This window comes from Nodosilinea sp. FACHB-131, from assembly GCF_014695395.1.
Lineage (GTDB): Bacteria > Cyanobacteriota > Cyanobacteriia > Phormidesmidales > Phormidesmidaceae > Nodosilinea.
Genome location: NZ_JACJOF010000013.1, coordinates 1 through 115343 on the forward strand (window position 1 = coordinate 1; position 115343 = coordinate 115343).

Annotated in this window: 97 protein-coding genes (1 of these 97 running past the window's edge); 56 read left to right on the forward strand and 41 right to left on the reverse strand. The window is 57.2% G+C overall.

Translation table 11 applies throughout. The annotated features are described in order from the left end of the window. Positions 1 to 203: 203 nt before the first annotated feature. Positions 204 to 1034, reverse strand: coding sequence for an alpha/beta hydrolase (locus tag H6F75_RS08355; protein WP_190751097.1), 831 nt, complete (start codon positions 1032 to 1034; stop codon positions 204 to 206). Between the two features lie 1342 nt (positions 1035 to 2376). Then, a complete protein-coding gene (locus H6F75_RS08360) occupies positions 2377 to 6519 on the reverse strand; it encodes a PAS domain S-box protein (protein WP_190751099.1) in 4143 nt (1380 codons plus the stop codon). 207 nt (positions 6520 to 6726) lie between these two features. On the opposite strand from H6F75_RS08360, the gene H6F75_RS08365 reads away from it, so the two are divergent. Both H6F75_RS08365 and H6F75_RS08370 read left to right on the forward strand, forming a co-directional pair. Next, positions 6727 to 7377, forward strand: a complete 651-nt coding sequence (locus tag H6F75_RS08365) for a DUF2726 domain-containing protein (RefSeq protein ID WP_199303838.1) — start codon at positions 6727 to 6729, stop codon at positions 7375 to 7377. A gap of 129 nt (positions 7378 to 7506) precedes the next feature. Continuing rightward, a complete protein-coding gene (locus H6F75_RS08370; RefSeq protein ID WP_190751101.1) occupies positions 7507 to 8769 on the forward strand; it encodes a lipid-A-disaccharide synthase-related protein in 1263 nt (420 codons plus the stop codon). On the opposite strand, the gene H6F75_RS08375 is transcribed toward H6F75_RS08370, so the two are convergent. Next, positions 8739 to 10085 carry a D-alanyl-D-alanine carboxypeptidase gene (locus tag H6F75_RS08375; RefSeq protein WP_347710626.1) on the reverse strand — a complete coding sequence of 449 codons (1347 nt, stop codon included), beginning with the start codon at positions 10083 to 10085 and terminating at the stop codon, positions 8739 to 8741. The two genes, H6F75_RS08370 and H6F75_RS08375, sit on opposite strands and share 31 nt — an antisense overlap. Before the next feature lie 222 nt (positions 10086 to 10307). Here H6F75_RS08375 and H6F75_RS08380 point away from each other — a divergent pair, with 222 nt between their 5' ends. Then, entirely contained in the window at positions 10308 to 10973 is a 666-nt protein-coding gene (locus H6F75_RS08380) for a Fe2+-dependent dioxygenase (protein ID WP_190751103.1), read from the forward strand. 56 nt (positions 10974 to 11029) lie between these two features. Here H6F75_RS08380 and H6F75_RS08385 read toward each other — a convergent pair whose 3' ends face one another. Next, positions 11030 to 11761, reverse strand: a complete 732-nt coding sequence (locus H6F75_RS08385; RefSeq protein WP_190751105.1) for a GAF domain-containing protein — start codon at positions 11759 to 11761, stop codon at positions 11030 to 11032. Between the two features lie 294 nt (positions 11762 to 12055). Here H6F75_RS08385 and H6F75_RS08390 point away from each other — a divergent pair, with 294 nt between their 5' ends. Beyond that, complete coding sequence (locus tag H6F75_RS08390; protein WP_190751107.1) at positions 12056 to 12274, forward strand: NblA/ycf18 family protein; 219 nt, start codon at positions 12056 to 12058, stop codon at positions 12272 to 12274. A gap of 234 nt (positions 12275 to 12508) precedes the next feature. Here the strand turns inward: H6F75_RS08390 and H6F75_RS08395 are convergent, their stop codons facing one another. After that, a complete protein-coding gene (locus H6F75_RS08395) occupies positions 12509 to 13291 on the reverse strand; it encodes a hypothetical protein (RefSeq protein WP_190751108.1) in 783 nt (260 codons plus the stop codon). A gap of 306 nt (positions 13292 to 13597) precedes the next feature. Between H6F75_RS08395 and H6F75_RS08400 the strand changes: the two genes are divergently transcribed. Then, positions 13598 to 14671 carry a Fe(3+) ABC transporter substrate-binding protein gene (locus tag H6F75_RS08400; protein ID WP_190751110.1) on the forward strand — a complete coding sequence of 358 codons (1074 nt, stop codon included), beginning with the start codon at positions 13598 to 13600 and terminating at the stop codon, positions 14669 to 14671. Positions 14672 to 15118: 447 nt separating this feature from the next. On the opposite strand, the gene H6F75_RS08405 is transcribed toward H6F75_RS08400, so the two are convergent. The 4 genes from H6F75_RS08405 to H6F75_RS08420 form a co-directional block, all read right to left on the reverse strand. Further along, complete coding sequence (locus H6F75_RS08405) at positions 15119 to 15607, reverse strand: hypothetical protein (RefSeq protein WP_190751113.1); 489 nt, start codon at positions 15605 to 15607, stop codon at positions 15119 to 15121. A 119-nt stretch (positions 15608 to 15726) separates the two neighbouring features. Further along, positions 15727 to 18093, reverse strand: coding sequence for a COR domain-containing protein (locus tag H6F75_RS08410; RefSeq protein ID WP_242019821.1), 2367 nt, complete (start codon positions 18091 to 18093; stop codon positions 15727 to 15729). A 1018-nt stretch (positions 18094 to 19111) separates the two neighbouring features. Further along, a complete protein-coding gene (locus tag H6F75_RS08415; protein WP_190751117.1) occupies positions 19112 to 19723 on the reverse strand; it encodes a Uma2 family endonuclease in 612 nt (203 codons plus the stop codon). A gap of 58 nt (positions 19724 to 19781) precedes the next feature. Beyond that, positions 19782 to 21446: an iron ABC transporter permease gene (locus H6F75_RS08420; RefSeq protein WP_190751119.1), complete on the reverse strand. Its 1665-nt coding sequence runs from the start codon at positions 21444 to 21446 to the stop codon at positions 19782 to 19784. Positions 21447 to 21709: 263 nt separating this feature from the next. On the opposite strand from H6F75_RS08420, the gene H6F75_RS08425 reads away from it, so the two are divergent. The 5 genes from H6F75_RS08425 to H6F75_RS08445 all read left to right on the forward strand — a co-directional run bounded on the left by H6F75_RS08425 (position 21710) and on the right by H6F75_RS08445 (position 26255). Further along, positions 21710 to 22834 carry an ElyC/SanA/YdcF family protein gene (locus H6F75_RS08425; RefSeq protein ID WP_190751121.1) on the forward strand — a complete coding sequence of 375 codons (1125 nt, stop codon included), beginning with the start codon at positions 21710 to 21712 and terminating at the stop codon, positions 22832 to 22834. Between the two features lie 192 nt (positions 22835 to 23026). Next, positions 23027 to 24775: an ABC transporter ATP-binding protein gene (locus tag H6F75_RS08430; RefSeq protein WP_190751123.1), complete on the forward strand. Its 1749-nt coding sequence runs from the start codon at positions 23027 to 23029 to the stop codon at positions 24773 to 24775. Between the two features lie 114 nt (positions 24776 to 24889). Further along, the gene (locus H6F75_RS08435) at positions 24890 to 25132 is read left to right on the forward strand and encodes a hypothetical protein (protein WP_242019823.1); all 243 of its coding nucleotides are present in this window, start codon (positions 24890 to 24892) and stop codon (positions 25130 to 25132) included. Positions 25133 to 25134: 2 nt separating this feature from the next. Next, entirely contained in the window at positions 25135 to 25425 is a 291-nt protein-coding gene (locus tag H6F75_RS08440; RefSeq protein ID WP_190751127.1) for a type II toxin-antitoxin system VapC family toxin, read from the forward strand. A 77-nt stretch (positions 25426 to 25502) separates the two neighbouring features. Further along, positions 25503 to 26255 (forward strand): glucose 1-dehydrogenase, encoded by a 753-nt coding sequence (locus H6F75_RS08445; RefSeq protein ID WP_190751129.1) that lies wholly within the window; start codon positions 25503 to 25505, stop codon positions 26253 to 26255. Positions 26256 to 26295: 40 nt separating this feature from the next. Here H6F75_RS08445 and H6F75_RS08450 read toward each other — a convergent pair whose 3' ends face one another. Beyond that, complete coding sequence (locus H6F75_RS08450; protein ID WP_190751131.1) at positions 26296 to 27000, reverse strand: TVP38/TMEM64 family protein; 705 nt, start codon at positions 26998 to 27000, stop codon at positions 26296 to 26298. A gap of 225 nt (positions 27001 to 27225) precedes the next feature. Here H6F75_RS08450 and H6F75_RS08455 point away from each other — a divergent pair, with 225 nt between their 5' ends. Together H6F75_RS08455 and H6F75_RS08460 are read left to right on the forward strand one after the other, a co-directional pair. Beyond that, positions 27226 to 27900 (forward strand): HAD family hydrolase, encoded by a 675-nt coding sequence (locus tag H6F75_RS08455; protein WP_190751133.1) that lies wholly within the window; start codon positions 27226 to 27228, stop codon positions 27898 to 27900. 67 nt (positions 27901 to 27967) lie between these two features. Next, the gene (locus H6F75_RS08460) at positions 27968 to 28576 is read left to right on the forward strand and encodes a heme-binding protein (RefSeq protein ID WP_190751135.1); all 609 of its coding nucleotides are present in this window, start codon (positions 27968 to 27970) and stop codon (positions 28574 to 28576) included. A gap of 82 nt (positions 28577 to 28658) precedes the next feature. Here H6F75_RS08460 and H6F75_RS08465 read toward each other — a convergent pair whose 3' ends face one another. Next, the gene (locus H6F75_RS08465; protein WP_190751137.1) at positions 28659 to 29438 is read right to left on the reverse strand and encodes a class I SAM-dependent methyltransferase; all 780 of its coding nucleotides are present in this window, start codon (positions 29436 to 29438) and stop codon (positions 28659 to 28661) included. A 119-nt stretch (positions 29439 to 29557) separates the two neighbouring features. Between H6F75_RS08465 and H6F75_RS08470 the strand changes: the two genes are divergently transcribed. From H6F75_RS08470 to H6F75_RS08480, 3 genes are all read left to right on the forward strand, one after another. Continuing rightward, positions 29558 to 30496, forward strand: coding sequence for a class I SAM-dependent methyltransferase (locus tag H6F75_RS08470; RefSeq protein WP_190751139.1), 939 nt, complete (start codon positions 29558 to 29560; stop codon positions 30494 to 30496). A gap of 210 nt (positions 30497 to 30706) precedes the next feature. Continuing rightward, complete coding sequence (locus H6F75_RS08475; protein ID WP_190751141.1) at positions 30707 to 31159, forward strand: SRPBCC family protein; 453 nt, start codon at positions 30707 to 30709, stop codon at positions 31157 to 31159. Positions 31160 to 31164: 5 nt separating this feature from the next. Further along, positions 31165 to 33243: a DNA methyltransferase gene (locus H6F75_RS08480; RefSeq protein WP_190751143.1), complete on the forward strand. Its 2079-nt coding sequence runs from the start codon at positions 31165 to 31167 to the stop codon at positions 33241 to 33243. Here the strand turns inward: H6F75_RS08480 and coaE are convergent. From coaE to hisC, 3 genes are read right to left on the reverse strand one after another with little or no spacing between them, the layout of a single operon-like run. Next, a complete protein-coding gene (gene coaE, locus H6F75_RS08485; RefSeq protein ID WP_190751145.1) occupies positions 33187 to 33795 on the reverse strand; it encodes a dephospho-CoA kinase in 609 nt (202 codons plus the stop codon). The two genes, H6F75_RS08480 and coaE, sit on opposite strands and share 57 nt — an antisense overlap. Continuing rightward, complete coding sequence (gene cobA / locus H6F75_RS08490) at positions 33771 to 35360, reverse strand: uroporphyrinogen-III C-methyltransferase (RefSeq protein ID WP_190751147.1); 1590 nt, start codon at positions 35358 to 35360, stop codon at positions 33771 to 33773. The genes coaE and cobA overlap by 25 nt, the downstream gene beginning before the upstream one ends. A 6-nt stretch (positions 35361 to 35366) precedes the next feature. Beyond that, complete coding sequence (gene hisC / locus H6F75_RS08495) at positions 35367 to 36425, reverse strand: histidinol-phosphate transaminase (RefSeq protein ID WP_190751148.1); 1059 nt, start codon at positions 36423 to 36425, stop codon at positions 35367 to 35369. An 83-nt stretch (positions 36426 to 36508) separates the two neighbouring features. On the opposite strand from hisC, the gene H6F75_RS08500 reads away from it, so the two are divergent. Further along, positions 36509 to 37171 carry a glutathione S-transferase family protein gene (locus H6F75_RS08500; RefSeq protein WP_190751151.1) on the forward strand — a complete coding sequence of 221 codons (663 nt, stop codon included), beginning with the start codon at positions 36509 to 36511 and terminating at the stop codon, positions 37169 to 37171. Beyond that, complete coding sequence (locus H6F75_RS08505; protein WP_190751160.1) at positions 37171 to 38583, forward strand: phospholipid carrier-dependent glycosyltransferase; 1413 nt, start codon at positions 37171 to 37173, stop codon at positions 38581 to 38583. Before H6F75_RS08500 ends, H6F75_RS08505 begins: the two co-directional genes overlap by 1 nt. 5 nt (positions 38584 to 38588) lie before the next feature. On the opposite strand, the gene H6F75_RS08510 is transcribed toward H6F75_RS08505, so the two are convergent. Together H6F75_RS08510 and ribE are read right to left on the reverse strand one after the other, a co-directional pair. Then, the gene (locus H6F75_RS08510) at positions 38589 to 39074 is read right to left on the reverse strand and encodes an ATP-binding protein (RefSeq protein WP_190751162.1); all 486 of its coding nucleotides are present in this window, start codon (positions 39072 to 39074) and stop codon (positions 38589 to 38591) included. Positions 39075 to 39250: 176 nt separating this feature from the next. Then, positions 39251 to 39910: a riboflavin synthase gene (gene ribE / locus H6F75_RS08515; protein WP_190751165.1), complete on the reverse strand. Its 660-nt coding sequence runs from the start codon at positions 39908 to 39910 to the stop codon at positions 39251 to 39253. 310 nt (positions 39911 to 40220) lie between these two features. On the opposite strand from ribE, the gene H6F75_RS08520 reads away from it, so the two are divergent. The 5 genes from H6F75_RS08520 to H6F75_RS08540 all read left to right on the forward strand — a co-directional run bounded on the left by H6F75_RS08520 (position 40221) and on the right by H6F75_RS08540 (position 44096). Further along, on the forward strand, positions 40221 to 40745 hold the full coding sequence (locus H6F75_RS08520) for a bifunctional nuclease family protein (RefSeq protein ID WP_190522910.1): 525 nt from the start codon (positions 40221 to 40223) through the stop codon (positions 40743 to 40745). An 89-nt stretch (positions 40746 to 40834) separates the two neighbouring features. Beyond that, the gene (locus H6F75_RS08525; RefSeq protein ID WP_190751167.1) at positions 40835 to 41962 is read left to right on the forward strand and encodes an aldo/keto reductase; all 1128 of its coding nucleotides are present in this window, start codon (positions 40835 to 40837) and stop codon (positions 41960 to 41962) included. Between the two features lie 46 nt (positions 41963 to 42008). Next, positions 42009 to 42518: a GNAT family N-acetyltransferase gene (locus tag H6F75_RS08530; RefSeq protein WP_190751169.1), complete on the forward strand. Its 510-nt coding sequence runs from the start codon at positions 42009 to 42011 to the stop codon at positions 42516 to 42518. Between the two features lie 169 nt (positions 42519 to 42687). Next, complete coding sequence (gene map / locus H6F75_RS08535; RefSeq protein WP_190751170.1) at positions 42688 to 43494, forward strand: type I methionyl aminopeptidase; 807 nt, start codon at positions 42688 to 42690, stop codon at positions 43492 to 43494. Positions 43495 to 43526: 32 nt separating this feature from the next. Then, complete coding sequence (locus H6F75_RS08540) at positions 43527 to 44096, forward strand: Uma2 family endonuclease (RefSeq protein WP_190751172.1); 570 nt, start codon at positions 43527 to 43529, stop codon at positions 44094 to 44096. A 92-nt stretch (positions 44097 to 44188) separates the two neighbouring features. Here the strand turns inward: H6F75_RS08540 and H6F75_RS08545 are convergent, their stop codons facing one another. Further along, entirely contained in the window at positions 44189 to 44800 is a 612-nt protein-coding gene (locus H6F75_RS08545; RefSeq protein WP_190751174.1) for a TetR/AcrR family transcriptional regulator, read from the reverse strand. A gap of 95 nt (positions 44801 to 44895) precedes the next feature. Here H6F75_RS08545 and H6F75_RS08550 point away from each other — a divergent pair, with 95 nt between their 5' ends. Beyond that, positions 44896 to 45318, forward strand: coding sequence for a thioesterase family protein (locus H6F75_RS08550; RefSeq protein WP_190751176.1), 423 nt, complete (start codon positions 44896 to 44898; stop codon positions 45316 to 45318). A gap of 202 nt (positions 45319 to 45520) precedes the next feature. Here H6F75_RS08550 and H6F75_RS08555 read toward each other — a convergent pair whose 3' ends face one another. From H6F75_RS08555 to H6F75_RS08575, 5 genes are all read right to left on the reverse strand, one after another. Beyond that, the gene (locus tag H6F75_RS08555; protein ID WP_190751178.1) at positions 45521 to 46816 is read right to left on the reverse strand and encodes an ABC transporter substrate-binding protein; all 1296 of its coding nucleotides are present in this window, start codon (positions 46814 to 46816) and stop codon (positions 45521 to 45523) included. 83 nt (positions 46817 to 46899) lie between these two features. After that, positions 46900 to 48519, reverse strand: coding sequence for a diguanylate cyclase (locus tag H6F75_RS08560; RefSeq protein ID WP_190751180.1), 1620 nt, complete (start codon positions 48517 to 48519; stop codon positions 46900 to 46902). 121 nt (positions 48520 to 48640) lie between these two features. Next, a complete protein-coding gene (locus H6F75_RS08565; RefSeq protein ID WP_190751182.1) occupies positions 48641 to 49744 on the reverse strand; it encodes an ABC transporter ATP-binding protein in 1104 nt (367 codons plus the stop codon). Positions 49745 to 49947: 203 nt separating this feature from the next. Then, a complete protein-coding gene (locus H6F75_RS08570) occupies positions 49948 to 50793 on the reverse strand; it encodes a carbohydrate ABC transporter permease (protein WP_190751184.1) in 846 nt (281 codons plus the stop codon). 44 nt (positions 50794 to 50837) lie between these two features. After that, positions 50838 to 51815 (reverse strand): sugar ABC transporter permease, encoded by a 978-nt coding sequence (locus H6F75_RS08575; protein ID WP_190751186.1) that lies wholly within the window; start codon positions 51813 to 51815, stop codon positions 50838 to 50840. Between the two features lie 225 nt (positions 51816 to 52040). On the opposite strand from H6F75_RS08575, the gene H6F75_RS08580 reads away from it, so the two are divergent. Next, a complete protein-coding gene (locus H6F75_RS08580) occupies positions 52041 to 52547 on the forward strand; it encodes a RidA family protein (RefSeq protein WP_190751188.1) in 507 nt (168 codons plus the stop codon). A 107-nt stretch (positions 52548 to 52654) separates the two neighbouring features. Here H6F75_RS08580 and H6F75_RS08585 read toward each other — a convergent pair whose 3' ends face one another. Continuing rightward, positions 52655 to 54076: a DUF2252 domain-containing protein gene (locus tag H6F75_RS08585; RefSeq protein WP_190751190.1), complete on the reverse strand. Its 1422-nt coding sequence runs from the start codon at positions 54074 to 54076 to the stop codon at positions 52655 to 52657. 29 nt (positions 54077 to 54105) lie between these two features. After that, positions 54106 to 54816: a GDSL-type esterase/lipase family protein gene (locus tag H6F75_RS08590; protein ID WP_190751192.1), complete on the reverse strand. Its 711-nt coding sequence runs from the start codon at positions 54814 to 54816 to the stop codon at positions 54106 to 54108. Positions 54817 to 55044: 228 nt separating this feature from the next. Here H6F75_RS08590 and H6F75_RS08595 point away from each other — a divergent pair, with 228 nt between their 5' ends. After that, positions 55045 to 56235 carry an AI-2E family transporter gene (locus H6F75_RS08595; protein ID WP_242019824.1) on the forward strand — a complete coding sequence of 397 codons (1191 nt, stop codon included), beginning with the start codon at positions 55045 to 55047 and terminating at the stop codon, positions 56233 to 56235. Here H6F75_RS08595 and H6F75_RS08600 read toward each other — a convergent pair. Then, a complete protein-coding gene (locus H6F75_RS08600; protein WP_190751194.1) occupies positions 56232 to 57824 on the reverse strand; it encodes a serine/threonine-protein kinase in 1593 nt (530 codons plus the stop codon). The two genes, H6F75_RS08595 and H6F75_RS08600, sit on opposite strands and share 4 nt — an antisense overlap. 383 nt (positions 57825 to 58207) lie before the next feature. Between H6F75_RS08600 and pheT the strand changes: the two genes are divergently transcribed. Next, entirely contained in the window at positions 58208 to 60646 is a 2439-nt protein-coding gene (gene pheT / locus H6F75_RS08605) for a phenylalanine--tRNA ligase subunit beta (protein WP_190751196.1), read from the forward strand. A 20-nt stretch (positions 60647 to 60666) separates the two neighbouring features. Here the strand turns inward: pheT and H6F75_RS08610 are convergent, their stop codons facing one another. Together H6F75_RS08610 and H6F75_RS08615 are read right to left on the reverse strand one after the other, a co-directional pair. Next, positions 60667 to 62004 carry an FAD-binding monooxygenase gene (locus H6F75_RS08610; RefSeq protein WP_190751197.1) on the reverse strand — a complete coding sequence of 446 codons (1338 nt, stop codon included), beginning with the start codon at positions 62002 to 62004 and terminating at the stop codon, positions 60667 to 60669. Positions 62005 to 62085: 81 nt separating this feature from the next. Continuing rightward, positions 62086 to 63111: a DUF4349 domain-containing protein gene (locus H6F75_RS08615; protein WP_190751199.1), complete on the reverse strand. Its 1026-nt coding sequence runs from the start codon at positions 63109 to 63111 to the stop codon at positions 62086 to 62088. A gap of 111 nt (positions 63112 to 63222) precedes the next feature. On the opposite strand from H6F75_RS08615, the gene H6F75_RS08620 reads away from it, so the two are divergent. Together H6F75_RS08620 and H6F75_RS08625 are read left to right on the forward strand one after the other, a co-directional pair. Beyond that, a complete protein-coding gene (locus H6F75_RS08620) occupies positions 63223 to 63480 on the forward strand; it encodes a MoaD/ThiS family protein (RefSeq protein WP_190751201.1) in 258 nt (85 codons plus the stop codon). A gap of 224 nt (positions 63481 to 63704) precedes the next feature. Continuing rightward, entirely contained in the window at positions 63705 to 64190 is a 486-nt protein-coding gene (locus H6F75_RS08625) for a MerR family transcriptional regulator (RefSeq protein WP_190751203.1), read from the forward strand. 101 nt (positions 64191 to 64291) lie between these two features. Here H6F75_RS08625 and H6F75_RS08630 read toward each other — a convergent pair whose 3' ends face one another. From H6F75_RS08630 to H6F75_RS08645, 4 genes are all read right to left on the reverse strand, one after another. Next, positions 64292 to 66109, reverse strand: a complete 1818-nt coding sequence (locus tag H6F75_RS08630; protein WP_190751205.1) for an ABC transporter ATP-binding protein — start codon at positions 66107 to 66109, stop codon at positions 64292 to 64294. A 161-nt stretch (positions 66110 to 66270) separates the two neighbouring features. Further along, entirely contained in the window at positions 66271 to 66822 is a 552-nt protein-coding gene (locus H6F75_RS08635; protein ID WP_190751207.1) for a hypothetical protein, read from the reverse strand. A 253-nt stretch (positions 66823 to 67075) separates the two neighbouring features. Beyond that, a complete protein-coding gene (locus H6F75_RS28750) occupies positions 67076 to 67723 on the reverse strand; it encodes a cold shock and DUF1294 domain-containing protein (protein ID WP_190751209.1) in 648 nt (215 codons plus the stop codon). A 33-nt stretch (positions 67724 to 67756) separates the two neighbouring features. Then, positions 67757 to 71320: a PAS domain-containing protein gene (locus H6F75_RS08645; RefSeq protein WP_206754674.1), complete on the reverse strand. Its 3564-nt coding sequence runs from the start codon at positions 71318 to 71320 to the stop codon at positions 67757 to 67759. Positions 71321 to 72011: 691 nt separating this feature from the next. On the opposite strand from H6F75_RS08645, the gene cheB reads away from it, so the two are divergent. The 6 genes from cheB (at position 72012) to H6F75_RS08675 (ending at position 81798) form a co-directional block, all read left to right on the forward strand. After that, the gene (gene cheB, locus H6F75_RS08650) at positions 72012 to 73076 is read left to right on the forward strand and encodes a chemotaxis-specific protein-glutamate methyltransferase CheB (protein WP_190751213.1); all 1065 of its coding nucleotides are present in this window, start codon (positions 72012 to 72014) and stop codon (positions 73074 to 73076) included. Between the two features lie 376 nt (positions 73077 to 73452). Then, entirely contained in the window at positions 73453 to 74292 is an 840-nt protein-coding gene (locus H6F75_RS08655) for a pentapeptide repeat-containing protein (protein WP_190522865.1), read from the forward strand. A gap of 2 nt (positions 74293 to 74294) precedes the next feature. Next, positions 74295 to 75821 (forward strand): protein-glutamate O-methyltransferase CheR, encoded by a 1527-nt coding sequence (locus H6F75_RS08660; RefSeq protein WP_190751215.1) that lies wholly within the window; start codon positions 74295 to 74297, stop codon positions 75819 to 75821. Between the two features lie 357 nt (positions 75822 to 76178). Then, on the forward strand, positions 76179 to 77189 hold the full coding sequence (locus H6F75_RS08665; RefSeq protein ID WP_190751217.1) for a chemotaxis protein CheW: 1011 nt from the start codon (positions 76179 to 76181) through the stop codon (positions 77187 to 77189). Positions 77190 to 77366: 177 nt separating this feature from the next. Continuing rightward, entirely contained in the window at positions 77367 to 78731 is a 1365-nt protein-coding gene (locus H6F75_RS08670; RefSeq protein WP_347710627.1) for a methyl-accepting chemotaxis protein, read from the forward strand. Positions 78732 to 78849: 118 nt separating this feature from the next. After that, positions 78850 to 81798 (forward strand): hybrid sensor histidine kinase/response regulator, encoded by a 2949-nt coding sequence (locus H6F75_RS08675; protein ID WP_190751221.1) that lies wholly within the window; start codon positions 78850 to 78852, stop codon positions 81796 to 81798. A 183-nt stretch (positions 81799 to 81981) separates the two neighbouring features. Here H6F75_RS08675 and H6F75_RS08680 read toward each other — a convergent pair whose 3' ends face one another. Beyond that, positions 81982 to 82380 carry a response regulator gene (locus H6F75_RS08680; RefSeq protein ID WP_190751223.1) on the reverse strand — a complete coding sequence of 133 codons (399 nt, stop codon included), beginning with the start codon at positions 82378 to 82380 and terminating at the stop codon, positions 81982 to 81984. A 306-nt stretch (positions 82381 to 82686) separates the two neighbouring features. Between H6F75_RS08680 and H6F75_RS08685 the strand changes: the two genes are divergently transcribed. Genes H6F75_RS08685 through H6F75_RS08705 form a run of 5 tightly spaced genes read left to right on the forward strand, consistent with a single transcriptional unit; the run spans position 82687 to position 85078 of the window. Further along, positions 82687 to 83316: a methylthioribulose 1-phosphate dehydratase gene (locus H6F75_RS08685; protein WP_190751225.1), complete on the forward strand. Its 630-nt coding sequence runs from the start codon at positions 82687 to 82689 to the stop codon at positions 83314 to 83316. Positions 83317 to 83367: 51 nt separating this feature from the next. After that, positions 83368 to 83919 carry a cupin domain-containing protein gene (locus tag H6F75_RS08690; RefSeq protein ID WP_190751227.1) on the forward strand — a complete coding sequence of 184 codons (552 nt, stop codon included), beginning with the start codon at positions 83368 to 83370 and terminating at the stop codon, positions 83917 to 83919. Next, positions 83906 to 84619: an acireductone synthase gene (gene mtnC / locus H6F75_RS08695; protein ID WP_190751229.1), complete on the forward strand. Its 714-nt coding sequence runs from the start codon at positions 83906 to 83908 to the stop codon at positions 84617 to 84619. Before H6F75_RS08690 ends, mtnC begins: the two co-directional genes overlap by 14 nt. Beyond that, a complete protein-coding gene (locus H6F75_RS08700) occupies positions 84612 to 84875 on the forward strand; it encodes a hypothetical protein (RefSeq protein WP_190751231.1) in 264 nt (87 codons plus the stop codon). The genes mtnC and H6F75_RS08700 overlap by 8 nt, the downstream gene beginning before the upstream one ends. Then, positions 84872 to 85078, forward strand: a complete 207-nt coding sequence (locus H6F75_RS08705; protein ID WP_190751233.1) for a DUF2283 domain-containing protein — start codon at positions 84872 to 84874, stop codon at positions 85076 to 85078. Before H6F75_RS08700 ends, H6F75_RS08705 begins: the two co-directional genes overlap by 4 nt. Before the next feature lie 148 nt (positions 85079 to 85226). Here the strand turns inward: H6F75_RS08705 and ndk are convergent, their stop codons facing one another. Then, positions 85227 to 85676 carry a nucleoside-diphosphate kinase gene (ndk, locus tag H6F75_RS08710; protein WP_190522846.1) on the reverse strand — a complete coding sequence of 150 codons (450 nt, stop codon included), beginning with the start codon at positions 85674 to 85676 and terminating at the stop codon, positions 85227 to 85229. A 185-nt stretch (positions 85677 to 85861) separates the two neighbouring features. Next, positions 85862 to 86443 (reverse strand): hypothetical protein, encoded by a 582-nt coding sequence (locus tag H6F75_RS08715; protein ID WP_190751235.1) that lies wholly within the window; start codon positions 86441 to 86443, stop codon positions 85862 to 85864. 92 nt (positions 86444 to 86535) lie between these two features. Between H6F75_RS08715 and H6F75_RS08720 the strand changes: the two genes are divergently transcribed. From H6F75_RS08720 to H6F75_RS08750, 7 genes are all read left to right on the forward strand, one after another. Next, entirely contained in the window at positions 86536 to 87129 is a 594-nt protein-coding gene (locus tag H6F75_RS08720) for a hypothetical protein (protein ID WP_190751238.1), read from the forward strand. A gap of 42 nt (positions 87130 to 87171) precedes the next feature. Further along, complete coding sequence (locus H6F75_RS08725; RefSeq protein WP_190751239.1) at positions 87172 to 88077, forward strand: PHP domain-containing protein; 906 nt, start codon at positions 87172 to 87174, stop codon at positions 88075 to 88077. Next, positions 88070 to 91699, forward strand: coding sequence for a CAAX protease (locus H6F75_RS08730; protein WP_190751241.1), 3630 nt, complete (start codon positions 88070 to 88072; stop codon positions 91697 to 91699). Before H6F75_RS08725 ends, H6F75_RS08730 begins: the two co-directional genes overlap by 8 nt. 236 nt (positions 91700 to 91935) lie before the next feature. Next, positions 91936 to 93312, forward strand: coding sequence for a FecR family protein (locus H6F75_RS08735; protein ID WP_190751243.1), 1377 nt, complete (start codon positions 91936 to 91938; stop codon positions 93310 to 93312). Between the two features lie 123 nt (positions 93313 to 93435). After that, complete coding sequence (locus H6F75_RS08740; protein WP_190751245.1) at positions 93436 to 94632, forward strand: M20 family metallopeptidase; 1197 nt, start codon at positions 93436 to 93438, stop codon at positions 94630 to 94632. 126 nt (positions 94633 to 94758) lie between these two features. Further along, positions 94759 to 96135 carry a leucyl aminopeptidase family protein gene (locus tag H6F75_RS08745; RefSeq protein WP_190751247.1) on the forward strand — a complete coding sequence of 459 codons (1377 nt, stop codon included), beginning with the start codon at positions 94759 to 94761 and terminating at the stop codon, positions 96133 to 96135. Positions 96136 to 96924: 789 nt separating this feature from the next. Next, positions 96925 to 98253 carry a glycosyltransferase family 4 protein gene (locus tag H6F75_RS08750; protein ID WP_206754675.1) on the forward strand — a complete coding sequence of 443 codons (1329 nt, stop codon included), beginning with the start codon at positions 96925 to 96927 and terminating at the stop codon, positions 98251 to 98253. Here the strand turns inward: H6F75_RS08750 and H6F75_RS08755 are convergent. Next, a complete protein-coding gene (locus tag H6F75_RS08755) occupies positions 98219 to 98440 on the reverse strand; it encodes a hypothetical protein (protein WP_190751251.1) in 222 nt (73 codons plus the stop codon). The genes H6F75_RS08750 and H6F75_RS08755 overlap by 35 nt on opposite strands. A 196-nt stretch (positions 98441 to 98636) precedes the next feature. Between H6F75_RS08755 and H6F75_RS08760 the strand changes: the two genes are divergently transcribed. The 3 genes from H6F75_RS08760 (at position 98637) to H6F75_RS08770 (ending at position 100656) form a co-directional block, all read left to right on the forward strand. Further along, positions 98637 to 98882 (forward strand): hypothetical protein, encoded by a 246-nt coding sequence (locus tag H6F75_RS08760; protein WP_190751253.1) that lies wholly within the window; start codon positions 98637 to 98639, stop codon positions 98880 to 98882. Positions 98883 to 99121: 239 nt separating this feature from the next. Continuing rightward, complete coding sequence (locus H6F75_RS08765) at positions 99122 to 99976, forward strand: ParA family protein (protein WP_190751255.1); 855 nt, start codon at positions 99122 to 99124, stop codon at positions 99974 to 99976. Beyond that, positions 99976 to 100656 (forward strand): transcription termination factor rho family protein, encoded by a 681-nt coding sequence (locus tag H6F75_RS08770; RefSeq protein WP_190751257.1) that lies wholly within the window; start codon positions 99976 to 99978, stop codon positions 100654 to 100656. The genes H6F75_RS08765 and H6F75_RS08770 overlap by 1 nt, the downstream gene beginning before the upstream one ends. Before the next feature lie 113 nt (positions 100657 to 100769). On the opposite strand, the gene H6F75_RS08775 is transcribed toward H6F75_RS08770, so the two are convergent. Together H6F75_RS08775 and H6F75_RS08780 are read right to left on the reverse strand one after the other, a co-directional pair. After that, a complete protein-coding gene (locus H6F75_RS08775) occupies positions 100770 to 102428 on the reverse strand; it encodes a transglutaminase family protein (RefSeq protein ID WP_199303839.1) in 1659 nt (552 codons plus the stop codon). A 312-nt stretch (positions 102429 to 102740) separates the two neighbouring features. Next, positions 102741 to 102908, reverse strand: coding sequence for a hypothetical protein (locus H6F75_RS08780; RefSeq protein WP_190751259.1), 168 nt, complete (start codon positions 102906 to 102908; stop codon positions 102741 to 102743). Positions 102909 to 103511: 603 nt separating this feature from the next. Here H6F75_RS08780 and H6F75_RS08785 point away from each other — a divergent pair. The 3 genes from H6F75_RS08785 to H6F75_RS08795 are packed head-to-tail and all read left to right on the forward strand — an operon-like array spanning position 103512 to position 105630. Further along, positions 103512 to 105044, forward strand: coding sequence for an alpha-amylase family protein (locus H6F75_RS08785; protein WP_190751261.1), 1533 nt, complete (start codon positions 103512 to 103514; stop codon positions 105042 to 105044). A 59-nt stretch (positions 105045 to 105103) separates the two neighbouring features. After that, complete coding sequence (locus tag H6F75_RS08790) at positions 105104 to 105373, forward strand: BrnT family toxin (RefSeq protein WP_190751263.1); 270 nt, start codon at positions 105104 to 105106, stop codon at positions 105371 to 105373. Beyond that, positions 105373 to 105630: a BrnA antitoxin family protein gene (locus H6F75_RS08795; protein WP_190751265.1), complete on the forward strand. Its 258-nt coding sequence runs from the start codon at positions 105373 to 105375 to the stop codon at positions 105628 to 105630. Before H6F75_RS08790 ends, H6F75_RS08795 begins: the two co-directional genes overlap by 1 nt. 55 nt (positions 105631 to 105685) lie before the next feature. On the opposite strand, the gene H6F75_RS08800 is transcribed toward H6F75_RS08795, so the two are convergent. The 4 genes from H6F75_RS08800 to H6F75_RS08815 form a co-directional block, all read right to left on the reverse strand. Next, positions 105686 to 106288, reverse strand: coding sequence for a DUF4126 domain-containing protein (locus H6F75_RS08800; RefSeq protein ID WP_190751267.1), 603 nt, complete (start codon positions 106286 to 106288; stop codon positions 105686 to 105688). A 100-nt stretch (positions 106289 to 106388) separates the two neighbouring features. After that, positions 106389 to 107159, reverse strand: a complete 771-nt coding sequence (locus tag H6F75_RS08805) for an SDR family NAD(P)-dependent oxidoreductase (protein ID WP_190751269.1) — start codon at positions 107157 to 107159, stop codon at positions 106389 to 106391. Positions 107160 to 107194: 35 nt separating this feature from the next. Beyond that, positions 107195 to 108625: a 1-acyl-sn-glycerol-3-phosphate acyltransferase gene (locus H6F75_RS08810; RefSeq protein ID WP_190751271.1), complete on the reverse strand. Its 1431-nt coding sequence runs from the start codon at positions 108623 to 108625 to the stop codon at positions 107195 to 107197. 430 nt (positions 108626 to 109055) lie between these two features. Beyond that, positions 109056 to 109946 carry a type II CAAX endopeptidase family protein gene (locus H6F75_RS08815; protein WP_190751273.1) on the reverse strand — a complete coding sequence of 297 codons (891 nt, stop codon included), beginning with the start codon at positions 109944 to 109946 and terminating at the stop codon, positions 109056 to 109058. Positions 109947 to 110226: 280 nt separating this feature from the next. Between H6F75_RS08815 and H6F75_RS08820 the strand changes: the two genes are divergently transcribed. From H6F75_RS08820 to H6F75_RS08835, 4 genes are all read left to right on the forward strand, one after another. After that, positions 110227 to 111456, forward strand: a complete 1230-nt coding sequence (locus H6F75_RS08820) for an adenylate/guanylate cyclase domain-containing protein (RefSeq protein WP_190751275.1) — start codon at positions 110227 to 110229, stop codon at positions 111454 to 111456. A 125-nt stretch (positions 111457 to 111581) separates the two neighbouring features. After that, on the forward strand, positions 111582 to 113717 hold the full coding sequence (gene glyS / locus H6F75_RS08825; RefSeq protein ID WP_190751277.1) for a glycine--tRNA ligase subunit beta: 2136 nt from the start codon (positions 111582 to 111584) through the stop codon (positions 113715 to 113717). 7 nt (positions 113718 to 113724) lie between these two features. After that, the gene (gene murD, locus H6F75_RS08830; RefSeq protein WP_190751279.1) at positions 113725 to 115071 is read left to right on the forward strand and encodes a UDP-N-acetylmuramoyl-L-alanine--D-glutamate ligase; all 1347 of its coding nucleotides are present in this window, start codon (positions 113725 to 113727) and stop codon (positions 115069 to 115071) included. 253 nt (positions 115072 to 115324) lie between these two features. Further along, positions 115325 to 115343, forward strand: partial view of a hypothetical protein gene (locus H6F75_RS08835; protein ID WP_190751281.1) — the 5' portion only. The gene runs 791 nt beyond the window's last position; only the first 19 of its 810 coding nucleotides appear in the window; its start codon is at positions 115325 to 115327; the stop codon falls past the right edge of the window.

Sequence of the window (115343 nt, forward strand, 5' to 3'; positions counted from 1 at the left end):
GGTTGGTTAAAGAGCCGGATTCGCAAACACCTCTCCCATGCCGACGGCTTACGTGCCGCTATTGAAGTCGTGCTCAAGCAAGCCGCGTCCTAACCTAGATGACCACAGCTATACCTTTTGACACGACGATTCAATAGAAAGGCTGAGGATTGCAACAATCCTAGAGCCGACAACGCGCCCTGCGCTTGCTGATCGCTTTCTGCTCAGGAAGAACCTACTTTAACTGCATTAGTACGCTCGACTTGATGAATAAAATCAAGCATGTGCGACGTGAATTTCTCAGGATACCAGAGTCCCCATTCGTGCCAACCTTCTTCTACGGTAACTAGTCTGGAATCTGGAATGATTGCAGCCATCTCCCGCCCAACACTTATTGGTTCGGTCAGGTCTTTTTCTGACCATAACAACAAGCAAGGAGCTTTGATTTTTGGCAATAGATGTTTCAGATCTACCTGTAATGAAAGCAATAACGCTTGAATCACGTTTCCGGTATTGAACAAAAGATTACGGGAGAAGACCAGAGGAATATCAACCAGTTTTAGTCTTTGTCTTGGAAGAAGCAATTGGGCTGTCATCTCAATTGCCCTTCTTGGTATTAGTTCTGGAATAGATACAGTCGGAATGCCAGTACTATCTACTAGAATCACGCTTTTCACTTTATCTGGAGCAAGCGCAGATAACGCAATTGCAATTCCTCCTCCCAGGGAGTGCCCTACCAGATGCACTTGTTGAAGATTTAAGGCGTCTAAAAATGAAAGCAAAATTTTAGCGTAGCTTTCATAGTCTGGAATGAGGTTGGGGTAGGGCGATCGCGCAAAACTGGGCAAATCAGGGGCAATTACAGCATGGTGCTCTGCCAGTAGGTTCAGAACTTCGTGATAAGGCGCAGCAGAAATGCCCCAACCGTGCAGAAGCACGATAGGAGTTGAATCTAACTTCAACCCACCCTGCGTATAAAAAATCTTGCAATCCCCTAGCTCAACAGAATGCTCATGCAACTGAGATTGCGATGTAGAAGTCTGGTTGAAAAACATGCGCTTGCCATTCTCACCATTTCTGTGACTGTAACAAGCTTTAATATTTCATGGGACTCTCTCAGGAGAGATAAGTGCTACTGCTAACCGTAAATTGTTTCTGTAGTTCTTTCTGGCTAAAGATTGTTAGCAGCAGAATTGCTCTACGAGTAGAGAGAGAACTGGGCTAAGAGAAGCCAAGAATGGATGAAGTCTTGGGTGCCACATCGCAACCTATATTTACTTACTGCACTGACTCAAGCGGTGTTGAAAAAGGCGCGATCGCTGTCTAATGACCAAGATGAGCGACAGCAGATAACCCCAGTAACTCAACCAGCATTTCTCAAATATCCACTCCATCATTTTGTTAGGGTTGGCCTATTGACAGTTCAATATCTTAAGGTTGGTGGGTTATCAGGTGGTAGTACGAACAAGAGCAGTTGAAAAAGTGCACCCAAGTAAGGAATAAAGAACAGAATCACAAACCATGGCGATCGACCAATATGCCGAATTCGAGCGAGATCGAATAGAACGATCTTCAGAACTTGCAGTCCCAAAATCAGGAAGCCGATTTTTTCAATATCGATCGCGCTCTCAACAATGAAGTAAATTGAAAATACGACAATGAGATAAACAACAATACGAAGCAGGTATTGTAGGCGATTGAGTTCTTTTGGAAAGAGTCGAAGGATCATTGGAACCGTGCTATTTCACCGACAAATGCTTTTATCATACCCACAGATGAAGAATTTCGATCGCAGATTTAATTGATAATTGTGATATGAGAGACTATGTAATTTCTTTGGTAAATTAGCGTACAAAACATAGTCTTGCGGTCGATCAAGTGATAATACCCAATCTTGAACTGCGGTCTTTCTAAGAAATTTGGCGGTCTAACTACGTATTGAGCGTCGAAACTGCTGAATAAGCCCCTAGTTTTAAGGTGTTGTCGGTTACTTTTAGGGATTAATCCCTGAGTTTAGGGGTCCTATCCAGCAACTTTTGGGTTTGCAACTACAACAGCATCTGCGCCCCAATCACTCTTCTACGTTTGATGGAGAGCTTTTGTACTAATGTTCTCTATTGTTCAGCCGAGGGGTGACCATACAGAACTCGAAAATCTTGGCGCTGTCCGCAGGTGTCACTACCACCTACAGACAGCTAACCCCGCAAATCTTGCACGCACATAGCAAGGCTAGGCTCATCGTATCCTAGCCCCCAGTTTGCACTTTAACTGCGGGGGACTGAGGTTTTCGCGTTCTGTTTTCCTCAACCGCGAATCAAAGAAACAGAACCGATGTTTGAACATCTCAAACTAGAAGCCAACAACGATAACCAGTAAAGTGAGTTTCTCGTCTCAAGGTTAATGCAGCAGCAGGGCGATCGCATCGAGCAGGTCGCTGAGGTCATAGGGCTTGCGCAAAAAGGTGCTGGCTCCAGCGGCCAGTGCCTCCTCCTGGTAAGTGGGCAGGCCACTGGTGGCGATAATCTTGACGCTGGGCTGCATCGCCTTGAGCCGCCGAATCAGCGTCAGGCCATCCATACCCGGCATCATCATGTCGACCACCACCAGGGGAGTCGGCTGCTGGGCAAAATAGTCCAGCGCCTTGAAGCCATTGTTGGCCATCACAATGCGGTAGTTGTAGCTGTGCAGCAGCGATCGCACCGATTGCTGCACCGAGGCATCGTCCTCCACCACCAGCAGCCGTTCCCCCTGGCCCTGTTGGGGAGCGTCGGGCCAATCAACCTCGGGGGCATCGCTGGCCGAGGGCTGGGTAAGAGCCGGTAAATAGACCTGCATTTGAGTGCCTTGGCCCACCTCGCTAACCACCTGCACAAAGCCATCGCTGGCCTTGACAATGCCCAACACTGTGGCCAGCCCCAGTCCGGTGCCCTGGCCCGGTGCCTTGGTGGTGAAGAAGGGGTCAAAGATGCGATCGCGCAGCCCAGGATCAATGCCCGTGCCCGTGTCGGCCACCGTAAGCCGCACATATTGACCCACCTGGGCATCGAGGTAGGCTTGAGCCAGGGCCGCATCCACCGTCACCAGCTCCGCTGCTAGGGTCAACCTGCCACCCTCAGACATGGCGTCACGGGCGTTGATGCACAGGTTCATCAGCACTTGGTGCAGGTGAGTCGGGTCAACGCTGACCCGCAGCTCCTGGCCACTGGCCAAGGCGGGTTCCGGCAGGTGCAGATCAATGTGCTTGGGCAAACTCTGCTGCAGAATATGCCCCAGATCTTGCAGCAGCGGCCCCAGGTTGACCTCCGTGCGCGTGCCGCTGCTGCTGCGGGTAATCGACAAAATTTGCTGCACCATACTGGCCCCGCGTTTGGCGCTTTCTTCCAGCAACCGCAGATGATCCTGGGCTTTGTCGCTGAGGTGGCGCTGGGTGAGGCGCAGCAGCTGAGCAATGGTGACAATTGGGGTAAATACGTTGTTGAGGTCGTGGGCAATGCCGCTGGCCAGTCGCCCCAGGCTTTCGACCCGCTGAGCCTGGTAGAACTGCGCTTCTAGGGCCTTTTTGGCGGTAATGTCGGTCTCGACTGTGAGAATAAACTTGGGCTGCCCCGCCTCGTCGCGCACCAGGGTCCAGCGGGCGGCGACGGTCACTGCCTGGTCGGTTTTGGTCAATCGATCGAGTTCGCCGCGCCACTCGCCGCGCTCTAGCAGGGCGGGCATCATCTCACCGTGCTGGGCGGTTTCGCTGCGCAGCAGATCGTAGGCGATGTGGCCCACCACCTCCTCAGCGGCAAAGCCATAGAGGCGCTCAGCCCCCTGATTCCAGTAGAGCAGGTGGTGGTCGAGGTCGCGCACGGTGATGGCATCGGAGGCGATGTCGAGCAGGGCCGCCTGTTCGCGAATCTTGCGCTCGGCGGTTTTGCGCCCGGTGATGTCGCGCCCCTCGGGCACCAGCATAATCACCTGACCCTGCTCATCTAAGACTGGCTTAATCGAGAAGTCGACCCAGGCGGTGGAGCCATCGGCCCAGATGTGCTGGTTCTCCATGCGGATGGTGTCACCCTGGGCAGCGCGGGCGATCGCCTGCCGCAGGCGATCCCGCTGCTCAGGAAAGTGATCCCACCAGGGGGTGAGCCAGAAGGGCTGACCGATTACCGCCTCGGGGGTGGCTGCAATCACGCTCAGGGCAGTGCGGTTGACGTCGAGCACGGTGCCATCGGTTTTGAGCAAGCCAATAAACTCAAAGGTGCTGTCAAAGATCGCCCGCAGCTTGCGCTCGCTTTCTTTGAGGGCGGCGTCGGCCCGCCGACGCTCGGTGACGTCGCGAAACAGCACCGCCACCTGGCGCAGTTCCGGTGCACCAAAGCGAAAGCCAAACACGTCAAACCAGCGCTCCATTTCCTCGGCGTGATCTTCAAAGCGCACCGGCTCCCCAGTAATCGCCACCCGGCCAAGCTTTTCAAACCAGTGGGTTTCGAGATTGGGCACCATCTCGCGGACGCGTCTGCCCTTGGCATCGATCAGGCCGGTCTGCTGGGCAAAGATGGGATTGATGTCGAGAAAGCGATAGTCGATGGGGCGATCGCGCTCATCAAACAGCATCTCAATGACGCAAAACCCCTCGTCCATCGAGTTGAACAACAGGCGATACTTTTCTTCTGAGTCGCGCAGGGCTGCCTCAGACTGCTTGCGGTCGGTAATGTCGATCGCTCCGCCGTAGACCCGCTCGTCGTCGACATAGAGGCGCGCCTTCCACAGCAGCCAGCGGTAGGAGCCGTCTTTGTGGCGGTAGCGGTTCTCAAAGGCAAAGGTGTCGCGCCCTTCGAAAATCGCGGTAGTTTCGTTAACAGAAGCCGCCAAATCGTCGGGGTGGACAAAGTCACGCCAGGGAACAGCGGTCATTTCAGCGGCGGTCCAGCCCAGGGCTTGCTCAAAGGTAGGGCTGACCCAGCGAAAGTAGCCGCTGCGATCGCTAATCGTGCGCAGATCAAACCCCACCGCTAAGAATCGGTCGCGATCGCGCTCTAGCTGCTTGCGCTCGGTGATGTCGTAGTTGACGGAGGTCACCACCCAGCAGCCCTCAGCAATTTCGCGCGAGGCAAAGTCACTGCGAAACCAGCGCATTGTGCCATCTTGATGGCGAAATCGGTACTCAGCGGTGGTCTGACCGCCGGCAAAGAAGTCGTTAAACAGGGGCATAATCACCCGCTCGCGATCGTCGGGGTGCACCTGGGCCAGCCAGAACTGTTTGTCGTCATAGACACTGCGGGGGTAGCCAAACAGCTGTTCGCACCCGGCAGACCAATAGACATACTCAAAGCTGCCGTCGGCGTAGACTTGAAAACTGGCGATCGCCGCGATCGCGCTGTCTAAAATACCGCTGAGCTTCGCCTCCGACGCCTTGAGGGAAAGCTCTAGCCGTTTGCGATCGGTGACATCGCTAAAGGTAACGCTGAGCCTGCCGCTGCCCTTTTCGCCCATCGGCTTAAACGACGTGGCAAACCATCGATCGATCGGCGCCGCGTAGTCCTCCAGGTGCAGAGCCTCGCCCCCAAACCCCACCCGCCCCACGGCGTCAAACCACACCTCCGACAGCCCCGGTAGCACCTCTCGGGCTCGCCGACCGAGCACATCCTGTCGGGTCAGGCCCGTAGCCCGCTCAAAGGCTGGGTTCACCTCGATGTATAACAAGTCGAAGGTGCCGTCGTCGAGACGCAGGGTCTCGCCCACCAAAAACGCCTCGTCAATACTGGAAAACAGTAGGCGATACTTTTCCTCCGACTCGCGCAGGGTAGCTTCGGCCTGGCGGCGTTCGGCTTCGCCGTGCACGCGATCGCTGATATCCAGCACCGAACCAATGTAGCCCTCAAACTCGCCCCCCACCCCCAGCCAGGGGCAGGCTGCATCGATCACCCAGCGATATTCGCCGTCGCGGCGGCGCAGGCGATACTCCACGCGAAACTCTTCCTGCCGTTTGATGGCGGTGAGAAAGACTGACTTAGCGGTGGCGCGATCGTCAGGATGCACCGCCTCTAACCAGCCCACGCCCAGCCCCGTGGCCTCGCACTGCCCGGTAAACTCATACCAACTCTGGCTCAGGTAGGTGCAGCCACCCCCGGCGTCGCTGACCCACACCATCACCGGCGCGTGGTCGGCCATATTGCGAAACCGTTCTTCGCGGCGGCTCAGCTCAGCCACGGGGCTAATCACGGCCATGGGCTTGCCGACCAGCTCACTCACCCGAGCGACGAGATCCACCGCTTCGACGGGTTTGCCCAAGGTTGCCGTAGCCCAGGGTGGATTGTCTAACGCCCCACTCGTCAACAGCAGTATGGGGCTTTGGGGCAGATGGGTACGCAACTTTGGCCCTAGGCTTAATCCTATGGACCCGTCAAGAATGACTAAGTCATAGGGACCCTTAGCGATTAGGCTGGTGACGTGAGCATCAACACAGGCCACCTCCACCGTGCAGGCTACGCTGCCCAGCAGCAGCTTCAGAGCCTGGGCGACCAGCGGTTCAGGTTCTATCACCAGAAGTTTCATCGGGCATTCCAGCGACAAGGGTCCACACAGATCCTAAGGAAGTCAACGGGCGGTGGAGGGAAAACACAGCCGTTTCGCAACGAAACCCGGACGATTCACGAAGAAACATTGAGGGATTTTTCGTTCCGGCAATAATTTAAAGACCGGAGCACCGGAGGGTTAAGGTGGGCACGCTGGCGTCAGCCTCCGTCAAAGGTGGTTAAAAAAGTGTCATCACTGATTGTTTTACTGCTGATTTTCGCTGGGGTTGGAGCTGGGGCGATCGCCCTCCTCAGCCGCCAGGCTCACTCCACCTCGTCTAAGCCGACCCAAAACGGGGCTGATGCCGCTCAGTCTTACCCCTACAGCCGCCAAAAATACCTATTCACCCTGGCGGAGACTACGTTTTACCACGCGTTGCAGAATGCTACCCAAAGTGAGTATCTAGTCTTTGGCAAGGTGCGCGTCGCCGATGTGCTCAAACCCCAAACTGACAACCGGGGCGACTGGCAGCGAGCCTTCAACAAGATCTCGGCCAAGCACTTCGACTTTGTGCTCTGCGATCGCGATCGCCTCACAGTTTTAGCCGCCGTTGAACTCGACGACAGCAGCCACCAGCGGGGCGATCGCATCAAACGCGACGACTTCCTCAACCAGGTCGTCAAGAGCGCTGGGCTACCCCTAATTCGCTTTGCGGTGCAGACAGCCTACGATCGCGAAGCCGTTCAGCGCCACATTGCCCAAACGCTGGGACTGCCTCCGTCCGAGAAAGCCAAGCCAGAGATCAAGTTAAAGGCCAAACCAGAGACCGAGCTAGTCGAACCTAGCGCCACACCAAAGCCAAAACCCAAACCCAAGGTGCCTCCCACCAAACCATAGACGACAGTGCCCTCCGCTGCGGCCCAATTCCTCCAGGTGTGCTTCATGCATTTTCTGTTAGGGTTGGCAATGGTGTTGAGTTTTCAACATTGGGGTTGAATCCTCACCGATAGCATTGAATCCGCAACGATGAAGCTACTCTGCATTAGTAACGGCCACGGCGAAGACGGCATTGCAGTTCGCATTCTCAAGCAGCTGCGCCAACTGCCCGGTGCGCCGACCCTGGCCGCGCTGCCAATTGTGGGGGAAGGTCGTGCCTACGAAAAAGCGGGTATTGCCATCCAGGGGCCGACCCAGGCCATGCCCTCCGGCGGCTTTATCTATATGGATCGCTACCAGCTGTGGCGCGATTTGCAGGGGGGGCTGGTGGGGCTGACCCTGGCTCAGCTCAAAACTGCTCGCCAGTGGGCCAAGAGCGGCGGCAAAATTTTGGCGGTGGGGGATATCGTGCCCCTGGCGATCGCCTGGCAGAGCGGCGGCGACTATTGCTTTGTGGGCACTGCCAAGTCGGAATACTATCTGCGTGACGACACCCAGCGATTGCCCGGTCGCCCCCCTTTAGAAGGCTGGTCGGGCTCGGTCTATGTGCCCTGGGAGCGATGGCTGATGGCGCGCCCCCGCTGCCAAGGGGCCTTTGTGCGCGACCAGCTCACCGCCGACCTGCTGCAAAAGCGCGGCGTGCCCGCCCTCTACCCCGGCAACCCGATGATGGATGACCTGGACACCAGCGCCGACAAGCTGGCTCGGCTCACCGCCACCTTTGCCCCAGCCCCGGCTCAACTTACGCTGGCCCTGCTGCCCGGCTCCCGCGCCCCCGAGGCCTTCGACAACTGGCAGCGGATGGTGAGCGCGATCGCATCAGTCATGCAAACCTTTGGCGATCGCCAAGTGCGTCTGCTCGCCGCCCTCACCCCCTCCCTCAGCCTGGCTGCGTTTAAGGATGTCTTACTAGACGCGGGGTGGCAGCCTGTGGCTGGGGAATACCCCACGTTTCAGCGCAACAATGGTGTGCTGGTGCTGACCACCAATGCCTTTGCCGAGTGCCTGCACCTGGCCGACGCAGCGATCGCTACCGCTGGCACCGCCACCGAGCAGGCCGTCGGCCTGGGCAAGCCCGTCTTCACCTTCCCTGGCTCTGGGCCGCAGTTCACCTACGCCTTCGCCGAGTCTCAATCAAGGTTGCTAGGGCAATCCATCATTTTGCTTAGCCAGCCCAGTGAAACGGGAGCGGCGCTACAAGCCTGCCTGGCCGATGGCTCCCGGCTGCAAAGCATTGCCGAAAACGGACGCCGCCGCATGGGCCGGCCTGGAGCGGCCAGGGCGATCGCCAAAACCCTGCACCAGCACTACGCCAAGCCGCCCTACTCCGACGCCACCTTCTCGGCCACCTGATTGCGGCTGGGGTCACCATAGCGAAATGGCCCCGTTTGCATGACCACTTTCGTCCTTAGGTCGGCGGGCGCTTCTGCCGCACCCCAGTGAGCCTGAATCGCCTGCAACAGCTGGTCTTGCTGCACCCTCAGATCGGGGATATCCCACCCCTTATTGATAATCGCAAACCACACTGGCCCCTTTTCGGCAGTAGGCACCATCCCTGCCAGGGCGCTGACCTCCGCTAAGCTGCCAGTCTTGACCGCCGCCGTGGGGGGAATGCGGCGATCGATGAGAGTGCCCACATCTTCCCCTGAGACGGGCAGTACGTCGGCCACCGAAAAACCCTGGCCGCTCAGCTCCCGTTGAATCGCTACCGTCATGGCCACCGCCGCCCGCGCCGACATCTGGTTATCGACCCCCAGGCCCGACCCGTTGACCAGGCTGAGTTCACCCGGCGGTAATTCTGCTGCCGCCGTCGCCTTGGTCATCACTGGCTCCGGCCCGCCCGCTAAGCTAGCCACCATTTCCGCCATGACGTTGTTGCTGTAAATATTCATCGCCTTGAGGATGGCCACCAGCGGCAGCGACTGATGCTGCACCACCCACTCCACGTCGCTGGTCTCTAGCTCTGCCGCTGGCACCCAGCGGGCCGTACCGTCAATTTCTAGGCTGGGCTGCGGCGTGCCCGGCGGCAGGTTGGCGTGGGCCTGGCGCGCTTCCCAGGCCCAGGTTGGGGCCGACATCGCCTGCTGCAAATCCGCCAGAGAATCTGCTTGTTCTTCCTCAAAGTTCATGGTGAAGGAGCCGCTCACCAAAATCTCCCCCGTCACCCGCTGAATGCCCAGCTCTTGCAGGCGGTTGGCCAGCACAATGCCCTCCTCCCACACAAACAGCGGGTCGCCACTGCCCTGAATCACCAGATCGCCGTCGAGCACGCCATCGGGCTGAAGGGTGCCGCGCATGCCCACCCGAGTCTCGAAGCGGTGGTCGAGGGGCCAGGTTTTAAGAGCAGCCAGGGTGGTCGCCAGCTTAGTCAACGAGGCGGCGGGCATCAGCACATCGCCTCGGTGCTCAGCGATCGCGCTCTGGCCCACCTGAATCCAAATGCCCTGGTCGGGCACTGACCAGCCCTGCCGCTGCAGCCCCGCCACATAGTCGGCCACGATCGCCTCTACTACCGGGTCGCGGGCCAGCTCCGCAATCCACGGCGACTGCCACTCAATTTGCAGCGCGGCGGGGTTAAGCCCAGACAGCTGCAGGGGCTTGGGTTCTCCCATGCCTAGAAGGATAGAGAACAGGCCCAGGGGCAGGGCCGTTAGCGATAGGGAAGCCACCGATTGCGAATCCTCCACGCGGTGTAGCCCAATCTCGGGCGATACCCGACTAAGATACACCAGATGGTTGGCAGTGAGTGGGGAGTCAGGGATGGGTGGGTGAGGGGAATACCGAGAGCAAACTCACCCCGCACTCAAAACGGCAACTCCGCAATCAGTTTCCGAGCCATCTCGAGCCTTTACCCTATACCTTAAACCCCATACCCTCCTCAGCTCACGCCGATGATTGTCTGCATTGCTGACCTGCTAACCTCAGATGAAATCGCCCAGATTAAAACGGGCCTAGCCCAGGCCGCGTTTGTGCCGGGGGAGACGACGGCGGGCTGGCACGCCAAGCTAGTTAAGCAGAACGAGCAAGCGGCTAAGCAGGCGGCGGTTGAGCCGTTGAAGGCGGTGGTGCAGAATGCCTTGGCGCGGAATGCGCTGTTTCAGGCGATCGCCTGCCCCCGCATCATCCATTCCCTGCTGTTTAGCCGCTATGGGGTGGGCATGAGCTACGGACGGCACACCGACAATGCCCTGATGGGAGGTGCCAACTTTTATCGCTCGGATGTATCGCTGACGGTGTTTTTGAGCGGGCCAGACGATTACGACGGCGGCGAGCTAGTGATTGAGGGAGCCGACAGCGAGCAGCCCTACAAGCTAGCGGCCGGGAGCGCCATTGTCTACCCATCCACTACGCTGCACCGGGTGGAGCCGGTGGTGAGGGGCGATCGCATTGTGGCCGTGGGCTGGGTGCAAAGTCTGGTGCGCAATGCCGCCCACCGCGAAATTCTCTTCGACCTTGAAACCGTGAAGCGCACCCTGTTTGCCCAAACCGGCAAAACCCCAGAGTTTGATCTGCTAACCAAGACCACCGCTAACCTGCTGCGCCAGTGGGCCGAGTAGGGCAGGGCGGTCATTCCTACTACTGCATTTGCCCCAGCGCATATGCTTCTGTATGTCTATTCTTCCAAAGTGGTTTCTGTCTCCAGATCTGGAAGCAAAATTTCTGCTACCTCGGGAAAATGTCGTTTCATACAGTTGTCGCACACTCCATGGGTGAAACCGACATCTGAATATTGCTGAATAAACGACTCCACAGTTGACCAATAACCCTGATCGTTTCGAATGCCTTTGCAATAGGAGCAAATGGGAATTAAGCCAGCCATCAGCTCCATTTTTTCCAGCGCCTCAGCTAATTGCGAAGACACCCGCTGTAGCTCTAACTGCATCACCACCTGACGCGCCAGAGCTTCTAAAGTTTTGATTTGACAGAGGTCTAAAGTCCTAGGTTTTCTGTCAATTACACAGAGCGTTCCAAGCGGCTGACCACCAGGAGAAATCAAAGGAACTCCAGCGTAGAATCGAATGCCTAGCTCGCCGGTCACCAGCGAATTGTTGGCAAACCGTTCGTCCTCGGCAGCATCAGTCACAATCATGATGGCCGGGCTCAAGATGGCGTGGGCGCAGAAGGAAACACCTCGGCTGGTCTCTTGCGCCGTAAGACCTACCTTAGATTTAAACCACTGCCGCTCTGCGTCAACCAGGCTAATCAGCGCGATCGGCACATCGCAGATGAAGGCAGCCAGCGAGGTGATGTCGTCGTAGGAACGCTCGGCGGGCGTGTCTAAAACTTTGTATTGCCTGAGCGCCTCAAGCCGGTCGGCTTCTTGGGTAGGTGTGTTGGCTTGCATCAGATTGCTGCGACGCCTTACTTGATTGCATAAATCATTCTAAAAAGCTGGTTAAAGAGCATGTAACTTACGGGCGAAGACTTGATAGTGCTTAACGTGTGCCCTTTTAGAAAAACTTGGCGCTACGGATCTATATGCCTAAAGAGTGAGTCACGGGGTGACGTTTATTGAGCGAATGCCTTGAGTAGGAAGCGAAAATCAAGCTGACTATCACGCAAGACAGAGATATACACACAATCATTAACAAAGTGTTACATTCATAGACATGAAGTCACATTAGAAAGAGACATCATCATGGATATCCGTCAAGAGTTACCCCTTGAGCAGCAGTTCGAGCTTCGGGTGTTTGAAGAGCAAGTTCAATCGCTTTCCCCAGAAGACGCCCAAGCTTTACTCGTGCAGCTCAAAGAAGCAATGCTGTACCAAACCACCACGTTTCGGGAAATTTTGAAGAACACCTGGGACATTGGTAAAGGCCCCGACTCCCTGCGCGAAGCACTAGCAGAAGGATAATTTCTTTTGCCAGAAACGCCAATGACAAGACAGTTCACGCTTAGCGCTCAAACAAACAATTAGCCCGGCTTTTTCCAAACATTCAAACAGGAAAAGCCGGGCTAACTTTTGACGAACACTCGCAGTCTGTAGCGCTATTCCACATTGGTATCAGTAGTTCTGCAGTGGCAATTGGAAGAGATCATTGTCGAACTGCCCACAGGAATCTGAACTAGATAAATAACTTAAAAATGCCTACGATCGCTGCAAAGCCAGCACTTCGTCAGAGGTGATAGGTTCAGCAGTCATAGTGTAGAGCACGCCCTCTCGCACCGAGACTAGGTTTAAATAATAATTGGGCTCACCGGGCTTGCTGACGGCATATACCCGCACCCCAGAGTCTATAGATAAGACTTCACCAGTGATGTTGCTCACGGTGTAGCCCTGGGATTCAAGTCGCGCTTGCAGATCACCTGCGGCACTACGCCAGCTGCTGCTCACTGGGCTGCGCCAGCAGTCGGCCAGCCATTGGCAGGCGGCCTGGGCCCCATCTAAATGGGGAAAGTTGGCGTAAAGCCCTGGCGGGCCAGGCAGTTCTGAGGCGGGTACAGCGGGAGGGGTTGGGGCCGGCTCTGGAGCCGCCGCTGCGGGCTGCGGCGATGGTTTGGGCTGATCGGCGGGAACTGGCGCGGGTGAAGCTTGGGGTGCGGCCTGAGGAGGTGCGGCGGTTGTAGCCACCCCAGGCTGCGGCGAGGCTAAAGCTGGCGGTGCTTTGACTGGGGCTACGGCTGGCGGTGCTTCTACGGCGGGCAGCAGCACGGTTAGCGCCACATCCTCTAGCGGTGGAGCCGGTTCTGCTAGGTCTTCTGCCAGTGGGGGAGCTTGGTTTGACTCGGGAATGACCAGGGCCAGCAAGACTCCGTGGGCGGCGAGGGAGGCGATCGCACATCCCACCCCCAGCCACGACCGCGATCGCCCCTTGGGCTTGGATGCAGAGCGGCTCAAGGAGAACGGCGGGGTAGTTAGTCTGGGAGCCATTGTCGAAAGGTTGCGATCGCAGATGCGGTTAAGCTAACAAGACTGATTCTTTATTGGCCATTCTAAAGCTATTCTTCGCTGGCCTCAAGCCCTTGCCCACAGGGTGCTGATTCAATAGCAGAGACATCGGCGAAGCGCAAGGGTATTGCGACCATCCGCCACAGGGCTAAGCTTAAATACGGCATTATCAGGAGAAGGTCGCATTAAGCGATACAATGCAACCTGATATCTCAATGCTCTGGGGCCATCCGGTTGAAGTTGCCTGGAGATTTAGTTGAGGTTTAATTTTTGGAGGTAAACAACCCTATGAGATTAGGAAGACGCGCATTTTTAGGAACCAGTGCTGCCGCCGCCGCCGTAGCCGCCGGCTACCTACGTCAGCGCCCCGCCACAGCTCAGTTTGGCCTTCGCCGTGGCCCGGTGGTCAATCTCTACTCTGCTCGCCACTACGACACTGACGACCAACTTTACGAGGGCTTCCGAGAAGCCACGGGCATTCGCGTCAATGTGGTTGAGGCCGAAGCCGACCAGCTGATCGAGCGCATCAAGAGCGAAGGCGCAAACAGCCCCGCCGACATTCTCATGACCGTCGATGCCGGTCGCCTCTGGCGCGCTGAGCAAGAAGACATGTTCCAGCCGGTCACCTCATCGATTCTGAGCGAGGCAATTCCCGAAAATCTGCGCCATCCCGAAGGGCTGTGGTTTGGCCTGACCAAGCGGGCGCGGGTGCTGGTGTATAACAAAGACACCGTTGACCCCTCTGAGCTATCGACCTACGAAGATCTGGCCGACCCCAAGTGGCGCGGGCGGATTCTGGTTCGCAGCTCAACCAATATTTATAACCAGTCCCTGGTTGGCTCGATGATTGCCGCCCACGGGGCCGAAGACACCGAAGAGTGGGCGCGGGGCCTGGTGGCCAACTTTGCCCGCGACCCGGAAGGGGGCGACAGCGACCAGATTAAGGCCGCTGCTGCTGGGCTGGGCGATGTTGCTATCTCCAACACCTACTACTTTGCCCGCCTGGCTAAGTCTGACAAGGCCGAGGAGCAGGCGATCGCTGAAAAGATGGGTGTGTTTTTCCCCAACCAGGGCGATGGCGCCAACGGGCGCGGCACCCACGTCAACATCAGCGGTGCCGGGGTGGTCAAGACCGCACCCAATGCTGAGGCCGCTGTGAAGTTCCTTGAGTATCTGGCGAGCCCCGAGGCCCAGCGCATCTTCGCTAATAGCAACAACGAGTACCCCGTGGTGGCAGGCGTTGAGGTCGACTCTGTAGTGGCAGGCTTCGGCGAATTTAAGGAAGATCCACTGAATGCCTCGGTGTTTGGCAGCAACAACCCCGAAGCTCTGCGCATCACCGATCGCGCCGGTTGGAAGTAGGTCTAGCATCGCTAGCCCTATCGGCTGACTGATGAATGCCCTCTCAGGTTTGAGAGGGCATTCATCGTTTTAAAGCCTTTGTAGGTTGGGTGCAGCGGAGCGAAACCCAACGATGTTTACCGCTGTTGGGTTCTGCTACCGCGCCACCCAACCTACAAATTCAGGCTTGACAGACCATTAGATTCTCGACACCCAAGCATTGAGACTCAACCGCGTGGTTGTGAGCCTCAATGCCGAGACTTTGAAACTCGACGGCCAAGCGATCGCACCTCACCCTCTTAGCTTTAAACCTCGACAGCAAGGCCACCATGCTCTCGGCTGACGCAAAAAGTCTCGCTACCGAGGCTCGCACTCTCGCGGGCCAACATAGATCGACTCAAGCCTGAGCGTTTTAGCCTCGCAGCTGAGTCTCAGCGCTTCGGCCTTGAGTATCAGAACCTCAAGCGGCTAGGGCCGAGCCTCGGCCATCACGTCTACTTTCTCGGCTTTTTGACGCATAGACTTAAAGCGCTCGCCAAGTTGGGTGGCGACGGCTTTGAGGCCGGGCTGGCGCTTGGCGGCGGCTTTGACATAGTCATAGACGCTGAGGCTGCTGGTCATGGCTTCGCTGCCCACGGCTAGCAGAGTGTCGTCGACCTTTTCGGTCATCTGGCGCAGGTTGAGCCGCAGTTCGCTCAGCACGGTGGCGAGCTGGTAGTCGCGGGCTAGCTCGGCGGTGTCAAAGCTGGCGGGCAAAACGTCGGGGTTGGCCTGGGCAGCGGTGAGGCTATTGCTAACAAAGGCTAGGCTTTTGTCGCCCATTTTGTAGAGGCGGCGACGTTCTTCGGCGGTGAGGTTGACTAAGAACGGCATCTTTTGCTGGATGGTGGCCAGGGCCGCTTTGATTTCGTTGAGGTCTGCGGTAGACAGGTCGGCACTGATGTTTTGGTATGGCATAGGTAGAGCACTTTGCGATGGTTTGGTATGGCAAATGACGACCATCTGCCATCGCAATAAGGTGCCCAGGGGACAATGAGCGATCGCCAGGGCAACCCCATTTGCGCTCGTCAAAAAAGCTATTCGATGCGATCGGGGATTTTGGGCTGGGCGGCTTGATAGTGGGTTTCACAAAGCCAGAGGTAGTCGCCCGTGTAGGTGGGCATTCGCTTAAGCCCTAATCGCTGGTGATGAGGATCCTCTTCGCGCAAAAAGGCATGGAGCGTCAGAATGCCCGATCGCTCGGCTTCGGTGAGTAGACCATCCTTTAGGCGACCGGGTTCAGTGACGGAAAAGTCCTCCTTGAGTAGAGTGCCTGTGGCGTCTTTCATGGCATCTAGAGACTTCTGAATCGTCCAATCGTCCATGATGTCTTTGCCAAAGTAGAGGTTAGCAGCGGGAATGGCGACGGGCAGCACAGTCTTTAGAACCCGTGAAACGAGGTTGGCGTAGGGCGCAACTTTTGTCACCCACTCACGAGGCGCTTCAAACTCGTAAACACCCAAATCGGGCTGGTGAACCCAGTGCTGGCAGTTTTCGGCTTCGCACCAGAGATGAAGGCGATAGCGTTTATCAAACAGCCGCCGCCAGTTGCCATCTATGGGTTCTAGCGTGAACAGGCGGGGGCCTTCTTTGGCTTCGTTGGCGATCGCCCGCATTATGCTCATGGTGTAGTTGGCGATGCGGCTTTCCCACTCAATCAGATTGCCTTGAATTTCGTTGACTTTGGTTTCAATGCGGGTAAGCTGTTCGCGGGTAGTTTCGTCTTCAAAACCGTAGAGTAGGTTCACGATCTTGTGACGAGTACCGCAAACCTGACAACGATCATTGACATCCCCGTCTCCTAGAGCCTGTCGCAGAAAACCAATCCGAAAGCGACCCATACAGGCCCGATTATCTGTTTTGGTCGGGCAAGGAACGGCAAAGTGGTAGCGGTCTTTTAACCCTGGCCAGGTATCATCGATCAAAGTTTGCAGGATTTGCTGCAATACATTGGTGAAATATTCGGGCCAAACAGCTTCAGTGTAAAGACGAAGCTCTCTATCGCGCAGTTCCAGCATGGCTGTGCCGTGGCGATTGTTGCGCAGAAACATACCTTTTTGCCAGTGCAGCCTGTGCTCTTTGCCGTTGCTTTCGTAGCGTTTGTAGATGTAATCATGGGTGCGCACAATCATCCAGGGAATTAGCCCAGGCGGCGATTCTTCCATGACGCAGACCATCGCCAGGCGGCGATGGTTAGGGTCAGGGTCTTCTTCCGGCAGCCAGGGGAGGTCATCAGGTCGCACCTGCGGCACATGCTGCGATACCAGGCTGGCCGTGCCATCTTCCAAACGGTAAGAAACATCGTATTTCTCCATCAGCCGCAAAAAGAAGGGATAGAGATCTGGGCTATAGCGAGGTTCGTTGGCGAAGGGATGGTCGAACAAAACCTCTTTGAGACGGCTGTCGGGCAAAATGCCGTCCATGGCTTGGGTGGTGCGATCTTCGAGCACAAAGCCGATCGCTTTGGTCAGCCATTCGGGTTGCAGCACCACGTCGTCTTGCAGCGCTTCGTCGTCGCCGTAGTACACGATGTAGCCTAGGTCGTGCATGAGGTCAGCCAGGGTGCGAGTGGCGATTGCGCTCAGGCCGTGGCGATCGCACACGGCAGCAAAGTTAGCATAGGTAATGCGCGATTCATTTAGGGCCAACAGTTCATCCCGCGATTCGCGCCAGGCCCGGTTGAGCTTGGCCCCCATTTGGTCAAAGGTTTTGGCAGTTTCAGCAATCAACTGCTTAAGGGCATCAATACCCACCTTGTCGCCTGTGTCTGGGTCGTCCACTAAGCTATCGACTTCGAGAAAGTCAACAATCATGTCGCCGTAGTCGCGCCTGAGCACGGGTTTGTCGATGCGGGCGATGCGTTCACCAGTTTTGCAGTGGGTAGAAACGATGATCACGCGGGCCGCTTCGCCCACCCGCAGACGCAACATTTTCAACCAGTCTTCTACCTGGCACTGTTGCACACCGCGACGCGGTTCCCACAGCAGCAGATAGACCGAGCGTTTGCTAAAGAAAAACTGGTGGGTGACACGGTAAACTTCCTGCCCGCCAAAATCCCACGCATTAAATTTGAGCTGGGTATCGGTTTTGTCGGGATGGGGCAAACTGAGCGCCTGAATGTCGATGCTGATGCCGTGGGTGGTTTGCTCCCCCGCCTGGGGATTTTTGCCCGTTAGCGCTTTGAGCAGCGTAGTTTTGCCGACATCACCTTCGCCAATTAACACCAGCTTGGCCTCGTGGAGGGTTTCAACCTCCTGAGGGTTTTTTAGGCTCTTGAGATAGGCGAAAAGCTCCTCAAGGCCTCCTGAATAGGCACTTTCCAAAATAGGGTCGATAGGATTGTCATAGAGGAAAAACGCTCTGAGATTTGACAATTCGCTGATAGCCTCTGGAATCTTCGTCAATCGGTTGTCGTGTAAATCGAGAGTATCAAGGTTTATTAGCTTTGCAATTACCTCTGGGACCTCGTTCAGTTGATTGCTGTACAGAAATAGTGCTTGAAGATTTGGTAGTTCTGTAATTGCATCAGGAAACTTGGTCAGTTGAGATCGAGAAAAAGAGAGTGCTCTGAGATTTGATAAATTTGTAATTACATCCGGAATCTCAGTCAGCATTCCTCCATCAAGGTAAAGCAATTCGAGACTTGAGAGTTTTGCGACTGCTTCAGGAAACTTAATCAGTTTGTCAGTAGTGAGCATAAAGAGTCTGAGATTTGAGAGCTTTGCGATTGCCTCAGGAATTTCTTTTATTTTATTGTTGTAAAGGTTCAGCAACACGAGGTTTAGTAGAACTGGTATTTCCTTGGGAATTTCTACTATTTGATTATCCGAAAGGTCAAGCGATTTGAGATTAATTAGATTCGCGATTGTCCTGGGAATCTCTACAACTTTATTGTTCGAAAAATGAAGCGATGTAAGATTTGCCAGGTTTGCGATCACCTCAGGAATATCAGTTAGTTGATTGTTGGAAAGGTTAAGCGATGTGAGATTGATTAGATTTTTGACGGCATCAGGCACCTCAGTCAGCTCTAAACCGCTTAAATCAAGCTCAGTGGCCCCTTCCTCCAGCGCTGCTTCAATCCGCTCTGCCGCTATCTGGTATGCCTCATCCCCTGCCATCGCTGTGCCCTTATGTTGCAAAACCCATCTATCGCCTCAGTTATAGCCTGCCCCTCCAGTTTTTGGGCCACCTCGGCTCTCTGCGACACTCCGACTCCTGCCAGTGTCGCGATCAACCCATTCAACGTATGCGTCAAAATTTATGGCTAAACCAATGTCAGCTCTCCAGGCATAGCCAGAAACCACCGTGACCCAGGCTGCCTTGACCACCCTCAGCTTTGAGCAATACCTGCACTACAGCGATGGTACCGGCACCCACTACAAACTCGTACGAGGGTATTTCTTTATAAATAGCCCCTTACGGCTACCAAACTTTTGCCATCTTCAGCTCGAGCCCTGGCATTTCGGGTTCGCAACTGACCATCTCAGGATTATCTAAAATCTCTGGCGCTTGCTCGGGCCGGTAGACATAAACTTGACGATGCTTGCGATCGATTAACACCCCCAACCGCACCCCATTGGCCATATATTCAGCCATCTTGTCTTGCAAACTCGCCAACGTATCACTACTCGATCGTAGCTCTACGACAAAGTCAGGCGCGATCGGTGCAAACGATGCCTGTTGTTCAGGTTCCAGCCTGTTCCAGCGATCAGACAAAATCCAGGCTGCATCAGGGGAGCGCATCGCACCATTCGGCAGCGTAAAGCCCGAGCTAGAGTCAAAGACCTCCCCAGTGCCATCGGCTTCTGCCCAGACATAGAGCTGTCCAAAAACCCTGCCATTCCGGTTTCCAGTATCAGCAAATGATGGCGGCATCACCACAATTTCTCCGTTTGCATTCCGCTCAATCCGCAAGTCAGGATTCGTTCGGCAAAAATCATAGAACTGCTCATCACTCATCTGCGGCACAGCGAGGAGTGATGAAAGATTGATCGGTAACGGTGTCTGAACGGATTTAACCAGCAGGCTAGACATGAGTTAACCTGGCCCCATCCACGGATATGCCTGATATCTTAGCGAACTGCCCTGTAGCTTAGGCTTTACCCTCGTTGGCAATCTGCTTGCTCAGCCACAGCACCGGTAGCAGCCCCACCAAAATGATCGCCAGCGCCGGGGCCGAAGCCTCAATCAGCCGCTCATCAGCGGCATATTGATAAACCCGCACCGCCAGCGTGTCGAAATTAAACGGGCGAATAATCAGCGTGGCGGGCAGCTCCTTCATTACATCCACAAACACCAGCATGGTGGCCGTGAGCAAGCTACTGCCCAGCAGCGGGCGATGAATTTTCATCAGCGTTTGGTTGGGGGTTTGGCCTAGACTGCGGGCCGCATCATCCAGCGAGGGCTTAATTTTGCCCAACCCCGCCTCGATCGCCCCAAAGCTCACCGCCAAAAACCGCACCAGATAGGCCAACAGCAGCGCAATGATCGTGCCGCTCAGCAGCAGCCCGGTCGAAAAGCCAAACGTCTGCCGCATCCAGGCATCGATCGCATTGTCAAACTGCGCCAAAGGAATCAGCGTGCCCACCGCAATCACCGCCCCCGGCACCGCGTAGCCCAGGTTAGCCCCCTGCACCGAGAGTTTGAGAAAGGGCGTGCCGTTGAGCCGCAACCCATAGGCCATCACTAGGGCCAGCAGCACCGCCAGCACCGCCGCCAGCACCGCCAGCACTAGACTGTTAATCCCCAGCACCACAAAGTCGCCGTTGAGCGTGGCCTCGGCATTGCGCACCGTCATCCCCAGCAGCAGCCCGGTGGGAATGATCAGGCCCAGCAGCACGGGCGCGGCACAGACCAGCCAGGCCCCCACCGCCCGCAGCCCGCCCAGCCTGTAGCGCGACTGCGAAATCGTGCGGGCCATACCCTGGTAGTAGCGAGCCCGACGACGCGATCGCTGTTCCAACACCACCAGCGCAAAGATAAACAGCAGCAGCACCGCCGACAGCTGCACCGCCGCCGGGCGATCGCCCATGCCAAACCAGGTGCGATAGATGCCCGTAGTAAAGGTCGGCACGCTGAAGTAAGCCACAGTGCCAAAGTCGTTCAGGGTTTCCATCAGGGCCAGGGCGGTGCCAGCGGCGATCGCCGGTCGAGCCAGGGGCAGCGCCACCGTGCGAAAGCTGCTCCAGGGGCCACAGCCCAAACAGCGGCTCGCCTCCAGCGTCGCGGTTGACTGTTCTAAAAACGCCACCCGCGCCAGCAAATACACGTAGGGGTAGAGCGTCAGGCTAAACAGCAGAATCGCCCCCTCAATCGAGCGAATGTTGGGAAACCAGTAGTCGGTCGCCTGCTGCCAGCCAAACAGGCCGCGCAGGGCCGTCTGCACCGGGCCAAAATACTCCAGCGTGTCGGTGTAGACGTAGGCGAGGATGTAGGTGGGGGCGGCCAACGGCAGCAGCAGCAGCCACTCAAACCAGCGGCGACCCCAAAACTGGCAGGTGCTCACCAGCCAGGCGGTGCTCACCCCGATCGCCAGCACCCCCAGCCCCACCCCCACCATCAGCACCAGCGAGTTGCAAATATACTCGGGCAGCACCGTCGCCGCCAGGTGGCCCCAAGCGTCACTGGAGTTCGTGAACAGGCTGGCGAGAATGATTGCCACCGGCAGCAGCATCACCAGAGCGATCAGCCCCACGCCCAGCGTCCAGCCGTCGGGCCGTGGTAGAGAGGCTTTCCAGGGGGCACCGAGGGATTTCATAACCGGCAATTATTGCTACCCATTCCTTTTAGCACAGAACGAAACCCCGCCCGTCAGCCGTTTCAGCATTAGAGAAGCCTTCTATAGCAAAAGAAGGACTTTGAGCTGATTGGGGCCGCACATAGCCCGAGTTTTCGTTACTGAAGTATGCTTTGCAGAGAGTTCCTGCGGGGCCAGGTTAGCCCCCGCCAAGCCATCCCAGGCCAGGGTGCGAATTTCGCCCCTCGCCCGACAGCACCCAACTGCCCGTTGCCAATCTGACTATGGATATTCTCAATCTATTAACCCGTCTGCTGCTGTGGCTTGGCATCGGCTACTTTCTGTGGTGGGTGCTCAAAAAATTCATTCCCGCCAACTTTTTGACCTGGTTCGGCGGTGCCATGATCTTGGCGCTGATTGCGGGGGCGTTTTTATTCCCCGACGACAGCACCATTGGGGTGTTTTGGCAGTTTTTGGTGTTTCCGCTCACCCCTCTGGGCGGGGCGATTACGCTGCTGGCGCTGTCCCTCAGCAACGGCATGAACAAGGTCAACGGGCGCATGGTGATGGTGGCGCTGCTGATCCTATTCTTCGCCAGCATGCCGCTGATTGCGCGAGCCTTGGTCAACCACTCTGAACAGTCGGTGCAGCGGGCCTACGCCAGCCAGCAGCGACTGTGTAGCGACATCTGCCCCGCGATCGACCAGGTGCCGGTGGACCGAGCCGTGTCGATTGTGGTGATTGGCGAAAACGCTGACGCCTACCGCCTGACTAACGCCCTCAACAGCCGCATCGACGCCGACAACCCCCTCGACCCAGCGCTGGTGGCCCAGCTCAATAGTGCAGCCAATGTCTACAACCGCATCAGTGCGGCCCGCCCCTACGTCACCGTCACCGCCGGGCCTCGCTTTGGCACGGGCGAAGAGCAAGAACCCCTCAGGCAGGCGATTCGTCAGCAGCTGGTGGGTCGGGGTGTGCCCTCAGAGAGCATTCGAGTTGAGGCCACGGGCACCGACATTCGCAACACGGTGGTCGACCAGAGGAACTTTTTAGCCGAGCAGGGATTGTTTACGGCACCCGTTCGCTCGGGCCGCTTTGAGACCGCCCGCAACAACCGCGACGCCAACCGGGTGGTGCTGGTGGCCCCCGCGTTAACCATGCGCCGCGCCGCCCTGGCCTTTGAGAATGAGGGCATTCAGGTGGTGGCAGCCCCCACCGAGCTCTATAGCACCCCCAACCTAGAAAACCGCGACACCCTGGCCAGCCTGGCCGACCTGGCCCCCAACGTCAACGCCCTGGCGCTAACCACGCGCTACTGGGGCGAACTGCTGAGCGCTATTTACTACTACCTGCGGGGCTGGCTGCCTCCCTTCAGCATGCAGTGGGATGAGGTGGTTGAGACGATCTAGTGAGCGTTGGGAAGCTGGGGTTGGGGTATAGGGTGCAGGGTTCAAGGTACAGGGTGCAGGGCGTTGCCCTAGACCTTAAACCCTATACCCCATACCTCTCCAGTGATTTACCAGACAGCCATAGTCCAGGGTATGCCTCCAATTGCCCCTGCCAAATTCGTCTAGGATAGGGGGGCAATTAGGGCGGATGTTATGGCGCGATCGCAGCTACAAAAACTGGGTACCTACCTCAGACCCCACTGGCGGCAGACGGCCCTAGGGGTTGTTGCACTCTTTATTGTGAACTTGGTCGGCGTGTGGATACCACTGCTGATTCGCAATGGCATCGACGAGCTTCAGGTCACCTTCAGTTTTGACCGAATCATGTACTACGCGCTGCTGGTGCTGGTGCTGGCCTCGGTGATGTGGGTGATTCGCATGGTGTCGCGCATTACCCTGTTTGGGGTGGGTCGCCAGGTGGAGTTTGACCTCAAGCAGCGCATCTTTCAGCACCTGCTGAGCATGGAGCCCGCCTACTTTGGCCGCAACACCGCTGGGGAGCTGATCAGCCGCGCCACCAGCGATGTGGACAACATTCGCCGCCTGCTGGGCTTTGCGATTTTGAGCCTGGCCAACACCCTGTTTGCCTACGCGCTGACGGTGCCGGTGATGCTGTCGATCAGCGTGCGGCTGACGCTGATTTCGCTGATTGTCTACCCGCTGATGCTGGTGCTGGTGCAGACCTTTAGCGATCGCCTGCGCAACGAGCAGCTCCAGGTGCAGGAGCGCATCTCCGACCTCAGCGACCTAATTCAAGAAGACATGAGCGGCATCGCGCTGATCAAAATCTACGCCCAAGAAGAGAACGAGCGCCGCGCCTTTAACCACCGCAACACCAGCCTGCTCGACGCCAACCTGAAGCTGGCCCGCACCCGCAACATGCTGTTTCCCCTGCTAGGGGGGCTGGCCAGTGTAGGCCTGCTGGTGATTTTGGCCACGGGGGCCGGGGCGATCGCCGAGGGGGTGATCACCGTGGGCGACTTTGTGGCGCTGCTGTTGTATGTCGAGCGACTGGTGTTTCCCACCGCCCTGCTGGGGTTCACCATCACCGCCTACCAGCGCGGCGAGGTCAGCATCAATCGCATCGAAGAAATCCTCGATGCCCAACCTGAGGTGCAGACGGCCGCTACCGCCATTCCCCTGCCCCTGGAGCAGGTCAAGGGTAGCCTAGAGGCCCGCCACCTCAACTACGCCTACCCCGACAGCAAAGTTCCGGCACTGGATGAGGTCAATTTTAAGATTGCGCCGGGGGAGCAAATTGCGATCGTTGGCCCCATTGGCTCAGGCAAATCGACGTTGGCCAACGCCCTGCCCCGCCTGCTCGACATCGGCCCCGGTCAGCTCTATCTAGATGGCTACGACGTGACCGAGCTGCCCCTGGCCGACTTGAGACGGGCGATCGCCTACGTCCCCCAAGACAGCTTTCTCTTCAGCACCAGCATCAACAACAACATCCGCTACGGCGAACCCTTGATGGAGTTCCCCGAGGTGCAGTACGCCGCCAAGCAGGCCCAAATGGATGAAGAGATCCAAAACTTCCCCCACCACTACGACACTATCGTGGGCGAGCGCGGCATTACCCTTTCGGGGGGGCAGCGGCAGCGCACCGCCCTGGCCCGCGCCCTGGTAGTCGATGCCCCCATTCTGGTGCTCGACGACGCTCTTTCCAGCGTCGACAACCGCACCGCCACCGCCATTCTCAACGCCCTCTCGGAGGGCACTCAGCAAAAGACGGTGCTGTTTATCTCGCACCAGATGTCTGCCGCCGCCACCGCTGATCGCATCTTCGTGATGGACAAAGGCCGCATTGTGCAGCAGGGCCGCCACCGCGACCTGGTTCAGCAGCCCGGCCTCTACCGCAACCTCTGGGAGCAGCACCAGCTGGAGTCCGTGTTGCAGTAGCAAGCCACTTTGCCGGGGGTGGGTTAGAGCAAATCCAGGTGGGGCTGACAGGAAAAAAGAGCAGCCAATCAAACCCAGGCCAGAGTAAAGCAGACAGCAAGGGAAATGACTGCTATGGAAAGCATTAAAGTACGTCAGCACATTGGGCAAGATGGCATTCTACATCTTGCTCTGCCTGTTGGGTTGGCCGACCGAGATGTAGACGTAATGGTGATATATCAACCTGTTCAGGCGTCAGATTCTGTAGAAATATCCTTAACAGCTTTCTACGGCATCTGCGCCGATGACCCCATTGTGACTGACGAGCACGGCATTTTGGCAGCTCTAGATGACGATTTGACTGGGGCTTTTGATTAAGCATGCGCTACTTGCTCGATACCAACGTATGCGTCGTGTTCTTGAATGGGCGATCGCCTCTAGTGCGCGATCGCTTACTTTCTACGCCGACTGAAGCTATGGCAATCTGCTCAGTGGTTAAAGCCGAGCTTTTCTACGGTGCCTTGCGTAGCAACAATCCAGTACAAACGCTAGAGCGACAGCAGTTGTTCTTAAAGCAATTCACCTCGCTTCCCTTTGACGATGGGTCGGCTTTGGCTGTCGGCAGAATGGGAGCAGCACCAGATGGAGACGGCCCTGTGATAAACCGTTAGGTAATGAGGCAAACAGCTATCAAACCTTGGCTGGGCTAGGATCAGCTGCATCCTTGTATAACTCAGGAGCGTGATCCATGGTTTCGATGGCAGGCAAAGTTGCGATCGTGACTGGGGCAAGTTCTGGCATTGGTCGGGCTACGGCGATCGCCTTTGGCCAAGCGGGTGCAACTGTGGTGGTGGTCGCTCGCCGCCCTAACAAAGGCGAAGAAACCGTCCAACAGATCAAAGCGACCCAGGGAGAGGCGATGTTTATCCAGGCCGACGTCACCCAGGCGTCGGACCTCGAAGCTATGGTCAAACAAACTGTCGAAACCTACGGTCGCCTCGACTATGCCTTCAACAACGCCGGTTCAGGCAGCTCGGGCAAACTGGCTGACCTCTCCGAAGCCGACTGGGATTTTGAAATTAACGCCAATCTCAAGTCGGTTTGGCTATCAATGAAGTACGAAATCCCCGCCATGCAGCAGTCAGGCGGTGGGGCGATCGTCAATACCTCTTCCCAGGGTGCACTGCTGGGGGTGGCCGGGTATGGGGCCTACGGTGCGGCTAAGGCGGGAGTCATTGCCCTGTCGCGGGCCGCAGCGGCAGAATATTCTAGCGATCGCATTCGTATCAACACCGTTAGCCCCGGCGCGGTCAAAACCGACCTCTGGGCCGAAGCCCCGCCGGAAATGCTCGATCAGGTTGCCGCTGGCATTCCGCTACAGCGCATTGGCAGGCCAGAAGATATTGCCGAGGCCGTCGTCTGGCTGTGTTCGGAGGGAGCTGGGTTTGTGACTGGGCACAACCTCGTCGTAGATGGGGGATTCACCGCTGTGCAGAAGTAGACAATCCAGGAGCGGGGAGTTCAGCCGCTGGCATCGTCTACTACTCTGGCTCAGACGGCTCGTTGGGGCACTTGGGGTTGAGCGCCTTGCGGGTCAAGTTAGTGGTGTACCACCCAGCGCAGAGTGCCAGCGCGGCCCCACCGCCTTGCAGCGCCAGTTTCCTAGCGGTAAGCCCCTCGTGAAACAGGGCAACGCCAAAGGAGCCCAAATAGACGTACAGCGTGATCACCGGCAGCATCCCCACCCAGGAGAAAAAGCAGTACTGCCAAAAGTTCACCTTGGTGCAGCTAAACCCATAATTGAGCAGGTTGGATGGCACCAGAGGTGACAGCCGCGTCAGCAGCAATATTTTCCAGCCCTTTTTGCCTACGGCATGATCGAGGCGAGCAAAGCTGGGGTTTTTGGTCATCCAGCGCTTGATGCGATCGCGAGCCAGGGTACGCCCCACCCAAAAACAGGCGATCGCCCCCAGGGTGTCGGCCACAGAAGCCACCAAAATGCCCTGCACCAAACCAAAGACCGCCCCAGCCACCAAGATCAGCACAATGTTAGGTAGACCTAACACAGTCGCCAGCAAATACACCACCACAAAGACCGGAGCCGCCACGAACCCCAGCGAGTTAAGCCAGCTTTCGGTGCTCACAAACCAGTCTTGCAGCGGCAGTTGACTGCTCAGCAGCGCCACAACTGCGCCTACCCCGACCAACAGCCAAAACCTTCGGCTCCGCAAAATTGTCAATTTCATACCTGTCAGATCCCATGCCAACAGGGACAGGCTGGGGGAATAGTTAACTTTAATCAGCGATCGGAACTTTCGCCGTCTGCCTTGAGAAGCGTAAGCGTTGCAGTCTAGACATCCTAAGACTGACACCCCCCCAATGGGCATGCCTGACACACTCCTCCCTTGGAAGATGTGAGTCCGTTGCTTTGCTGCCAAACTTGAACCACTAAAGCTAGAGCAGGAATCGGCATGCAACTCGATGGCGTTATTTTAGATATCGATGGAACGCTGGTTTTGAGCAATGATGCCCATGCCCAGTCCTGGGTTGAGTCCTTTGCTAGCCACGGCTATGAGGTGCCCTACGACCAGGTGCGCCCGCTGATGGGCATGGGGGGCGATCAGCTCATGCCCAAGCTAGTCCCAGAACTCAACGATGAAGAAGAACCCGGTAAGACAATTGCCAGCGGCCACAAAGAGCTGGTCTTGACCAAATACCGACCGCAGCTAAAACCAACCAACGGGGCACGGGCGCTGGTGGAAAAACTATTTGCAGACGGGCTGCATGTTGTAGTTGCCACCTCCGCCAGCGAGCGAGAGCTGGCGGTCATGCTCGAAGTGGCTGATGTAAAAGATCTGCTGCATGAAACGACAACGTCAGCCGACGCCGAAAACTCCAAGCCAGCCCCCGACATTGTTGAGGCCGCCCTGCGCAAGGCCCAACTCGACCCCGATCGCGTGGTTATGCTAGCCGATACCCCCTACGACATTGAGGCGGCGGGCAAAGCCGGTGTGAAGGTGATTGCCGTGCGCTCCGGTGGCTTTAGCGATCAGGAGTTAGAGGGGGCGATCGCCATCTACGACGACCCCGCCGACTTGCTCCACCACTACGATCGCTCTCCCCTGGGGCAAGCCGCAGCGGGTTAACCCCGATCGAGGAAGGCCTTCGAGGAGGTTGTTACACTCAAGCTACAGCTGTGTCGAGCCGTCTTTTATGAAACTGAGCCAGAGTCTGCTAATTGTGGGGGTTGTGGTAATCGGGGTAGGGGCGCTGCTCTTTTGGGCCTACAGTGCGGCCTCGGCACCGCTGCCCACAGGCTTTCCGCCACCAACGGCAGATGGGGAAATCGAAATCAAGCAGTATCCCGACTATAGGGCCGCTACGGTGCAGGTGACAGGAAACTTAGCTAACGCGCCCTCTCAGGGCTTCTCGCCGCTCTTTCGCCACATCAGCAGCAACGATATTGCCATGACGGCTCCAGTAGAAACGCGCTACCCGACCGCGACCCTTGAGGCTGGTGCGGTGGTCGAAGGGGACGCATCGGTTTCGTTTTTGTACCGCAGTTTGGATATCGTGCCCCAGGAAATCACTCAAAACGTGCAAGTAGAAAACATTCCGCCCATGACGGTAGTGAGTGTTGGCGTTAGGGGCGGCTATGGCTACGAGGTCTACACCAGCGGCATTCAACAGCTGAAAGCTTGGTTGGCAGAGCATCCTGAGTATGCCGTGGCAGGGCCGCCCCGCCGCTTTTTTTACGATGGCCCCTATGTGCCCGATGCCCTAAAGCGGAGCGATATTCAAATTCCAGTTCGACAGAACTGATCGCACCATTCCTGCTCATCTAGCTCTGGCAGCGGCGGTTCCCCTTTTAGCGATGAAAGCTGAATGATGTTGCTGATCAAGGTCAGGTTGCCACTTTTTCGCTCAGATACAGGTTGGTGACATACTTCAGCGTCACCGTGCTGTCGATCGCAGCCCAAGCCTTGTGCCAAGCGGCAATGGCGTCTAGAAACTGGAGGTGGGCTCGCCCTTCCTTAGGAACGTAGGACGAGCTGAGCGATCGCCCCACCACCTCAGGCAGCGTTAACGTCTGGCCGTAGGCAAAGCTCAGATGCCGCACCTGTGAAAACCCAGCCTGCTGCTCCACCGCTTTGAGCGCTTGGGTGTGGTCGCGGTGGTCAATGGCACGCGTCGCTACAGCATGGATGATCTGATAGTAGGCCGCCGTGCCTGAGTCTTCTAAGTCCCAGTCGTTCCACAGCAGGGCCAGGCGTCCTCCCGGCTGCAAAATGCGGCTAAACTCCGCCAGGGCCAGCGGTGCGTTGAACCAGTGAAACGATTGGCAACAGGTGACAATATGAATAGACTCATCCGCTAGCTCTGTCTGCTCACCAGTACCTGGCTGAAAAATTACCTGGGGATGCGTCTGGGCTGCTTCGCGCATGGCGGCATTGGGTTCAACCGCGATCACCTGGGGGCCGCGATCGCCCAGCAGCCGACTCGAAATGCCTGTGCCCGCCCCAATATCGGCTACCACCAGCGATCGCGGGTCACCCATGTCAGCCAAAATGGCGGCGATCGCCTCCTCAGGATAGCCAGGCCGATAGCGGGCGTAGTCTTGGGCGCGGTCAGAAAAGCGGCCCAGCGGGTTTAGCGTATGAAGCGGTAAGACATTGGGGGCCATAGAGCGATCGCCATACTGCTACGCCGCTATCCTAACCCAGCAGCCCAGCAGTCAGACCAGGCCCTACCAGCGCACCTGCCAATCCAGTACAGTAAGCCTAAACCCTCCCCACTGTGTCCATGACTACGACCAAACTCAAACCCGATTGGGCCGGCGACGACCTGCTCTCGCGCCTCGTCAACCGCGCCATTCAAACCCCAGCCCTCTATAGCTTAATGAAACGCCAGGCCCGCCAGGTGCTGATCAAAACTGCCGAGAAAAATGGCGTCCCCTGGCGGCAGACCTGCCTCGATCTCGACACTCCCGAGATGCGCCAGCGGTTGACCGAGCTAACCAATCCAGCGGTGGTTTACCCCGACTATTACCAGGTGCCCTTCCACGCCTACAGCGAGGGCAACTTGTGCTGGCAGGCTGCCTTTGAGGCCGCCCCCGCCACCTACGCCATGGCTCTGCGGGTTTGGCCCCAGGCAGAGCTGTCTTGGCAAGAGGCCCAAGTTCGCCTGCGCCACAGCTTTCTTGAGGTGCTCGACCAGCATGGCCCAGCCGAGGTAACAGACATTTTGGATGTGGGCTGCTCAGTGGGCATTTCCACCCTCAGCCTGCACCGCCACTACGCCCAAAAAAATTCGGTGCGCACCGTAGGCCTCGATCTGTCACCCTACATGCTGGCGGTGGCCCAATCCCAGGATACCAATGGTGAAATTGCTCAGTGGGTGCATGGGGCGGCAGAAGCTACCGGCTTCCCAGCGGCGTCTTTTGATGTGGTGACGATGCAGTTTGTTGCCCACGAACTGCCCCGCGCCGCTACCCAAGCTATCTTTGCCGAAGCCCGGCGGGTGCTGCGGCCCGGCGGAGCCCTGGCCATAGTTGACAACAACCCTAAATCGCCAGTGATTCAGGCGCTTCCTCCGGTGCTCTTCACTCTGATGAAAAGCACTGAACCCTGGAGCGATGACTACTACACGTTTGATTTAGAAGCAGCCCTGGTTGAGGCTGGCTTTGCACCACCGGTGGTAGTGGCCAGCGATCCCCGCCACCGCACGCTGGTGGCCCGCTAGCGTGGGTAAGTGAGGGTAGGGGCGCAAGTATTTCCCCTATAGCACTGGCAAAACAGTTGGGACAAAGTGCGCCCGTAGAAATGCGGGTAGAATAAGCTCAGTGCTGGCGTAGAATACCGCATTGGCACTGAGTTTGCGATCGCACCTGTCTTTTGCGATCGCCTTCGCAAGCGCCAGCGGCACAGCCTTAATTAGCGGCAGGAATAAACTATGGGTGAATGGCTCGATCACAGCGTAGCGGTAGATGTTGATGTGCCGGTAGAAACGTCCTGGAATCTGTGGTCTGACCTGGAGCAGATGCCCCGCTGGATGAAGTGGATCGACTCTGTCAAAGTCTCCGACGCCGACCCCGAAATCTCAGAGTGGAAGCTGGCCTCCCGCGGGCTTGAGTTTACCTGGCGCTCTAAGATCACCAACCTGGTCACCCACCAAATTATTCAGTGGGAAGCGATCGACGGGCTGCCCAACCGGGGAGCCATTCGCTTTTACGATCGCAAAGAAGGCCAGTCCACCGTCAAGCTCACCGTGTCTTACTCGGTGCCTGGCGTCATCAAGTGGATGGACGGGCTATTCCTCGGTCGATTGGTCGAAGCGACGCTGCAAGATGACCTCAACCGCTTTCGCGACTACGCTATGGCGGCCAAACAATCTCCCTCACCCTAGGCAATATGGGCCTTACGGTAGAGCAGCCCCCCACCCCAACTTTAGAGCAAGGCTTTCACCGGAGCTGGCAGGCGTTGATCGACGCCCTGGTGCCCTTACCCGGCAGCCAACGCCGCCACTACGCTACGCTGCTGCTCACGCGACTGATTGCCGTGGCGGCCCTGCAACAGCGGGGCTACCTGGGCGGTGACGAGTGGTATCTGCACAACCAGTTTGGCCAGAGTCAAAAGCGCGAGCTAGATGGGTTCTTTTCACAGGTGCTACAACCGCTTTGCCAGCAGGGGTTTACCCTGCCCGCAGAGGAGCGCGCCCCAGCGTTGCGCCAGCGGTTTGGGCCGCTGCCCTTTGTGCCCACAGGGCCGTTTCGGTTCACAGAGCTAGACCAGCGCTGGGGTCACGTTCCCCTGCCCGATGCTGCCTTTGAGCCGACCCTCCACTGGCTGGCCGACCTGACAGCGGCGGCTCCCGCTGGGCTAGACGCGGGCTTGGGCGTGCTGTTAGAGCAGGCGGTCAATGGCCATGATGGGGCCGCAATAGCAACGCCAGCACCGCTGCTAGGGGCGCTGTGCGATCGCACCATCCACGCTACCCTGCTCGATCGGGCCAAGGCGCTCACCAACCGTCGCTATCGCTCCACCGAGCAGCTTCTCAAGGAACTTTCCCCCGCCGAGGCCGGAGCGCTGTTGGCAGAACTGGGACAGATCACCCTGCTCGATCCCGCCTGTGGTTCAGGGCGCTTTCTCGTTGCAGCGCTCAATCAGCTGATGGAACTGGCCCTGGGACTGCGGGCGATCGCCACCCAAAATTCTGCCAAAACTGTCCCCAACTGGGCCAAGCCGTCCCCCCACAACCCCACCTTAGGCCTCTACCAACATCTGGCCACCCATGCCCTCTACGGCCTTGACCTGTGGCCCCCAGCGGTAGAGCTAGCTCGGCTACAGTTGTGGCTCCAGGGCGTGCAGCACACCAGCCAGCCGACAGAACTCACCGCATTGCCTGACCTAACCCTGACCGTGATCCAGGGCAACGCTTTAGTCGGTCTGGTGCGCGTTGATGATGAACGATTCGATCAGGTGCAGCCCCGGCGCGGGGCCAAAGACCCAGAACAAGCCGTCCCGCTTCAGGGAAATCTGCTCCAACCCTTGATCGCTGATAGCTACCAGTCTGTGCTGGGTGAGCGCCAGGTGCGCCTAGAGCACTACCGCAGCCAGACCCAGCTGCTGGCCGAAGTGGGCAGCGTGCCCGCCTATGCCCAGGCCGACTTTTTGCGCGATCGCCTCGACGAACTCGACGCCATTGCCCAGGGCAAGCTCACCCACCTGCTGTGGAGCGAGGGCAGCCAGCAGCTGGGTCTGCGGGTGCCCGATCCGACGGGCGATCGCCCCACTCGTCCCCTCAGCCAGACCGATGTCGATGCCACCCAGCCCTTCCATTGGGGGTTCTATTTTCACCAGCAGCTGCGCGACCAGGGCGGCTTTGACATCGTGCTTAGCCACTTCCCTCGTGGGGCCGTAGAGGCAACCCAGGCGGGCTTTGTGGAACGCTATGCCACGCTGTTTGAGCAAAAAAACGTGGCCCCCTCTACCTTTCGGCACAACCGCCAACCGGTGCTCACCATCGACCACGACCTCACCCAGGCCTGGGCCGAGTATCGGGGCCAGTTCACCTGGCTGAGCAACTACCTGCGCCGCTCTGACCAATATCCCCACAGCAGCTCAGGGCCTGAGGGCCTGAGCCAGAGTCGGCTTTTTTGGTCGCGGTTATTTCTAGAACGCAGCCTGCAACTCCTGCGGCCGGGCGGTCGCTGCGGGGTGTTGCTCGACCCCTTTTGGGCGCAGAGCAACAGTGCCCCCCTGCGCCATTGGCTACAGCGCCAAACCGATTTAGCCACCGTGCTCGACCTGTCAAATCACCAAAAGCTCTGGCCCGATGTCCCCTCTCGGACAACGCTCTGTGCGCTGTGGCTGCGGCACCAGGGGCCAACCCAGGGCAGCCCCTATGCCGCCTTTGCCAAGCCCAATACGGCCCTAGGGCCGGAAGACCTCGGGGGCGTGCTGCAACGCCTCATCCACCCGGCGGCATAGGGCGGGCAAGTCGGCGGAGTTGTCGATCACCACATCCGCCAGGGCCACCTTGTCTGCCAGGGGCATCTGGCTCTGAATGCGGGCGGTGGCCTGCTCGGCGGTCAAACCATTGCGTTCCATCAAGCGCTGCCGCTGGCGCTCAAGGGGACAGGTCACCACCCAAATCTCGCTCACTTGATCAGCCAGGTTGGCCTCAAACAAAAGCGGGATCACTTGCACCACCACCGGGGCCTCGGTCAGTTCAGCCATCGCCTCCCCGAAGCGCTGACGCACTACGGGGTGAATCTGCTGCTCTAGCCAAGCTTTTTCGGCGGGTTGGTTAAAAACGATTTCTCCCAACGCTCCCCGGTTCAGGGTGCCGTCGGAGTGAAGCAGGGATGCTCCGTAGCGATTGGCGATCGCCCCCAACACCGCCGACCCCGGCTCCACAGCCTGACGAGCGTAGATGTCGGCATCCAGCACGGGCAGGTGGTGTACTCGCGCCAGGTACTCGGATACGGTTGATTTGCCGGTGGCAATGCCCCCGGTCAGCCCGATGATGCGCTGGTCCATCTAACAATCGCCTCCGTCAGTCCGTCCAGCGTATACTCCGCTGGCTCAATATCGACCCGACCTAGAATCTCGCGGCAGCTGTCTGAGGTTTTGGGGCCAATAGAGGCGATCGCCACCCCCTTCAGCACCTCGCGCCAGCCAGTCCCCAAACCCTGTTCCAATAGCTGAGCCGTATGCACCACGGTTTTTGAGCTGGCGAACGTGATCACATCCACCTTGCCATTCTTCAAAGCTGCTAAGGCGTTTGGGTCGGCGACCTCCGGACAGCCCGACTCGTAGGCCGCTACTTCCACCACCTCGGCCCCAGCGGCGGTGAACTCTTGCACCAGCACTTCCCGCCCGCCGCTTTCCACCCGAGGGAACAGCAGCCGCTGCCCCGCCACCGGTTCAGGAAAATGATCCACTAGGGAGTCGGCCACAAAGTCGGGGGGAATGAAGTCAGGCACTAGCCCTCGCCGCTTCAGCACCGCCGCCGTTTTGCGACCCACCACGGCAATTTTGAGCCCACTCAGGGCGCGCAGATCCTTCCCCTGCTCCAGCAGCCGATCGACAAAGAAATTCACCGCATTGGCAGAGGAGAGAATTAGCCAGCAGAAGGTGGGAAGATCGGCGATCGCCCCATCCAGCCCGGCCCAACTCGACGGCGATCGCATCTCCAAGGCGGGAAGATCAACCACCGTGGCCCCCTGGGCGGTGAGCAGGTCGGCGAAGGCGCTGGACTGTTCGGCCGCGCGGGTGATGAGGATGGTTTTGGAGGAAAGTGGGCGAGGGGGTGAGGGGGTGAGGGGGTGAGGGGTAGCCTCTGAATTTTGAATTTTGAATTTTGAATTTTGAATTGGCTCTGTCACAGTCAGGTACCGACGCAGTCGTACAACTTCCCCAAACACAATTACGCAGGGCGACAGGGTTTCACCCCGCGTCACCTGGCGAATGGTGAGCAGCGTGCCCTCCCACACCTGCTGCTGGGGGTGACCGCCCCAGCGGATGATGGCCATGGGCATGTCGCCTCGGCAGCCGTTTTGGCGCAGCCGGTGAACGATTTCTTCCAGGTGGCGGCTGCCCATGAGCAGCACCAGAGTGCGTAGGCGGGCCAGGGTGGGCCAGTCGAGCAGGTCGGGATCGTGGGCGGTAAAGACGCCAAAGCCGTGGCTCCACACCGGGTCAGTGAGAGGAATGCCCGCCAGCAGCGGGGCCGCCAGAGCAGACGAAACGCCGGGTACAACTTCCACCGGGCAGCCGGTCTCACGCAGCGCCTGCACCTCGGCAGCGGTGCGGCCAAAGATAAAGGGGTCGCCGCTTTTAAGCCGCACCACCTGGCGTCCTTCGAGGGATAGTTTCACCAAAAGCTGGGTGATCTCGTTCTGTGCGGTGCTGGGCTGGCCGCCGCGTTTGCCGACATTGATGCGATCGCACCCCTTGGGCAACAGGTCCAATAGCGCCTCATCCACCAAAGCGTCGTATACCAAACACTCGGCCCGCTGCACCAGGTCGCGCCCCCGCACGGTGAGGAAGTCGATCGCCCCCGGTCCGGCCCCAACAATATAGACAGTCCCTGGCTCAGTCATAGCGCCTTACGAAGCGTGGGTTAAACGGGTTAGGGCGGCGATTAGGGCGTGGTTTTGCTCCTCTGTGCCCACCGAAATTCGCAGCTTGTCGTCTAACCGGGGTTGTTTGAAGTAGCGTACCAAAATGCCCTGCTCTTTTAGGGCCAGATACAGATGCTCTGCATTGCCTTGAGGCGGCGTGGCCAAGACAAAGTTGCCGTGGGAATCGAGCACGGCAAACCCCAGATGACGCAGTTCTTTGGTTAATGCCGCCCGCGAGGATTTGATCTTGTCTATACAAGCGTTTTTGTAGGCCTGATCGCGGATGGCTGCTGTGCCCAGGGCGATCGCCAGGGCATCGACGTTATAGCTGTCTTTGACCTTAAATAACTCGGCTAATATCTTGGGGTGGGCGATCCCAAACCCCAGCCGCAGCCCCGCCAGTGAATAGCCTTTAGAGAGGGTACGCAGCACCATAACGTTGTCGAATTCCTGCACCAGCGACAGCGCTGAACCCTCGGCAAAATCGACGTAGGCTTCATCCACCACGACCAGGCCTGAGGCCTGCTGCGCTAAGTCTCGCAGGTCGGACAGCGCCACAACGTGGCCCGAGGGGCTGTTTGGCGTCGCGATGAACGTAATCGCCCCCTCGGCAGCCACCAGGTCTTTTAAAGGAAATTGGAAATCATCGGGATAGGGAACCTCGACCACGGTGGCAGGTTGCAGCGCCGCCAGGGTGCGATACAGCACGTAGGTTGGGGTGGGGTAGACAATCGGCCGAGCTGCGTCGTCTGCACAGGCGCGCACTAAAAGATTCAGCAGATCGTCGCTGCCGTTGCCGACAATGATCCAATCTGCCGGTACGCCCAAAACATCGGCGATCGCCTGGCAAAAGCTGCGGGCAAAGGGGTCAGGATAGCGCCTGAGCAGCTCATCCTCGAAATGCCGCAGCGCCTCAATCACCTGGGGAGACGGCGGGTAGGGGTTCTCGTTAGAGTTGAGCTTGATGATGCCGGAGCCGGGGCGGGGCTGTTCTCCCGGAACGTAGCCAGCCATCGCATCAATGTTGGGGCGAACGTAACTCATTTACGGCTAAATCGTGGGGAGCAGAGTACTTCCTGTGAAATGCTGGATCACAGAAATTTAACCTGTCGAGGCAAGGTTTGATTATGCTGACCTTTTACCATACCCCGCTGTCGGTTAACTCCCGCCGAGTTTGGGTGGCGCTGCTGGAGAAGAATCTGCCTTTTGAAGAAACGGTCATGAGCATGGGGGGAGAGCAGTTTCAGCCTGAGTTTTTGGCACTCAACCCCTTTCACCACATTCCCGTGTTGGTCGATGATGGCTTCACGGTCATTGAATCCTTCGCCATTTTGGATTATTTAGAAGCCAAGTACCCCACGACTTCGCTGCTGGCAACCACTCCCGAGGGCATCGCCAAGATGCGCATGGTCGAAATGGTGACGGTAAATGAGCTGGTGCCCGCCATCAACCCGCTGATCAAACAGATGATGGGCTTTGGCCAAGAGTCTGAAGAGGCGATCGCCCAGACCAAGCAAAAGGCCGAGGTGGTGCTCAAGTTCTATGCCGACAAGCTGAAGGATGGCCCCTTTTTCTGCGGCGATCAGCTCACTCTGGCGGACGTGGTGGCGGGCACCTTTGCCCCTTGGTTTGAGCAGTTGGGCCTACCCATGGCCGACTACCCCACCCTACAAACCTGGACTAGCCGCCTGATGGAGCGCCCGGCCTGGCAGACGACTCAACCTTCAGCGGAAGCTTTGGCGGCGTTTCGCGATCGCATGAAAGAGCGCATGGCCGCCCAAGGGCAATAGTGATTCGTCGGGTGCCTCTCTGGGGTTGGATGCTGGGGCTGGGGGCGATCGCCCTCAGCCTGCGCCTAGCTGGCCTGGGCCACATCCACGGGCTAGTCTTCGACGAGGTCTACTACGTCCCCTTTGCCCTCGACTATTTACAGGGAACGCCCAGCTTCGATGCTCATCCCCCCCTGGCCAAACACCTGATCGCCCTGGGCATTTGGCTTGGTCAGTGGCCCGCCACCTGGCTGAGTTGGCCCACGGTGGAGGTAGAGGGAGCGCTGGTCAGTCCCCTCGCCTTTCGCTGGCTGAATGCGATCGTGGGCGCGACAGTTCCGGTCTTGTTGGCCGCTCTGGCCTTTGCCCTCAGCTGGGGATATCCGCCCCAACGCCGCCGCACCTTCGCCCTCCTAGCTGGACTGCTAATGACGATGGAAGGGCTAACCCTAGTGGAGTCACGCCTGGCGTTGATCAATATCTACGGACTGGCCCTGGGGCTACTGGGCCAGTGGGCCTGGGTCAGAGCAGGGCAGGCTGAGCATCCCTCCCGCTGGCGCTGGGCAGCGGGCATCGCCTTGGGGGCCGCCATCAACGTGAAGTGGAACTGGGCGGGGCTATGGCTGGGCCTGCTGCTGTGGGAAGTTCTTACAACCCACGGTGAACACTGCAGTGGTCGCCCTCTCCCTAAATCCCTCTCCCTCGGGGAGAGGGACTTTGAAGCTTCCTCTGGCGCCCCTTCTCCCCGAGGGAGAAGGGGTTGGGGGATGAGGGCTAACCCCTGGCGCGGGTGGGTGGCCTACCTGGGCGTAATTCCCCTAGCGACCTACATGCTGCTGTGGCTACCCCATCTGGCGCTGACGGGTGAATCGTTAGTAAGCGTTCACTGGCGGCTCTGGTCTACCCACCAATCGATCGGGGCGGGGGCGGGCCACGATTACTGCTCGCCGTGGCACAGCTGGCCGCTGATGGTGCGCCCGATCGCCTACTTTTACGAACGCACTGGCGGCATGGCCACGACCATTCATGCAATGGGCAACCCGGTGCTGTGGTGGCTGGCGACGGCGGCGATCCTGGCCCTAGGGCTTGGCTGGCTGAGCCGTCAAGTCACGGGTGAAAATCATCGAGTTGGGTCGCTCAGCAATGCCGTGGTGCCGTTTATTCTGCTTAACTACCTCACAAACTGGCTACCCTGGGCGCTGGTGAACCGCTGCACGTTTCTGTACCACGCGATGGGGATGGCGGCGGTTAGCACTCTGGGACTGGCCTGGCTGATGGCGCAGTGGTGGCAGAATCCTCGCAATCGCCCACTGGCTCTGGTGCTGCTGGGGGCGATCGCCTTCAGCTTTCTGTTCTGGCTCCCCCTCTACCTCGGCATCCCCCTCTCGCTAGAAGCTCTCCACCGCCGCTGGCTGCTGCCGGGGTGGATCTAGCCACGTCAGCTATGGATAGTGATCACGTTAAAGCCCTCTTCCGGGGCAGGCGGCACAAAATAGCTGGTGAACTGATCAAAATCAGCCTCAGTTGGCGCATATTCGTGATCGCCACTTTCGTTGCGCAGGCGCAGCCGCCGCTTGCACTCGGCATCCGGCACATCTAGGTAATAGAGAACATGGGCAACTCCGGCGCGCTCAACGATGGCTTTCATCCACTGGCGACTCTTGACCGTGTTAGCAGGAAAGTCGAGGACGACCGAGAGACCCGCTCTCAGCAGCGCCTCAACGTGGATACCCATTACTGTATTGAGACGCGTGCTGTAGCGAACATAGTCGGCTAACGTGTTCAGCTCATCGGGGTAGAGGGTGGATAGCCACTCGTCTTGATTGATCAAAACCGTCCTGGGCTGGCTCGCCAGTTCGCGCGCCTTAGTAGACTTGCCCGCCGCAATTTTGCCGCAAATGAGGTGAAGCGTAACGTCAGCCATTGGAGTCGCTGGGTGCTTAGCCTAACTTTCTTCCTGTAACGCTATAGCTATAGCCAGTTTGATTGAGACATTTTCCAAGCAAACGTTCGAACGTTAAACGTCTCATGGTTTCAAGTCTGATTACGACTATAACAAAGCAAATTTAACCTTAAAGCGGGCTGTATAGGTTAATCGCCTCAGTAGCCATGCTCCGCCAAAAACTCTAACGAAACGCTGTTGCCCGCCGGGGCGTCATCCTTGCCCCCCATAAACTTCTCGACGTACTTGCCCAGCACGTCGCCCTCCAGATTCACTGCCTGGCCGGGGCGTAGGTGTTGCAGCGTGGTCTCATGGTAGGTTACGGGGATCACCGCGACGGCGAACCAGTTGCCGCTAGGGCTACAGTCGGCCACCGTCAGGCTAATGCCATTCACCGCAATGCTGCCCTTGGGCACGATGTAGCGGGCAATTCTGCGATCGCCCACCGTAAAACTGAGCTTCCAGGCGTTGTCGGTTTCGATCGCCGCTTCCAAATGGCCCTGTCCGTCGATGTGGCCGGTGACAAAGTGACCACCAATTTTGCTGCCCACCCGCAGCGACGACTCCAGGTTGACGCGGCTGCCATCGGGGAGGCTGCCCAGAGAGGTGCGATCGAGGGTTTCTGGCGAAACCGCCGCTACAAAGCCATCGGGCAAGATAGTTTCTACCGTCAGACAAATGCCGTCCACGGCAATGCTATCCCCCAGTTCTACGTCGGTGAGGGAGCCGGGCAGTGGGTTGGTCTCCCAGCGTAGGTAGACTTGGGTATCGCCCTTGTGAAAAAGCGTACCCGTTGCTTGAATTAGTCCGGTAAACATGGCTGTAACCTTAAGAAAAATCTCAGGGAAACTGCGACCCACCTAGGGCCCGATCAGGGCATACTTAAAGCAATAATTTTTTTCTTTAGGTTATCCCGTATTCCGTCTGCTGATAGAAAAGCTTAGGTAGACTAGGGGAGCACCCCTCGCCCACAATCGCTTTAGAATCGCCACATTTTGCAATCTCTGGCCTGCCATCTATACGAATCGCCCGGTGCGCGAACCGCCCAGTACACTGGTAATAGTATCGGTTCCAGGCTGACGAACAAACCTAGAGCACGCCAATCAACGGATCCAAGAGGCCAAACCAATGATTGAAATGAGAGTCGCCGGGATTGCCCTAGATGCGATGTCGCGAACTCCGGTAATCTTGCTGCGAGACACCACCGATCGCCGTCAGGTTCCCATCTACATCAGCCGCGAGCAGGCCAATTCCATCATCGCGGTGCTCGAAAACCAGCCTGCCCCCCGCCCCCTCACCCACGATCTGTTCGTCAACCTGCTCGACGAGTGGGATATGACCCTAGAGCGCGTGGTTATCCACTCCCTGCAAGACAACACCTACTTTGCCCTGCTCACCCTCTCCAAGGGCGAAATTCGCCGTGAGCTAGACTCTCGCCCCAGCGATGCGATCGCGATCGCCCTGCGCCTCGACGCTCCCATCTGGGTGATGGAAGAAGTCGTCGCCGAAGCCTCTATCCCCGTCGATACCGATGCTGATGAGGCCGAGAAGAAAGCATTCCAGGCCTTTTTGGCCAACATCAACCCCTCCGACTTCACCCACCGGGGCAAGTCCTCCACCAGCAACGACACGCTGGAAAGTTCTGACTCGTAGAGCATTGGGTATAGGGTCTAAGGTACAAGGTTCAGGGTTTACGGCCATTCCTTAAACCCTATACCTCGCACCCTTAAACCTTTCTATGTATGGACTATCGGCGGTTTGGTCGCACTAATCTATCGCTCTCGGTGCTGTCGCTAGGTACCATGCGCGCTCTGGCGTCTGAGGCCGTGTTTCGCGACACCCTGACCGCTGGGTTGGCGCTGGGCATCAACCACATCGAGACCGCCCAAGGTTATGGCACCAGCGAGCGCTGGTTGGGGGCTTTTCTCAACACGGCAGCGGTGCCAGACAACTTGGTCATCACCACCAAAATTACGCCCCAGCCCAATGCCGCTACCATGGCTCAGCGCATTGAGGAATCCCTGGAACGGCTGGGGCTGACCTACATCCACTGTCTCGCCATCCACGGCCTCAACACCCCCGAGCACCTGGCTTGGGTGAGCGATCCCCAGGGCTGCATGGCGGCGGTGCGACAGTTTCAAGCTGAGGGCCGCCTTGGCCACGTAGGGTTTTCGACCCACGGCAGTCGGGAGGTGATCGAGGGGGCGATCGCCACCAACCAGTTCGATTTCGTCAACTTGCACTACTACTATTTCTTCCAGCGCCACGCCTCTATCCTCGACCTGGCTACCGAGCGAGATATGGGCATCTTCATCATCTCCCCCGGCGACAAGGGCGGCATGCTCTACACTCCGCCCGCCCAGCTAGAGGAACTTTGCGCGCCGTTTACCCCGCTGGAGTTGACCTATCGCTGGCTGCTGGCCGACCCGCGCATCACCACCCTCAGCACCGGCCCCGCTGTGCCCGCAGAATTAGCGCCCCTAGCGAAACTGACGGATCGCACCCAGCCCCTGACCGTCGCAGAACTCGCCGCCCTGGAACGGATTTCGGCGCAGGAATCTGCTGCTCTGGGGAGCGATCGCTGCGCCCAGTGCTACGACTGCCTGCCCTGTCCCGAAGCCATCAATATTCCCGAAGTGCTGCGGCTCAGGAATCTGGCGGTGGCCTACGACATGCAGGCCTTTGGCGAATACCGCTACCGCATGTTTGAGAACGCGGGCCACTGGTTCCCCGGTCGTAAGGCCAACCGCTGCACCGACTGCGGCGACTGCCTGCCCCGCTGCCCCGAAAAGCTAGATATTCCCACCCTGCTGCGCGACGCCCACGATCGCCTGCAAGGCCCCGCCCGCCGCCGCCTCTGGGGCAACTAGGAGTTTATTGCGCAACGGTTTACCGCCATACCCTGGGAGTGTACCGATGGATAGCCCCATTACCATCGAGCCAGCAAAACCCGAAGATGCCCAAGCCCTGCTCGAAATTCACGCGGCGGCGGTGCACCAGACGGCTGCCCCCTACTACTCCCAAGAGATTTTGGACAACTGGTCGCGGCTGCCGATTACAGGTGATCGCATCGAGCGCGTTCGCCAAAGGTGGATTGAGCACCCCGACCGTCGGGTCATTGTCGCCAGACACAACGGGCATGTTGTCGGCTACGGCTTTATCCACACAGGGGGCGAACTGCAGAGCTTGTTTATCCACCCCAGATATGGCCGGCGCGGCATTGGAGCCAGCATTTTAGCCACCCTTGAAGGAGAGGCGATCGCCCTGGGACTCACCGACCTGCGGCTTAATGCCTCTCTCAATGCCGCAGCGTTTTACCAAAAGCAGGGCTTTGAAGTCATTGAGTCAGGGGTTCACCAGCTGGCCTCTGGTCAAGAAATGGCCTGCATTAAGATGTGTAAGACCTTAGCAAACCATGAGCAGTAGAACGTCGGTTGCTATACTAGCGGAATGGCATTTTTGGCATCATCACCCAGGGAATACTGCTGGGAAGGAGCGGTCGGTTTAGACCCTCAATGTTCCTATCGCCGAGAAAATGCCTACTCTATAGCCAAGGCACTCACCCCCCAGCCATTCACCCAGAGCCAAAGATACCGTGGAAGAACAAAAGCAACCCTCCGAAGTCATTACTCTCCTGTCTAGCCGCGAGCTAGAGAAAATGCGCAAAGCCTGCCAGCTCGCCGCCCAGCTGCTCGACTACCTAACGCCTTACGTTAAGCCCGGCGTCAGCACTCAAGAACTGAACGACCTGGCCGAAGCCTGGACCCAAAAGCACGGCGCTAAAAGCGCTCCCCTGGGCTATGCCGGTACGGTGATGCCCTTTCCCCGCTCCATCTGTACCAGCATCAACGAAGTCATTTGCCACGGCATTCCCAACGGCGAAGACGTGCTACGTGATGGCGACATTATCAACATCGACGTCACCCCCATTCTGGACGGCTACCACGGCGACACTTCTCGCACTTTCTTTGTGGGCGAACCTTCCCCCGTTGCGCGCCGTCTAGTTGAAGTCACCGAAGAAGCCATGTGGCGAGGCATTCGCGCGGTCAAGCCCGGTGCTCGGGTGGGCGATATTGGCGCTGCCATCCAAGAATACGCTGAGGGCGAAGGCTTCTCGGTGGTGCGCGACTTTGTGGGTCACGGCGTGCACCGCATTTTCCACGCCGCACCGCAAATTCCCCACTACGGCGAAAAGGGCAAGGGCAAAAAACTGCGCCCCGGCATGGTCTTCACCATCGAGCCGATGATCAATATTGGCAGCTACGAGGCCGAAGTGCTGGTTGACGGCTGGACAGCTATCACCGTCGATCGCTCCCTCTCAGCCCAGTTTGAACACACCGTTGTCGTCACTAAAGATGGGGTTGATGTGCTGACGCTCTCGCCCGCTAAGGTGCTGGCTTAGCAAATTAAATTTGCCGGTTTTAGGGCAACGTCATGGTTGTATCAAGTCATTCCTTTGCAATGACCGCAGAGGCTTACCTGACCTGGGAGCCCTCTCAGGAGCTGCGCTATGAATATGCCAACGGCGAAGTTGTAGCGATGACGGGCGGGACCCTGCCCCATAACGACATCGCTCTCAACCTTTATACCCTGCTTAGACCGCACCTAAAACAACGGGGCTGTCGAGGCAATGTTGCTGACGCCAAGGTCAAAATCACGGCCAATATCTACCGTTACCCTGACCTGGTGGTGAGCTGCGATCGCCGCGATGTTCAAGCTGTAGATGCGATTCAATATCCAAGCTTAGTTGTAGAGGTATTGTCTCCTGGCACAGAGGCGTTGGATCGGGGTAAAAAGTTTGAGGAATATCGCACGCTGCCCAGCCTACAAGAGTATGGGTTGATTAACTCTGCAGCAATGACAGTGGAGATCTATCGCCGAGGTGAAGGGCGGCTGTGGTTGTATTACCCCTATCAAGCTGGAGACTGTATTTCCTTCGATAGCATTGGGGTTACTTGCCCGATTGAGCAAATTTACGAGGGCGTAGTGCTGCCCTTTGTTTAACCGTCAGTTGGCCTGGTTTGCTTCTGCTAGCGCTCATCTCAACCTACAAATCAAAGCTTGACGAAGGCCTAGTCAACACTCGCCAATGGACTTTAGGGTTTGCTTTCAGCCGTTAGCTGAACAATAGAGTTGAGGGCGGCTTCGATGCGCTGCCAGCCATCAGGCGAGCTAAAGTCGATGCCCATAAATGTGCTGCTAGACTTTGTGCGCAGCATTAAATAGACTACCCCTGCCACCAAAACCGCGCTAATTGCCGGAATATCTTTGTCTGGAGGAAACGGGCCTTTAGTCTCCAGAAACTTCAAGCTGTCTAGGGCAAATTTGTCGCGCACATCGGCAAGTTCGCGAGTTAATTCATTGCCTTCTAGCAGTTCCCACCGCAGAATTTCTTGCGTCATGGGGCGCTCTTGCAAATTATCTGAGAATCTTGACAGTAGATAGGCCATCCAGTCGGCCAGGGTTTTAGCATCTACCATAGAATCATCGCCAACCAATTCGTCCACCGTAGGCCAGTAGTCCCCCTCCTGGGCAAAACACTGGAGCAAGCGCGGTAGCCCTTCAAAATAGCGATAAATCAAGACTTTATCGACTCCGGCCTCGCGGGCGATTGCATTTACCCCCAAGCTCTTAAAGCCCGATTCGGCCAAGAGTTTGCCGACAGCTGCCAAAATGCGGGCCTTAGTTTCTTCTTTATCGCGCGCCATAAAGTCCTCTTGCTGACTTGTCACCATCCGGTGACCATGATACCGTGTCACTGAGCGGTGACTTAGATCAATTATTCTTTGGCTGAGCACAGACTATGCACAAACTTCTGTTTGATCTTGAGGTTTATACCTATCAAATTGACTTCGCTGGCCATGTGAATAACTCGGTTTACATCCACTGGATGGAAATTGGCCGCCTCAAGTTGCTAGAAGCCATTGGCATGCCAATCCATGAAGTGCTCAAACAGGGAATCGCGCCCGTTTTAACTCAAACCAACATTATTTATAAGTTGCCGCTGTATTTGGGCGATCGCGTTCAGGCCCAGATGTGGCTGTCTGAACTGCGCAATGCCTCAGCGGTCATGCAGTTTCGTTTTTACAACGGTGACCAGGTGTTGGCCGCTGAGGGCATGCAAAAAGGCTTATTTGTAGATATCAAAACCATGCGTCCCAAACGCCTTTCATCGGAAGAAAGGGCTTTGTTTTCTGCCTATTTAACTGTGGCGGCGGAAGTCTAAGTCTTGGCCCATGAATTTAGCTTCCCTATCTAACTTCGAGCTACGGCACCCTTAGTGCGGGCTGACACATCCATGACCAGGGTGTTTTTGAGCAGTTTGCCGACGCCAACTGGCATGGTGGTTTGCTCTCTTAAATCATATTGTTTGTCAGCAACCCCCGAGGGAAAACCAAACTCCTTGCGGGGGCGATCGCCATGCACCCCTACTCAGATTCTGGGGGCCAGGTGGCGTCGATGTCGCTGAGCACGGTGTCTAAGTCTTGGCCATCAACATAGTCGACAATTCCCGACCAAAAGGCACCCGTGCCGATCGCCCCCGGCATCAGATCAGCACCGTCGAAGCGCAGCACATCGGCATTGCGCAAAATCTCGGCTTGCCTGCGGGTGAGGTCGTCGGGGTAGGCGTCGAGGCTCACCTGGCGGTGCGGGGAAATGTAGCTGCCCAGCCCGGCCCAAATCGCATGAGGTTCGGGGGTGGCCAGATAGGCCATCAGGGCGCGCACCGCTGGCGTGTCGTTAAACACGCCGAAGACGATGCCGCCCAAAATCACTGCGTTGCCCTGGGTTGGGTCCATCGGCGGTAGCGGGAACACGCTGAGGTTGACGCCGGGTTCGATGGTTTCTGGCAAAAATTCGACAATAAAGCTGGCCTGGTGGTGCAGGTAGCAGCCCGGTGGGTTGGCAAATAGAGGCAGCGGGGCTTCCCCAAAGGGGGTGCTGAGAATGCCGGTGGTGCCGCCCAACACCGCGTCGGGGTTGAGGGCGATCGCCCCAAAGCCCTCAAACGCCGCCTTTACCTGCGGGTCAGCAAAGGGAATCTCGTGGCTCACCCACTGGTCATAGACCGCTGGCCCCGCCTGGCGCAGCAGAATGTCTTCAACCCAGTCGGTGCCGACCCAGCCGGTGGCCTGGCCGCTTTCCATGCCCATGCACCAAGGTTTGCTGCCGTCGGCGACGATGCGATCGCTCAGCGCTTCCATCTCGGCCCAGGTTTCCGGCACGGTGTAGCCCTTGGCCTCGAAAGCCTGCGGGTTGTACCACACCAGGCTTTTGACATCGGCCCGCATCCAGAGGCCGTAAACATCGTCTTCTAGACTGACCAGATTTAGCAGGTACTCGTCGTAGGCATCGCCCAGGGTGGCGCGATCGATAAAGTCGGTGAGGGGTACCATCTGACCGGCTTCAGCAAAGTCCATCATCAGTCCCGGTTGCGGGAATAGGGCCATATCTGGCGGGTTGCCCGAGTCAACTCGCACCGGCACCAGGGTGGTAAAGGCGTCGCTGCCTTCGTAGATAATTTCAATCCCAGTTGCGGCGGTAAAGGGAGCCATAGCGGCCCGCATCTTGTCTTCGCCCACGCCGGTCAGGGTGCCCAGAATGGTGATCGTATCGCCGGACTGAACTTCTGTAGTTTGGGGAGCGTTGGACTGTGATCTACAGCCAACCATGACAACGCTGAAGATGAGCGTAAGCCCGACGAACTGGGGAAGTTTTTTCATGGTGGTGGCCTGACTCAGTTGGCTTGTATGGCCCTAACCTTAGGCCAGGTTGCGCTACTGTGCCAGCCCTGCGAAAAGAATCCTTATTCCCCATAGACTACGCGGTTGCGTCCGGTTTGCTTGGCTCGGTAGAGTGCCCGGTCAGCGATGTCGATCAGATGTTGGGGCGACTTGTCGACGGTGGGAATCTGGCAGGCCACCCCAACACTGACGGTGACATAGATCGTCTCGGTGGCCGTTTCAAAATTTACGATGTTGAGGTTGCAGATGCTGCGGCGAAGAGTTTCGGCAATGGTGAGTGCCCCCGAAAGATCGGTATTGGGCAAGACGACGACAAACTCTTCACCCCCATAGCGGGCGACTAAATCGGTAGGGCGATTGACCACGCGCTGGCTGGTTTGGGCGACGGTGGTCAGGCAAGTGTCTCCAGCCAGGTGCCCGTGGCGGTCATTAAATTGCTTGAAATGGTCAACATCAAACATGATCAGCGAGAGGGGCAACTGGCTGCGGCTCAGGCGTTTCCACTCCTGCTGAAGAACGACGTCAAAATGGCGACGGTTAGCAATTTTAGTCAGGGCATCCTGGCGGCTCAGTTCATTCAAGCGTTGGTTGGCCTGCTCTAGGGCCTGGTTGGTCTCGGCCAGCCGTTTAGCTTGGCACTGGAGTTTTGCCAGTAGATCGGCCTGCTGCACGGCGATCGCTAATTGATCGGCCACCTGCTCCAGCAGATCGACCTCTCCCGTGCTCCACTGGCGGTAGTCACTACAGGTCTGAGCGATCAAAAACCCCCAAAGACAGTTTTCTCCTTCGTCCTGCGCCTGTAGCACCGGGGCAATGATGGCCGACTTGGCCGCGATCGCCTGCATCAAGGGGCCGAGGCAAAGGTCAGCATCCTGCTGCTCTAGGTCGGCGACAGCACCCACGGTGCTCTGACCATAATGTTGATAGCAGGTTGACCGCAGCCCTTGCCCCTGACACTGGTGAGCGGTGGCGGCTATAGGGCAGTCAGTCTCATGGGTAACCTGAATGACCTCTCCGCCGTGGCTTGAGGTGAACTGAAAAATCAGGGTGCGATCGACGTGCAGATGACGCTGCACCTCCTCGGTGGCGGTGGCCAGAATATCTTGCAGGTCCAGGGTTTGTCGAATGCGTTGGGTAATCTGCCAGAGAGTGTGGTCTTGCTCTGCCTTCTGCTGGAGAGCAAGTTCTGCCGCCTTGCGATCGCTCAGGTCTTGAATCAGCGCAAAATAGCCTTTCACCGCACCCTCAGTGTCGAAGTCAGGCACCAGAGTGGCTTGCACGTAGCGCGTCCCCGCTAGGTCATAGTTTAGAGCGGCCTCATAAACTACCTTTTCTCCCGCTAAAACTCGATCGATATTGGGCTTGGCCTTTTCGTAGGCGGCAGTGCCAATGACTGTCTCTAGGGAGCGACCATAGAGATCCTCTGGCTTGATGCCAAACCAGTCTTGATATGTGCCATTGACGTACTGATAGCAGAGGTTTTTGTCTACGTAGGAAACGCAAGCAGGCAGCGAATCTACTATTTGCTGCAGCAGATGCAGCTGAGCATAAATTTGAATCTGCTTGTTCACAGTCTCTTCGTGCCGCCATGCCGTTGGGGAGAGCTGCAACTCCGATGACTCTGGAGTAATCTCGTTCCAAAAGCGGGGAGACTGCCGTTTACCTCTAGGCACCTTGGCCATAGAGAAAATCCTCTGGTGGTAAAGTGAGCAGAACGGGTGCCAGAGTCGAAGTATTCCCTGTTCAGCATTGTTCTTCGTTAAGGTAGCAAAAGCCGCCCCTGAAGATGACCCACCCAAAGAGTTAACTTATTGCCTCTTCAGTGTGGGGATCAAACAGATGTAGGACAGCGGTGTTGACGGCCAGTTCAACCCTGTCGCCTAGGGTCAGGGTAGATCGGCGATCGACCCTAGCCACACAGCTCTGCTCATCGCCTAAAGTGAGGTAGACAATCACCTCATGGCCCATGCTTTCGGTGTGGGTAATGGTGCCTTTGAGGGGTGCGGTGACCATGCCAGGGGGCAGATAGCAGCGATCGTGAATATCTTCGGGGCGAAGGCCGCAGATCACCCGCTGACCGACGTAGCGCTGGCACTGGGCCGAGGTTGTCGGCGGTAGAGGCAAGCTGAGAGCATCAGACTTGAACCAAAGCTGATCGGTCATTTCGACCAGCGCTCCATCAAAGAAATTCATCGCGGGGCTGCCAATAAACCCGGCCACAAACTTGTTTTTAGGGCTGCTGTAGATCGCCTGGGGGGTGTCGATCTGCTGCAAGACACCCTGGTTCAAAATGGCGATGCGGGTGCCCATGGTCATGGCTTCGACCTGGTCGTGGGTGACATAGATGAACGTGCTTTTCAGCTCACGGTGCAGGCGGCTGATTTCAGTACGGGCCTGCACGCGCAGTTGGGCATCGAGGTTGGAGAGGGGTTCATCCATCAAAAACACCGCCGGGTTGCGAACGATCGCTCGACACACTGCCACCCGCTGCCGCTGCCCCCCCGAGAGGTCCTTGGGCTTGCGGTGAAGCAAATCCTCCAGCCCCATTTGCTGGGCCGCCCGCTGCACCCGCTGCTGAATGTCGCCCCTGCCCAAACCTTGAAGCTCTAAGCTAAAGGCCATATTGTCGTACACCGTCATATGGGGGTACAGCGCATAGGACTGAAACACCATCGCAATGTCGCGATCGCGGCTGGCCAACTCATTCACCCGGCGATCGCCAATGTAAATATCCCCCGCAGTCACGCTGTCTAACCCCGCCAACAGCCGCAGAGTAGTAGTTTTGCCACAGCCCGAAGGCCCAACAAAGACCAGAAACTCGCGATCGCCAATCTCAATATCCAAATCGCGCAGGGCTACGAACTCGCTGTAGCGCTTGGTGACAGATTTGAAGGTGACCGAGGGCATGGGGGGAGGGAGTGGATAGGTGGGAGAGTGGGAGGGTGGATGAGTGGGAGAGTGGGAGGGTGGATGAGTGGGAGGGTGGATGAGTGGGAGGGTGGATGAGTGGGAGAGTGGATGGGTAGGTTGCGGGGTGAGAGGGTGGCGTTTTTAGGCTCATCTAACCCATCTACCCATCCACCCATCCACCCACCTACCCACCTACCCACCTACCCCTTCACCGATCCCGCCAGCAGCCCGCGCACAAAGTACCGCTGGAGGGCAAAAAACACCAGCAGCGGCACCGTCATGGTGACGAATGCCCCGGCGGTGAGCAGGTGCCAGTCTTGGCCCCGCGAGCCGACTAGGTTGGTGAGGGTAATCGTTAGGGGAGCGACGGTGGGGGTGCCGCCCAAAAACACTAGCGCCACTAGCAAATCATTCCACACCCAGAGAAATTGGAAGACCGCAAAGGAGGCGATCGCCGGCATCGACAGTGGCACAATCACCCGCGTAAAAATTTTGAGGTGGGTGGCTCCATCCACTGCCGCCGCCTCGATTAAATCCTGCGGCAGCGCCCGGATGTAGTTGGTCAACAGGTAGATGCCCAGGGGCAGACTGTAGCCCGTGTGGGCCAGCCACACCCCGGCAAAGGTGCCCGTCAGACCCAGATCGCGGTAGGCCCGCAGCAGCGGAATGAATGTCATTTGCAAGGGCACCACTAGCAGCGTCACGATCGCCAAAAATAGCCACTGCCGACCCGGAAACTCCATCCAGGCCAGGGCGTAGGCGGCAAAGGCGGCGATCGCGATCGGCATCACCGTCGCCGGAATCGCGATGGTAAAGCTGTTCAGTAACGCCTGCCCCATGCCCGCCGCGCCTAGCACCGCGCGGTAGTTCTCTAGGCTGTACTGGGTGAACTCGAAGGGATGCTGAAATACTGTCCACCAGCCGCTAGAGAGTACATCGGCCGGGGGGCGGATGGAGCTGATCAGCAGGCCCAGGCTGGGGAGAGTCCACAGCAGGGAGAGGGTGATTAGGGCGAGGTGGATGGGGGTGCGGGCGAGGCGGGGCATGGGGGAGGTAGGGAAGGTGGGGGGGAGGTGGGGGAGGTAGGGGGTTAGCGGGTGGTGGGCTGGCGAAATTCACGGATGTTGACGACCATGATGGGGATGACGGCGAGCAGCAGCATGACGGCGATCGCACTGCCCCGGCCATAGTGGCGAAAGCTAAACATCTCCTTAAACATGCGGCTGGCGATCACCTCGGTGCCCTGGTTGCCCGCCGTCATCACGTATACAATGTCGAACACCTTGAGCACCAGCAGCACGGTGGTGGTTGAGACTACCAGAATGGTGGAGCGAATCATGGGCACGACAATGCGCCAAAAAATCTGTACCTCATTGGCCCCATCGATGCGGGCGGCTTCGATCATCTCCTGGGGAATGCCCTTTACCGCCGCCGAGAGCAGCACCATACAAAAGCCGGTTTGCAGCCAAATCATAATGGCGATTAGGGCGAAGTTATTGAGCGATCGCTCCACCAGCCAGCCCACCGGCTCAAAGCCCAGGCTGGTGATCACCCCGTTGAGCAAGCCAATCTGGGCAGTCCCCGCCGGGCGAAAGGCGTAGATAAACTTCCAAATCACGCTGGCCCCGACGAAGGAGATTGCCATGGGCAAAAAGATCAGCGTTTTGGGCAAGGGCTCGTAGCCCACTCGGTCGGCCAGCACCGCGATCAGCAGCCCTAGGCTGACACTGACCCCCGTTACCCCCACCAACCAGAAAATGTTGTTGCGAAAGGCCTCGCCCATACTCGGGTCGGCAAAGAGGGAGATGTAGTTGCTGAAACCGACGAAGGACTGCGATCGCGCGTCGAGCAGGCTAACGTAAACCGTCAACACCGTCGGAATGACCAGGTAGGCCACCAGCAGCAGCAGCGCCGGAGCCAGGTAAACCCAGGGCAAAATGCGACCTTTGAGCCGTCCTGGAGCAAAGCGCTCCACCAGCGCGTTCGCCCCGTAGAACAGAGCCACTACCCCACCACTACCGACCAAAATGGCCAGCACCGCTATCCCTATCTTTGAGAAAACGACCATAGATTTGCGGTTAGCTGTCAGCTAGTCTTGACGTCACCTTGCCCTAGGCCCAGCCATTTCCAGCGCGTGGCCGCAGGACCAATGCCTCATTCTGAACTCCCTTTAGCACTCTTGATGTTTAGGGGTAGGAATCCCAAAAATGCTCCAGTTCGCCATTGGTTTGAAATGCCCAACACCACCCAGGAATAACGCTATGCTGGGGCTGATTTTACCTTAGGCAGGGCAATGGCGCGGCAGCGAGCGTTTTCGGGCACCCCGTGGGAAGAGCAGGTCGGCTACTGCCGGGCGCTGCGGGTGGGCCAGCAGATTTTTGTCTCAGGCACCGCCCCCAGCGATGGTCAGGGAAGCACCTTTGCCCCCGGCGACGCCTATGCCCAAACCAAGCGCTGCTTTGAGATTATTCAGCAAGCTTTAGTAGAACTGGATGCCGACCTCAGCGATGTGGTGCGCACCCGCATCTACATCACCGACATGAGCCGCTGGAAAGAGGTTGCCCAGGCCCACTATGAGCTGTTTGCCGACCATCCGCCGGTCAACACCACCGTCGAGATTCCCACCCTGATGAACCCCGACATGCTGGTGGAAATCGAGGTCGAGGCTCTGTGCGAAGCAGCCCCGCCCCAGCCGCCACCGGTCAGCCGACCCCAGAACATGATTTTGGGCCGCCCAATTCAACGGTCTGGCCTACCGCCAACTACAGGGTCAGATTTGGACGAAGGCTGTCTCGACTAAGCGTTTGCCAACCTGATTGTGACGGGCTGGGTGGATTCGGGTTTAAGGGAAAAGGTGTCAGGTATAAGGTGATGCCTGTCATCCTTGGTTTAGTGAAGTACGGACCCCTAATCGTCGTAAGCAACGGGAATGCGCCCCTGTTTGGCGGCGGTTACCAGGCGATCGTAGTCGTGCTCAGTTTGGTCGGCGTAGGCTTCAGCGAAGAGAACCAGGGCATCGGCTAACGCGTCGCCTTTGCCGATGTAGCCCGCTAGCATGGCGGCATCGCCCGACTTAGCGTGGGCCAGCGCCAAAGCCCAGCCGCAGAGGGTGCAGTAGTCGGGCAATCTTGACACCTGAAACTTGTCGGGTTCGAGCTTAAAGCCACCTTTCATGTCGCGCAGTTGGCGAATGTAGTAATGGGTGTCGTTGTGGCTGCCCCAGCCCAGAAAAATATCGGGAGACCCCTGAATCAACTTCTGCCCAATCACCACCCGCCGCCCCTGGTGGTCGTCGGGCAATCGATGGTCACATCGCGCCGAGGAGTAGGAGGCCAGCGCTGAGGGCTGGGCTTCTTTGACCTGCAAGAACAGTGGATCGCTGGCGTCTTTTCCCTCCAAATAAAGCACCCAGCAACGGGTGCCCACACTACCTACTCCCACAACTTTACGGGCCACATCCAGCAGTCGGTAGCGTGACAGCAAAAAGCGGCGATCGCCGCTCAGAGACTGCAAATAGTCTTGCAGCAGCGTCTCTACGGCAGATACTACCGTGGGGCCATCGCTTAACGTCTCGGCCCGCACCACCAGCGGCGGCGACTCAATGATGTGGTGGCGATCGTCCACCAGGTTGGTCATTTCGTCGAGCACTTGCAGGTGGTTGCGATCGCGCGCCTTATCCAAAACTCGCTGGGCATACTTCTCAGCGCTGTCGGGCAGTTTTTCGAGCAGCTCGGCATCGGTAATGTTGTCGTACCACAGCTCAAGGTAAGGCAGGTCAGCGTAGATGGCCAAGTGCTGACGGTAGGATTCGATCGCCGCTCGCACTGAGTTTTGGCAAAGGGGGCGATCGCCCCCCAAATACCGCCCCGCCACCACAATGCTGGCCACTAAGCGCTTCAGATCCCACTCCCAGGGGCCGGGGTAGGTTTCGTCAAAATCGTTGATGGCAAAGACTAGGTTGCGCTCAGCCGAGGCAAACACGCCAAAGTTAGACACATGCATGTCGCCACAGGCCTGCACCTCAATGCCGGTGGTCGGCGCCGGGGCAATATCGGCCATCATTACCGCCGCCGAGCCCCGCAAAAAAGCAAAGGGCGACGCCAACATCCGCCCATAGCGCAGCGGCACCAGGGATTGCAGGCGCGTAGTCGCCTCGGCCTGGAGCAGGTCTACCGGGTCAGGGCGATTGGCAGGAGGCCGATATTCACCCAGGTCAGAGCGCTTTACCCGCTGCCGCAAAACCTTGCCCGCTGCCATGCGATCGGCCACCGACTGAGGTATATCGGGATCAGCAACTGGGCTAGAGGCCGGTTCGTGAGCGGCAACCATAGGAATTATGACCAGAGACGGCAGCGTAGCTAAGCTTGACCAACCGGCACATCGACAGCGGTTTGAAAGGCATTCCAGGTAAGAATGTCCTGCAGCAGCGCCCGGTAGCCGCCTACATTGGGGTGCAGGCCATCCACAGAAATTAGCGGTTGCCACCAGGCTTCGCCTCGGCCCATCCAGAGGTTGAGCACATCGAGATAGGGAATGTTGTGGCTGGTGCAGGCCAGACGGGTGGCTTCGCGGTAGCGCCACTGATCGCTGTGGGTGTAATACAGCACCTCTGAGAAGGGCATAGCCTGTTCGTTGACCGGTGTCATGCCGACAAACAGCACTGGGCACAGCCGTCGCGCCTGGTTTAGCAGGGCTTCCATATGCTCCTGAAACTCGTCAAAGTCGGTGCGGTTGCGGCCCAGGGTATTGCCCACCCGCGCTGAGTCGTTGAGACCCACCGACAGCACCAGCAGATCGGGTACCCGGTTGCGCAGCTCACCTCGGTTGCGAAACTCATGGTCAAGGCGCTGTCTCACCTGACTGACCCCATCTCCCCGCACCCCAAGGTTGTAAAAAACCGCCCCCTCGCGGCCGGGAGCCATGGTCAGGCGACGCAGGCGTTCAACCCAGCCGCCACCCTCTGGGTCGCCAAAGCCGTACACCAGACTATCGCCTAGCACCAGCACCTTTTGGGGGTGGGGCTGCTTGAGAATGATCCCTGAGGTAGGAGCGAGATGGGAAGCCAGCATAGAGTAATTAATTTGGGTAATGAGCCGAACCAATCAAACTGGACTATGGAGGGATTTGTTTTAAATTGTTTACATATTACCCTTTGAGGTACCCAGTGCTAGAGGAAAACCTTCACTTGGCCTTTACCTGGTTGGCAAAAAAGCGCGATCGCCCAAGCTTGAAACCCGCTGCTTTGCCTTAGGCTGTAGATGGCCACAACGGCCGCGCCCCGATAAACCCTGGCCCACATGAGCAGACGTATGGAGTACGGTGCAGCACATGGTAATGAACCGATCGCCAAAAGCTGGCTAGCCCGCTGGTGGGAAGGGCTTACCCCCATGGCGCAGTCAGCCCTAGTTCTGCTGGCTACCCCGCTGCTCGTACTCAACGTCTGGGCGGTGGCAGTTATTTTCGGCTACTTCCGCTCAATTTTAGTTACCGTGCTGATCGCTGGGCTGCTGGCGTTTCTGTTGAGCTACCCTATGGGTCGCCTCGAGACCCTTGGCCTTAAGCGGGGCTTAGCCTCAACCCTAGTGCTGGTCCTGGCTCTAGTCGGGTTTTCGGGCCTGGCTATTGTGGTACTGCCCTTTGTCATCGACCAGGGCCAGCAGCTGGTGGTGCGCTTGCCCGACTGGTTTGACTCAGGCAAGACCCAACTCATAGTGCTCGACGGCAAGATGGCCGAATGGGGCTGGCCGATCAATCTCGACGGGCTGATTGCTCAAACCAGCGATCGCCTCAAGCGCGAGATTCAGTCCATCGCTGGGGAAGCCCTCAATCTCACCATCAACGTGGCGGTCTTTACCGCCAACAAGCTGCTCGACGTCGTACTGACCGTGGTGCTCACCTTCTACCTGCTTCAGCATGGCGAAGAGGTGTGGGAAGGCGTGGTGGGGCTGCTGCCGACCCGCCTCCAGCAGCCCTTCTCAGAAACCCTGCGGCAGAGCTTTCGCAACTACTTTTTAGGACAGTTCATTGTCGCCAGCTGCTTTGGCACCGCTCTGACGATTATCTTTGGCCTGTTGAACGTGCCCTTCGGCTCCCTGTTTGGCCTCACCGTGGGGCTGCTGGCGCTAGTGCCCTTCGGCGGTACCGTCGGCGTGATCATCGTTACCCTACTGGTGGCCCTGCGGGACATCAAAATTGCCATTCCCATGCTAATTTCTGCCGTTGTGGTGCAGCAGCTAGTCGAAAACGGCATTGCCCCCCGGGTGTTGGGCAGCGTCACCGGGTTGAACCCCTTCTGGGTCTTTATTGCCATTTTGTCCGGGGCTAGGGTTGGGGGGCTGCTGGGGGTGATTGTGGCTGTTCCCGCCGCTGTCATTATCAAAGAGGCCTTAGTGGCGCTGCGCAACTCCCGTCAGCTCGTTCCCGAGGCCGAAGACCCTGTTAATCCCAGCGCGGGTTCACCCCAGGCTAAAGCGGCAGCACTACCCTAAAGAACGCCACGGCGACCGTTGGGCATGACCGTGGACCAGTTGGTGCGAGCTGACGCCAGCTGGTCAGCAGAAATTAGCGCTCCCGTCAGGTCAGCTCCGCAGAGGTTGGCCCCCCGCAGGTTAGCGTTTGACAGACAGGCGTGAGCAAGGTTAGCTCCTCGCAGATCGGCCCCCTCCAGATTGGCATAGTGGAAGTAAGCCTTGATCAACTTGGCGTTGCGCAAGGTTGCTTTGCATAGGTTGGCGCGGCCAAAGTTGGCGTTGCTCAGATCAGAGCCTTGGAAGTTGGCGCTGGGCAGTTTTGATTGATTAAAGTTAGCTTCAATCAGCAGGGTGCGCTGTAGATCGAGGTCTTTGAAGGTTTGCAGCGAAAAGTCGCGTCGACCTTTGGCGTACTTTTGCTTAACATCTTCGGCAGACAGTGCCGCAGCAGCGGGAGTAGCTTTGCGCGGTGTGGGCGATCCGTTTTGAGTTGGCACCAAGGGAGCCATGCTCTTGGCCCCCGAATGCGATCGCTCGCGCCGAGCTCGAATCGCTGCCGCCATACGAGACGACGGAGAACCACCCCCTGAGTTACTGATAGCGGCATGGGGTGAGGGCCCACTCAGCGGCCCATGGCCATTGCTGTACCCGCTGGTGGCCGACCCCAGTGAGGTGGGAAACGCCATGTTCTGAGCTAGGCTTTCCATGTAGGGTTCGAGGTCTAGGTCGCGGTGGATGGCCTCCACAGTTTGGTAGCGATGCTTGACTGAGATCTCTAACATCTTTTCCAGCACGCCAGCAAAGTGGTCGCTAATGTGCACATGCTCACGCCACAGCAGTTCCCCATTGTTGGGGTCGTAGTTGAGATCTTTAGGTGCTCTAGCCGATAGTAAATAAATGCAGGTCACCCCCAGGGCGTAGATGTCGCTGGCGTAGACGGGGCGCATGGCCATCTGCTCCGGGGGCGCGTAGCCGGGAGTGCCAATGGCATAGGCGGTGAGAGCTGTCTGGTCAGAGCTAGCGGCCTGGGCTGGGTTGACTTTGTCTTTTACGGCCCCAAAGTCAATTAGCACCAGTTTTTTATCCTGGTCGCGACGAATGATGTTGGCGGGTTTAATATCGCGGTGAATGACGTGGTTGTCGTGGACGTACTGCACCATCGCCAAGATTTCGCTGAGGAACTGCTTGACTCCAGCCTCAGTGAAGGGGCCACCGCGTTTGACCTCCTGCTGTAGGGTGAGGCCATTGATATATTCCTGTACCAGAAAAAACTCTTGCTCGCTCTCGAAGTAGTCAAGCAGGCGGGGTAATTGGGGATGGTTGCCGATCATCCCTAGGATCTTGGCTTCCCGTTTGAACAGATCTCGTGCCATCTCAAGCACGTGGGGCGCTTCAGCGGAGGGGCGCAGCTGTTTGATGACGCAGGGGGGCTTGCCAGGCAGCAGCTCATCGCGAGCCAGAAAGGTGGCCCCAAAGCCACCCTGGCCCAGGGCACGAATCATTCGGTAGCGGCCCCGTAGCAGTAGCTCTGCCCCACACGTTTGACATTGGTTAACCGTGGGGGGGTTCTTAGGCTTAGAACAATCAGGGTTGATGCAGTAGCTCATGCGGCCCAGAATGGTGGGTATCTAGACGGGCCCGAAGGCCACGGCAAGCGGTGGTTAGCCAGCAGCGGGGCAGTAACAGGGCAGCCCTAAGGCCGCGATGGTGGCAGTTGTGGGGACCGACCCCTCTCGGTAATGCCACATTACCCCAATTATTCCCTGTTTCAGAGAGGGGTTATAGCATTCACCTACGGGGATATATACTTCTGCCCAAAATCTAGGGGAAATGTAAAAAGTCGATAAACCCCTGCTTCCCATTCTCAATAGTGAGTCAGGTATACAGTAGAGCACTGGGGTCCTTGGGTAGATGCAATGCCCACAGGGTAGAATGTTTGGGCAATAAACCACAGCATTCTAGATTTTCTAACGGTCAAGACAGCTCCACCATGCGCATATCTCTAAACTGGCTCAATGAATACGTCAATGTCCAGCTTTCTGCCCAAGAGCTAGCCGATGCCCTAACCATGGCCGGGTTTGAGGTCGAAGACATTGAAGATAGACGCACTTGGGCCGATGGCGTGGTGGTTGGCCGAGTCGTAGAGCGCACCCCGCACCCCGATGCCGACAAGCTCAGCGTCTGCCGAGTCGACATTGGCCAGGCCGATAGTTCAACTATAGTGTGCGGGGCTGCCAACGTGCGAGCCGACATCTACGTGGCGGTGGCTACTGTAGACACCTACCTGCCGGTGGTAGATCTGACCATCAAGCCCCGCAAGCTGCGCGGCGTGCCCTCGGCGGGCATGATCTGCTCCCTGGCAGAGTTGGGGCTGGCGAAGGAGTCTGAGGGCATTCATATTTTTGCGGCCGACAGTCTGAAGTTGGGGCAGGACGTGCGCCCTCTGCTCGGTCTAGACGACGTGATTCTCGATGTCACCTCGACCGCTAACCGGGCTGATGCCCTCAGCATGGTGGGCATTGCCCGCGAAGTGGCGGCAATTACGGGGGCCACGCTGCACCTGCCGGTCACCCAAGCGCCCGCAATACCGAAAAGCGCCACGGCTCCAGAGATTGCCCTTCCCGACGAGAAAGCCTGTCCGATCTACATCGGCACGGTGCTAGAGAACATTGCCCTCGGTCCTTCGCCCCAGTGGTTGCAGCAGCGGCTGGTGGCGGCAGGCACTCGTCCGATCAACAATGTGGTAGATGTCACGAACTACGTGCTGCTGGAGTGGGGCCAGCCGCTGCATGCCTTTGACCGCGATCGCCTGCTGACCACTGGAGACGCCCTCAACCTCGGCGTGCGCTACGCTCAGCCCGGTGAAACCCTGGTGACTCTGGATAGCCAAAAGCGCCAGCTTCAGCCCGAGACTCTATTAATTACGGCCAACGACCAGCCCGTGGCCCTAGCGGGGGTGATGGGCGGTGAAGCCACTGAGGTCCACGACGGCACCCAAGCGGTAATGTTAGAGGCCGCCTTTTTTGACGCGGCAGCGATTCGCAAGTCGGCCCGCAGCCAAGGGTTGCGCACTGAGGCTTCGGCTCGCTACGAGCGCGGTGTGAACCCGGCGGAGCTGGGGTTAGCCTGCGATCGCGCCCTCCAACTGCTGCAAGAACTGGCTGGAGCTACCGTCGTGGCTCAGACTATCGGCACCACTTCCCTGGGGGCGGCCATTCCCGAGCGGGTGATTACCCTACGACTGAGCCGGGTGACCCAACTGCTGGGCCAAGTCATCAACCTGGGCGACCAGCCCCAAGACCTGCCGCCTGAAACCATTCAAACGCTGCTGGAAACCTTGGGCTGCCAAGTAGCCCCGACCGACGAGGCAGGCGTGTGGGCTGTCACGGTGCCTCCCTACCGCTACCGTGACCTGGAGCGGGAGGTCGATTTGATTGAAGAAGTGGCCCGCCTCTATGGCTACAACCACTTTGCCGATACCCTGCCCCAAAAGGCGATCGGCGGCTTTTTATCGGTGGAGGCGGCCCTGCGCCGCAGGCTGCGGGAGACGTTTCGGGCAGCTGGGCTGACGGAGCTGCTGCACTACTCGCTGACTAAGTCGGTTAGCGATCGCCAGGTCACCCTTGCCAACCCGCTTTTTCCTGAATATTCGGCCCTGCGCCAAGATTTGGTGGACGGGCTGATCGACGCCTACGAATTTAACCTCAACCAGGGTAACGGCCCCCTCAACGGCTTTGAGATCGGCCATATCTTTTGGCAGGATGAGGCAGGCATTCATGAAGCTGAGGCCTTGGGCGGCATTGTCGGCGGCGATGGGCGATCGAGCCAGTGGGTTACCAGTGGTCAAGATCGGCCCCTCACCTGGTACGAGGCCAAAGGTATTCTCGACGGCGTCTTTAGCCGCTTGGGCCTGACGGTTGACTACCGCGCCGACAGCACCGATCCGCGCTTTCACCCCGGTCGCACCGCATCGCTGTGGGTGCGGGGGCGGTTAGAGCTGGGTCGCTTTGGCCAGCTCCATCCCCAGCTGCGCCAGCAGCGGCAGCTACCCGCCGAGGTGTATGTATTTCAGCTCAACTGGTCGGCGTTGGAGACCTGCCTGGTGCCAGTGCTGCAAAAGTCGGTGAAGTTTGCCGCTTATTCTACGTTTCCGGCCAGCGATCGCGACCTGGCTTTCTACGCCCCGCTAGAGACCACTGTCGCCGACCTAACAACAACCATGGCCAAAGCTGGGGGCAAACTGCTGGAGTCGGTCGCCCTATTCGACGAATACCGAGGTGAAAGCGTCCCCCAAGGGCAGCGCAGCTTGGCCTTTCGTCTGGTCTACCGCTCCCCTGATCAAACCCTCACCGATGAAACAGTAGACCCAGTTCACAAAAAGGTGCGCGCCGCTTTAGAAAAACAGTTTGGAGTAACCTTGCGGAGCTAGCCTCAGCCTGGGTATGGCCGTTACGGGTGTTGCGATCGCAGCACTCGCCACAAAGTTTGAGGCTGAAACAAGCTGGTGGGGGGTGCCATCATATTCATTACCTTGAGAAAAGCCGCTCCGATCAAGGGGTCACGGTGGGAGGCCCGGTTGACGCAGGTGACGTAGGCGTTAATCAACGTTGTGCCTGGGGATTTTTTACCCTGGGTTTCTGGATAGCGAAAGTCTTCGGCTACTGCGGTTTGCCACGGAATATCGATCAGCTCAGCGGCACGCCTAAAGAATTTGCGCGCAATGCCCTGCAATGGGTCGCCCTGGTGGTGCAGTAGCCCATCTAGCGCCTCTGCCTGTAGGGCCGCTGTGGTCATGCCCTGTCCATAGAGCGGGTTGAAGCAGCAAACTGCATCGCCCAGCACCAGATACCCCGCGGGAAAGCGTTTGAGCTGCTCGTAGTGGCGGCGCAGGCTGGCGGCAAAGTTGTAGTTATAAACCGCCGAAAGCGGCTCACTGTGGCTGACAATGGCGGCAATATCTGGAGCTGGCAAGCTTTGAGAAAAGGAGAGAAAGCCCGCTGTATCGGTGGGAGCGGGGGCACCCTGGCGACCGCAGAGGGTAACAATCCAACGCTCGTCTTCGATGGGAAGTGCAATGCCGCCTCGCTTTTCCTGCGGCCCAGTGGGAGTAATAAAAATCCAGTTGCTGGGCTGGCTGTCGGCAGCTCGGCGATAGATCTGGGTGGCGTAGCTGGTGTGGCAGACTACCTTGCTTTTGGGCGGGGGACTGTAGCCGAGTTCTGTTAGCCACTGGGGCGATCGCGATCCGCGCCCGGTAGCATCCACAGTCAGATCGGCATACTGGGTTTCAGGCTGAGCACTGGTGCCTGAACGAGTAAACTGTACCCCTGAAATTCGCTGCCCCTCCTCGCTGATCAGCAGCTGATGAACACGACAGCCATCGAGCACGGTGACGTTGGGCAAAGCCACCACCTGCTGGCGAACCTGCCACTCCAGGAATGGTCGGCTAGCGATGACGCAGTCTTGACCAAATTCAAAGGGTAGGCGATAGCCGCCGTCGCAATACCAGCGCATGGTGCGCCCCATATCGGTAACCGTCGCCCCACCGCTGCGGAGGGCATCCACCAGAGTTGGGAAATAGCTGGCCAGGCTCTGCAAGCCACGGCCCAACAGCCCGTGGAGATGATTGGCCTGGGGCTGTCCAGGGCGGGCTTCGGGCTGGTCTCTCAAGCGATCGCGCTCAAAGAGGGTGACCTGGGCAAAGTGGTCGCTGAGCACCCGAGCCGTCAGCAACCCTGCTATGCTGCCGCCAATGACAATTGCGTTTCGACCTAAGCGGTGCTCCATAGCGACGCTCCAGAAGCGATCGTTTAGCAGACAACTCCTAACTGCCAAAGACTAGCAGCGGTCAAGCCCTCTGCCCTTAGCTTAGCTATTCTCAGCTTCAGCGTCGGGTTGGGCGGTGCGATGGTGCCACAGCCGATAGCCGCCGTAGCCTACCGCCGCAGTTAGCACCCAATAGGGGCTAAAGGCCAGCAGCCAGAGCCCCAGCTTTAGCCCGCTGACGGTAAATGCTTTTACCGACTGAGTAGCAGCGTCCCATGTGTTGCTTAGGGTTTCGCCAACGGGACGCAGCGGGGTTACTTGAGTTACCGGGCTTTGCAGGGTTAGGTAGATCTGTGAGAAGGCCACTTGCCGTTTGAGGTTTTGCTGCTGAGCCGCCATGCGCTCAATCGACTCGCGCACGGTGCTCAGTTCCCGCGCCACTTCTAGCACGTGGGAGATTTCTCCCGATCGCTCCATAATTTTCAGCAGGGCCGCTTCTGACTGGCGCAGATTCTTCAGCCGGGCATCGAGATCCACTAACTGGCTTGACACATCCTCCGCTGTCAGCGACTGCTGCTGCACAGTTCCCAGGGGACGGAGGGCGTTCAGCACTGAATCTAATTCAGCCTGGGGCACCCGCAGGGTCAAGGTCACCTGCTGAGCCGTTCCTTCGGGAGAACGGTGATCTTGCAGGCTCAGCATATCTCCCTGAGCCCGTTGAAGGATGGCTTGCACCTGGTCTACGGCAGCGTCAATATCGGTTAGCACCAGCACCAGGCTGGCCTGCTTCACCAGCTGAGGCGCAGGCTGTCCAATATCGCTGGGGACCGGCTCGATTTCGCTGGTCTTGGCCATGTCAGAGGTCGCCGATTGTGCCACTGGAGAGGCCTGGTTAGCAGTCGGCGCAGCATCGCCTGCCACCGCGCCAATTTCGGCAGACAGAGTTTCTTGCTGCTCAACGTCGGACGTTTGGGCGCAGCCACCCACCAGGGCAGCCCCCAGGGCGATCGCTAACAACTGAGCACGATGGACGCGGAGGAATGCAGAACGGGTCATCGGGTTGCCTAAGCCAAACTCGGATGGCTCTACTATGGCCTGAACGATCGCAGTAATTGCCCAAGTTACCATTACTGAAACCGGTAGGAGCATCGAGGGCGATCGCTCCGTAATTCTTGATAGGATTGCACGGTTGACGCAGAGGAGCGTTGGCGCAGCCTCTGCAAAGGAGAATCGCCCCCAGTGCCAGAACCGATCACCATCACCGTCAAGCTATTTGCCATTTACCAGGAAGCCTACGGCCAGCCTGAGGTGCAGTGGCAGTTTTCAGAAGGGGCCACAGTGGGGTCAGTGCGCGATCGCGTCCTGGCCGAGCATCCCAAGTTAGAGGCTTGGCGCGATCGCACTCGCCTGGGCCTCAACCTTCAGTTTGTAGCCGACGATACCCCGCTAAAAGACGGTGACGAGGTGGTGCTGATCCCTCCCGTAAGCGGTGGCTGAGGCTAGCACAAGCGAACTACCGCAACTTTTCTGCTTTGCTAAGGAAGCTTCAAAAAACGTTAGAGTCGCCGCATCCAAGTCAGGGTAGGCGATCCCCATTTTTTTGTTTTTAAAAGATCGCACAAGTTCTGGAAATGTTCGTTGCACCCCAGATATTCCCCTACCTATAGCGTAGAGTTGATCTTGTTAACTCCATATCTAGCGTTTATGTAGGAGCGCCCGCTATGGACTGGTTTCCTCGCCGCCATGCCATTGTCTTAGCCCGCAGCAGCCCCAGTCGACTCGCCTATCTCGAAAAAATAGGAATCATCATACCCCAGCGGTCCGGCGGTTCTTCCCGACTGGAGGTGTTCTACTCCTGGGAGCAAATTCTTGAAATTCGCGCTATTAGTCGGCTGCGTCAGCACCTGTCATTTCAGACTATTCGCAAAATCTTACAGTACTTTGATGACCGCGGCGTGGGCCGCACCCTGCGCGATAAGCACTTGGTGATCAACCATCACGGGGTTAGCTGGGTACAACCCGGCACAACCGCCACCCCCCAGGTGATTCATCTAGTCGGCCATGGATGCAGCTTTATGGGGCAGTTTGTGCTGGCCCCCGTCGAGGCTGACGCGTCAGCTCTGGGATTTTCTAGTGGCATGACTAGTCCCACCACTCCTAAGGTGGTAGATATTGAACACTTTAGAAAAAAGATCCGCTCTCGATAGGCAAGGTTAATTTCTCCCAAAAAAAGCCCCTGGACTGAGCATCTAGAGGCTTTTTGTTAGGTTTGATCTTAGGCACCCACCTTGTCGGCAGTCACCGGTCATTACGACACCATTTCGCCGGTTTCTTGCAGCACGTGCAGGCGGTGATAAATGCCGCCGCGGGCCAGCAGTTCTTCGTGGTTGCCCACTTCGGCAATGCGGCCTTCCTCTAGCACTACGATCTTGTCAGCCTCCCGCACGGTGCTCAGACGGTGGGCAATGATGATCGTGGTGCGCGTGCCGAGAATCGATCGCATCGCTAGCTGAATCGATCGCTCTGATTCGTAGTCGAGGCTAGAGGTGGCTTCGTCGAACACCAGCACGTCGGGGTTGACTAGCAGAGCGCGGGCAATGCCCAGTCGCTGCCGCTGCCCGCCCGAGAGCCGTACGCCCCGCTCGCCCACCACGGTGTAGTATCCCATGGGCAGGCGGTGAATGAACTCGTCGACCCGAGCGATGCGGCAAGCTTCGTTCACTTGTTCCATGGTGGCGGTGGGGTTGCCGTACTTCAGATTGGCGAGCAGGGTGCCGTTAAACACATCCACTTCCTGGTGCACGATCGCCAGTCGCTTCCGATACCCCGTCACATCCAGCTGGCGAATATCTTCGCCGTCGATCAGAATGCGGCCACTGTGGGGGTCGAAGTAGCGAAACAGCAGCTTCACCAGAGTCGACTTACCCGAACCCGATCGCCCCACCAAGGCCACCGTTTGGTAAGGCTCGATCAGCAGATCAATAGCTTGCAGCACGGGCCTTTCGGCGTCGTAGCCAAAGCTCACCTGGTCAAAATGCACCTTGCCGGTGAACTGGTAGGTGGGCAGGCTCTCGGGGGCATCGGTCAGATTCACCGCGTCAGTGCCCAAGGGCTCTTCCATAAACTCGTGAAAGTGCAGCATTGAGGCGTAGCGGCGGGCAAAAACTTCGCCCACTTCGCTAATCGGCCCTAGCTCCGAGTAGGCCATGCTCGACACCGTCAGAGTGGTGATAAAGTGTCCCAGCGAGATGTGACCCTGCAACGTGGCCAGCAGGGTCAGCACCAGCAGACCAAACACACAGCTCTGCACGATCAAATCCTGCCAAGTGCCGAGAATGACGTAACCCTTGTGAATGACGCGGATGACGACAGTGAACTCGCGCTGTAAGCGCTGGCTCTGCCGCCGCAGCTCGTCTCGCTCGGTCGCAAACGCTTTCACGGTTTTGATATTGGTGATGATCTCCGAGGTGCGGCTCTCGGTATTCTCCATGTAGGTGTCGAGGGTTTGCTCCTTTTTGTTCAGACGAATTAGATCCTTCAGGCTGAAGCTGAGAATGCCGATAAATGACACCAAAAAGACCAGGGCAATGCGCCAGTCAATCCACCAGATCAGAACGAAGATGCCGGTGATGCGCACCAGCTTGGGAATCAGTTGATTCGCAATTTCGGGATAGGTCCAGGTGTGGTTAGACAGACCCCGCGCCACCCGACCCGAGATGCGGCCGGGGTTGTGTAGGTCGTAGAAGCCTAGGGGCAGGGTCAGCAGCTTATGAATCACCGAGTGGGTATGGTCGCGCCGGGTGCGCAGGGCAATATCCCAGTGAAACCAGTCGGCTAGCCAGGGCTGAATGGGGGCGCGTACTACAGTGACCAAAAAGATGATGGCCAGAAGGAGGGCGATCGCCAATCCTGGCCCCGCTGGATAGCCCAATGTGGCAGCCACTCGGTCGACCATCCCCTGGCTCAGGGGGTCAATGGGCTGGTCTGAGAGAACGTTGAGCAACTGGCCAATGCTGTAGGGCACCGCCAAATCCGCCACCTGAAAGAGGCTGCTGGCGGTGATACTCCAGATCGCGGCCCGACGGTAGCGACTGTAGTATCGAAGAACATGCTGAAAGGAAGCCATGACGGTAACCGTCCTGCGATCGAGTACGTTGTAGTATAGATACTACAACACAGGTTCTTGGATTCCGCAAGGTATTTTGTCAGGGGGTCAGTAGGTTTAGCAGCGTTGCAATGTCGTTTTGATGTTCATCTACTCCTGCTTACGCCACCAAACCGAAGTAGCTATGTAGGACTTGTATACCGAGCGATCGCCCATATTCGACAATTGCCGCAGTGAAAATCGTTGGGGAACAGCTGACGCAGGCCACGGGCAATCTCTACAGCCCGAGCAAACTGATCGAGCAGGCCAAATTGGTTAACATCCTCAGGCCCAAAAATCGATGGAAATGCCCCGCAGTTCAGCAGCAGGCTAATTGAGTTGTCTACGTCTAAAATATCGTAGCCACAAAAGCTAAAGGCACTGGGCCAGGCATCAAATACAGACAACTGGCGATCGGGAGCTTCAATCAATGCCAACAGATTGTGCTGTGCAGCATCATAGGCAATGCGACGTTTGAGGTATTCATAATCGCGAAAGCAGTGAACCCGGTGGTTGGCGTGAATATTAAAGTTCCAATCTTCATCGATCAAAGCATCGATTAGCGATGGGCAAAGAATCGTGTCCACAGACACAACCTCACTCAGGTGAGCGTAGCCAGACCATTCAACGTAGCGAATCCACGCCTCGCCCCGCTGGGAATCGAACCTCTGGCAAGCTACAAAGATGGGAGTCATGGTGGTCTAGGCTACCTAGAAACATATTCGCGAAGTCAGTTTAAGGGGCAGCGCGGCACCGTTTAAGCAACTGGTGTCACTATTTCATTAGCGGCGATCGCGGCTTTGCTCGACCTGCCGCTTCAGATCAGTTAGCTAGACCACCAGCAACCAACTCCGACTGAACTGAAGGAAGACATTGCGAATAAGTAGACACAGTGGCTCAAGCATAGACAGGGGTTTCAAAACTGCTATTGCCCAACCGTTTTGCTGGCTAACCTACAAGCGTTCTGCCTAAAAACAGCCAGGCCAGCCAGGCCAGGTAGTGAATTACAACGATTGCCCAAAACTCAGTTTGGTAAGACTGTTTTTGGCTTTTATGGCGCAATACTTGCTGAGCCACAAACCCCCCAGGCCAACCGCCAACCAATTCGCAGAAATGCAGGGTTTGTTCAGAGGTTCGCCAAACTTTTTGCTTAGCCCGCTTCTTATCGTCGGCATAGACAAAATAAGTGATGACGCTCATTAAAGGGTAGAGCACCAGCGGCAGCGGGTTGCCTGTCAGCCAGGTAAAGTGAGCCGCACCCGCCAAAGGAAAGGCTAACAGCAGCAGTAGCTCAGCGATCGGCAGGCGAGAGTATGACTTTTCGCCCGGTTTGCGGTTGCCCCTGGAAGCATTTGATGAAGACTCCGATCGCTGCCTGGCACCAGCAATAAACGCTCCAACGGCACGGGTTTTGCCGTCTGGGTTGACCAGACAGTAGTAGTAAATCGTGTCATTCTCCCGAGGGCGACGGGTTGCATTCTTCAGCTCAGACACGTGGAGAAAAACATCTTTACCTCCGTCAGCCGGTTGAATAAAGCCAAACCCACGATCGTCATTCCATTTTGTGAGTTTGCCGCTGCGAAGGTCAGATTTCATAGGTGAATTCTAACTTCAGTGCTGTTCCTTCGGCTACACCGAGCGATGTTGCACTAGGGCGGCGATCGCCTCTACCAGCTGGGCCGACTCCATCGGTTTTGATAAATGCTTTTGAAAACCAGCGGCCAACACTTTTTGCTGGTCCATAGCGCTGGTATAAGAAGTCAGAGCAATGGCGGGAATTAGCTGGTTGTGAGTTGCGGCTCGAATTTGCTGCATCAGCATGTAGCCGTCCATGCCGGGCATGCCAATGTCACTAACTAAAATATCGGGTTTCATCTCAGAGAGAGCTGTAATCGCAGCGGCAGCCGAGGACAGCGCCGTTACTCTAGCTCCAAACTGCTGAAGGGTCGTGGTAATTAGATCACGGTTGTCGGCGTCATCTTCAACAATCAAAACGTGAATATTTTGCAAGCTGCCCTGGGCCAGGGGGGGACTCACATCTACGGGGGTTTCGACCGCATCAAACATGACTGGAAACCGCACCGTGAAGGTGGCTCCCTGATTTTCGCCGGGGCTCTCGGCTTGAATGGTGCCGTGGTGCAAATCAGCAATCTGGTGGGCGATCGCCAACCCCAGCCCCAAGCCGCCAAAATCTCGAGTTGTGGTGCTATCGGCCTGCCTGAAGCGATCGAACACATGGGGCAGAAACTCAGGGGCAATGCCTTTGCCGCTATCGCTAACCTGAATTTGCGCCCAGCTATCGTCATAGGCTAGGCGCACGGCAACGCGCCCGCCCTGGGGGGCAAACTTAACGGCATTCGACAGCAAATTCCAAACCACTTGCTTGAGTCGGTTAGGGTCTCCTAAAACTTTAAGTGGCGCACCGTCGAGCTCGGTATCAAACTGCACGTCCTTGGCCTCACCCAAAGAGCGCACAGTCTCTAAGGACTCTTTAACAACTGTGGACAGGGAAACGGGCAGGCTGTTGAGCACCAGCTTGCCGCGCAAAATCCGCGACACGTCGAGGAGATCGTCGATCAGCTGTGCCTGAAGTTTGGCGTTGCGCTCAATCGTTTCTAGGGCGTAGTCAACTTTGCTCTCGCTGAGTTGGCCCATGCGCAGCAGCCTGGCCCAGCCCAAAATCGGGTTGAGGGGCGACCTGAGCTCGTGGGAGAGCACCGCCAAAAATTCGTCTTTGATGCGGTTAGCGGTCTCGGCGGCTTCTCGGGCCACGCACTCCTGCTCCAGTAGCTGAGCGCGCTGGGTTTCTAGCTGCTTTTGGTCATCCACATCGGTGATGGTGCCGACCCAGCGGGTGACGGCTCCGCTACTGTCTGGCACCGGCAGCCCGCGATTGATAAACCAGCGGTAAACGCCGTCACGGCGACGAATGCGCTGCTCAAGATCAAAGCCAATGCCCTGGTCTAAGGCTTGTTGCCACAGTTCTAGCGCGCGCGCCTGCTCATCAGGGTGCACAATTTCAGTGCCGCCAACACCGACAGCGGCGTCTTTTGAAAGGCCGGTGTAGTCATACCAGCGCTGGTTCCAGTACTGCACGCCGGTGCGATCGGCCATCCAAACCATCTGAGGCATGGCCTCCGCCAAGACGCGGTAGCGTTCTTCGCTCTCCCGCAGGGCAATTTCAGTCTGCTTGAGGGTCGAAACATCCAGCGCAACGCCCGCCATGCGGTAGGGCTGACCCTGCTCGTCGTCATACACGCGCCCAATGGAGCGTACCCAGTGCACGGTGCCGTCGGGCCACAGGGTGCGCATTTCCACGTCGTAGTCTTGGCGGTGGGCGATCGCCTCTACCACCGCCTGCTGCACGCGATCGCGATCCTCCGGGTGAATAGTCTGGGCGAACACCTCGAAGCTCATATCAATATCGGAGGCGAGGCCAAAAATCGCTTTGCAGCGATCGGACCAGACTAAATCTTGGCTGATTAAGTCATAGTCCCAGGTGCCGCAGTTCGCTCCCTGCAGGGCCAGCTGTAGCCGCGATTGGCTGTCCTGCAAGACCACCTCGATCTGCTTGCGATCGGTGATGTCTAAACAGGTGCCTATGAGTTTGACCACCTGGTTTTGAGCATCGAGCACCGGCTCGCAGCGAGAATGCAGGTAGCGAACCGAGCCGTCGGGCAAGACCACCCGCAGATCGAAGGCGGAGGAATGATGATCGGCGATCGCCCGTTCAATGAACTGCTGCACCATGGCGCGATCGTCGGGGTGAATGCGCTGCATGAGTTCGCCATAGTTGGGCTCTGTTTGGGCTGGGTCATAGCCAAACTGGTCAAACATCGCCTCTGACCAAACGCTCTGCTGGCTCTCTGGGTAAAACTCCCAGCTGCCAAACTGGGCTAGCCGCTGGGCCATGGCCAGGTGGGCTTCGCTGTAGCGCAAGGCGTCTTCAGCCTGCTTACGGGCGGTGATATCAACCCCCACCAAAGTCACGATCCAACAGTCTTGGGCCTCATCGCGGCGAGAGGTCAAACTATCGGCAATCCACCGGGTCGAGCCGTCTTTGTGGCGAAAGCGATATTCGACCGTGATTGGCCGTTGCTCAAACACGGCATCAAACATCGGGCCAGCGATTACAGCCTGATCCTCGGCGAAGGTGCGCGCCATCCAAAGCTCGGGGGTAATCTCGGCCAGGGCGTAGCCGGTCAACGCCTCACAGCCCACCGAGCGGTAGTCAAGGATGTAGGTGCGATCGGCAAAAAAGCGGCAGCGGGCGATCGAAGCTGGGGCAGTGTTGAGCAGACTATTGAGCTCGTCTTGGGAGGTTTGCAGAGCCTGCTCTAAATTTTTGCGCTCTGTGATGTCAACCCGCAGCAGTGAGACACCATCACCCAGGGGATACACCCGATTTTCAAGCCAGCGCCCCTCAGCGGCAGAGAACAGCTCAAAACTGGTGACGGTTTGGGCCTCAACGGCCCGGTGTAGCTGCTCATAAAAGGGAGGGGCGATCGCCTCCGAAACCACTGCCCAAATTGGCTGCCCCAGCAGCTCGTGGCGAGGCTTTTGCAGAGCAGCTACGGCGCGATCGTTCACGTAGGTAAAGCACCAGTTTGAGTCCAACATCATGAACTCGTCGCTGATACTAGTTAAGACGTTTTCTAAATTTTCAGCAGCCGTTTGAGCTGTAGCCCGCAACGCCCGTTCGCGCCGCTCTCCCAAAATTTTTTGAGTAGTCTCATTGACGGCAATAAAAATACCTGCCACCTGGTCCGGCTCATCCCAAATAGGCGTGTAAGAAAACGTGAAGTACCCCTCTTCAGCCTGGCCGTTGCGGTTAAGCGTCATCGGCAGATCCTCAGACCAGGTGGCCTCTCCCGTAGCCCTGACCTGCGCCAGCAGCACCCCTGAGAAATCCCACACTTCTTGCCAACATTCCTCCGCCCGCTGGCCAATGCCGACAGGATGCTTATTCCCAGCAATGGGAATATAGGCATCGTTGTAGAATTGAATATAGTCTGGCCCCCACAAAATTTGCATGGGAAACCGAGACGAAAGCAGAATTTGCAGCGCAATGCGTAGGCTCTGAGGCCAAGTTTCCATTGACCCTAAAGGCGTATCTGACCAGTTAAAGGCTCGAATTAGAGATCCTGTCTCTCCTCCGTTTCTTAAAAAGGCCAGCTCGCTAGATAATGCCATTCTTTACTGCACACGCCTAATCAGTGATGAACTACGTTAGAAACTAGATATTGGGCTCCGTTGCGCTGTGGCCTACCACTAAACCCGTCGACAAAATATTTCCTGCCAAACATTAGATAAAGCTCGTCACCTTCGTCGCTTAAAGACTACTACAGGGCTCAACTGAACCGTCTAATTTCTAAGAATTGCTCTTTAGAACACCGGCAAGGGAAAAACAACCCAAAGATATGGTGTGCTAGGGCTATTTTTCCAGCTCTATCTTAGAGCTTTACCCTGGGGAATGACACCTCTCACAAATTGTTAAGTCCAGGCTTTCACCCCTATTTTGAGTATTTGTTTATACAACCCTCTTTCTAAGCAGCTGACCGTTTCCTTAGAGCTAGCTGCCGTTGCGTAGTTGTGCAACTAAACGGTAGCCACAGTCACTAGGCGGGAAAATTTAGGTATCAGTAAGCTGCCGCAGCCCTGTAGGTTCAACCGCTTAGCTTGCAAGGGCAAAGTGTCTTCCCCACTGCTTAAGCTCTACTACTTAGGCCCGCTGACTCTGTTTGGCAACGGCGCCTTGACAGGGCCACCGAAGATCCCAACTTAGCCCTAACTCCGTCAGAGGCTAAACGCGCAAACTATAGAGGTTCAAAGCCGAGATCGATTACGCTGAACCCAGCCGCCCACGACTCCGAGAGAGACCTAGATGCCCTCTGGCCCAATTCGCCTCTTGCTGGTAGACGACTCACCCGTCGCCTTAGTCCTTTTGCAGCGTATTTTGCGGGAGGCACCCGACATGGAGGTCGTGGGGGTGGCTCACAACGGCCAAGAGGCCTTAGACATGATGGCAACGGTGAAGCCAACTTTAATCTGCACCGATTTGCACATGCCCAAGATGAACGGGCTAGAGCTGACTGAAGAGGTCATGGCCCGCTGCCCCTGCCCTATTTTGGTAGTCAGCGCCTCGGTGCAGAAAGAAGATACCCAGACCGTCTTTCGCATTTTAGAAGCAGGGGCGCTAGACATCTTCCCTAAGCCCCGCACCGGCCTAGCCTCTGAGTATGAAAAGACAAAGACTGAGCTGTTAGCAAAAATTCGAGTGCTGGCGGGGGTGTCGGTGTTTACTCACCGGCGGCGCAGCCCAGTTCCAATTGCCCCATTGGGGTCGGCCCTGTCTACTGCCTTGCCAGAAAGACGCCCCCGGCTGCTGGCTTTGGGCGCGTCTACGGGCGGCCCCCAGGCTCTGCTGGCAATTATGCAGCAGCTGCCCAAAACCTTTCCGGCACCAATTGTGTGCGTACAGCATATCAGCAATGGTTTTTTGCAGGGGTTGGTCGACTGGCTCGACAGCAGCTGCGCCCTGCGGGTCACCATTGCCACAGCGGGCACTGTGCTACAGCCTGGTGTGGTCTACTTTCCCCCTGAGCGCCATCACTTAGAAATCGATGCGGGCGGGCGCATTCAGCTTTCTCAAGGCGGCCCGGTGGCCGGGCACTGCCCTTCGGTAACGGTGATGTTTCAATCTGTGGCTGCCTACTACCGCCGGTCGGCCGTGGGCGTGCTGCTCACGGGTATGGGCCGCGACGGGGCCGACGGACTCCAGACTCTATCCCAGGCGGGGGCGCTCACTATTGCCCAAGACGAGGCGAGCTGTGTGGTGTTTGGCATGCCTAAGGAGGCGATCGCCCTAGGAGCTGCCCAGCAGGTGCTGCCGTTGAGCGCGATCGCCCCCTTTTTGCTCAGTCAGGTGTTTGTGAGCGGCCCTACTTAGCCCTTAAGTGTACTTTTAGATACTTCATTGCCGTCGTTTTAGCCCTTAGCAATGCGATCGCTTCAAGAGCGACTGAGGAAATTACCCAACTATGTGAACAAGCGTTAACAAGCCCTCTCCGTGGGGAAAATTGGGACTGGGGTAGGCTGCTATGGCACCGTTATCGGCTAGCTACAGAGCCCGTCAAGATCTACTGCTCAGCCCAAGGGCTGAAGCATTTTTTGGTTTGGTAACAATTTACCTAGCGGTCCTCTGGCCGTACTGGGTTTAGCCACCAACGCATCACCCCCTAATTAACGCCTCTTTCAACATCGTCACCTGGCGCAGGGTCTCTTAGTCAAGCGACCTCCATGCGTAACTTAGAGGGCACCTATCTATGGCAAATGCGGAACATTTAGACATTCTCAACAAAGGAGTGGAGAGCTGGAACGCTTGGCGACTTCACAATCCCAGTATTCGACCAGACTTCCAGGGAGCAGATTTGGGTAAATTGCACCTGCCTGGCATCGATTTCCGCCACGCCAATTTTTACGAAGCCAACCTAAGAGAAAGTGTGTTCACTCGGGCCAACTTTGAGTCGTCAACCCTCTATCGCTGTGACCTGTGCATGGCTGACTTAAGGCGGGCCAACCTCAGCATGGTCGACTTTTATAAAACCAACCTTTACACCGCTAATCTGAGTAACGCCAATCTGCGCCACTCACACTTTTACAAAGCAGATATGCAAGAGACGCTGCTCAACGATGCCGACCTGGGCGAGTCTAACTTCTACGAAGTCGATATGCGAGAGGCCATTCTGCAATCGGCCAATCTAGTCAGAACCACCTTTTATTACTCCAACCTGTGCAACGCCAACCTGTGTCAAGCCAACTTGAACTGCGCCAGCATGATGGGAGCCAACATGGCCAAAGCCAATCTCAGGCGGGCCAGCTGCGTGGGCACCAACCTGTTTAGAGCGGTGCTCAGCGGTGCCGACCTAACCGAAGCCGATCTGCGCGAAGCGGTGCTGCGGCTAGCCGATCTGAGCAATGCCTCGTTAGAAAATGCCAACCTGTTTCGGGCCAACCTTTCTGAGGCTTGCCTCGACTATGCCCAGCTGGCAGGGGCCAACTTCAAAAAGACAAACCTGTGGCGCGTCAACCTGGGTCAGCTGATTTTGACCCATCCCGGCCATGACAGAGACGCCATCACCATTGACTCTAGCGCCCTCAACTAGCCATGGACGATCTGATCCTAAAGCGCATTAGCGATCTCATCGCCGACCATTCTGGCCTGTATGTCCGTCCCCAAGATTTTCAGCTCCTGTCAGACAAAGTTTGGCTGCGGGCTAAAGCGTTGGGGCTGAGAACCTTAACCGACTACCACGACTACCTTAAGGCCTTAGACCAGGGTTCCCTTGCCCTAGATAGTTTTAAGGCTCGACCTAGCCTGCCCCAGCAGCGGTCTGAATGGCAAGAGCTGTACTCGATTTTGACGATCAATGAGAGCTATTTCTTTCGCGACAGCAACCAGCTCAGGCTGCTGAGCGATCGCCTCCTGCCCGAAATCTTGCAGCGCAAGCAGGCTGCGGCCCCTTTGGGTTCCAAACCCAGCCTGCGCATTTGGAGCGCCGGCTGCTCAACTGGAGAAGAGCTATACTCGATTGCGATCGCCCTCGACCAGCTCAACCTGCCGTGGCACCAGTGGGATGTGCAGCTGATTGGCACCGACATCAGCGCCGCCGCCATCCACAGCGCTCGCCAGGGGCTTTACAGCAGCTGGTCCTTTCGGCAAACACCCCCCGCTCTTCGGCAAACCTATTTTCAGGCCGCTGGCCAGGCCTACAAAATCTGCGATCGCCTGCGGCAGTATGTGGTCTTTCAGGTCGGCAATCTGCTTAAAGACCCTTGCCCTAGTCCGGGGCAGGGGCCAAGCGGTCTAGATCTGATTTTGTGCCGTAACGTATTTATTTATCTCGATCGCCAGGCAATTGGTCAAATTATTCAAAGGTTTCACAGCGCCCTAGTTCCCCAGGGGTATTTGCTCACCGGCCATACCGAACTCTACGGCCAAAACACCAGCCCGTTTCTGGTCACTAGCTTTCCTGAGACAGTGGTCTATCAAAAACCACCTCAGGCCGCCCTACCCCAGGCCGCTGCGTCGATCGCAGCTGCTCAATGGCAGAGTTTATCCAGTTCACAGCCAGCTCGTCTTACCCCCAAAACCGCACCCCCCAGTCTGGATGACGGCTTGGCAGCAGCCCTGCAAGAGGCGGCTGCATTTCTCCAGCAAGACGATTACACCAGTGCCATTCGAGCCGCCAAACAGCTTTATCTCGCCCATCCGAACTGCACCGCCGCGCGTCAGATTGCCGCTCGTGCCTATGCCAATATTGGCTGCTACAGTCAAGCCAAACAACTCTGCCAGCGGGTGATCTGCGACGATCCCCTCAGCCTCGACATGCACTATCTACTGGCCCAAATTGCCGAAGATGAAAATAATCTAGAAACTGCTAAAGAGCATCTGCGCAAAATCATTTACCTGGACCCTGACTTCGTTAAAGCTTATCTTGACCTAGCTAGCATTTACGATCGCGCCAAGCAGCCTGAGAAAGCTAAAACAACCCGTGAGCATGCTCTCACTCTCTTGGCAAAGCTGCCCCCTAGCACCGTATTAGATGACCATAGCGATGCCACCGTTGCCCAATGGCAAGCGCATCTCGAGCAGCAGGTCGCGGGCAGCGATCGCCAATCATCTCAAGCTTGATCTCGTCTCCATGCCAGAGCAAAATCACAGTTTTTGTAGGATGGCTCAACAGGTGCACTATGGGCGGCGCGCTGAAAATATAGCGATCGCTATTGCGCTTAGGATACCGACTTCCATCAGCTAAAACTGGTGCAGCACAACGGCATATAGCGATCGCTGCAGAAATATATTGAACATCCTAATCATTCTAGCAATGGCTAGAACTGAGACATTTCCTCTGAATTGCGGATAACTCATTCCATGGGGGAATGCTAAGCCCGAAGCATTGATTTCTCTCTAACCCAGACTTAATCGGGTCGGCTGGAGGGATCTACGCTCTATCTGGCCGTGCTTTATTCCCCTTAGGGGCAATCCGCGATGACCCCGACATCCTACCTCTTGTTCACGCTAGACGGTGCCCACTACGGGCTAGCCGCTGAGGCCGTACAGGAAATGTTCTTGCTGCCCGCTCTGATCTCGATACCCGAATCGGGGCCGGAAGTCGCTGGCGTGCTGAACCTACGCGGTCAGTTGCTGCCGGTCATCAACCTCAGGGCATGCCTAGGCTATCCCCAGCGGTCTAACACCCTTAGCCAAGCCGTCATTGTGGTGCAGTGCGGCAGTCGGCGGCTCGGCTTAGTTGTAGACCAGATTCAGAACGTAGAGGCGATCGCCCCTAGCAGCATTACTACGGCCCTAGAAACTCCCTATTTTGGCTATGGGGAGCACCCACTAACTATCGGGTTGGCCCGCCAGGGAGACACCGTCATCATCTTGATAGACCCAGTGGCCCTGGGGCAAGGCTCCCACAGTGTTGCCCTAGCGCCGGTTACGGAGGTCCAGACCAACCGCTTCATGGCGCAGTTTAGCCCTGCCGATCAACAGGTGCTCCAGGCCCGAGCCGCTGGATTAACCCAGCTAATTGCCGACGAAAGCACATCAGATCTGTCGGCTTTAGCGGTTATCGGCTTAGAAGGCGAGCGCTTTGCCCTGGGGTTAGAGAGCGTGCACGAATTTGCTGAAGTGCCTCAGATTACTCCCATTCCCTGCTGCCCAGCGCACATTGTAGGAAACATAAATTTGCGCGGTGAAATTTTAACGCTAGTAGATGTGCGTCACATTCTAAATTTGGTTCCATCAGCCCCTCTCCAACCTAAAACAGCGGTGGTGATGCGGCTCGGTTCTTTAGTAGCAGGGGTTGTCATTGACGATGTTTTCGATGTGATTTATTTGCATGCTTCAGAGATAGCGGCAACGCCCACCGCCGTCCACTCCAGCAACAATCCATACCTCAAAGGATTTGCTCAGCATGGCGACTCCATGCTAACCCTTCTAGATCTACCCAAACTGCTAACCGCAGGCGATCTTGTTGTCGATCATTCAAACTAGCTAACCATGAAAAACTCCTTAGATATAAACCCTAAATCTAATTCTTTTGGTCTTTTTTCTTCATCCCCTCTACGGAGAGATGCCGTGAACAAACACAAGTTTTGGAAGCTACGCCACTGGATTATACTAGGCTACTCTGGACCAGTAATCGCGCTTATAGTGTCTGCGGGCATAGCAGTGGCTAATGTGCGCCAGCTTGTCGTTATTTCTGGGGAACTCAAACGGGCTTGGGAGGTTCATGAAAAGGTTGACCATATCAACCTCAATGTTCAAATTATGGCCCGGGCTACCCGCGGCTATTTATTACAGAGAAATCCGACCTCCCTATTAGACTTTAATAAAGCCAAAACAGACTACACGGCTGTGGTCGACGAATTAAATATTCAAATCACCCACGAAGATCAGCGGCAAAATTTGGCCCAGCTCACGACTCTGATTAGTGAGTTCATTGATGTGCACCAAGGCATGATCGACTTGGTCAATCAAAATCAGACCTCAAAAGGCGTGCAAATTTGGCGAGAAAGCAACGGGCGCGCTTTAAACAGCGAGATTGCCAGCTTGTTGGTTGCCATGGAAGACCTTGAGGGTGAAATTGTTGCCAGAGATGAGGCTATCCAGACGGCCGCTCTACGGCGGCTGCAATTTACCCTGCTGACAGCGGTCACCCTCTCATTGTTGCTGTCGGCCCTGATTGGCACCTTGGTGGTGATTAAGGCCTCACGTATCATGAACCGGGCGGCAGGCAATATTGTTAGCTCAGCCAGCGAAATTGCCACCAGCATTGAGCAGCAGGAGCGCAGCAGCAGCCAACAGGCCGCCTCGGTCAGCGAAACCAGCACCACTATGGATGAGCTAGGGGCTTCGTCACGGCAGTCGGCAGAGCAGGCTGAAGCTGCCGCCGCCGGTGCCCAACAGGCTCTAGCCTTGGCCGAAGGTGGCACCCGTGCCGTTGAACGTAGCCTCGACGGAATGGGCGACCTCAGAGAGAAAGTGGACGCGATCGCCGATCAAATCCTCCGTTTGAGTGAGCAAACCAGTCAAATTGGTGGCATCTCTAGCTTGGTCAGCGACTTGGCCAACCAAACCAACATGCTGGCTCTCAATGCCGCCGTCGAAGCAGTGCGCGCCGGCGAGCACGGCAAGGGCTTCGCGGTCGTCTCTGGCGAAATTCGCAAGCTGGCCGATCAAAGCAAAAAATCGGCTGAGAAGATTAACGCTCTAGTCGCCGACATTCAAACCGCTATCAACTCAACAGTGATGGTCACCGACGAGGGCACCAAAACCGTCGAAGAGGGGGTCAGGATTGCTGAGGAAACTGCCGATGCTTTTGCCGGGGTAGCCGAGGCGGTTAGCAACGTGGTGCTCAACAGCCAGCAGATTTCTCTCAACGTGAAGCAGCAGGCGGTTGCCATTCAGCAGGTAGTGAGCGCCATGAACAGCCTTAATACCGGCGCCCAAGAAACCGCCCACGGCATTACTCAAATCAAGGTTGGCACCCATCAGCTCAACGAGAGCGCCCTACAGCTCAAGGTGGCTATTTAAGCTGCTTTCCCCTTCCTGAGAGATTAAAGTCGAGGGCTGGGGAGAAGACATCTCCACAGGTTATGCCTACTCACCTGCCCCTGCAACCCACGCCCCCATCGGAGGGAAGCGCTCTGCCATGATGATTGACGACACCGAACTCCGCGACATTTTTAAGACCACCAGCGAGGAACGCTTGCAGGCCCTCGACGACGGGTTGCTCCACCTCGAAAAGCACCCCGACGACTCGGCCATCCTCGAAGCCCTCATGCGGGAGGCCCACTCCCTCAAGGGCGATGGCAACATGCTCGGGGTTACCGACTTGGGTAAGGTCGCCCACCAGATTGAGCATGTTTTGGGGGCTATCGGCCGCGGAGAGCAAGCCCTCTGCGCTGATCTGTTTGACCGCCTCGCCCATGGGGTAGCGGCTATGCGTCAGTTCGTCCACGCGGCGGTGACGGGCGAAGCTGCCGAGGTGGAGGTATTTTACGTGATGGCCAAGCTAATGGGGGCAGAAGCCGCCATACCGGCGCCAGCGATGGCCCTGGAGGTAGACGATGCTATTTTCGATCGCGCGATCGCCGCTGTAAGCACTAACGGTGTCAGCCACAACCATGCCGCCCCAGCTCAGTTTTTTGAAACATGGGAGTCAAGCAGTCAAACCGATACGGCACCAACCAATGACTCTGTAGTCGCGCCTAGTCTCAGCGATCGCTACATTACCGACAGCGAACTGCGCGACATTTTCAAGACCGCCAGCGAGGAGCGCCTGCAAGCCCTTGACAACGGGCTGCTCCACCTCGAAAAGCACCCCGACGACTTGGCCACCCTCGAAGCCCTCATGCGGGAGGCTCATTCCCTCAAGGGCGATGGCAACATGCTCGGGGTCACCGATCTCGGTAAGGTCGCCCACCACATCGAGCACATTCTCGGCGACCTCCTGCGCGGCGACGCAGCACTCTCAGCGGAGCTGTGCGATCGCCTCTCCCATGGCCTGACTGCCATGAAGCAGCTAGTGCACGAGGCCACCACTGGCGAACCCACCGGTGTCAACCCCTTTTACGTCCTCGCCGAGCTCATGGGCGCCTCCCCCAGCCCCAAACCTGCTGACACCACCAGTGCCCCTTCCCCAGTCCACGATCTACCCAATCACTCCCTAGAATTATTCCTAAATCTCCCTGACCCCACCCTCTCACCTGCCCCACCCTCACCCCCTACTCCTGCACCCCCTCACCCACCCACCCCCTTACCCACCCACAATTCCTTAGACCCCGACCTAACTAGCGCCACCAACTACCGCATCGAAACCATCCGCGTCCCCACCCAAAGCCTCGACGCGCTGATGACCCAGAGCGGTGAGCTTACTGTTACCAAAATTCGTGTTGCCCACCGTCTGGCCGAGATCGACGCCATCAACAACCTGTGGGAGGAATGGAGCCGCGACTTTTTAATGAGTCGCTTTTTGCTTCACGATGCCCAGCAGGGTAAGCCCGTCTGGCAACAGCTCGACAATTTTCAGAATCGTACCGAGCAGCACCTGGAGCAGTTCGGCACTCTCGTACACCAGCTCAGCAGCGCCCTCCATGCCGACACTACTCGCCTAGAGACCATCACCGACAGCCTGGAGGAGGGCATTCGTACCCTGCGCCTGCTGCCGTTATCTACCCTCTTTAACTTGTTTCCTCGACTGGTGCGCGATCTGGCCCGCCAGGAGGGCAAAGCGGTGCAGCTGTTAATTGAAGGGGGCGACACCCGCGCCGACAAGCGCATTCTTGAAGAGATGAAAGACCCGCTGCTGCATATGATTCATAACGCCATTGACCATGGCATTGAGTCGCCCGCAGAGCGCCTGCGGCAGGGCAAACCTGAAGTTGCAACCATCACCCTGCGCGGCTATCGCACATCGGCTGGCATCAGCATTGAAGTGAGCGACGATGGCCGTGGCCTCGACCTGGAGTCGATCAAACAAGCGGCCGTACGCCGGGGGTTGTATCGTCCAGAAGAACTAGAGTTACTGACTGCCGCACAAATTCAAGGGCTGATTCTTAGCCCTGGGTTTTCGAGCCGCACGCTGGTAACCGAGATCTCGGGTCGCGGAGTCGGCTTAGATGTAGTCCGCACCAACGTCGATCGCCTCAGGGGCAGTATCGACGTTCAGTCGAAACCGGGCGAGGGGTGTACCCTTTGTATTCAGCTGGGCACTACCCTGGCCACTGCCCACGTCCTGCTAGTGGCGGCGGGCGGTCAAACCTTTGCCCTGCCCGCTGAGTTTGTGGAGACAGCCTGCCTAGTGCAGACCAGCGAGATCTTTACTCTGGAGGGCCATAACGCGATCAGGCACGACGATCGCCCGCTCTCAGTGGTGTGGCTATCCGATCTGTTGAGATTGCCCAGGGTTGAACCTAAGCAGCGCGGACGGTGGCAAACCTCCGACCGGGGAGAACAACCCCAGCAGCGGCATGCCTGCATCATTCTGCAGTCTGGCCCAGATCGCCTGGGTCTCTTTGTCGAGGCCCTGCTAGACGAGCAGGAGGTGGTGCTCAAACCCCAAAGCCAGCTGCTCAAGCGGGTGCGGTACATCGCTGGGGCCACTATTTTAGGCACTGGCGATGTCTGCATGGTGCTCAACCCCCAAGATTTGATCGCGGCGGTACGTCATCACGGCAGCTCCCTAGCGCTGCCGGAGGTTAGCCCGGCCGACACTGCGGCTCCGCCCGAAGCCCGCCCCCGATGCATTCTGCTGGTGGAAGACTCGATCGCCACCCGCACCCAGGAAAAACGCATTTTAGAATCGGCGGGCTACGAAGTGGTGACCGCGGTGGATGGCCTGGACGGCTTTAACAAGTTGCAGACAAGACCTTTTGACGCCGTCGTGTCTGATGTGCAGATGCCAAATTTAGATGGCCTGGGCCTCACCCAGCGCATTCGGCAGCAGCGCGAATACAGCGAACTCCCCGTGGTGCTGGTGACGACCCTAGCCAGTGAAGACGATCGCCGCAGAGGAGCCGAAGCCGGAGCCAACGCCTATATCACCAAGGGTAGCTTTACCCAGGATGTGCTGTTTGAAACCCTCAATCGACTGATTTAGCGGCCTTCGAGCCACCTCTACAAAGCTAGCCAGCCGTCTTAAGTAGTAAAAGAACCTAAAAGTAGAGACTAGAAAACCTAGTTTTTCCCAGTCTCTACTTGAACTGCAAAGGTGCTCAAAATCTGAGTTTGAGAAAGGCTTAAACGTATCGTCGCCGCAGTTCGGCGAATTGAGATACTGAGATCAATTTGTGGCTAAGCCGTTGGGTAGCAGCCTACCCATGACGGCTTTGAGTCGTTCCGGCTCGCAAGGTTTGGTCAAATAGCCGGAGGCTCCCGCCATGCGAGCTTCTTGACGGTCGGCCTCGGTATCGCGAGACGTAACCATCACAATTGGTAAGTTCTTGAACCGAGGCAGACTGCGCACCGTGCGACAGAGCTCAAACCCATCAATACCGGGCATTGAGATATCGAGCAGCAGGGCTTCGATCGCCTCTTGGGAAATTACCGTCAGCGCATCCACCGCATTGTCAGCCAGCAGCACTCGGTATCTGTTATCCAAGGCGCGTTTGATCATCTGCTGGCTAATTAAGCTGTCATCCACCGATAGGACGGTTTGTTTGGTGACGGCGCAGGTGGACATATGCGAACAACCTCTTGAAATTATGTGGGCGCTTGTTATAGTTATGCCCAAAAATTAACCTTTTTCATAACGTACTTATACGCAATGACCTAATAATTACCCAGTTTTTGCTGTGTTGGAGCCCAAATACCAGCAAAATTCCCGTTGCCAAGGGTACTGAACTGTACCTAGCTCAATCTGCTTGAAGCGATCGCTGTACCAGCCCTGTGGTCAGCCCCTCGGCTAGCTGTGGCAGGCGACATCAGTGATGGGGTCAATGGTGTTAGAGTAATGAGTCAAAATTATCGGTAAGGGCTGGCTTGGAGGATGGAGTTTGAGGCGATCGCGCAGTCGTTAGTAGAAGCAGGCGGTTTCTTGGCCAGCAAAGGCTGGGCTCCAGCCACCAGCGGCAATTACTCGGCTCGGCTGGCCGAGAATCAGGTAGCCATTACTGTATCGGGCCGCGATAAGGGACAGCTCACCCCCGCCGACATTATGGTGGTAGACAGCCAGGGGCAGCCCTGCAATACGGGGAAGCGGGCGTCGGCCGAGACGCTGTTGCATACCAGTCTCTACCTGGCCTACCCAGAGGTAGGGGCGGTGTTGCATACCCACTCCATAGACTGCGTTAGTCTCTCTCGTTGGCTGCTGAGCCGAGGGCGAGACAGCCTGGTATTAACAAACTATGAATTGCTCAAAGCACTGCCGGGCATCACTACCCATGATGGAGAGATTGCCATCCCGATCGTAGCCAACAGCCAGGATATGGTAGCCCTGAGCCAGACCGTGTTAACCCGGCTACAGGCGGTGCAGGCACCAGTGGGCTACATTATTGCAGGCCACGGATTGTATAGCTGGGGAGCTACGGTACCCCAGGCACGCATGGCCACTGAGGCATTGGAGGTGCTGGTGAGCTGTGCCCTGCAGGCCATACTGCTCGATCAAAAATTTGCTTAGCCCCGATTTGCTTCACCATTCAGGACACCCTCGATTCAAGGATTAATCCCTATGACCCTACTTCGTGTTTTTAGCGATCAAGATGGCGCAACCCTGCTGGATGAGTACCGGGATGCGGACGCGATCGCCGCTGCTCTAGCCAGCGCGGGCGTCCGCTTTGAGCAGTGGCAAACTCAGGCACCGCTGCCCCCAGCCGCCGATCCCGAAGCCATTCTGACCGCCTACGCCAAAGATATCGATCGCCTCAAAGCCGAGAGCGGCTACGTTACCGCCGATGTGATTCGCATGCACCCAGAGCATCCCCAAAAGACCGAGCTGCGGCAAAAGTTTTTGGATGAGCACATTCACAAAGAAGACGAAGTGCGCTTTTTCGTAGAGGGGCAGGCGGTGTTTTACCTACACCTGGGCGACAAGATTTACGCCACCCTCTGCACCGCTGGCGACCTCATCGGCGTACCCGCCAACACCCCCCACTGGTTCGACATGGGCGAGGAACCTCAGTTCGCCGCTATTCGCCTGTTCAACAACCCCGAGGGCTGGGTGGCCCATTTCACCGACAGCCCCATCGCTAAGGGATACCCTGAGTACCATGCTTTTGCTTGAAGAACGACCCCTAGGGGCGATCGTGCTTGATATTGAGGGCACCACCACCGATATCGCCTTTGTCAAAAACACCCTGTTTCCCTACGCAACAGAGCGACTAGAGGCCTTCATGGCTGAGCTGGCCCCCACCGCCGAGGGGCAGGCCATTTTGGCCCAGGTGAGGGCTGAGGTTGGCGATGCCAACCTATCTGTAGAAGACTGCATCGCCCAGCTCTTGGCTTGGGCCAAAGCCGACCAAAAGGTCACGCCCCTCAAAGCCGTGCAGGGCATGATTTGGGACGAGGGCTATCGCACCAAGGCCTACTACAGCCACGTTTATGACGATGCCGCCGCTCACATTCAGGAATGGCACCGGCGAGGGGCACCGCTCTATATTTATTCTTCTGGCTCGATCGCAGCGCAAAAACTACTGTTTGCCCACACTATCGTGGGCGACCTCACCCCTTGTTTTCGAGGTTATTTTGACACCACCACTGGAGCCAAAGTCGATGCAACGTCCTACGAAAAAATTGCTAATACGCTAGGAATTGCCTTTGAGGAATTGCTGTTTTTGTCTGACCATCTAGGCGAGCTGGAGGCGGCTCAACAGGCAGGTTGGCAGGTGCGTGCGGTGCAGCGACCCGGCACCTCCGATTTCCCCTCAAACCTGGTGTCGATTAGGCACTTTGGAGAATTGCCTATCACGTTTAGCGATGCTTAAAACCACTCGCTATTTCGATGATTTTGCATCTCAAAAACATCCAGAGGTTAAGCGAGAATGGATACGCTATGTTTTGGCAAACCCTATAAAAGTAGAAAAGCAGCCGAACAATCGTCTCTCCTACTGGAGCAATATTGAAGAAGCTGAAGGGCGAACTTTGAGGGTCATTACTTTAGAGGATGGCGAAACCGTTCACAACGCCTTTTTTGATCGCAACTTCTATAAGCGGCAGCAGCGAGGTGAAGAGCCCCAATGAAGATTCAGTACTACCCAGAGACAGACACTCTTGCTATTGAACTAACTACAAAACCAATCGCCAACACAGATGTAGTTACTGATGATTTGATTTTGGACTATGACAGAGATGGCAAAGTTGTTGCTATCACGTTAGACAACTACTCTAAAAATGTCGAAACCATTAACTTGCAAGCTCTTGGGGTGCCACTATTAGCTGCTTAGAATATTAAGAGTGCAGGCACTACTAAGAAAGTTTTAGTTTAACCAGGGTCGAGGAAAAGGCATCAAAACCCCAGCGACAAACATCGAAGCATTCTTGAGACGAACGCTGTGATGTTTGTCGCTATTGGCTAAGAAACCCTAAGTCTCCTTACTCGTAGAGCCAGCCCTTGGCGGCGGGTTCCCAGCTAACGAGTTCGCTGTCGGTGAACCACAGGGCGATCTCGGCCTGGGCGGTTTCGGGCGCGTCGGAACCGTGAATGATGTTACGACCGACCGTGACGCCCAGGTCGCCGCGAATGGTGCCGGGTTCAGCTTCGAGGGGCTTGGTCGCACCGATGATCTTACGGGCAGAGGCGATCACGCCTTCGCCTTCCCACACCATCGCCACCACAGGACCAGAGGTGATGAAGTCGACCAGGCCGGCGAAGAAGGGGCGCTCGCGGTGCACATCGTAGTGCTTTTCAGCCAGTTCGCGGGAGACGGCCATAAACTTCATACCCACCAGGGTGAAGCCCTTGGTTTCAAACCGGCCAATGATGTTGCTGATCAGACCGCGCTGGACGCCGTCGGGCTTAATCATCAAAAAAGTACGTTCCATAGATACCTGTTCCTAGTGCGTGGTGAAAAGGTTGATTACGAAAGAGTCTTGGGTGAAAGACCTTTACCATGCTCAGAAACGGTGGCCATTTTGTAAAGGATTTGGTCAAAGATTTATGGTTGAGGGGGAGTTTGGGTTTCGGGCCGCAGCTTAGAGGCGAGAGCTGTTCCTGAAACCTTATACCTCTACCCCTTCGGTACCGGCCAGTAGCGATCGCCCCCGGCATCATATCGCCAGCCGCAGCCGTCGGGGTCGCGATCGCGGCTCCAGGCTAGCAGATTCAACGCCACCGCTGGCTGGCTCAGCTCAGCTTCGGTGCAGCCCAAGCGCTGGGCCAGATCGGCAGCGGTGAGCGAGAGCACCTGGAGCGTTGCGATCTCGGCGGCCAGAGTAGTGGGACGAAAAGTGTAGAGCACATCCCCAGACGGGGTGGGTTCAAAATCGCCCCAAAAGTCTTGGGCGCGCTGGTCGAGAAATCGCCGGGCCTCGCTGCCGGTGAGCTGGGCAGCGATCGCAAAGTCGAGCACGCTAATGCGCCCCTGATGGGCCGCGACCTGGGCATAAAAAATCTGGTGCAGCGCCCGCTCTCGGGCTCGTTGCCGCCGCCAAAACCACAGGGCACCCGCAATTAACCCGCCAATCACTAGCCAGGGTAGCAATAGCTGAATTAGCAGCACCGTAACCAGGGCAGCACTGGCCATGATTAGGGCCATCAGCAAGCGATATTCAAGCCCGGCACCGGGGCTATGGAAAGGCCGCTGGGGCATAGGTCCTCGGGGGTGACGGCCTGCAGAGCCGCTCTCTCGCCTTCTATTGAAGCAGGGGCAGAGAACTTTGGGGGGTGCAGGGGTCAGCTAAAATGCTGTCACGCGGTTGCACTGGCGGGATTGATCTCAGCTGGGTCAACCCAAATCGACGCACCGACGCTGTCCTAGGTTTCGCCATGCTGACCTTTGCCTCTCCCACCGATGAAGCCCAAGCGGCTGAGTTGATGCAGCCTTGCCTGATTCGCGTAGTCGACAATATTCGCAAGCACACTGAAACCCTCGACTGGCGCACCGACTATCTAGAGCAGCTGCGCTGGCCCGGCAATGCCACCCCTGAGCAGCGCCAGCAGGTGCGTGATTTAGCCGCTCAGCTCTCTGAGGCCTCTCCAGAGGAAGAAACAGCCCTTCGCCAACAGCTCAGTCAGCTGCCTACCCCAGCCCCCGGCTATGAGCTGCGGCTGACCCAGGGCGCTGGCGAAGCCGCAGCCGAGGAGCCTCGTACGGCCACCCTAGACGTTTGGGAGCTGTGCTTTGAGGTGTGTTTCGATAACTATCAGCCTCAGCAGCCCGTTTCAGTGGATCCAGCTTTGCTGGACGAGGATGGTGAAATCAACTGGTTAGCCCTCGATGAGAAGGCAAAAGCCCTGGTAGAAAAGGCCATTGACCAGGCCACAGCAGCGGCGTAGCGGGCAAATACGGCACAATGGAAATAAACCGGCCTCTTTGCAATGCTCGATCTGCACAGCCATACCACCTTTTCTGACGGCACTCTATCCCCTGGTGAACTCGTAGCAGCGGCGATCGCGGCGGGGGTGAAGGCCTTGGCAATTACCGACCATGACACCCTAGCCGGGTGGGATGAGGCGATCGCCGCCGCTGGCAATGATCTAGAGGTGGTGCCGGGGGTAGAGCTGAGCACGGTGGAGAACGGGCGATCGCTGCATATTCTCGGGTTTTACCCCGACCGAGAATCCCTGGAGCCACCCCTCGTAGAACGCATTGAGGGCCGCCGCCGCCGCGCCCAACAGATGGTCGAAAAGCTGGCTGAATTGGGCTATCCCATTGAGCTGCCCGCTATGGCGGGCAACATGGCGCCTGGTCGTCCCCACCTGGCGGCGGCCTTGGTCAAAGCGGGCTACGTCGAGTCGAAGCGGGAGGCCTTCGATCGCTGGCTAGGGGACAATGGCCCCGTCTTTGTGCAGTACGACAAATTTTCTGCCGCTGAGGGCATTCAGCTGCTGCGGGACTGTGGCGCTGTGCCGGTGTGGGCACATCCATACCTATTCAAAGGCTCTACCGTTGACGCGCTGCTGCCCCAACTGGTGGAGGCCGGGCTGATGGGGGTCGAGGTCTACCACCCCCACCACAGCCCCAGTGATATCCGGCGTTTGGAAACCTACTGTCGCGATCACGACCTAGTGATGACCGGCGGCAGTGACTTCCACGGCCCCTCAGAAGCGAAAGCCAGTCCTCCTAACCCCAGGGCCAAGCATCAACCCAAGGAAGCCGCTGGGCTGAATCAGCTCCACCTGCCTTTAGAATTGCTGTCCCCGCTCAAGCGAGCCGCTGCGTCTCTGGGCGCTGGCGCAACCTCTCCAGCGGATAATCGACTGCCGAGTTCCAACCATGGCTGACCCTGCCTTCAACACCCTTTGGCAGCTAGTGGGAGGGGTGCTGAGACTAGACCCAGAGGCCTTTCAAGTCTTTCACCAGACGCCCGACAGCGTTGTCCTGGGGCTGGTGTTTGTCGCGGGCTTTTCCCAGGCGGTGGGTCAGGGCATTGTGCTCTTCGTCAACCGAGTCAAGCCGCTGCGGTTTGTGCTCAGCCTGGTGCTGTCGGCCCTGCTGTTTGTGGCGGGCTACCTGTTTTGGGTGCTCAGCATTTGGATGGTGAGTCGCTGGCTACTCGATCAACCCATCCCCTGGCGGGTGGTGCAGGGTAGTTTGGCCCTGAGCTATCTGCCTTTGATGTTTAGCTTTTTGGGAGCCATGCCCTATCTGGGCGTGCCGCTGCTGCGGCTGCTGGCGCTGCTCAGCCTGCTGGCAGTGGTGTTTGCTCTGGCGGTGCTGGGCCAAATCCCGGTGGGGCAGGCGGCGGGGCATGTGGCGCTCGGCTGGCTGGGGCTGGTAGTAGTGCAGCAAACCACCGTGGGGCAGCCAATTGTCAACCTAGGGCGCTGGCTGGCCAACTGGGCGGCGGGAGTGCAGCTGGTGGTCGATCGTGGTCAGCTCAAACTGCTGATTGCGGCTAACCCTTTAAGGCTAGGACCATCCACGGCGGTCGCCCCCGAAGGCCTCGCCCTAGCGCCGCCCGCCCTTACGGATGCCAAACCCCTACCGGGGGCCTTGCTTAAGCGGCGATCGCGGCGGTTGACCCTGCTGTGGATCTACGGCGGTCTGGGCCTGCTAGCCCTGGTGGTTGCCCTCAGCCTAGAACCCCTGCGAGGGTTGATGACGCAGTGGTATGGCCAGAGTCGTCCGGCCCGCTGGTTTGCTGACCTGATCTGGATTGGCGCGATCGCCCTGGTGGTAGGGGCCATGCTGGCTCCCCTAGAAGCCCTGGGCTGGTGGGCGGGTTGGTATGGCGACGACGACGGGACTTCGACCCATTCTCCCCAGACACCAAAGATAGACGGAACTCCCACCAAGCTGCCTCGCCGGTATATCGTCTACCTCGACGGCATCAACCAGGCCACCGCCGACTACCAGCCCACCGTGGCTCGCTACCTCGACGAGCTGGACCAGAGTCTCCCCGCCGACATTACCCTGGTCAAGGGACTGATTCCCTACTCGGTGCTCAACCGTTCGCTGACCGAAAACCGTCCCCTAGCCTTCTTTTGGCGCGGGGTCGAAACCCTGACCCGGCGGCTCGGCCCCTGGGTGGGGATGATCATCAATATTCGCAACATCTTAATTGTGGCGGTGTCGGCCGACCAGCGCTTTGGCCCGATCTACAACCAAGGTGTAGCCCAGCAGGTCTACGAAAGCCTGCTAGAAAACGGCTACCCGGCCCAAGGGGGCATTCCCCTCACGCTGATTGGCTATAGCGGGGGTGGGCAGATTGCCGTGGGCATTGTGCCCTTTCTTAAGCGGGCCCTAGGAGCCCCGATTGAGGTGATTTCTTTGGCTGGGGTGATTGGCGGCAACGGGCGGGTGATGGAGGCGGAGCAACTCTATCACCTGGTGGGCAGCCGCGACCCGGTCGAGCGGTTGGGGCCAATTATGTTTCCACGGCGCTGGGCGATCGCCCCCCTGAGCTACTGGAATCGGGCTAAACGCAAGGGTAAAATTACCTTCATCAGCCTGGGGCCAGTAGGCCACCAAGTGCCCGGCGGCGTGCTCGACGACCAGGCCTTTTTGCCCGATGGCCGCAGCCACCTGCAGCAAACCCTCGACCTTACCCTCGACATTGTGGCGGGCGACCTGCGCCAATACCTGGATATTCAAAAAATTCAGGTGGTCAATCCCGGCAGCTATTACCGGTTTCAGAGCGCGCCCTTTAACCACCCCAGCTACTACCCGGTGCAGCAAACCCTGCCCGCTCCTCAGTACCGCCCGGTGGGCGACTGGCTGGGGCGGCTAATTTTGCCCAACGCCAGCGATCGCCTCCAGCTAGAGGGCATCTGGTTCGAGCTACTGCACACGCCCCCGGCCTACCAGCACTACTTGGGGCAGCGAGTACACTTGCGCTGGCGGTGCAATCCGGGGCTGAAAAAACGATTCCAGGCCGTGACCCGCGACATTCACTTCAGCGCCGAGGCCGAGGCCTCGCACCGAGAGGGCATGATTTTGCCCACCCGTCTCAACCACTGGCGGTTGGTCACCCCATTAGAATCTCTAGCCGGGGCTCACCCCGTTGACGACATTATTGTCAAGCTGCCTGAGCCAGTGAGCATTGAGGAGCCTACAGAATTGGATGGCACGCTGTCGAATGCAGCCCTTGCCATCACCATTGGCCATGAGCCAATTCAAATCGCTGGTCTTTACTACGCTCTGGTGCAGTTTCTGAGCCCGGTGGCAGGAGCGATCGATCGCTACCATGTCGTCCACTACAACCCTGACACTCAGGCCTTTGACGGACTGAAAGAAACCGTGCGACTGCCGCAGGTGGTGCCCGATGGGGATGGCATCGAGCCATCAACCAGCCGAGAGCTGGAGCGATCGCCCCTCAACGCCACCGGCTGGTACATCCACGGCGCCCAGGCCCACGACGGCGAGTTTGTGGTGCAAGCGCTGCGGCCCCGTCGGCTCTTTCAGCTGCGCCCCGATCGCACCATCGCCAGCGGTCGTCGAGGACGGCAGTACCTGCGTCGAGAATCGTGGGAGAACCTGGTGCAGAAAAAAGGCACCACCGAGTCGGTGCTCATCGATCCTAAAACCCCTTCTGAGCAGGCAGCGATCGCCGAATGGCAAGAGGATGACCAGGCCCTGCTGGTACATGTCTACGGCGGCATCGGCGGTCAAAACCGCGAGCCTGCCGCCCGAGGTCCGGTTTACTTTGGTCATTTTGCCTATGGTATTGCCACTGTGGTGCGCGAGCCGCTTGCCCAAGAGCTACAGTTCGATATCCACTATCACCAGGTCTATACGCACAACCCACGCGGGCTGGTAGCGGGCACCCTCGATTGGTCAAAGTATATGGGCGATCGCCAGTGGGGATTTTTGGGCACCCGCCCCGTTTCTGACATTTTGATCAAGCTGCCCGCCTACACCGAGCCCTTCGACTTCAACGGGGCCGCCTGGGCCGCCCTCGACGACCTACGCATCGAGCTAGAGCTCATGACGGCCCGCTACCGCACCGGCGACGGCACCGGCGTCACCTACGTCGGCCCCGCCAACAACTGCGCCCAAGACTCAAATCAGGCTATGTACGCCAGCGCCGCTCACTTGGAGGCTGCCGTCATCGCCCACCGAGCTACCCTTAAAGCTTGGGAGGCCGACAACCCTGACCAGGCCCAGCAGTTTCAGCAGTTGCTCAACCTGCGCCGCCACCTTCAGCAAAAACTTCTGCCCTTTGGTAGCGCCCGAGCCGATTGGGCTGACGAGCGAGAATCCTTGGGCAGCAACCTATCAGATTTTCCGCTTCAGACTGTGGGCCGTGGACTGTTAAGCTGGCGCACCATGCTGCCGCGCAAGGCCAGCGACGCCATAACTCAGCTCTGTCTTCGCTACGGAGCCAGCCTGTGGGTATTGCGCACTAACCAAGTAGGCGGCCACGACCCAACAATAGACCCCCTGGCACCTATCACCTTGTAAAGCACTTTTTACAATTGCCAAGTAAGGTGTATGTGAAGATGAAGTAAAATCTCAATTAGGCACTTTATAGCTTTCTTACGGATCTGTTATCACAAGACTAGTAGAAATACGTAGAGTCCCTGTTTGTCACTGGCTGAATTGGTCGTATTCCTGGTGTTGTCGATAGCTGCTCCCTGGCGCGTCAGTGCCTGGCCCAGAGCATTCAGACCCTAAGAAGCTGTTACTGCGGTTATGCCATGCTGAACGTCGGTAAATTTTATCGTCGGAGCCACCGACATCTAGCCACTCAAATCACTGGGCTAGCCTCTTTGATAGCAATAGTGCTGGCGGGTTTGCCAGCCCAGGCCAGTGTGACCCTCACCCGAGCCGAAGTCGAAGCTCTGCGCAATCGAGTTGAATTTATTCCTCGCGGGCAGCGGGCTCGGGCAGCGAGAATGTCAGACTTTTTAGCCCTTGGGGATGCCCTGCGTACCGCCGCATCCTCCCAGGCTGACCTGCGCTTCAACGATGGATCGCTGGCTCGGGTCGGGGAGCGAGCTACCTTTCGGTTTGTGCCTAACACCCGCAATTTTCGACTTACCAACGGCACCGTGCTACTGCTGATTCCGCCGGGGCAGGGCCGCACCAACATTCAAACTCCCAGCGCCGTCACCGGCATTCAAGGATCAGCTGTAGTCGTGCGCTATGTGCCAGAAAGCGACCTGACTCTGGTGATGGCCCTCACCAATAACCCCGCCGGGCCCATGACCATCACCACTAGCAGCTGCAGCGAAGGCGTTGCTGACTGTGGCGCCACCGAATACGCCCTTTACGGCGGTCAAATGGCCCTGATTCAAAATAATCAGGTGCAGGTAGTTGAGTTCGACCTACCCACGTTCTATCAGACCAGCCCCTTGGTGGAAGGCCTAGAGCTCGACAATCCAAATGCTGAGTCTCCCCTAGGGCCTGCCCTAGAGGCCGTGCGCGAAGAGACCCTAGAGGCTCTGTCAGAGCAGGTACCTTTTTCCGAAAGCATCACTCTAAACCCAGCCCTGATTGGCGTAGACAGCAATGGTCAGATCGTCACTGGCCAACCCCTGCTGCCATCTCCAGCTACGTCTGAGGGTTCTCCTACCCCTGCTCAGTTCCCGACTGAGGTGGGTAGTAATACCCCTGCTCCTGACCCGACTGCCAATCAGCCTCCGATCGCCGGCGGGGGTGATTTCGGTAATAACGGTGGCAGCATAGGTATTGGGGTTGGCGGAGGCGGCATCGGTCTTGGTGTCGGTGTCGATCCCAGAAACAACGGCAATAATGGCGTCGGTGTCGGTGTAGGCGGTGACCCTGGCAACAACAACGCTGGTGGAAACGGCAACGGCAACGGCGTTGGCAACGGCAATAATGGCGTCGGTGTCGGTGTAGGCGGTGACCCTGGCAACAACAACGCTGGTGGAAACGGCAACGGCAATGGCGTTGGCAACGGCAACAACGGCGTCGGTGTTGGTGTAGGCGGTGACCCCGGCAACAACAACGCTGGTGGAAACGGCAACGGCAACGGCGTTGGCAACGGTTCCGAGAACGGCGGGGGCGGCCCTTCCCAACCTGACGGCCCGTTTACTCCTCCTGACAAGTAGAATCTGGCTCGCCAGGGATATATGGCTGTCAGTGGGCAACCAGTCTAGCGGGTTGGTGCGGTGTGTTACATCAAGGCCGGCCTGTTTTAGGCTAAACGTGGCCATTACCGACAGTGCTAACCCATGCTGAGCCAGATTAAATCGATTGTTGAGGCCATTTCGCCTCGCCTGATTGAGATTCGCCACCACCTGCACAGCCACCCAGAGCTCAGCGGACAGGAGTATAAGACCGCAGCCTATGTAGCGGGGGTGCTTTCATCCTGCGGGCTGCGGGTGCAGGAGTTGGTGGGCAAAACCGGGGTCGTGGCTGAGCTGCCGGGCAGTGATGACTCTAGAATTTTGGCGATCCGGGCTGATATGGATGCCCTGCCCATTGCCGAACGGGTTAATCTTCCCTTTGCTTCAAATCAGTTAGGCATTATGCATGCCTGCGGTCACGATGTGCATACAACAGTGGGCCTGGGCACAGCTATGGTGCTGGCTCAGCTGGGCCTGCCGCTGCCGGGCACCACGCGATTTTTGTTTCAGCCCGCTGAAGAAACCGCCCAGGGTGCCCGCTGGATGATTGAGGACGGGGTAATGGCCGGAGTCGCAGCTATTTTAGGACTGCACGCCTACCCTACGGTGCCAGCGCGGACTATTGGCATTCGCTACGGGGCGCTTACCGCCGCCGCCGATGACCTGGAAATTATTATTGTGGGGGAGTCGGGCCACGGGGCGCGGCCCCACGAGGCGATCGACGCTATCTGGATTGCGTCGCAGGTGATTACGACCCTACAGCAGGCTATCAGCCGCACCCAAAACCCACTGCACCCAATTGTGCTGACAATTGGACAGATTCAGGGCGGGCGCGCCCCCAATGTAATTGCCGATACGGTGAAGCTGCTGGGTACGGTGCGATCGCTCCATCCCGACACCCGCAACCACCTGCCCCAGTGGATTGAGGGGATTATCGCCGGAGTATGCCAGCCCTACGGAGCCAAGTACGAGATCAACTATCGTCGGGGGGTGCCCTCAGTGCTCAATGACCCCACCCTGACCGAACTCACCGCCCGCTGTGTCAGTGAAGCCTTGGGCAATGAGTATCTGCAAATTATCCACGAGCCATCCCTGGGGGCCGAAGACTTTTCGCTGTATTTAGAGCATGCCCCGGGCACGATGTTTCGCCTGGGTGTGGGCTTTACCGATCGCGCTATCAACTACCCACTGCACCATCCCAAGTTTGAAGTAGACGAGTCAGCGATCGCCGCTGGAGTGCTCACCATGGCCTACGCCAGCTACCGCTACTGGCAGCTACCGTCCCAGGCTCCCGTCAATTAGAAGCCGAGTTTAGGCTCACTCACTACTCACACTGGCCCAGAGCTAGCCCGTGCCAGCTGAGCCTTACCCCAAAGCCAAAACTTCGATAGACTGATTCATTTGGGTGCACCCCTGGAGGATGTAACGTTGTCAACGCCGATTCCCATCTACCTGGTAAATCAAACCGACCTCGCCAAAGACCACGCCGATAGCCAAACCTGGGCCCAGGCCACTGGGTTTAAGGCCGACCCCAGCACCGTCTGCTTAGTGCCCGGCACCGAGGGCACCCTGGCCAAGGTTCTAGTGGGCAAACCCGACCCAGTCGACACCTGGACTCTGGGAAATCTGGCCAAAACTCTGCCTCCTCAGACCTACACCCTGGCCAACGAGTGGCCTGCCGCCACCGCCACCAAGCTCTGGCTAGGCTGGTGCCTGGGCCGCTATAGCTTTGCACCCTACAAACGTCAGGCGCCCCCACCGGCGACTGAGCTCGTGCCCCCGGCTGGGGCCGACACCGCTTACGTCACCACCACCGTAGCCGCCACGACCCTAGTGCGCGATCTGATCACTACCCCCGCAGGCGACATGGGGCCAGAGCAGCTTCAGGCGGCGGCGCAGAAACTGTGCGATCGCCATGTCGCCAACCTCACCACCTTGGTCGGCGATGAACTCATTGACCAAAACTATCCCCTGATTCACGCCGTAGGACGCGCCTACACCCAGGCTCCCCGACTGCTCGATATTACCTGGGGCAATCCTGATGCTCCCAAGGTCACCCTGGTGGGCAAAGGGGTTTGCTTTGACACGGGCGGCCTCGACATCAAGCCCGCCGCCGGCATGAAGCTAATGAAAAAAGACATGGGCGGGGCTGCCAACGCGCTCGGTCTCGCCGAGATGATCATGGGTCTCCATCTGCCCGTGCGCCTGCGGGTGCTCATTCCAGCGGTCGAAAACAGCATCGCCGGCAATGCCCTTCACCCGCTGGACGTGGTGCCCTCCCGTCGGGGGCTGACGGTGGAAGTTGGCAACACCGATGCCGAAGGTCGCCTAGTGCTGGCCGATGCCCTCTGGGAAGCCGTCTGCGAAGAACCCGCCCCCCAGCTAGTAGTTGATTTTGCCACCCTCACCGGGGCAGCCCGCATCGCCCTAGGCACCGAGCTACCTGCTTGCTTTAGCAACCGACCCGAGCTGGCCAACACGCTATTGACCTGTGGCCTAGCCGCTGATGACCCCCTCTGGCAGCTGCCCCTGCACAAACCCTACCGCAACATGATCGACAGCTCCGTGGCTGACCTTTCCAATATCTCGAACAGCTCCTATGGCGGGTCGATCACGGCCGCTCTGTTTTTGCAGGAGTTCACCAGGCCTGAGATTCCTTGGATACACCTCGATCTGATGGCCTGGAACGTGCGCAGCCTGCCCGGTCGGCCCGAAGGCGGCGAGGCGATGGGCATGCGGGCGGTGTTTGAGTTAATTCAGCAGACGGTGGCAAAGGGCCAGCTTGAAACTTTGGTACCGCAGTGAGCGCAGGAGAATCTGGGTAGGTTGGGCGGGCCTGATGCACTTCCTAGCGACCCTACAGTTTGGCCTCTTTAGAGTTGGGGTTGTAAATTTGAGTCTGGTATTGCCCCTAGCTACCTGATCTGACGACTGAAAGCCTCAGCTAAGCGTTAGATCAGTTAGCTCCTTGAGTTGAGCGTGTGAGGGGCTAGAACCACACTTTACTGAGCCAACCCAATAGGCCAGGGCGAATGACAGTCGCTCTGGCCTATTGGGTGTGTGCGCTAAATACGAGTAGGCCGACCGCCTTTTTGGGTAAGCGCTGAAACCCTTATTTTCTTCTTTAACTTCTTCTTAACCATTTTACGGCGGCAGAGATTTAAAGACTGCGTTCTCAGTTAGCTATCAAGAACTGTTCGAAGTATTGAAATACAAGACGTTAGCAAAATCAAAAATTAAAACGCTCTAGCTCGCGATCGCACAGCTAAAGCCGCTGTCTTTAACTTGGCTTAACAAAAGTAGGAATAGCTCTATTAAAACCAGACATCAAAGCCTACCTAAAGGCATAGGGTTCGTTTAGATACTTTATATATCATGAGTTTGATTGACTATAGTCCTAGCCATATATATTTCGGTGTTCACTCTATTTGATAGGAACTTGAATGGATCAGTTCAAGCTCTCAAAAAAGTCAGCACACCAAAGTCACTAGCTTAAAGCCACTGCAGTAGTTTTAGATGTTATTTAGATAACACTCAAAACGCTATGCAGTGGTCAGTATGAAAGCCCTTAGCCTGACTGCCCCCATTGCCCCCATGAACTCTGCTAAACAGTTGAAAATCGTATACTCTTCAGCCCCCGTAGATGCTACGAGCGTTTATATGCATTGGGTTCTAGGTCAAGATGACCCTTCTCACTTTGCAATCACCTACGCTCAGCATTTCTATGAATTAGCCAGAAAATTCAATGCAAAGTCTTGGCTGATCTCGTCAAGGGATAAAAAGGGCCTCATCCAAGACAATGATTTCAGGGTTGAATTTAGATCTCTAAAGCATCAATCTAGAAGTAGTATTGCCTACTTTGCTGGTCAACTTTGGTCAGGCTTGAGACTGATTTTTTCAGTAATTCTTTTCAAGGCTGACATTTTAATTGTCACCGAAGATAGAACCTTTTGGTTTCTACTGGGCATTCTTCCTCTGTTTGGCATTAAGGTTATCCCTACAATTCACTGCACTTTGTGGCCCAAATATAAGCGGCCTACTACCGTACAAGGAATTATTCAAAAGCTGAATAGCTGGTTCTTTCGGTACGGCTGTGTAGAGATCTGCGTTGTTTCTGAAGACATCAAAGACCAGATTATCAAAATTACCAAGGGTCGCAGCCGTCCTATCCGAACGTTTGTTCCTGCATATAGAAGAGAGTTTCTTGACGACATCAAGAGCCGGAGTTGCGATAATGAGTCTGAAACGTTCCAGGTTTTGTTTGCTGGCAGAGTGGAAGGAAGCAAAGGAGTTTACCTCCTTCTAGAAGTTGCGAAGAAATTTATAGCAACCCATCCCAACTGCGTATTTAACATTTGTGGTACCGGTAGTCAGGTAGAAAAGCTTAAAGCCGCTGCTTTGGAGGCCGGTATTGAGAAACAGTTTGTTCTCCATGGGCACTGCGATCGCAACAAACTTCGCAAGATGTATGAGATGTCCCATGTTATTGCTGTCCCAACCACTAAAGATTTTGTTGAAGGATTCAACAAGGTTGTGGCTGAAGGCGTCATCATGGGAAAACCAATCGTCACATCTCCTGTTTGCCCAGCGTTATCTGTAGTTAGGGATGCAGCGGTGGAAGTTGCTCCTGACAACGTAGATGATTATCTAAACGCTATTTTGAGGCTGGCGACGGACAAAGAGTTTTATCAGCAAAAGCAAAAAAACGCTCTGGCTCTGAGAGAACAGTTTTTCTCATACTCAAGAAGTTGGGAAGCCCAGGTGGAAGATGTTGTTCGAAAGATCTGTAGAAGCAACTTGGATCTCAGTAAATATGGACGAAAAACGGCTCATCGCCCTCTGTTGAACGCCGACCCGAAACCCAATTCTATGCCGAAAGAGAAGACAGCTAAAACTCTAGTTGGTCTCGATAAAGTCCTTTGACCAGGTTGTCGAGCTGCTCGTCAGGGCAACAGTCGATGAGGATATAGAAGGCCTCTAGTAGCTTGGCGGCGCTATCGCCCATCAGCGGGCTGAGACCCCATACGTCTTGCACCCAGTCTTTAGGGTCGGTGGCGTCAAAAATCATGCGCTCTAGCAGCTGCTTGGCCTCGTCTTTAGAAATAGACATGAAGTTAAAGAGAATAACTGAACTGAACTATTTTATCGCGCAGGGGTGCTAATCACAGTTTGGTGAGGCGATCGCACCTCTGCGCGATGTCTCGCGCTTACAAGCGGTTCCATAAAGCTTGCATCAACTTTGCACTGAATGCTCTCGTGTTCGAGATTTCTTTCTGTACAAAGGGTTAAAGCCATACAACTTATACATGAATTTAGAGGAAGCTCTACAAGCTCTGCCCCCAGATGCTATTGAAGTTGTCGTCGAAGGAAATTTTTCTAAGGCTTTCTTAAAAGCTTTAGGATTTGGGGATTTAGAAATGGTGCCCGGCTTTAGAGTCGGTAGACTAGTCGTTGACCATGCCGCTCGTAAAAACGCGGATGATGATATTTTCCTGCACAGTCAAGCAAATCCCTACCTCTACATGGAGGTCAAGGGGCATCAGCGAACTTAGCAGACGAGCAACATCCTGATTACCGCAAAGCATCTCTACAGCTTAAACGTTACCTACTAGCTCCATCCTCTGCATCTGTTAAGTGGGGAATTTTAACAAATTCTCTCCATGTTCAACTATTTCGGAAACACGGCAAAATTGTACATCCTGTAACACCCTGCCTACCATTAAGTGAAAATATTCAGCAGACCGTCAAGGAATTAAAGGAGCGGATAGAAACTCCTCAACGAGCGCTGATAGTGGCAGTCTACAACAATAAAGGCGGCGTAGGCAAAACAACTACTACGCTAAATTTAGCAGCTGCCCTTGCTATATTCAAAAAGCGAGTATTAATTGTAGACTTTGACCCCAATCAGAGTGATTTAGGGGATGCGCTTAACCTGCCACCACTAAAAGGAAAGATTTTAGATGTTCTTAAAAGCAAAGAGTCTATTGTTCGAGAGGTTATCAAAACCTATAAATTTGAACATCCCCGATTGAGAGAGCCGTGGGGTTTCGACATTATTCTTGCTGATGAAGATCTAGTCACTGAGTTTGATGAAGTCAAAGTAAAACAGCAGGTCAAGTTTCATGCCCTACATAGAGTTTTGGAATCTGTACAGCATGATTACGACTACATCTTGATAGATGCACCCCCAAATTGGCGAATTTTCGCTCAAAAAGCTGTTTGCGCCGCTGATGTAGTACTTATTCCAGCCCGTCACGACAACTTGCATTCCTTACAAAATGCAGGTACTGCCATCACAAAGTTTATTCCAGAAGCACAGGCAAGACGGCGGGAAGTGGGCGATTCTGGCCCTATAGCATTGCCTATCTTTATGAACAATGCTCTTCGACCTAAAGGTCCTACCGTTCAGTTAATGCATCAGGCAATTGCCAGAATCATTAAGGATACCAAGAAAAATTCGGGAGGTTTCGATTTAACACCCTATTTCTACCCTAGATACCGAAAGGGGCACGAAAACCTAAAAATAATTGCTATTCCATACATGGCTTTCATTTCTAAAGCCGATTTTATGCACATGCCTGCTGCGTTTGCGTTCAAAGCGGCGCGGGAGCAATACATGAATCTTGCAAGGGAGTACTTTCTCTAATGAGCCTTTCAGATGTTGGCAACTTGATGTGTTTGCCCTTTGACGAAATTGAACCTGGCGAACTTACCGAAGCCCATGAATATCTCATCCAATCAGCCGCTAGCCAGCTTGGGCCAGAGGGACGCAACTGGGTTCCGCTTGTGGTCAAAGAACTTGGGCCTGATCAGTACCAAGTGATTGGCAATTCGTTTATCTATGCCGTCGCCGCCGAAGCTGGGCTCGAAGAAGTTTGGTGCATCATTGCGGATGATGCGCCAGAGACCATTGCCATCACTCAAGCATTAGCCCAAGAAACCCTGCCAAAAACTAACCTTTCCACCGCCAGCCGCGAAGAAATTTCTGCGGCGCTAGATTACTTGATGAGTCAACCCAGCACTCCTCTCAAGGGTGTGAGCCACGCTTCTTTAGTCGCCCGGTTAGATGCAGCTCCCCGACAGTATTGGAAAAATCTGCAACCAATCACTAAACTCGGCTGCCGCATTACCGCTGGCAAAAAGCTAAAAACGCTAGAGCAAGTTTTTTACCTCACGCCAGAGCCCATGCCGGAGGTGATTACAGACCGGCAGCTGCTAGAGTCGCTCAGCACCCAGCAACTCAAAACCATGGCCCAAAAACGCGATTTTAAGGGACTCTCCAAGCTCAAGAAAGCAGATTTAGTCGCCTTGCTGGCAGCAGCTTAAGCGTTTGATGTGACCACTTACATCTACTTCTACTAATTGCCCTCAAACGGGCAAGAATTGGGCTCTGAGCACACCGTGCGACCCTATATGTGACTCGGTTGTTGCTCAGAACCCTAGGGGGCAAGTTCGCCCATAACCCTAAATCGCATGTGGTTAACCGCGATGTCGCCCAGGCGGGTGTCTGGGCTACCCACCGGCAGCACCAGCTTTTCAAAGGATACTTCTTTGCCCATTTCCACATGCCACCAGGGCAGGCCCATAAAAAAGCGGGTGGGGTAGGGGCCACCTTCCTGCACATCGTCAGGGTTTGACTCCATGGGCACCCAGCCAAAGCCCGGCACGTAGAACTCTATCCACACGTGGTTGAAGTCGGGCTCCAGGTAAATGCCGAGCTGGTCGGCATGGGCGGGGCACTTGTAGCGGCCCACAGTGCGGCAGGCAATGCCGTTGAGACGCATTAGGGCCAGCAGCAGCCCGACGTATTCGCCACAAGAGCCGCGCCCCCGCTGGAGCACAACTTCGGGGGTTTCGATCGCCGGCGTCACCGCATAGGACAACTTGTCGTAAACGTAGTTGCGAATGTTGAGCACCTGGCGCAGCAGGTTGGTTTCAGTGCCCACGCTCTCGCGGGCCGCCGCTTGAATCGCGGGCCGATCCATCGACAGTTCGTCGTCGTCGATCAGGTAGCGGGGGCCATAGTCCTGGGGTAGGGGTGGAATCGACTCGACCTGGCGAGGGGTGAGCTGATACTTGATACCGTAAACCTCGACTAGCGCCTTCCAGCCAAAGAGGTGGCGCTGGTTGGGGTCGATGCGGTCAAACCTGAAACAGGCAATGCGATCGCCCGCCTGCTGCACTTCCGTAAAGGGCAACCCGACAGGCTCTACCGACTTAACTCGCTGGCGATCGGTCGTGGTAGGGAAGGCAATGCGCCACTCCACGTTTTCTAAGGGCTGAGCGTCCTCGAGGGTGTCGATTTCTTCGACGTAGGTCATTTCCACCAGGTAGCCGGTGGTGCGGCAGTAGTTGGCCTCTTTATACCAGCGATAGCTGAGGGGATGGATCAGGGTGCGATCGCGAAAGGTTAGCACGAAGGGCTCTTCGCCGTTGGGGTCGTCGCGCACGTAGGGCTCTTCGTCGGCGTAGGCTACCCAGATCGTGCCGCTCTCGGGGGTGGTGTGGGGCGGCACCGCGATCCCAGTAGGGTTATCAAAGGGGGTGAGCATTTTGACCACCAGCTCGCCCGTGGCGCGATCGAGACAGTAGACGGTTTGCTCAGTCTGGTCGCAGGCCCACAGATAGTCGCCCCACACCGAGAGATTTTCGACCCCAATGCCCGGGGCCGAAAACTGAGTAATGCGCTGCCCCGAGGTGCGATCGCAGACAAAAATACAGCCCCCCTTTTTGCAGCTGATGTAGAGGGTGTTTTCCCACACGGCGATGCCATCGGCGGGGTAGGGCAGCGTCAGCAGAGGCTCGGGCTGCATGGCGCTGAGGGTGGTGGTGTAGACAGTGTGATCGCAGCTAAACCACAGCTGATCCTGCCAGCAGGCAATTCCCGTTGCCCCATAAAAAGCCTCAGCCTGAAAAGTATTGAGAATTTCTACCTGTTCGGTTTGGGGGTCAAGACGCAGCAGGTAGCCGCGAAAGGGGTCTACCGCCAGCAGGTGGTCGCCCTGCAGGGCGAGGCCATAGAGCGCCTTAACTCCAATCGGCTGAAGCAGTGAAGCACCCGCCAGGGGCAGGGCCGGGGACATAGAAGGATCAGGCATAACCAGCGGAGCAACCCAAAATGAAGATAGCTAGCGGAGCCGGAACCGTATCCGCTCAGGTCATATCCTAGGGGACTAAGACAGCAAAAAGTGTAGTTTCCCTAGCCCATCGTAAGAAAACTGTAGCTAATCCCTTTGATTGGAGAGGTGGGGAAGATAGGGAAGGTGAGGAGGATGAGGGAGGTGGGGAAGATAGGGAAGGTGAGGAGGATGAGGGAGGTAGGGAAGGTGAGGAAGTAGGGCAGACAAGAGAGTTTTTGTCACCCCGCCTCATCTCCTCATCTTCCTCATCCCCTCACCTTCCCCATCGCCCTATTCGCCTTCCTGGCTAATCTGCTGCTCCACGGTGCTAATTGCGGCATTGAGGGCAGCTAGGCGAGCTTCTAGGGAATCGCGCCAGGATTTCATCATCTCTAACTTATGGCGCTGGTACTGGCGACGAGATTCGGCGGAAGGGGGGGCACAAAGTGGAAAAAACATGGGGAATCTGGGGGTTAGATGGATAGTGAGAGACGCACCCTTTCTCCTGGAGAGAGACCAAGCAACAACTCTGCTCAGGGCTATTCTGTAGGTTCTGCGGTAGCGCTAGACTGCCTAGAGGTGCTCACGACAGCCCACCCCAAGGGAACCGCCAGCCGCTGATAGAACAATTGCATTAGGCCTACTCTGAATCTAGCTCAGCTAGAAAAAGATCGCTTCCTCCAGGTGGCAGACCACCAGTTTCGGTGGCTCATGAGGCGCAGGCGGGCGGGTAACAGTAGGCTCAAATTAGGGTTAGTCGGGAAATATGGCGATCGCCCAGGGAACCAGCCGCCCAACCACGGCGATGGTTAATCGAGACTCTTGGCGATTTCGCCACCGACAACCATGGCTAACCCTGGCAACCTCTGCCGCCGCTCCTGCGATTAATGATACCTAGCATCCCTATCTGGATGGCAACCCTGGCCGAGCTTTCTCCAACCCGGTGGAGCCTTGGCTGGAAAGGGTTATTTTTGCGGGGTGAAGGTGCATGATAGCGGTGACAATAGTCAACGCTATTGCTCAAAAATGTAGATTTTTATACGTTTTAGACCAAATACCTCTATGTGGAAAATCGTCTTGGGTGCAGTTTCGGCCAGCAGCCTATTGGGCCTGGTAATGCTGCTTTCCCCCAGTGCCTTAGTTCCAGCACTGTCATCTGAAGTCTCACTGACCCAAGCACCAGCCGCAACCGCCCCCACGACCCTAGTGCACCTGTTTGAATGGACCTGGACCGACATTGCCACCGAGTGCGAAACCTACCTCGGCCCTAACGGCTATCGGGCGGTGCAAATTTCGCCGCCCCACGAGCACATTGTCTTAGCTGACTATGGCTATCCCTGGTGGCAGCGCTACCAGGTAGTGAGCTATCAGCTCGAAAGCCGCAGCGGCAGCCGCGCCGATCTACAGGTCATGATCGATCGCTGCCGGGAAGCTGGGGTCGCCATCTACGCCGATGCCGTCATCAACCACATGACCGGGTTCGAGAGTGGAGTGGGCAGCGCCGGTACGCGGTTTAGCAAGTACGACTATCCTGACCTCTACGCCCCCGAAGACTTTCACAACTGCCGCCAGCCTGTCACCGACTACGACGACGCCGAAAACGTCACCCAGTGCGAGCTGGTGGGCCTAGCCGACCTCAACACCGGTTCCGGTGCTGTGCAGGCGACCATCGTCGACTACATGAGCGAACTGGTCGACATGGGTGTAGCGGGCTTTCGCATCGATGCTGCTAAACACATTCGCAACGAAGAGCTAGGACAAATTTTAGACCGACTGCGCGATCGCCACCCTGAGACCGCTCTCTACATCTATCAAGAAGTGATCGACCCTGGCACCGAGGCCATTCGCAAACAGGACTATTACGACAGCGGCAATGTGCTCGACTTTAAGTATGGGCGTTTTATCGGCGAAGCCTTTTTAGGCCTAGAGGGCCAAACCCTAGCCAACTTGCAAACCCTGGGCGAGGGCTGGGGCCTGGCCCCCTCTAGCCGGGCAGTGGTTTTTACCGACAACCACGACAAACAGCGGGGCCACGGCGGCGGCGGCGACTACCTCACCTACAAAAACGACGACCTCTACGCCCTGGCCAACGTGTTTATGCTGGCCTTTCCCTACGGCAAACCCCAAGTGATGTCGAGCTTTGCCTTTGACGACCCCGAACAGGGGCCACCCGCCGATGCCAACGGCACCACCCGCCCCGTCTACCAAAATGATCAGGCCAACTGCTTTGACGTATGGGTCTGCGAGCACCGCTGGCCCGCCATTTCTGGCATGGTCGGCTTTCGCAACGCCACCCAGCCCGTAGCTGAAGTTACCGACTGGTGGAGCAACCAGGCCAATCAGATCGCCTTTGGCCGAGGCGATCGCGGCTTTGTAGCCATCAACCGCGAGGCCGAACCCCTTACTCACACTTTTCAAACCCAGCTGCCCCAGGGCCGCTACTGCAACGTGGTGCAGGGCGGGCTCAACATCGACGGCACCGCATGCGCCAACGAGGCCAAAGTCGTGCTGGTCAACCGCGCGGGACAGTTCACCGCCACCCTACCCGAAATGACTGCCCTGGCCATTCACGTAGAAGCAAAGCTCCGCCGCTAGCTTGACAGAACAACGGTTTGTTCACAGCAGTATGCACAATCGTACATACTATTATTGACATGGTATACCAGTGGAGCCCTGACAAGGCAGCAGCCAATCTACGCAAGCATGGCATTGAGTTTGCTGATGCCGTCTTCGTTTTCTCCGATGACTTAGCGATCACGATTTCAGACGAACGCTTTGATGAGGAACGGTTCGTCACCATTGGCACAGACGCAGTTGGCAGGGTGCTGGTGATTATCTACACGTTGCGAGGCAATGAGATTCGGATTATCTCCGCCCGCAAAGCTACGCGGCAAGAACGACACCAGTATGAGGAGGAATTGTGATGGAAGCAGAATACGACTTTAGTCAAGGCAAACGAGGCGCAATTAGCCCCACGCCTGCGGGAAAAACTCGTATAACCATTCGCCTAGATGACGACGTTTTAGCCTGGTTTCGTGAACAGGTGAATTTAGCGGGCGGAGGTAATTACCAGACGCTAATCAATCAAGCGTTGCGAAACCACATACAGCAAGCCCATCAGACCTTAGAAGACACTGTACGTCGAGTCATACGCGAAGAACTTGACCGCATCGAGCGATAGATACGCGGCTAAATCAACAAGGTTATAGGTTAATTAGCCTAAGCAAAGCTTGGTCCTACTCAGCATCGGGCGCTGGTTTTTTCGAGCGGTAAAACGCCTTGATCGCAAACCGCACCAGCAAAATGAAGAAGGCCAGCACCAGCACAAACATGACGATGGGGGCCACCAGAGCCAGCAGCGAGATCACAATCGCCCCGATCAGCTCCACCCCGGCAATGATTAAGTTCGTTGCGCCGCCTGTAGTGGCGGTAGAGACCAAGCGAGTTAGGCCGTTGAGCCCCTTCACCGTAGCAGCGGCTCCGCCCCCGGCCACGATCGCGACGCTCCACTGGGCAAAGGGGTCAAGCTGATTGGCGGCGATCGCCATCAGCAGCGTACCCGCCACCGCCGCCACCGGCAGCGCCACCGTGTCGATCACGTTGTCGAGCCAGGGCACGCTGTAGGCCAAAATTTCGACCACCAGGGCAATGGAAAGACTGACAAAGGCGGTGGAGCTGCTCAGCCAGGTCATGCCGCTAGTCAGCTCTAGGTGGCCGAACAGGGCGGCGGCACTCAGCACCCAAAAGGGCACCACCACTCGAAACCCGGCGGCAACGCCTAGGCCCAGGCCCAGGCCAATGCTCTCCAACAGTTGCAGATCCATAAGGTTTAGAGCCATGGCGCGTCCTTCCCCAACTATTCCTAAATGCCGGTCCTTGGCCTAAGAATAGCCCCCGAGCTAGCCGGCAACAACCCCAGAGATCTGTGGTGGCCTAGCTCTACCACGGCAAGCGGCTGCCGTCCCAGCTAAAGAATTCGCCGCTGTCGGCGGGGGTGAGGCCGTCCATCACCGCCATTAGCTGCGCTACCGTGCGCTCCACTGAAAACAACTTCTCCGGCGGCACCCCCCGCTGAAAGGGCTCTGACAGACGGGTATCGGTGGTGCCGGGGTGCAGCAGGGCCAGGGTGGTGTTGGGGCTGCGGCGAGCGTACTCCAGTGAGGCCGTTTTTATGAACATGTTCAACGCAGCCTTGGAAGCCCGGTAGCCATACCAACCTCCTAAGTGATTGTCGCCAATGCTGCCCACCTTAGCCGATATGGCAGCAAAAATGCTGGGCTGATCGTGCTTGAGCAGAGGCTGCAGATGCTTGGCCAACAGCACCGCGCCAAAGGCATTGGTTTGGAACGATCGCATCAAATTTTCGCTGGTGAGCTGCCGCAGGCTCTTCTCAGGCTGAAAGTCGCCGTCGTGGAGCACGCCCACGCAGTACACCACCCGGTGCAGCCGCGGGGTCAGGGTTTGGATCTGGGCGATCGCCCCCTCGATCGTTCCCTCATCGGTAACATCTACCGGCAGGCACGTGAGCTGAGGTGACTGTTCGGCCAGCGCCAGCAGCTCCTGGGCCGTCTCGGGCCGACGGTAGGTGCCATACACCCGCTCAAAGCGTCCATCGGCCAGCAACTGCCGCACAAAGCCCAGGCCAATGCCCTGGCTAGCACCCACCACTAAAGCAACCTGGCGATCGCGTTGCAACAATTCAGCAGTCATGACGGCTTACCATCCCCCAGCGTTGAACCCCTGGATCATGACGCCTCTCCCCTAGCGGCATCAGCCGTCAAAATTAGCTCCTCTAACGCCGCTTGGATATCCGCCGTCAGGGTCTCCACCGCCGCCTTGGCCGATCGCCGCGACTCGGCGTAGTCAGACCAGCGATCGCTAATGTTCATCGGCTCCCCCAGGCTAACCACCGCCTGGCGAGTCCCCAACTGGGGACGTTTGGGTACCTTTGTCCCCTTCACCCGTTCCACCAGATCAAAGAGAATCAGCGTGGTTTCGGCGAAGCGCTCAAAGGTGGGCTTGTCTTTTACGTAGGTGCCCGTCACCGCCACAAAGCTCTCCACCAGGCGCATATGCCGCATGTGCAGCGTGGCTTCCTCCGACATCCAGTTGGCCAAGCCGCGATCGAAGGCCGAGAGCTGCTTCAGGTCAGAAATGTCTTCGCGGTAAATGTAGGCCCATCCCGCCTCTTCTAGGCGGCGGCAGCGGGTCACTAACGACCCTGTGTGGGGCAGAGCAAAGAAACGCTCCCCAATTTTGAGGGAGCCATCCAACAGAGGGCTCAACCGCTGGGCGATCGCGGCGGGATGTTCAGAAGTTTCAGGCTCGGCAGCGGGTTGCAGGCCGTAGAACCGCTGGTAGAACTGCTCTAATCGGCCCAGCAGGTGCTGCCCCAGAGCCAGCAGCCGAGGATAGTAGTCCTCTGGCCCCATGGCCGTTGGCTCACTAAACGACTGCACCGGCAGACCACAGTCAACCTCAAGCTGAGCCAGCAGCCGATCGAGGGCAGCCCAGTCAGGTCGAGGGTAAATATAGCGCAGGCCCACCGGCAGCAGCAGCACCTGCTCCGATCGCCCCGCCTTTTGCAGATCTTCCACCGCCCAAAAGGCCAGCTGCGCCGTGCCCGGCTCCAGATCGCTGATCACTTCGCCGTGGCCATTGGTGGCCCCCTCAGGGGCGATCGTCACCGGCAGCGGCGCATTCATCATCCGTTCGCGCACGGCCTTGAGAGCCTTGAGGTCGAGCCGCCGCCCCCGGTGCACCGGAATGCCCCCAATGGCGGCAAAAAACCAGCCCAGCCACCGCCCCGCCCACAGGGGCATGCCCCGGTCATACATAAAAAAGCTGTGCAGCGGACGCTTGAGGCTAAAGCCTTTTTGGCGGGCGGCCCGAGGCACCAGCCGCGAAAATAGGTACGACAGGCACAGCGGGTCGTCCACCTGGCTGTGGCGAAAGGCCATCATCAGCCGAATTTTGCCGGTCTGAAACTGATGAAAGCAATCTGCCAGCACCTCGGGGTTGTGGCAGGTCACCGGCCAAATGCCTGCCGGCAGCCAGGGCCGCAGCCGCAGCCGCAGCATCAGGGGCAGCACAATATAGCAGCCCTGCACCACCCAGGGCTTGTAGCGGGGGGGAATAAAGCCCAGGGGCGGCTGGGCGCGATTGAGCTGAGGCAACGGCGAACTCCGGAGCAGTAGACGGGTTTTACCCTAGCCCACTGTAGGGCAGATTCTCCCCCCTGCGTTGGCCTTTGGCCAGGCTTTGGCAATCGCAGCCTTGGCCCCAAAACAGCAGCGTCCCCCTCCCAAAGGAGAAGGACGCTGCTACAGGACCACACAACCGGGGCATCCACCCGCGTGAACCACCCCAAAAATAAAAGTGTCTGACCCCTGAAAGCCCCCTGGAGTCAGACACATTACCTGTAAGGACGCTTTCTCAAACAGACTAGCTCTCAGGTTCAAATGCCCCCAAGTGAGCCGCTGAGCTAACCCGTCTGCGTTCTTCAGAATTAAATTTATTCTCTTCGGTTTCGTCCCTGGCGGCGTCCAGGGAATTACGTAACCTCGCCAACTTTCCCCAGGAAGGGAGGGTCGGGGTCAGGTGGTATTACCCAGGACGGCGGCAGCCCTGGTTGGTGAAGTAGGGCAATAGCGCTCGCCGCTCTGGCCAGTGATAGACCACGTAGCGCAAAACCCAGGGGGCCGACACCAGCAGACAGAGCACCCCCAGCCACCAGCTGGCGCGAAACTCTGCCAGGGTGTCGATGGTGTTGGCGGTGGGCTGGTTGGCCAGAATGTCGATGCCTGAGGCGATCGCATTGTTAATCGCGTGGGCCGCCATGGGCACCAACAGCGATCGCGTGCTCAGGTATAGCAACGACATTACCACCCCAAACACAAACAGCCCAATCAAATTGGAGTGCAGCACCCCAAACAGCACTGAGGTCAACACGATGGCTGGGCGTACCCCCCACTTCACCCCCCAGCGGTGCAGCAGCACGCCACGAAAGATAAATTCTTCGGTGATGGGAGCCACCACCAGCACCGAAAACAGCATCAGCCCGTTGTAAAGACTCGGATCCGTTGCTTGTTCAGCCGACAGCAGCAGCGATTGCCGCAGCGTGGCCTCCACCAGCCCCGGGGCCACCACAGACAGACCCAGGTACGACACCTGAAACGCCCCTAGCGAAAACAGAAACACCCCCACCACCAGCCACAGCAGCTGCACCCAGGCCAGTTGTCTGGGCCAGGTACCGAGCAGCGCCGCCAGGTTAAGGGGCGATCGGCGGGCTGCCAGCAAAATAGACCCGCACAAACCCAAGAAAATTAGGCTGTAGAGAATGGGTGCCAGAATTGGGTCGTCTCCCTCTAAGGGCAGCAGCTCTAGGGCACCCAGGGTGCCAAATACCAGAGCCAAGCTCGTGGAAATAGCAAAAAATGCCACTACCACCAGCCGGGCTTTAAGGACCAGAAACGGATTGTTGTCACACGCTGCCATAGACCAAAACCCGTTCTAGAAACCGCAGATCAGCGCTATCAGCCCTCAAGCTACTCAATGTTGCAGTTGATCCGGTTTTTCCCGATTCAACCATGAATTGCTTAGGGAGCGCTATAACTGAGGCACTATGCCCTCGACCAAGGGCAGCAGGGCAGGGCTTAGCCCCAACTGGGGTTTTTATGCTTTGCCCCACCGCAGGGTGCTTATTAACGGTGACTGTTCTGCGCCTCCGGGTCAGCGCCTATAGTTATGGGGGCTGTCATTCTTGCTCCAGGGCCCCATGACCAACGCTTCGCCAGATTCCGGCGCAATTCCCGGCATCATTTTAGTGGCACCAGTGGCCGATAGCCCTCTGGGGCCTCTGGTGGAGTTATTAGACGTGTTACGGGCTGCGGGCTACGAGGTACACCAGGCCAGTGGCGAAGACGACACCATTGCGGCGGCCGAGGCAACCCCCCCAGATCTAATTTTGCTAGCGCTAGAGCAGTTTGATACGGCTGCTATGCGGCTGTGCCACCGCCTCAAAAAACGGCCGCTCACTCGCCAGGTAGCCATAGCTGTCATTGGCCAAGATCAGGCCCTGGCTCGACGGCTGCGGGCCTTTGAATTTGGCGTGGTCGACTACATAGATCAGGCGCTCTGGGTTGAAGAGGCCGCTGCCCGCATTAAAGCCCAGGTGACCACCCACCGCATGCAGCGACGGCTGCGGCAGCAGGCTCAGCGGGCAGTATCGGCGGGCAGTGCCACCAATCTCTTGGCCGACCTGCAAAAGGCTCTGCGCCGCCAAGCCCAGCTGTTGCAGGCCCAGAACCTTCAGCTTCAGCAAGAAATGCAGGAGCGCGAACAGGCCCAGCAGGCGCTGCGTCTGGAGCAGCAAAAGTCAGAGCAGCTGTTGTTAAACATTCTGCCGAGGGCAGTGGTCGACAAACTCAAGCAGCTAGAGGGGTCGCTGGCCGAGCGCTTCGACGACGTCACTATTCTGTTTGCCGACATTGTTAACTTCACGCCCTTAGCCGCCCAGATTAGCCCGCTAGAGCTGGTCAACTGGCTCAATCAGATTTTCTCAGCCTTCGATCGCCTGGCCGAGCAGTACCAGCTGGAGAAAATTAAGACCATTGGCGATGCCTATATGGTGGTGGGGGGGCTGCCCTTGCCCCGGCCTGATCATGCCGAAACCATCATGGAAATGGCCCTCGCTATGCAGGAGGCGGCCGCCCACTTCACCCGCAACGATGGGCAGAAGTTTCAGCTGCGCATTGGTATCAACACTGGGCCTGTAGTGGCCGGGGTGATCGGCATCAAAAAGTTTAGCTACGACCTCTGGGGCGATGCCGTCAATATCGCCAGCCGCATGGAGGCGCAGGGATCGCCGGGCAAAATTCAAATCACCGAGGCGACCTACCAGCGCCTCAAGCACCGCTATGCCTTCGAAGAAGTGGGTCAGGTCATGGTCAAAGGTCATGGCTACTTGACGACCTACCAATACAGCGGCCCAGGGCAAAAAGCTTGATAGACTGGGGAAGCTAAAATTCGGGCAGCTGGGCTAGCTATCCTGTAGACACAGAACGACCTCGCCCAGCACGATGCTCAATCACAGCCCCCGGGTCACACACGGTTAACTCACACCTCTACTCTATGGCGACATTTTTACTGGAAGTTGGCACCGAAGAACTGCCCGCCAGTTTCGTTAGCGATGCCCTCCACCAGTGGCAGACCCGAATTCCTGCCGAATTGGCAGAGCAGGCCCTGGCCCCCGAAGCGGTGCGCTTCTACGGCACCCCCCGCCGCCTGGCGGTGATCCTCGACGGGCTGCCGCTGCGCCAACCCGATCGCCGGGAAGAGGTCAAAGGCCCTCCGGCTCAGGCGGCCTTTAAGGATGGTCAGCCGACCAAAGCTGCCGAGGGGTTTGCCAAATCTAGGGGCGTAGATGTGTCTGCTCTAGAGGTGCGCGACACCGACAAGGGCGCGTTTGTGTTTGTCAATCAAGACATTCCGGGACGGGCCGCCACCGATATTTTGGCTGAGCTGATCCCCCAGTGGATTTTGGGGCTGGAGGGCAAACGGTTTATGCGCTGGGGGGAGGGCGACCTACGGTTTCCGCGCCCGATTCGCTGGCTAGTGGCGCTGATGGACAGCGAGGTGCTGCCCCTCACCCTCGAGAACGGGTCGCTGGTCTGTACGAGCGATCGCATCTCCCAGGGCCACCGCGTGCTGCACCCTGACCCTGTATCGCTGCGCCGCGCCCAGGACTACGTCGAGGCGCTACGCGACGCCTACGTCGAAATCGACCCCGCTGCCCGTCGTCTGCTGATCCAGCACCAGGTCGAGGAGACGGCCAAGACCCTAGGGGGCGTGCCAATGATTTCTCCCGCCCTGCTCGACGAAGTCACCAACCTGGTGGAGTGGCCCACCGCCGTAGTCGGCAAGTTCGACACCGAGTTTCTCGACCTGCCGCCGGAGGTTGCCATCATCGAAATGGAGAGCCACCAGCGCTACTTTCCGCTCAAGCAGAACGCCGACGGTTTGGCGCTGATACCCGTCTTCATCACCATCTCCAACGGCGACCCCAGCAAAGACGCGATTATCGCCGAGGGCAACGCTCGCGTGATTCGCGCCCGCCTTTCGGATGGCAAATTTTTCTTTGACGCCGATCGCGCCCAGCCCCTCGACGCCTTTGTCGCCAAGCTCGAAACCGTCACCTTTGAAGAACGGCTGGGGTCAATGGCCGCCAAGGTGAAGCGCATTGGCACCGTTGCCGACCACCTCTGCGACCAGCTCAACCTGGGGGCTCAGCCCCGTCAGCACATTCGCCGCGCCGCCTATCTGTGCAAAGCCGACCTGGTTACCCAAATGGTGGGCGAGTTCCCCGAACTCCAGGGGGTGATGGGGCAAAAGTACGCCCTCCACAGCGGGGAGCCAGAGGCTGTGGCCACCGCCATCGTTGAGCACTATCTGCCTAAGGGCGCGCAGGATAGCCTGCCCCAAACCCTGGCCGGTCAGGTCGTAGGCATTGCCGATCGCCTCGACACCCTAGTCGGCATTTTTAGCACCGGTCAGCTGCCTACGGGTTCCTCGGATCCCTTTGCCCTGCGGCGGGCTGCCAACGCAGTGCTGAACATTATTTGGGCGGCGGGGCTGCCTCTCAACCTGGCCAAACTGCTGAATACCGTAGTGCAGGACTTTGCCCAGGATCCAAACCTGGCGATCGATGCCCCCGAGACGCTGCGCACTCAGCTCCACGACTTCTTCTTACAGCGGGTGCAGACGCTGCTGCAAGACGAGCAGGGCATCGACTACGACCTGGTAAATGCAGTCCTAAGCGATCGCGCTCTCAACGATCCGCTAGACGTCAAAGATCGCGCTCTGTTCTTGCAGGCTATGCGCCGCAGCGGCCGCATGGACAAGGTCTACGAAACCGTAAACCGCGCCACCCGCCTGGCCGCCCAGGGCACCCTCGACACCAATGTGCTCGACCCCGAGGGCGTAATTGTCGAGGCCAAGCTCGAGGCCAAGGCCGAGCAAGACTTCTTGGCAGCACTCAAAACCCTGGTGCCCCAGACCCAGGCCGCTCAGGCCAGCCACGACTACGACCAGCTGGTAGCAGGCCTGGAGCAGGTGGCCCCGGTGGTCAGCGGCTTCTTTGACGGTCCTGACAGCGTACTCGTGATGGCCGACGAGCCGGCGGTGCGGCAAAACCGCCTCAACCTGCTGGGGCTGCTGCGCAACCACGCCCTAGTGCTAGGCGACTTTGGCGCCATCGTCAAGGGATAGCGACGCCATGAAAAACGCCCATGTGATTGGTTTGGGTAAGTCAGGGGTAGCGGCGGCGCGGCTGCTACACCGGGACGGCTGGCAGGTGGTGCTGAGCGATCGCGGCTCCAGCCCAGCCTTATTGACCCAACAGGAAGCTCTGCGTCAGGACGGCATCACCGTGCTGCTCGACTACAGCTTTGTGCCCGACAGCCGCACCAACCTGCTAGTGGTCAGCCCCGGCGTTCCCTGGGATAGCCCCGCGTTGGTGGCCGCCCGCGAGAACGGCTTAGAAGTGATTGGCGAAACCGAGCTAGCCTGGCGGTTTTTGCAAGATCGCCCCTGGGTCGGCATTACCGGCACCAACGGCAAAACCACCACCACGGCCCTGACCGCCGCCATCTTCCAGGCCGCCGGGCTCAACGCGCCCGCCTGCGGCAACATTGGCTATGCCGCCTGCGAGCTAGCCCTAGAGCCCACGGTGCCCGACTGGGTAATCGCCGAGCTGAGCAGCTACCAGATTGAGGCCTCGGCCACTTTGGCTCCCCAGATTGGCCTGTGGACTACGCTCACCCCCGACCATCTCCAGCGCCACGGCACCGTTGAAAACTACGCCCGGATCAAGGCCACGCTGATGCATCGTTCAGAGCTAGCGGTGTTTAACGGCGACGACCCCTACCTGCGCCAGCACCTGCCGGAGGAGTTTCCCTCCGCCCACTGGACGAGCGTGGCGGGGAAGCGGGCGATCGCTCCGCTGCGGCCTTGCGCCTACATCGAAGACGGCTGGGTTAAGTTTGAGGCCATTCCCATTGTGCGAGCTGATGCGTTGCGCATGGTGGGCGACCACAACCAACAAAACCTGCTGCTAGCGGTCACAGCAGCCTGCCTAGCGGAACTGGATGCGGAGGCGATCGCCGCCGGAGTCACTGGCTTCCCCGGCGTGCCCCATCGCCTAGAGCACATCTGCACCTGGCAGGGGATTGATTTCATCAATGACTCAAAGGCGACTAACTACGACGCGGCTGAGGTGGGGCTGCGATCGGTAGAGGCCCCAGCCGTACTGATTGCCGGGGGTGAAGCCAAGGAAGGCGACGACACCGCCTGGGTACAGCGCATTCACGAACGAGCCGCCACTGTGTTGCTGATTGGCGACGCCGCCCCTCAGTTCGCCCAACGGTTAGAGACCGCCGGGTACCGCAACTACACCATTGTCGAAGACATGGAGCGAGCGGTGGAGCGGGGCGCTGAGGTAGCCCCATCCCTGGGAGCCTCAGTTGTGCTGCTTTCTCCAGCCTGTGCCAGCTTTGACCAGTATCCAAACTTTGAGCAGCGGGGCGAACACTTCCGCCGGCTTTGCCAGGAGCGATTTTCTTAAGGCCTTAAACATCCAAGTTGGGCTCAGGAAGGATGCAAAAGCTGGAACAATTGTTGTTAAGGTTTGCAGTTTGAAAGTTTCTAAACTTTATATCCTGCAAACCTTTTTGCTGGTCTAAACCTGACTATTCAGGTATAAATTGGAGCAGATGGTGCCTAACTCTGCCCTTCAAACCATTTGATCCAGGGCAATCATTTCCCAAGTCAGTTCCTGATCTACCTTCATCCGCCTGACTCAGTCTTTCCTATGCCCTATGGACAACTCGTTTGATT

Bases quoted from the DNA above. Each gene is read 5' to 3' on its own strand.
- H6F75_RS08355 (WP_190751097.1), bottom strand. From the start codon at position 1,034: ATGTTTTTCAACCAGACTTCTACATCGCAATCTCAGTTGCATGAGCAT.
- H6F75_RS08360 (WP_190751099.1), bottom strand. From the start codon at position 6,519: ATGAAACTTCTGGTGATAGAACCTGAACCGCTGGTCGCCCAGGCTCTG.
- H6F75_RS08370 (WP_190751101.1), top strand. From the start codon at position 7,507: ATGAAGCTACTCTGCATTAGTAACGGCCACGGCGAAGACGGCATTGCA.
- H6F75_RS08380 (WP_190751103.1), top strand. From the start codon at position 10,308: ATGATTGTCTGCATTGCTGACCTGCTAACCTCAGATGAAATCGCCCAG.
- H6F75_RS08385 (WP_190751105.1), bottom strand. From the start codon at position 11,761: ATGCAAGCCAACACACCTACCCAAGAAGCCGACCGGCTTGAGGCGCTC.
- H6F75_RS08390 (WP_190751107.1), top strand. From the start codon at position 12,056: ATGGATATCCGTCAAGAGTTACCCCTTGAGCAGCAGTTCGAGCTTCGG.
- H6F75_RS08395 (WP_190751108.1), bottom strand. From the start codon at position 13,291: ATGGCTCCCAGACTAACTACCCCGCCGTTCTCCTTGAGCCGCTCTGCA.
- H6F75_RS08400 (WP_190751110.1), top strand. From the start codon at position 13,598: ATGAGATTAGGAAGACGCGCATTTTTAGGAACCAGTGCTGCCGCCGCC.
- H6F75_RS08405 (WP_190751113.1), bottom strand. From the start codon at position 15,607: ATGCCATACCAAAACATCAGTGCCGACCTGTCTACCGCAGACCTCAAC.
- H6F75_RS08415 (WP_190751117.1), bottom strand. From the start codon at position 19,723: ATGTCTAGCCTGCTGGTTAAATCCGTTCAGACACCGTTACCGATCAAT.
- H6F75_RS08420 (WP_190751119.1), bottom strand. From the start codon at position 21,446: ATGAAATCCCTCGGTGCCCCCTGGAAAGCCTCTCTACCACGGCCCGAC.
- H6F75_RS08425 (WP_190751121.1), top strand. From the start codon at position 21,710: ATGGATATTCTCAATCTATTAACCCGTCTGCTGCTGTGGCTTGGCATC.
- H6F75_RS08430 (WP_190751123.1), top strand. From the start codon at position 23,027: ATGGCGCGATCGCAGCTACAAAAACTGGGTACCTACCTCAGACCCCAC.
- H6F75_RS08435 (WP_242019823.1), top strand. From the start codon at position 24,890: ATGGAAAGCATTAAAGTACGTCAGCACATTGGGCAAGATGGCATTCTA.
- H6F75_RS08440 (WP_190751127.1), top strand. From the start codon at position 25,135: ATGCGCTACTTGCTCGATACCAACGTATGCGTCGTGTTCTTGAATGGG.
- H6F75_RS08445 (WP_190751129.1), top strand. From the start codon at position 25,503: ATGGTTTCGATGGCAGGCAAAGTTGCGATCGTGACTGGGGCAAGTTCT.
- H6F75_RS08450 (WP_190751131.1), bottom strand. From the start codon at position 27,000: ATGAAATTGACAATTTTGCGGAGCCGAAGGTTTTGGCTGTTGGTCGGG.
- H6F75_RS08455 (WP_190751133.1), top strand. From the start codon at position 27,226: ATGCAACTCGATGGCGTTATTTTAGATATCGATGGAACGCTGGTTTTG.
- H6F75_RS08460 (WP_190751135.1), top strand. From the start codon at position 27,968: ATGAAACTGAGCCAGAGTCTGCTAATTGTGGGGGTTGTGGTAATCGGG.
- H6F75_RS08465 (WP_190751137.1), bottom strand. From the start codon at position 29,438: ATGGCCCCCAATGTCTTACCGCTTCATACGCTAAACCCGCTGGGCCGC.
- H6F75_RS08470 (WP_190751139.1), top strand. From the start codon at position 29,558: ATGACTACGACCAAACTCAAACCCGATTGGGCCGGCGACGACCTGCTC.
- H6F75_RS08475 (WP_190751141.1), top strand. From the start codon at position 30,707: ATGGGTGAATGGCTCGATCACAGCGTAGCGGTAGATGTTGATGTGCCG.
- H6F75_RS08480 (WP_190751143.1), top strand. From the start codon at position 31,165: ATGGGCCTTACGGTAGAGCAGCCCCCCACCCCAACTTTAGAGCAAGGC.
- coaE (WP_190751145.1), bottom strand. From the start codon at position 33,795: ATGGACCAGCGCATCATCGGGCTGACCGGGGGCATTGCCACCGGCAAA.
- cobA (WP_190751147.1), bottom strand. From the start codon at position 35,360: ATGACTGAGCCAGGGACTGTCTATATTGTTGGGGCCGGACCGGGGGCG.
- hisC (WP_190751148.1), bottom strand. From the start codon at position 36,425: ATGAGTTACGTTCGCCCCAACATTGATGCGATGGCTGGCTACGTTCCG.
- H6F75_RS08500 (WP_190751151.1), top strand. From the start codon at position 36,509: ATGCTGACCTTTTACCATACCCCGCTGTCGGTTAACTCCCGCCGAGTT.
- H6F75_RS08510 (WP_190751162.1), bottom strand. From the start codon at position 39,074: ATGGCTGACGTTACGCTTCACCTCATTTGCGGCAAAATTGCGGCGGGC.
- ribE (WP_190751165.1), bottom strand. From the start codon at position 39,910: ATGTTTACCGGACTAATTCAAGCAACGGGTACGCTTTTTCACAAGGGC.
- H6F75_RS08520 (WP_190522910.1), top strand. From the start codon at position 40,221: ATGATTGAAATGAGAGTCGCCGGGATTGCCCTAGATGCGATGTCGCGA.
- H6F75_RS08525 (WP_190751167.1), top strand. From the start codon at position 40,835: ATGGACTATCGGCGGTTTGGTCGCACTAATCTATCGCTCTCGGTGCTG.
- H6F75_RS08530 (WP_190751169.1), top strand. From the start codon at position 42,009: ATGGATAGCCCCATTACCATCGAGCCAGCAAAACCCGAAGATGCCCAA.
- H6F75_RS08540 (WP_190751172.1), top strand. From the start codon at position 43,527: ATGGTTGTATCAAGTCATTCCTTTGCAATGACCGCAGAGGCTTACCTG.
- H6F75_RS08545 (WP_190751174.1), bottom strand. From the start codon at position 44,800: ATGGCGCGCGATAAAGAAGAAACTAAGGCCCGCATTTTGGCAGCTGTC.
- H6F75_RS08550 (WP_190751176.1), top strand. From the start codon at position 44,896: ATGCACAAACTTCTGTTTGATCTTGAGGTTTATACCTATCAAATTGAC.
- H6F75_RS08555 (WP_190751178.1), bottom strand. From the start codon at position 46,816: ATGAAAAAACTTCCCCAGTTCGTCGGGCTTACGCTCATCTTCAGCGTT.
- H6F75_RS08560 (WP_190751180.1), bottom strand. From the start codon at position 48,519: ATGGCCAAGGTGCCTAGAGGTAAACGGCAGTCTCCCCGCTTTTGGAAC.
- H6F75_RS08565 (WP_190751182.1), bottom strand. From the start codon at position 49,744: ATGCCCTCGGTCACCTTCAAATCTGTCACCAAGCGCTACAGCGAGTTC.
- H6F75_RS08570 (WP_190751184.1), bottom strand. From the start codon at position 50,793: ATGCCCCGCCTCGCCCGCACCCCCATCCACCTCGCCCTAATCACCCTC.
- H6F75_RS08575 (WP_190751186.1), bottom strand. From the start codon at position 51,815: ATGGTCGTTTTCTCAAAGATAGGGATAGCGGTGCTGGCCATTTTGGTC.
- H6F75_RS08580 (WP_190751188.1), top strand. From the start codon at position 52,041: ATGGCGCGGCAGCGAGCGTTTTCGGGCACCCCGTGGGAAGAGCAGGTC.
- H6F75_RS08585 (WP_190751190.1), bottom strand. From the start codon at position 54,076: ATGGTTGCCGCTCACGAACCGGCCTCTAGCCCAGTTGCTGATCCCGAT.
- H6F75_RS08590 (WP_190751192.1), bottom strand. From the start codon at position 54,816: ATGCTGGCTTCCCATCTCGCTCCTACCTCAGGGATCATTCTCAAGCAG.
- H6F75_RS08595 (WP_242019824.1), top strand. From the start codon at position 55,045: ATGAGCAGACGTATGGAGTACGGTGCAGCACATGGTAATGAACCGATC.
- H6F75_RS08600 (WP_190751194.1), bottom strand. From the start codon at position 57,824: ATGAGCTACTGCATCAACCCTGATTGTTCTAAGCCTAAGAACCCCCCC.
- pheT (WP_190751196.1), top strand. From the start codon at position 58,208: ATGCGCATATCTCTAAACTGGCTCAATGAATACGTCAATGTCCAGCTT.
- H6F75_RS08610 (WP_190751197.1), bottom strand. From the start codon at position 62,004: ATGGAGCACCGCTTAGGTCGAAACGCAATTGTCATTGGCGGCAGCATA.
- H6F75_RS08615 (WP_190751199.1), bottom strand. From the start codon at position 63,111: ATGGTAACTTGGGCAATTACTGCGATCGTTCAGGCCATAGTAGAGCCA.
- H6F75_RS08625 (WP_190751203.1), top strand. From the start codon at position 63,705: ATGGACTGGTTTCCTCGCCGCCATGCCATTGTCTTAGCCCGCAGCAGC.
- H6F75_RS08630 (WP_190751205.1), bottom strand. From the start codon at position 66,109: ATGGCTTCCTTTCAGCATGTTCTTCGATACTACAGTCGCTACCGTCGG.
- H6F75_RS08635 (WP_190751207.1), bottom strand. From the start codon at position 66,822: ATGACTCCCATCTTTGTAGCTTGCCAGAGGTTCGATTCCCAGCGGGGC.
- H6F75_RS28750 (WP_190751209.1), bottom strand. From the start codon at position 67,723: ATGAAATCTGACCTTCGCAGCGGCAAACTCACAAAATGGAATGACGAT.
- H6F75_RS08645 (WP_206754674.1), bottom strand. From the start codon at position 71,320: ATGGCATTATCTAGCGAGCTGGCCTTTTTAAGAAACGGAGGAGAGACA.
- cheB (WP_190751213.1), top strand. From the start codon at position 72,012: ATGCCCTCTGGCCCAATTCGCCTCTTGCTGGTAGACGACTCACCCGTC.
- H6F75_RS08655 (WP_190522865.1), top strand. From the start codon at position 73,453: ATGGCAAATGCGGAACATTTAGACATTCTCAACAAAGGAGTGGAGAGC.
- H6F75_RS08660 (WP_190751215.1), top strand. From the start codon at position 74,295: ATGGACGATCTGATCCTAAAGCGCATTAGCGATCTCATCGCCGACCAT.
- H6F75_RS08665 (WP_190751217.1), top strand. From the start codon at position 76,179: ATGACCCCGACATCCTACCTCTTGTTCACGCTAGACGGTGCCCACTAC.
- H6F75_RS08675 (WP_190751221.1), top strand. From the start codon at position 78,850: ATGATGATTGACGACACCGAACTCCGCGACATTTTTAAGACCACCAGC.
- H6F75_RS08680 (WP_190751223.1), bottom strand. From the start codon at position 82,380: ATGTCCACCTGCGCCGTCACCAAACAAACCGTCCTATCGGTGGATGAC.
- H6F75_RS08685 (WP_190751225.1), top strand. From the start codon at position 82,687: ATGGAGTTTGAGGCGATCGCGCAGTCGTTAGTAGAAGCAGGCGGTTTC.
- H6F75_RS08690 (WP_190751227.1), top strand. From the start codon at position 83,368: ATGACCCTACTTCGTGTTTTTAGCGATCAAGATGGCGCAACCCTGCTG.
- mtnC (WP_190751229.1), top strand. From the start codon at position 83,906: ATGCTTTTGCTTGAAGAACGACCCCTAGGGGCGATCGTGCTTGATATT.
- H6F75_RS08700 (WP_190751231.1), top strand. From the start codon at position 84,612: ATGCTTAAAACCACTCGCTATTTCGATGATTTTGCATCTCAAAAACAT.
- H6F75_RS08705 (WP_190751233.1), top strand. From the start codon at position 84,872: ATGAAGATTCAGTACTACCCAGAGACAGACACTCTTGCTATTGAACTA.
- ndk (WP_190522846.1), bottom strand. From the start codon at position 85,676: ATGGAACGTACTTTTTTGATGATTAAGCCCGACGGCGTCCAGCGCGGT.
- H6F75_RS08715 (WP_190751235.1), bottom strand. From the start codon at position 86,443: ATGCCCCAGCGGCCTTTCCATAGCCCCGGTGCCGGGCTTGAATATCGC.
- H6F75_RS08720 (WP_190751238.1), top strand. From the start codon at position 86,536: ATGCTGTCACGCGGTTGCACTGGCGGGATTGATCTCAGCTGGGTCAAC.
- H6F75_RS08725 (WP_190751239.1), top strand. From the start codon at position 87,172: ATGCTCGATCTGCACAGCCATACCACCTTTTCTGACGGCACTCTATCC.
- H6F75_RS08730 (WP_190751241.1), top strand. From the start codon at position 88,070: ATGGCTGACCCTGCCTTCAACACCCTTTGGCAGCTAGTGGGAGGGGTG.
- H6F75_RS08735 (WP_190751243.1), top strand. From the start codon at position 91,936: ATGCTGAACGTCGGTAAATTTTATCGTCGGAGCCACCGACATCTAGCC.
- H6F75_RS08740 (WP_190751245.1), top strand. From the start codon at position 93,436: ATGCTGAGCCAGATTAAATCGATTGTTGAGGCCATTTCGCCTCGCCTG.
- H6F75_RS08750 (WP_206754675.1), top strand. From the start codon at position 96,925: ATGAACTCTGCTAAACAGTTGAAAATCGTATACTCTTCAGCCCCCGTA.
- H6F75_RS08755 (WP_190751251.1), bottom strand. From the start codon at position 98,440: ATGTCTATTTCTAAAGACGAGGCCAAGCAGCTGCTAGAGCGCATGATT.
- H6F75_RS08760 (WP_190751253.1), top strand. From the start codon at position 98,637: ATGAATTTAGAGGAAGCTCTACAAGCTCTGCCCCCAGATGCTATTGAA.
- H6F75_RS08770 (WP_190751257.1), top strand. From the start codon at position 99,976: ATGAGCCTTTCAGATGTTGGCAACTTGATGTGTTTGCCCTTTGACGAA.
- H6F75_RS08775 (WP_199303839.1), bottom strand. From the start codon at position 102,428: ATGCCTGATCCTTCTATGTCCCCGGCCCTGCCCCTGGCGGGTGCTTCA.
- H6F75_RS08780 (WP_190751259.1), bottom strand. From the start codon at position 102,908: ATGTTTTTTCCACTTTGTGCCCCCCCTTCCGCCGAATCTCGTCGCCAG.
- H6F75_RS08785 (WP_190751261.1), top strand. From the start codon at position 103,512: ATGTGGAAAATCGTCTTGGGTGCAGTTTCGGCCAGCAGCCTATTGGGC.
- H6F75_RS08790 (WP_190751263.1), top strand. From the start codon at position 105,104: ATGGTATACCAGTGGAGCCCTGACAAGGCAGCAGCCAATCTACGCAAG.
- H6F75_RS08795 (WP_190751265.1), top strand. From the start codon at position 105,373: ATGGAAGCAGAATACGACTTTAGTCAAGGCAAACGAGGCGCAATTAGC.
- H6F75_RS08800 (WP_190751267.1), bottom strand. From the start codon at position 106,288: ATGGCTCTAAACCTTATGGATCTGCAACTGTTGGAGAGCATTGGCCTG.
- H6F75_RS08805 (WP_190751269.1), bottom strand. From the start codon at position 107,159: ATGACTGCTGAATTGTTGCAACGCGATCGCCAGGTTGCTTTAGTGGTG.
- H6F75_RS08815 (WP_190751273.1), bottom strand. From the start codon at position 109,946: ATGGCAGCGTGTGACAACAATCCGTTTCTGGTCCTTAAAGCCCGGCTG.
- H6F75_RS08820 (WP_190751275.1), top strand. From the start codon at position 110,227: ATGACCAACGCTTCGCCAGATTCCGGCGCAATTCCCGGCATCATTTTA.
- glyS (WP_190751277.1), top strand. From the start codon at position 111,582: ATGGCGACATTTTTACTGGAAGTTGGCACCGAAGAACTGCCCGCCAGT.
- murD (WP_190751279.1), top strand. From the start codon at position 113,725: ATGAAAAACGCCCATGTGATTGGTTTGGGTAAGTCAGGGGTAGCGGCG.